The 111,003-nt window shown below is 56.9% G+C and carries 117 protein-coding genes, 2 tRNA genes and 1 pseudogene (1 of these 120 only partly in view); 66 read left to right on the top strand and 54 right to left on the bottom strand.

Annotated elements, in window-relative coordinates; translation table 11 throughout:
• From AC2FFB_RS14760 to AC2FFB_RS14710, 11 genes are all read right to left on the bottom strand, one after another.
• Positions 1-67: the start of a tetratricopeptide repeat protein gene (locus AC2FFB_RS14760; RefSeq protein WP_142637958.1), read on the bottom strand. The gene continues 785 nt to the left of window position 1, outside the view; 67 of the gene's 852 nt are visible here — the first part of the coding sequence; the start codon lies at positions 65-67; the stop codon falls past the left edge of the window.
• A gap of 29 nt (positions 68-96) precedes the next feature.
• Entirely contained in the window at positions 97-678 is a 582-nt protein-coding gene (locus tag AC2FFB_RS14755; protein ID WP_185956705.1) for a tetratricopeptide repeat protein, read from the bottom strand.
• Between the two features lie 6 nt (positions 679-684).
• On the bottom strand, positions 685-1,662 hold the full coding sequence (locus AC2FFB_RS14750) for a type II secretion system F family protein (protein ID WP_142637960.1): 978 nt from the start codon (positions 1,660-1,662) through the stop codon (positions 685-687).
• Between the two features lie 10 nt (positions 1,663-1,672).
• Positions 1,673-2,641, bottom strand: a complete 969-nt coding sequence (locus AC2FFB_RS14745; protein ID WP_142637962.1) for a type II secretion system F family protein — start codon at positions 2,639-2,641, stop codon at positions 1,673-1,675.
• Positions 2,642-2,652: 11 nt separating this feature from the next.
• On the bottom strand, positions 2,653-4,095 hold the full coding sequence (locus AC2FFB_RS14740; RefSeq protein WP_142637964.1) for a TadA family conjugal transfer-associated ATPase: 1,443 nt from the start codon (positions 4,093-4,095) through the stop codon (positions 2,653-2,655).
• A gap of 24 nt (positions 4,096-4,119) precedes the next feature.
• On the bottom strand, positions 4,120-5,355 hold the full coding sequence (locus AC2FFB_RS14735) for a CpaE/TadZ family protein (protein ID WP_281973278.1): 1,236 nt from the start codon (positions 5,353-5,355) through the stop codon (positions 4,120-4,122).
• Between the two features lie 194 nt (positions 5,356-5,549).
• A complete protein-coding gene (locus AC2FFB_RS14730; RefSeq protein ID WP_282027744.1) occupies positions 5,550-6,179 on the bottom strand; it encodes an OmpA family protein in 630 nt (209 codons plus the stop codon).
• Positions 6,180-6,196: 17 nt separating this feature from the next.
• Positions 6,197-7,603, bottom strand: coding sequence for a type II and III secretion system protein family protein (locus tag AC2FFB_RS14725; RefSeq protein WP_142637970.1), 1,407 nt, complete (start codon positions 7,601-7,603; stop codon positions 6,197-6,199).
• Between the two features lie 194 nt (positions 7,604-7,797).
• The gene (cpaB, locus tag AC2FFB_RS14720) at positions 7,798-8,679 is read right to left on the bottom strand and encodes a Flp pilus assembly protein CpaB (RefSeq protein ID WP_142637972.1); all 882 of its coding nucleotides are present in this window, start codon (positions 8,677-8,679) and stop codon (positions 7,798-7,800) included.
• 143 nt (positions 8,680-8,822) lie between these two features.
• Positions 8,823-9,032, bottom strand: coding sequence for a hypothetical protein (locus tag AC2FFB_RS14715; protein ID WP_142637974.1), 210 nt, complete (start codon positions 9,030-9,032; stop codon positions 8,823-8,825).
• Between the two features lie 81 nt (positions 9,033-9,113).
• Positions 9,114-9,320, bottom strand: a complete 207-nt coding sequence (locus AC2FFB_RS14710; RefSeq protein WP_142637976.1) for a hypothetical protein — start codon at positions 9,318-9,320, stop codon at positions 9,114-9,116.
• Positions 9,321-9,672: 352 nt separating this feature from the next.
• On the opposite strand from AC2FFB_RS14710, the gene AC2FFB_RS14705 reads away from it, so the two are divergent.
• Positions 9,673-10,539, top strand: a complete 867-nt coding sequence (locus AC2FFB_RS14705) for a lytic transglycosylase domain-containing protein (protein ID WP_271950510.1) — start codon at positions 9,673-9,675, stop codon at positions 10,537-10,539.
• A gap of 43 nt (positions 10,540-10,582) precedes the next feature.
• On the opposite strand, the gene AC2FFB_RS14700 is transcribed toward AC2FFB_RS14705, so the two are convergent.
• From AC2FFB_RS14700 to tldD, 5 genes are all read right to left on the bottom strand, one after another.
• The gene (locus AC2FFB_RS14700) at positions 10,583-11,209 is read right to left on the bottom strand and encodes a 3-oxoacid CoA-transferase subunit B (RefSeq protein WP_142637980.1); all 627 of its coding nucleotides are present in this window, start codon (positions 11,207-11,209) and stop codon (positions 10,583-10,585) included.
• On the bottom strand, positions 11,209-11,913 hold the full coding sequence (locus AC2FFB_RS14695; protein ID WP_281973275.1) for a CoA transferase subunit A: 705 nt from the start codon (positions 11,911-11,913) through the stop codon (positions 11,209-11,211). Before AC2FFB_RS14695 ends, AC2FFB_RS14700 begins: the two co-directional genes overlap by 1 nt.
• Positions 11,914-12,004: 91 nt before the next feature.
• On the bottom strand, positions 12,005-14,638 hold the full coding sequence (topA, locus tag AC2FFB_RS14690) for a type I DNA topoisomerase (protein WP_496708220.1): 2,634 nt from the start codon (positions 14,636-14,638) through the stop codon (positions 12,005-12,007).
• 150 nt (positions 14,639-14,788) lie between these two features.
• Positions 14,789-15,919: a DNA-processing protein DprA gene (gene dprA / locus AC2FFB_RS14685; protein WP_496694277.1), complete on the bottom strand. Its 1,131-nt coding sequence runs from the start codon at positions 15,917-15,919 to the stop codon at positions 14,789-14,791.
• A 238-nt stretch (positions 15,920-16,157) separates the two neighbouring features.
• On the bottom strand, positions 16,158-17,579 hold the full coding sequence (gene tldD, locus AC2FFB_RS14680) for a metalloprotease TldD (protein WP_496875095.1): 1,422 nt from the start codon (positions 17,577-17,579) through the stop codon (positions 16,158-16,160).
• A 176-nt stretch (positions 17,580-17,755) separates the two neighbouring features.
• Here tldD and coxB point away from each other — a divergent pair, with 176 nt between their 5' ends.
• The 11 genes from coxB to AC2FFB_RS14625 all read left to right on the top strand — a co-directional run bounded on the left by coxB (position 17,756) and on the right by AC2FFB_RS14625 (position 27,720).
• Complete coding sequence (gene coxB, locus AC2FFB_RS14675) at positions 17,756-18,667, top strand: cytochrome c oxidase subunit II (RefSeq protein WP_142637990.1); 912 nt, start codon at positions 17,756-17,758, stop codon at positions 18,665-18,667.
• Between the two features lie 87 nt (positions 18,668-18,754).
• Positions 18,755-19,711, top strand: coding sequence for a heme o synthase (gene cyoE / locus AC2FFB_RS14670; RefSeq protein WP_496875094.1), 957 nt, complete (start codon positions 18,755-18,757; stop codon positions 19,709-19,711).
• On the top strand, positions 19,708-19,869 hold the full coding sequence (locus tag AC2FFB_RS14665) for a cytochrome c oxidase system small membrane protein (protein ID WP_185956706.1): 162 nt from the start codon (positions 19,708-19,710) through the stop codon (positions 19,867-19,869). The genes cyoE and AC2FFB_RS14665 overlap by 4 nt, the downstream gene beginning before the upstream one ends.
• Positions 19,869-20,444, top strand: a complete 576-nt coding sequence (locus AC2FFB_RS14660; RefSeq protein ID WP_142637994.1) for a cytochrome c oxidase assembly protein — start codon at positions 19,869-19,871, stop codon at positions 20,442-20,444. Before AC2FFB_RS14665 ends, AC2FFB_RS14660 begins: the two co-directional genes overlap by 1 nt.
• Before the next feature lie 22 nt (positions 20,445-20,466).
• On the top strand, positions 20,467-21,282 hold the full coding sequence (locus AC2FFB_RS14655) for a cytochrome c oxidase subunit 3 (RefSeq protein ID WP_142637996.1): 816 nt from the start codon (positions 20,467-20,469) through the stop codon (positions 21,280-21,282).
• Positions 21,283-21,437: 155 nt separating this feature from the next.
• Complete coding sequence (locus AC2FFB_RS14650) at positions 21,438-22,115, top strand: SURF1 family protein (protein ID WP_496823991.1); 678 nt, start codon at positions 21,438-21,440, stop codon at positions 22,113-22,115.
• Positions 22,112-23,500, top strand: coding sequence for a threonine synthase (thrC, locus tag AC2FFB_RS14645; RefSeq protein ID WP_496823989.1), 1,389 nt, complete (start codon positions 22,112-22,114; stop codon positions 23,498-23,500). The genes AC2FFB_RS14650 and thrC overlap by 4 nt, the downstream gene beginning before the upstream one ends.
• Complete coding sequence (locus AC2FFB_RS14640) at positions 23,497-24,759, top strand: M16 family metallopeptidase (RefSeq protein ID WP_142638002.1); 1,263 nt, start codon at positions 23,497-23,499, stop codon at positions 24,757-24,759. The genes thrC and AC2FFB_RS14640 overlap by 4 nt, the downstream gene beginning before the upstream one ends.
• Positions 24,759-25,343, top strand: coding sequence for a GNAT family N-acetyltransferase (locus AC2FFB_RS14635; RefSeq protein WP_271950493.1), 585 nt, complete (start codon positions 24,759-24,761; stop codon positions 25,341-25,343). The genes AC2FFB_RS14640 and AC2FFB_RS14635 overlap by 1 nt, the downstream gene beginning before the upstream one ends.
• 104 nt (positions 25,344-25,447) lie before the next feature.
• Entirely contained in the window at positions 25,448-26,266 is an 819-nt protein-coding gene (locus AC2FFB_RS14630) for an MBL fold metallo-hydrolase (protein WP_496875100.1), read from the top strand.
• 38 nt (positions 26,267-26,304) lie between these two features.
• A complete protein-coding gene (locus AC2FFB_RS14625) occupies positions 26,305-27,720 on the top strand; it encodes an FAD-binding oxidoreductase (protein ID WP_496694271.1) in 1,416 nt (471 codons plus the stop codon).
• A 12-nt stretch (positions 27,721-27,732) separates the two neighbouring features.
• On the opposite strand, the gene AC2FFB_RS14620 is transcribed toward AC2FFB_RS14625, so the two are convergent.
• The gene (locus AC2FFB_RS14620) at positions 27,733-28,272 is read right to left on the bottom strand and encodes an adenine phosphoribosyltransferase (RefSeq protein ID WP_142638010.1); all 540 of its coding nucleotides are present in this window, start codon (positions 28,270-28,272) and stop codon (positions 27,733-27,735) included.
• Between the two features lie 312 nt (positions 28,273-28,584).
• Between AC2FFB_RS14620 and AC2FFB_RS14615 the strand changes: the two genes are divergently transcribed.
• A complete protein-coding gene (locus tag AC2FFB_RS14615; RefSeq protein WP_185956707.1) occupies positions 28,585-28,758 on the top strand; it encodes a hypothetical protein in 174 nt (57 codons plus the stop codon).
• A gap of 4 nt (positions 28,759-28,762) precedes the next feature.
• Here the strand turns inward: AC2FFB_RS14615 and AC2FFB_RS14610 are convergent, their stop codons facing one another.
• The 3 genes from AC2FFB_RS14610 to AC2FFB_RS14600 form a co-directional block, all read right to left on the bottom strand.
• On the bottom strand, positions 28,763-29,392 hold the full coding sequence (locus AC2FFB_RS14610) for a LysE family translocator (RefSeq protein ID WP_496875093.1): 630 nt from the start codon (positions 29,390-29,392) through the stop codon (positions 28,763-28,765).
• A 51-nt stretch (positions 29,393-29,443) separates the two neighbouring features.
• A complete protein-coding gene (locus AC2FFB_RS14605) occupies positions 29,444-30,460 on the bottom strand; it encodes a DUF418 domain-containing protein (protein ID WP_496875092.1) in 1,017 nt (338 codons plus the stop codon).
• 100 nt (positions 30,461-30,560) lie between these two features.
• Positions 30,561-31,433, bottom strand: a complete 873-nt coding sequence (locus AC2FFB_RS14600; RefSeq protein WP_496694268.1) for an S-methyl-5'-thioadenosine phosphorylase — start codon at positions 31,431-31,433, stop codon at positions 30,561-30,563.
• Positions 31,434-31,734: 301 nt separating this feature from the next.
• Here AC2FFB_RS14600 and AC2FFB_RS14595 point away from each other — a divergent pair, with 301 nt between their 5' ends.
• Positions 31,735-33,369, top strand: a complete 1,635-nt coding sequence (locus AC2FFB_RS14595) for a SulP family inorganic anion transporter (RefSeq protein WP_142638018.1) — start codon at positions 31,735-31,737, stop codon at positions 33,367-33,369.
• A 30-nt stretch (positions 33,370-33,399) separates the two neighbouring features.
• Here AC2FFB_RS14595 and AC2FFB_RS14590 read toward each other — a convergent pair whose 3' ends face one another.
• A complete protein-coding gene (locus AC2FFB_RS14590; RefSeq protein ID WP_496713931.1) occupies positions 33,400-34,038 on the bottom strand; it encodes a CatB-related O-acetyltransferase in 639 nt (212 codons plus the stop codon).
• Complete coding sequence (locus AC2FFB_RS14585) at positions 34,038-34,643, bottom strand: flavin reductase family protein (protein ID WP_496694266.1); 606 nt, start codon at positions 34,641-34,643, stop codon at positions 34,038-34,040. The genes AC2FFB_RS14590 and AC2FFB_RS14585 overlap by 1 nt, the downstream gene beginning before the upstream one ends.
• Before the next feature lie 71 nt (positions 34,644-34,714).
• On the opposite strand from AC2FFB_RS14585, the gene AC2FFB_RS14580 reads away from it, so the two are divergent.
• The 5 genes from AC2FFB_RS14580 (at position 34,715) to AC2FFB_RS14560 (ending at position 37,744) form a co-directional block, all read left to right on the top strand.
• Positions 34,715-35,209 carry a GNAT family N-acetyltransferase gene (locus tag AC2FFB_RS14580; RefSeq protein WP_142638024.1) on the top strand — a complete coding sequence of 165 codons (495 nt, stop codon included), beginning with the start codon at positions 34,715-34,717 and terminating at the stop codon, positions 35,207-35,209.
• Positions 35,210-35,262: 53 nt separating this feature from the next.
• Positions 35,263-36,021 (top strand): EcsC family protein, encoded by a 759-nt coding sequence (locus tag AC2FFB_RS14575; protein WP_496694265.1) that lies wholly within the window; start codon positions 35,263-35,265, stop codon positions 36,019-36,021.
• 96 nt (positions 36,022-36,117) lie between these two features.
• A complete protein-coding gene (locus AC2FFB_RS14570; RefSeq protein WP_271950475.1) occupies positions 36,118-36,576 on the top strand; it encodes an NUDIX hydrolase in 459 nt (152 codons plus the stop codon).
• 70 nt (positions 36,577-36,646) lie between these two features.
• Positions 36,647-37,102, top strand: coding sequence for a DUF1178 family protein (locus tag AC2FFB_RS14565; RefSeq protein WP_271950473.1), 456 nt, complete (start codon positions 36,647-36,649; stop codon positions 37,100-37,102).
• A 3-nt stretch (positions 37,103-37,105) separates the two neighbouring features.
• Positions 37,106-37,744, top strand: a complete 639-nt coding sequence (locus AC2FFB_RS14560; RefSeq protein WP_271950472.1) for an SDR family NAD(P)-dependent oxidoreductase — start codon at positions 37,106-37,108, stop codon at positions 37,742-37,744.
• Here the strand turns inward: AC2FFB_RS14560 and AC2FFB_RS14555 are convergent.
• Positions 37,738-38,094: a hypothetical protein gene (locus tag AC2FFB_RS14555; protein WP_142638033.1), complete on the bottom strand. Its 357-nt coding sequence runs from the start codon at positions 38,092-38,094 to the stop codon at positions 37,738-37,740. The two genes, AC2FFB_RS14560 and AC2FFB_RS14555, sit on opposite strands and share 7 nt — an antisense overlap.
• Before the next feature lie 164 nt (positions 38,095-38,258).
• Between AC2FFB_RS14555 and AC2FFB_RS14550 the strand changes: the two genes are divergently transcribed.
• The 6 genes from AC2FFB_RS14550 to AC2FFB_RS14525 all read left to right on the top strand — a co-directional run bounded on the left by AC2FFB_RS14550 (position 38,259) and on the right by AC2FFB_RS14525 (position 47,058).
• A complete protein-coding gene (locus AC2FFB_RS14550; protein WP_142638035.1) occupies positions 38,259-39,497 on the top strand; it encodes an aspartate kinase in 1,239 nt (412 codons plus the stop codon).
• 46 nt (positions 39,498-39,543) lie between these two features.
• On the top strand, positions 39,544-41,787 hold the full coding sequence (ptsP, locus tag AC2FFB_RS14545) for a phosphoenolpyruvate--protein phosphotransferase (RefSeq protein ID WP_142638037.1): 2,244 nt from the start codon (positions 39,544-39,546) through the stop codon (positions 41,785-41,787).
• Between the two features lie 138 nt (positions 41,788-41,925).
• Entirely contained in the window at positions 41,926-43,371 is a 1,446-nt protein-coding gene (zwf, locus tag AC2FFB_RS14540; RefSeq protein ID WP_142638040.1) for a glucose-6-phosphate dehydrogenase, read from the top strand.
• Positions 43,372-43,373: 2 nt separating this feature from the next.
• On the top strand, positions 43,374-45,179 hold the full coding sequence (edd, locus tag AC2FFB_RS14535) for a phosphogluconate dehydratase (RefSeq protein ID WP_496875091.1): 1,806 nt from the start codon (positions 43,374-43,376) through the stop codon (positions 45,177-45,179).
• 5 nt (positions 45,180-45,184) lie between these two features.
• On the top strand, positions 45,185-45,817 hold the full coding sequence (locus tag AC2FFB_RS14530; protein WP_496875090.1) for a bifunctional 4-hydroxy-2-oxoglutarate aldolase/2-dehydro-3-deoxy-phosphogluconate aldolase: 633 nt from the start codon (positions 45,185-45,187) through the stop codon (positions 45,815-45,817).
• A gap of 50 nt (positions 45,818-45,867) precedes the next feature.
• The gene (locus AC2FFB_RS14525; protein ID WP_496875089.1) at positions 45,868-47,058 is read left to right on the top strand and encodes a pyridoxal-phosphate-dependent aminotransferase family protein; all 1,191 of its coding nucleotides are present in this window, start codon (positions 45,868-45,870) and stop codon (positions 47,056-47,058) included.
• A 124-nt stretch (positions 47,059-47,182) separates the two neighbouring features.
• Here AC2FFB_RS14525 and AC2FFB_RS14520 read toward each other — a convergent pair whose 3' ends face one another.
• Positions 47,183-48,298, bottom strand: a complete 1,116-nt coding sequence (locus AC2FFB_RS14520; RefSeq protein WP_496875088.1) for a pyridoxal phosphate-dependent aminotransferase — start codon at positions 48,296-48,298, stop codon at positions 47,183-47,185.
• An 87-nt stretch (positions 48,299-48,385) separates the two neighbouring features.
• Here AC2FFB_RS14520 and AC2FFB_RS14515 point away from each other — a divergent pair, with 87 nt between their 5' ends.
• Together AC2FFB_RS14515 and AC2FFB_RS14510 are read left to right on the top strand one after the other, a co-directional pair.
• A complete protein-coding gene (locus tag AC2FFB_RS14515; RefSeq protein WP_496875087.1) occupies positions 48,386-49,462 on the top strand; it encodes an SMP-30/gluconolactonase/LRE family protein in 1,077 nt (358 codons plus the stop codon).
• A gap of 66 nt (positions 49,463-49,528) precedes the next feature.
• Positions 49,529-50,311 (top strand): crotonase/enoyl-CoA hydratase family protein, encoded by a 783-nt coding sequence (locus AC2FFB_RS14510; RefSeq protein WP_496875086.1) that lies wholly within the window; start codon positions 49,529-49,531, stop codon positions 50,309-50,311.
• Positions 50,312-50,516: 205 nt separating this feature from the next.
• Here AC2FFB_RS14510 and AC2FFB_RS14505 read toward each other — a convergent pair whose 3' ends face one another.
• Entirely contained in the window at positions 50,517-51,680 is a 1,164-nt protein-coding gene (locus tag AC2FFB_RS14505) for a benzoate/H(+) symporter BenE family transporter (protein ID WP_496875085.1), read from the bottom strand.
• 143 nt (positions 51,681-51,823) lie between these two features.
• Positions 51,824-54,976 (bottom strand): valine--tRNA ligase, encoded by a 3,153-nt coding sequence (locus tag AC2FFB_RS14500; protein WP_496694254.1) that lies wholly within the window; start codon positions 54,974-54,976, stop codon positions 51,824-51,826.
• Positions 54,977-55,118: 142 nt separating this feature from the next.
• Between AC2FFB_RS14500 and AC2FFB_RS14495 the strand changes: the two genes are divergently transcribed.
• The 3 genes from AC2FFB_RS14495 to AC2FFB_RS14485 all read left to right on the top strand — a co-directional run bounded on the left by AC2FFB_RS14495 (position 55,119) and on the right by AC2FFB_RS14485 (position 59,677).
• Positions 55,119-57,410: a xanthine dehydrogenase family protein molybdopterin-binding subunit gene (locus tag AC2FFB_RS14495; protein WP_496875084.1), complete on the top strand. Its 2,292-nt coding sequence runs from the start codon at positions 55,119-55,121 to the stop codon at positions 57,408-57,410.
• Entirely contained in the window at positions 57,388-58,464 is a 1,077-nt protein-coding gene (locus AC2FFB_RS14490) for a T6SS phospholipase effector Tle1-like catalytic domain-containing protein (protein WP_142638056.1), read from the top strand. Before AC2FFB_RS14495 ends, AC2FFB_RS14490 begins: the two co-directional genes overlap by 23 nt.
• A gap of 124 nt (positions 58,465-58,588) precedes the next feature.
• Positions 58,589-59,677, top strand: a complete 1,089-nt coding sequence (locus tag AC2FFB_RS14485) for a Hint domain-containing protein (protein WP_281973255.1) — start codon at positions 58,589-58,591, stop codon at positions 59,675-59,677.
• Between the two features lie 101 nt (positions 59,678-59,778).
• Here the strand turns inward: AC2FFB_RS14485 and AC2FFB_RS14480 are convergent, their stop codons facing one another.
• Entirely contained in the window at positions 59,779-60,354 is a 576-nt protein-coding gene (locus AC2FFB_RS14480) for a GcrA family cell cycle regulator (RefSeq protein ID WP_496875083.1), read from the bottom strand.
• A gap of 126 nt (positions 60,355-60,480) precedes the next feature.
• On the opposite strand from AC2FFB_RS14480, the gene AC2FFB_RS14475 reads away from it, so the two are divergent.
• Complete coding sequence (locus tag AC2FFB_RS14475; protein WP_142638062.1) at positions 60,481-61,284, top strand: ABC transporter permease; 804 nt, start codon at positions 60,481-60,483, stop codon at positions 61,282-61,284.
• Here the strand turns inward: AC2FFB_RS14475 and AC2FFB_RS14470 are convergent.
• Together AC2FFB_RS14470 and AC2FFB_RS14465 are read right to left on the bottom strand one after the other, a co-directional pair.
• Positions 61,266-62,159, bottom strand: coding sequence for a DMT family transporter (locus tag AC2FFB_RS14470; RefSeq protein ID WP_142638064.1), 894 nt, complete (start codon positions 62,157-62,159; stop codon positions 61,266-61,268). The two genes, AC2FFB_RS14475 and AC2FFB_RS14470, sit on opposite strands and share 19 nt — an antisense overlap.
• Positions 62,160-62,206: 47 nt before the next feature.
• A complete protein-coding gene (locus AC2FFB_RS14465) occupies positions 62,207-62,584 on the bottom strand; it encodes a MerR family transcriptional regulator (protein ID WP_246097248.1) in 378 nt (125 codons plus the stop codon).
• A gap of 58 nt (positions 62,585-62,642) precedes the next feature.
• Here AC2FFB_RS14465 and AC2FFB_RS14460 point away from each other — a divergent pair, with 58 nt between their 5' ends.
• From AC2FFB_RS14460 to AC2FFB_RS14435, 6 genes are all read left to right on the top strand, one after another.
• Entirely contained in the window at positions 62,643-62,903 is a 261-nt protein-coding gene (locus AC2FFB_RS14460; protein ID WP_345741813.1) for a zinc ribbon domain-containing protein, read from the top strand.
• Between the two features lie 239 nt (positions 62,904-63,142).
• Positions 63,143-64,330 carry an aspartate aminotransferase family protein gene (locus tag AC2FFB_RS14455; protein WP_496875082.1) on the top strand — a complete coding sequence of 396 codons (1,188 nt, stop codon included), beginning with the start codon at positions 63,143-63,145 and terminating at the stop codon, positions 64,328-64,330.
• Between the two features lie 28 nt (positions 64,331-64,358).
• A complete protein-coding gene (gene argF, locus AC2FFB_RS14450) occupies positions 64,359-65,285 on the top strand; it encodes an ornithine carbamoyltransferase (RefSeq protein ID WP_496875081.1) in 927 nt (308 codons plus the stop codon).
• 57 nt (positions 65,286-65,342) lie between these two features.
• On the top strand, positions 65,343-65,684 hold the full coding sequence (locus tag AC2FFB_RS14445) for a 5-carboxymethyl-2-hydroxymuconate Delta-isomerase (RefSeq protein WP_496875080.1): 342 nt from the start codon (positions 65,343-65,345) through the stop codon (positions 65,682-65,684).
• A gap of 309 nt (positions 65,685-65,993) precedes the next feature.
• Positions 65,994-66,956 (top strand): pirin family protein, encoded by a 963-nt coding sequence (locus AC2FFB_RS14440; protein WP_496692860.1) that lies wholly within the window; start codon positions 65,994-65,996, stop codon positions 66,954-66,956.
• A gap of 67 nt (positions 66,957-67,023) precedes the next feature.
• The gene (locus AC2FFB_RS14435; protein WP_496875079.1) at positions 67,024-67,989 is read left to right on the top strand and encodes a 2-dehydropantoate 2-reductase; all 966 of its coding nucleotides are present in this window, start codon (positions 67,024-67,026) and stop codon (positions 67,987-67,989) included.
• 4 nt (positions 67,990-67,993) lie between these two features.
• Here AC2FFB_RS14435 and AC2FFB_RS14430 read toward each other — a convergent pair whose 3' ends face one another.
• The 3 genes from AC2FFB_RS14430 to hrpB form a co-directional block, all read right to left on the bottom strand.
• A complete protein-coding gene (locus AC2FFB_RS14430) occupies positions 67,994-69,472 on the bottom strand; it encodes an inorganic phosphate transporter (RefSeq protein ID WP_496713945.1) in 1,479 nt (492 codons plus the stop codon).
• A gap of 93 nt (positions 69,473-69,565) precedes the next feature.
• The gene (locus tag AC2FFB_RS14425; RefSeq protein WP_142638080.1) at positions 69,566-70,024 is read right to left on the bottom strand and encodes an NUDIX hydrolase; all 459 of its coding nucleotides are present in this window, start codon (positions 70,022-70,024) and stop codon (positions 69,566-69,568) included.
• A 139-nt stretch (positions 70,025-70,163) separates the two neighbouring features.
• Positions 70,164-72,596 (bottom strand): ATP-dependent helicase HrpB, encoded by a 2,433-nt coding sequence (hrpB, locus tag AC2FFB_RS14420; RefSeq protein ID WP_496694236.1) that lies wholly within the window; start codon positions 72,594-72,596, stop codon positions 70,164-70,166.
• Between the two features lie 153 nt (positions 72,597-72,749).
• On the opposite strand from hrpB, the gene meaB reads away from it, so the two are divergent.
• From meaB to AC2FFB_RS14395, 5 genes are all read left to right on the top strand, one after another.
• The gene (gene meaB / locus AC2FFB_RS14415) at positions 72,750-73,727 is read left to right on the top strand and encodes a methylmalonyl Co-A mutase-associated GTPase MeaB (RefSeq protein ID WP_142638208.1); all 978 of its coding nucleotides are present in this window, start codon (positions 72,750-72,752) and stop codon (positions 73,725-73,727) included.
• A 149-nt stretch (positions 73,728-73,876) separates the two neighbouring features.
• Positions 73,877-75,016 carry a Hint domain-containing protein gene (locus AC2FFB_RS14410; protein WP_496875078.1) on the top strand — a complete coding sequence of 380 codons (1,140 nt, stop codon included), beginning with the start codon at positions 73,877-73,879 and terminating at the stop codon, positions 75,014-75,016.
• Between the two features lie 169 nt (positions 75,017-75,185).
• Complete coding sequence (rpmB, locus tag AC2FFB_RS14405) at positions 75,186-75,473, top strand: 50S ribosomal protein L28 (protein WP_142638086.1); 288 nt, start codon at positions 75,186-75,188, stop codon at positions 75,471-75,473.
• 407 nt (positions 75,474-75,880) lie between these two features.
• Positions 75,881-76,231 carry a hypothetical protein gene (locus tag AC2FFB_RS14400; RefSeq protein WP_496875077.1) on the top strand — a complete coding sequence of 117 codons (351 nt, stop codon included), beginning with the start codon at positions 75,881-75,883 and terminating at the stop codon, positions 76,229-76,231.
• Positions 76,232-76,273: 42 nt separating this feature from the next.
• A complete protein-coding gene (locus AC2FFB_RS14395) occupies positions 76,274-76,738 on the top strand; it encodes a copper chaperone PCu(A)C (protein ID WP_142638090.1) in 465 nt (154 codons plus the stop codon).
• Between the two features lie 81 nt (positions 76,739-76,819).
• Here AC2FFB_RS14395 and AC2FFB_RS14390 read toward each other — a convergent pair whose 3' ends face one another.
• Both AC2FFB_RS14390 and AC2FFB_RS14385 read right to left on the bottom strand, forming a co-directional pair.
• On the bottom strand, positions 76,820-77,428 hold the full coding sequence (locus tag AC2FFB_RS14390) for an HdeD family acid-resistance protein (RefSeq protein ID WP_282027764.1): 609 nt from the start codon (positions 77,426-77,428) through the stop codon (positions 76,820-76,822).
• A gap of 54 nt (positions 77,429-77,482) precedes the next feature.
• The gene (locus tag AC2FFB_RS14385; RefSeq protein ID WP_281995791.1) at positions 77,483-78,178 is read right to left on the bottom strand and encodes an NAD-dependent deacylase; all 696 of its coding nucleotides are present in this window, start codon (positions 78,176-78,178) and stop codon (positions 77,483-77,485) included.
• A gap of 28 nt (positions 78,179-78,206) precedes the next feature.
• Here AC2FFB_RS14385 and AC2FFB_RS14380 point away from each other — a divergent pair, with 28 nt between their 5' ends.
• Positions 78,207-78,650: a low molecular weight protein-tyrosine-phosphatase gene (locus tag AC2FFB_RS14380; RefSeq protein ID WP_142638096.1), complete on the top strand. Its 444-nt coding sequence runs from the start codon at positions 78,207-78,209 to the stop codon at positions 78,648-78,650.
• Between the two features lie 67 nt (positions 78,651-78,717).
• Here the strand turns inward: AC2FFB_RS14380 and AC2FFB_RS14375 are convergent, their stop codons facing one another.
• From AC2FFB_RS14375 to AC2FFB_RS14365, 3 genes are all read right to left on the bottom strand, one after another.
• Positions 78,718-79,644: a DMT family transporter gene (locus tag AC2FFB_RS14375; protein WP_496875076.1), complete on the bottom strand. Its 927-nt coding sequence runs from the start codon at positions 79,642-79,644 to the stop codon at positions 78,718-78,720.
• Between the two features lie 159 nt (positions 79,645-79,803).
• Positions 79,804-80,745: a LysR family transcriptional regulator gene (locus AC2FFB_RS14370; RefSeq protein WP_496690181.1), complete on the bottom strand. Its 942-nt coding sequence runs from the start codon at positions 80,743-80,745 to the stop codon at positions 79,804-79,806.
• Positions 80,746-80,811: 66 nt separating this feature from the next.
• On the bottom strand, positions 80,812-81,123 hold the full coding sequence (locus AC2FFB_RS14365; RefSeq protein WP_142638101.1) for a hypothetical protein: 312 nt from the start codon (positions 81,121-81,123) through the stop codon (positions 80,812-80,814).
• A 175-nt stretch (positions 81,124-81,298) separates the two neighbouring features.
• Between AC2FFB_RS14365 and AC2FFB_RS14360 the strand changes: the two are divergent.
• From AC2FFB_RS14360 to AC2FFB_RS14350, 3 genes and pseudogenes are all read left to right on the top strand, one after another.
• Positions 81,299-81,922 (top strand): annotated as a pseudogene (locus AC2FFB_RS14360) (RNA ligase family protein).
• Between the two features lie 86 nt (positions 81,923-82,008).
• The gene (lepA, locus tag AC2FFB_RS14355) at positions 82,009-83,808 is read left to right on the top strand and encodes a translation elongation factor 4 (RefSeq protein WP_281973236.1); all 1,800 of its coding nucleotides are present in this window, start codon (positions 82,009-82,011) and stop codon (positions 83,806-83,808) included.
• Positions 83,809-83,996: 188 nt separating this feature from the next.
• Positions 83,997-84,578: a class I SAM-dependent methyltransferase gene (locus AC2FFB_RS14350; protein WP_496732140.1), complete on the top strand. Its 582-nt coding sequence runs from the start codon at positions 83,997-83,999 to the stop codon at positions 84,576-84,578.
• A 7-nt stretch (positions 84,579-84,585) separates the two neighbouring features.
• Here AC2FFB_RS14350 and AC2FFB_RS14345 read toward each other — a convergent pair whose 3' ends face one another.
• Positions 84,586-84,885 (bottom strand): hypothetical protein, encoded by a 300-nt coding sequence (locus AC2FFB_RS14345; RefSeq protein ID WP_496732138.1) that lies wholly within the window; start codon positions 84,883-84,885, stop codon positions 84,586-84,588.
• 345 nt (positions 84,886-85,230) lie between these two features.
• On the opposite strand from AC2FFB_RS14345, the gene AC2FFB_RS14340 reads away from it, so the two are divergent.
• Both AC2FFB_RS14340 and AC2FFB_RS14335 read left to right on the top strand, forming a co-directional pair.
• Positions 85,231-85,410 (top strand): CTP synthetase, encoded by a 180-nt coding sequence (locus AC2FFB_RS14340; RefSeq protein ID WP_142638109.1) that lies wholly within the window; start codon positions 85,231-85,233, stop codon positions 85,408-85,410.
• 90 nt (positions 85,411-85,500) lie between these two features.
• Positions 85,501-85,821: a hypothetical protein gene (locus AC2FFB_RS14335; RefSeq protein ID WP_496875075.1), complete on the top strand. Its 321-nt coding sequence runs from the start codon at positions 85,501-85,503 to the stop codon at positions 85,819-85,821.
• Between the two features lie 1,294 nt (positions 85,822-87,115).
• Here AC2FFB_RS14335 and AC2FFB_RS14330 read toward each other — a convergent pair.
• From AC2FFB_RS14330 to AC2FFB_RS14315, 4 genes are all read right to left on the bottom strand, one after another.
• Positions 87,116-87,253 (bottom strand): entericidin A/B family lipoprotein, encoded by a 138-nt coding sequence (locus AC2FFB_RS14330; RefSeq protein WP_142638111.1) that lies wholly within the window; start codon positions 87,251-87,253, stop codon positions 87,116-87,118.
• Between the two features lie 76 nt (positions 87,254-87,329).
• Positions 87,330-88,124 carry a metal ABC transporter permease gene (locus AC2FFB_RS14325; protein WP_142638112.1) on the bottom strand — a complete coding sequence of 265 codons (795 nt, stop codon included), beginning with the start codon at positions 88,122-88,124 and terminating at the stop codon, positions 87,330-87,332.
• Positions 88,124-88,873, bottom strand: a complete 750-nt coding sequence (locus AC2FFB_RS14320; RefSeq protein ID WP_496875074.1) for a metal ABC transporter ATP-binding protein — start codon at positions 88,871-88,873, stop codon at positions 88,124-88,126. Before AC2FFB_RS14320 ends, AC2FFB_RS14325 begins: the two co-directional genes overlap by 1 nt.
• Complete coding sequence (locus AC2FFB_RS14315) at positions 88,870-89,349, bottom strand: Fur family transcriptional regulator (protein WP_142638114.1); 480 nt, start codon at positions 89,347-89,349, stop codon at positions 88,870-88,872. Before AC2FFB_RS14315 ends, AC2FFB_RS14320 begins: the two co-directional genes overlap by 4 nt.
• A 93-nt stretch (positions 89,350-89,442) precedes the next feature.
• On the opposite strand from AC2FFB_RS14315, the gene AC2FFB_RS14310 reads away from it, so the two are divergent.
• Positions 89,443-90,453 carry a zinc ABC transporter substrate-binding protein gene (locus AC2FFB_RS14310; protein ID WP_496875073.1) on the top strand — a complete coding sequence of 337 codons (1,011 nt, stop codon included), beginning with the start codon at positions 89,443-89,445 and terminating at the stop codon, positions 90,451-90,453.
• A gap of 23 nt (positions 90,454-90,476) precedes the next feature.
• Here the strand turns inward: AC2FFB_RS14310 and AC2FFB_RS14305 are convergent, their stop codons facing one another.
• On the bottom strand, positions 90,477-90,812 hold the full coding sequence (locus AC2FFB_RS14305; RefSeq protein WP_142638116.1) for an ArsR/SmtB family transcription factor: 336 nt from the start codon (positions 90,810-90,812) through the stop codon (positions 90,477-90,479).
• Between the two features lie 320 nt (positions 90,813-91,132).
• Between AC2FFB_RS14305 and AC2FFB_RS14300 the strand changes: the two genes are divergently transcribed.
• The 6 genes from AC2FFB_RS14300 to AC2FFB_RS14275 all read left to right on the top strand — a co-directional run bounded on the left by AC2FFB_RS14300 (position 91,133) and on the right by AC2FFB_RS14275 (position 94,898).
• The gene (locus tag AC2FFB_RS14300) at positions 91,133-91,765 is read left to right on the top strand and encodes an ATP-dependent Clp protease proteolytic subunit (RefSeq protein ID WP_142638117.1); all 633 of its coding nucleotides are present in this window, start codon (positions 91,133-91,135) and stop codon (positions 91,763-91,765) included.
• Positions 91,766-91,897: 132 nt separating this feature from the next.
• Positions 91,898-93,163: an ATP-dependent Clp protease ATP-binding subunit ClpX gene (gene clpX, locus AC2FFB_RS14295; protein ID WP_142638118.1), complete on the top strand. Its 1,266-nt coding sequence runs from the start codon at positions 91,898-91,900 to the stop codon at positions 93,161-93,163.
• A 66-nt stretch (positions 93,164-93,229) separates the two neighbouring features.
• On the top strand, positions 93,230-93,604 hold the full coding sequence (locus AC2FFB_RS14290) for a Rid family hydrolase (RefSeq protein WP_142638120.1): 375 nt from the start codon (positions 93,230-93,232) through the stop codon (positions 93,602-93,604).
• A gap of 79 nt (positions 93,605-93,683) precedes the next feature.
• Complete coding sequence (locus AC2FFB_RS14285; protein WP_142638122.1) at positions 93,684-94,067, top strand: NADH:ubiquinone oxidoreductase subunit NDUFA12; 384 nt, start codon at positions 93,684-93,686, stop codon at positions 94,065-94,067.
• Positions 94,068-94,080: 13 nt separating this feature from the next.
• On the top strand, positions 94,081-94,533 hold the full coding sequence (gene mlaD / locus AC2FFB_RS14280) for an outer membrane lipid asymmetry maintenance protein MlaD (RefSeq protein WP_496690137.1): 453 nt from the start codon (positions 94,081-94,083) through the stop codon (positions 94,531-94,533).
• Positions 94,530-94,898: a DUF2155 domain-containing protein gene (locus tag AC2FFB_RS14275; RefSeq protein WP_142638127.1), complete on the top strand. Its 369-nt coding sequence runs from the start codon at positions 94,530-94,532 to the stop codon at positions 94,896-94,898. The genes mlaD and AC2FFB_RS14275 overlap by 4 nt, the downstream gene beginning before the upstream one ends.
• Here AC2FFB_RS14275 and aat read toward each other — a convergent pair.
• From aat to AC2FFB_RS14255, 4 genes are all read right to left on the bottom strand, one after another.
• The gene (aat, locus tag AC2FFB_RS14270) at positions 94,853-95,485 is read right to left on the bottom strand and encodes a leucyl/phenylalanyl-tRNA--protein transferase (protein WP_496694231.1); all 633 of its coding nucleotides are present in this window, start codon (positions 95,483-95,485) and stop codon (positions 94,853-94,855) included. The two genes, AC2FFB_RS14275 and aat, sit on opposite strands and share 46 nt — an antisense overlap.
• A 48-nt stretch (positions 95,486-95,533) precedes the next feature.
• The gene (accC, locus tag AC2FFB_RS14265) at positions 95,534-96,883 is read right to left on the bottom strand and encodes an acetyl-CoA carboxylase biotin carboxylase subunit (RefSeq protein ID WP_271950374.1); all 1,350 of its coding nucleotides are present in this window, start codon (positions 96,881-96,883) and stop codon (positions 95,534-95,536) included.
• A 9-nt stretch (positions 96,884-96,892) separates the two neighbouring features.
• Positions 96,893-97,384: an acetyl-CoA carboxylase biotin carboxyl carrier protein gene (gene accB / locus AC2FFB_RS14260; RefSeq protein ID WP_281995796.1), complete on the bottom strand. Its 492-nt coding sequence runs from the start codon at positions 97,382-97,384 to the stop codon at positions 96,893-96,895.
• 152 nt (positions 97,385-97,536) lie between these two features.
• Positions 97,537-98,073 (bottom strand): helix-turn-helix domain-containing protein, encoded by a 537-nt coding sequence (locus AC2FFB_RS14255; RefSeq protein ID WP_142638135.1) that lies wholly within the window; start codon positions 98,071-98,073, stop codon positions 97,537-97,539.
• Positions 98,074-98,295: 222 nt separating this feature from the next.
• Between AC2FFB_RS14255 and AC2FFB_RS14250 the strand changes: the two genes are divergently transcribed.
• The 5 genes from AC2FFB_RS14250 (at position 98,296) to AC2FFB_RS14230 (ending at position 104,199) form a co-directional block, all read left to right on the top strand.
• On the top strand, positions 98,296-99,594 hold the full coding sequence (locus tag AC2FFB_RS14250) for a helix-turn-helix domain-containing protein (RefSeq protein ID WP_496875099.1): 1,299 nt from the start codon (positions 98,296-98,298) through the stop codon (positions 99,592-99,594).
• 78 nt (positions 99,595-99,672) lie between these two features.
• On the top strand, positions 99,673-100,053 hold the full coding sequence (locus tag AC2FFB_RS14245; protein WP_142638139.1) for a response regulator transcription factor: 381 nt from the start codon (positions 99,673-99,675) through the stop codon (positions 100,051-100,053).
• Complete coding sequence (locus AC2FFB_RS14240; RefSeq protein WP_496690133.1) at positions 100,050-100,352, top strand: hypothetical protein; 303 nt, start codon at positions 100,050-100,052, stop codon at positions 100,350-100,352. Before AC2FFB_RS14245 ends, AC2FFB_RS14240 begins: the two co-directional genes overlap by 4 nt.
• Positions 100,352-103,030, top strand: coding sequence for an ATP-binding protein (locus AC2FFB_RS14235; protein ID WP_496690132.1), 2,679 nt, complete (start codon positions 100,352-100,354; stop codon positions 103,028-103,030). The genes AC2FFB_RS14240 and AC2FFB_RS14235 overlap by 1 nt, the downstream gene beginning before the upstream one ends.
• Positions 103,031-103,080: 50 nt before the next feature.
• Positions 103,081-104,199, top strand: a complete 1,119-nt coding sequence (locus tag AC2FFB_RS14230; RefSeq protein ID WP_496713952.1) for a FliM/FliN family flagellar motor C-terminal domain-containing protein — start codon at positions 103,081-103,083, stop codon at positions 104,197-104,199.
• Positions 104,200-104,207: 8 nt separating this feature from the next.
• On the opposite strand, the gene AC2FFB_RS14225 is transcribed toward AC2FFB_RS14230, so the two are convergent.
• From AC2FFB_RS14225 to AC2FFB_RS14210, 4 genes are read right to left on the bottom strand one after another with little or no spacing between them, the layout of a single operon-like run.
• The gene (locus AC2FFB_RS14225; protein ID WP_142638147.1) at positions 104,208-104,639 is read right to left on the bottom strand and encodes a protein tyrosine phosphatase family protein; all 432 of its coding nucleotides are present in this window, start codon (positions 104,637-104,639) and stop codon (positions 104,208-104,210) included.
• Positions 104,640-104,648: 9 nt separating this feature from the next.
• Positions 104,649-105,080: a DUF6691 family protein gene (locus AC2FFB_RS14220; protein WP_496694229.1), complete on the bottom strand. Its 432-nt coding sequence runs from the start codon at positions 105,078-105,080 to the stop codon at positions 104,649-104,651.
• Positions 105,080-105,502, bottom strand: a complete 423-nt coding sequence (locus tag AC2FFB_RS14215; RefSeq protein ID WP_142638151.1) for a YeeE/YedE family protein — start codon at positions 105,500-105,502, stop codon at positions 105,080-105,082. The genes AC2FFB_RS14220 and AC2FFB_RS14215 overlap by 1 nt, the downstream gene beginning before the upstream one ends.
• Positions 105,503-105,537: 35 nt before the next feature.
• A complete protein-coding gene (locus AC2FFB_RS14210; protein WP_496690130.1) occupies positions 105,538-106,401 on the bottom strand; it encodes an MBL fold metallo-hydrolase in 864 nt (287 codons plus the stop codon).
• A gap of 246 nt (positions 106,402-106,647) precedes the next feature.
• Here AC2FFB_RS14210 and AC2FFB_RS14205 point away from each other — a divergent pair, with 246 nt between their 5' ends.
• Positions 106,648-106,863, top strand: coding sequence for a hypothetical protein (locus AC2FFB_RS14205; RefSeq protein ID WP_142638155.1), 216 nt, complete (start codon positions 106,648-106,650; stop codon positions 106,861-106,863).
• A gap of 9 nt (positions 106,864-106,872) precedes the next feature.
• On the opposite strand, the gene AC2FFB_RS14200 is transcribed toward AC2FFB_RS14205, so the two are convergent.
• Positions 106,873-107,091, bottom strand: coding sequence for a carboxymuconolactone decarboxylase family protein (locus tag AC2FFB_RS14200; RefSeq protein WP_142638212.1), 219 nt, complete (start codon positions 107,089-107,091; stop codon positions 106,873-106,875).
• 162 nt (positions 107,092-107,253) lie between these two features.
• On the opposite strand from AC2FFB_RS14200, the gene AC2FFB_RS14195 reads away from it, so the two are divergent.
• Positions 107,254-107,520: a DUF2312 domain-containing protein gene (locus tag AC2FFB_RS14195; protein WP_142638157.1), complete on the top strand. Its 267-nt coding sequence runs from the start codon at positions 107,254-107,256 to the stop codon at positions 107,518-107,520.
• A 22-nt stretch (positions 107,521-107,542) separates the two neighbouring features.
• On the opposite strand, the gene AC2FFB_RS14190 is transcribed toward AC2FFB_RS14195, so the two are convergent.
• Positions 107,543-108,334, bottom strand: coding sequence for a hypothetical protein (locus AC2FFB_RS14190; protein ID WP_496875072.1), 792 nt, complete (start codon positions 108,332-108,334; stop codon positions 107,543-107,545).
• 265 nt (positions 108,335-108,599) lie between these two features.
• Between AC2FFB_RS14190 and AC2FFB_RS14185 the strand changes: the two genes are divergently transcribed.
• From AC2FFB_RS14185 to AC2FFB_RS14175, 3 genes are all read left to right on the top strand, one after another.
• A tRNA-Thr gene (locus AC2FFB_RS14185) sits at positions 108,600-108,675 on the top strand.
• A gap of 239 nt (positions 108,676-108,914) precedes the next feature.
• Positions 108,915-109,000: transfer RNA gene (locus tag AC2FFB_RS14180), tRNA-Leu, on the top strand.
• 225 nt (positions 109,001-109,225) lie between these two features.
• Positions 109,226-109,597: a rhodanese-like domain-containing protein gene (locus tag AC2FFB_RS14175; protein WP_142638196.1), complete on the top strand. Its 372-nt coding sequence runs from the start codon at positions 109,226-109,228 to the stop codon at positions 109,595-109,597.
• 48 nt (positions 109,598-109,645) lie between these two features.
• Here AC2FFB_RS14175 and AC2FFB_RS14170 read toward each other — a convergent pair whose 3' ends face one another.
• Complete coding sequence (locus AC2FFB_RS14170) at positions 109,646-110,446, bottom strand: alpha/beta fold hydrolase (protein ID WP_496875071.1); 801 nt, start codon at positions 110,444-110,446, stop codon at positions 109,646-109,648.
• Positions 110,447-110,495: 49 nt separating this feature from the next.
• On the opposite strand from AC2FFB_RS14170, the gene AC2FFB_RS14165 reads away from it, so the two are divergent.
• Positions 110,496-110,870, top strand: coding sequence for a hypothetical protein (locus AC2FFB_RS14165; RefSeq protein ID WP_496875070.1), 375 nt, complete (start codon positions 110,496-110,498; stop codon positions 110,868-110,870).
• Positions 110,871-111,003 lie beyond the last annotated feature (133 nt).

Below are 111,003 nucleotides of genomic sequence, written 5' to 3'. Positions count from 1 at the left end.
CTTTTTCACAGGCTGAGAGGATCAGCCCGCAGATTGCGATAGACGGAATCAAGAATTGTTGGCGCATTTTTGCGTCCCTTACTGCTCTTGCCTATGTTACGGGAGCTTGCGCAGCATGAATTGCCCGTCGCCTTGCTGCTCCAGTGTGTATTCTTGTTCTTGAGGGGTATTATTATCAGTATTTTCCATTTTTGCGAGAGCTAACCGCAGATTGTCCCGGATTGCGTCACTTTCGCCATTATCGAGAGCATAGGCCCGGCGAAAGACCTGAGCGGCCTCGGGGTATTCACCGATTTCCATCAGCAACACACCCAGATTGTTCCAGGCGACAGACCATTCGGGGTCATCTTCAACCGCACGGCGCAGCAGTGTTTCCGCCTGTCCAAGCCTCCGAAGGCCCAGATTTGCCGTCCCCATCGAGGTCAGGATCTGCGTTGTCATTCCCTGATTGAGCGCTGCGCGGATAAAGGCATCCAACGCAAGCTCGTATTCACCCGAAGCCATCAGCCGGTTGCCAACTGCGATCTGATCCTCGGCCGGGGCTTTACGATCAATGCCAGGTGCATCCAGATCCCCGGAGGACCCCGTTTCCGTGCAAGAAGCAACCGTGGCAAGAACCACGGTGGCCTGTAACACGCGGCGTATCCCCGTTTGGATGCACCTGGGTTTCAATTTCATAGGCTATTAGCCTCCGCCGAATTCAGCGATGCCTTTGGCCGAGGGTCCAACCAGAATGACCAGCAACGGTGGCACCGTCAGCATCATAGTGGCGAGTGTCATTTTGGTTGGCAACTTGTTAGCGGCCTCTTCGGCGCGCATCACGCGCTTATCTCGCATCTCGCCAGCGTAAACCCGCAAAGCTTCGGCGATGGATGTACCGAATGTTGCCGATTGGATCATCACCGTCACAAATGAGTTAACATCCTGAACGCCACAGCGCGTACCAAAATCGCGAAGAACCGTATCCTTGTCCTTACCGGCCTTCAATTCGTGGGCGACGACTTCAAATTCAAGCGAAATCTCAGGGTAGGAAGCTTTCATTTCGCGTGCGACGCGAACGATGGCCTGGTCCAGCGACTGGCCAGCCTCGACACAGACCAACATCAGGTCAAGAGTATCGGGAAAGCCTGCGGTGATCGCTTCTTGCCGTTCTGCGACCCTTCGGGTGATCCAATAGCGTGGCAGAAAATACCCGGCGGCCGACGGGACAAGAACTCGTATTATCATCTGCTGCGCGGTAAATTCCTGACCGTCGGAAAGGACAGTGACCAGCAAAACACCAATCACAATTCCGATGATGCCCAAGGAAAATTGAGCGAAGTGGAAGAACCGAACTGCGTCCTTTGATTGATACCCCGCCTGCCGCAGTTTCAGCTGCATGGCAGACAGTTCTTCCTTATTCTGTGGCTCAAGGAAGTTGGCAAACTTCTCAAGCTGCTCGTTTCGCCCGCTGGTTCTGAGCTTGTCCTTTTTGACCTTCTTATCCTGTCGAGGGGCTGCATTAGAACGCTGCAGTTTCTTCAGGGGATCTTCTGGCTGGCTCAGGATCAAGGGGACTGTGATCAAGATCATGAACAGTCCAAGTACACCAACCACGATCAGTGGACCGAAGGGGCCAAGGAGCTCGGTTAGAAAGTCATTTATTTGGGTCAGGATTTCCATGGTGGTGTCCTCAGACCTTGATGTCGGTTAGAATGCGCATGACGATCAGGTTCAGTGTCAGCATGATGCCGACAAAGAAACAGGCAGGAATGAACCATGGGTGATCCATAACTTCGTCATAGTACCCGGGGTCGTTCACCAAAATGAATCCCAGGCAGAACAGTGGAAATCCAGATAGGAATTTTCCTGACCATTTTGCCTCGGCTGTGATAGCGTTGACGCGCCGGAAAAGTCGAAAACGGGCCCGGATCACCTTGGCCAGACCGGCCAGAATTTCGGCCAGGTTACCACCGGATTGCTGTTGGATGCCGACGGCCACTGCCAAAAACCGTAGATCCTGCATATCCAGTCGTTGTGCCAGATCTTTGAGAGATTCACCGACGTCACGGCCATAGGCACATTCATCAGCGATAACTCCGAATTCAGTGGCGAGTGGATCCTGGACTTCATTTGCGACGATTTGAATGGTGGACACAAAAGGGTTCCCGACGCGAAGCGACCGAACCATCAATTCCACAGCATCTGGCAACTGTTCTTCCAGCATTGCCATACGCTTTTTGGCCTTGTTGTTTACCCACGCATAGACACCACCAACACCGATTGCGACCGAAATTGCGGCCCGCATTATGGTTTCCGTTCCCGTTGCAATGCTGAGCCCCATGAAGGCAAAGCCTGTCACCAACACCATAATCAGGATCAACTGACGGGGTGTGAAGGCGATGGCGGCCTTCTGAGCCTTGTCCGCCAATAGGGAATAGAGCGGAATACTCTGGGACTTCATATGCTGCTGCATTTCCTTGCGCAGCTGTTCCAGAACTTGTTCGCGCCCGACGCCTTTATCCAGCATGTCCAGACGGCGGTTCACGCGGCTGTTCAGACTGATGGATTTTCCGAAGGCAACCAGATAGATTCCTTCCACCAACGCAAGTACGCCTACGAAGATCGCGACGTAGATCAGTGCCTCCATAGGCAGTTGCATTTCAAGATCTCCTACATAGTCGTTGGTTCGTAAATCGAAGGGGGCAGATCATAGCCCCACAGACGGAAGCGTTCGGAGTAGTGGCTGCGAACGCCTGTCGCGGTAAAATGGCCAATGATCTTGTTGTCGGGCGTTAATCCAACGCGTTGAAAACGAAAGATTTCCTGCATGGAAATCACATCGCCTTCCATACCAGTGATTTCGGTGATCGAAGTCATACGCCGCGAGCCGTCCTGCAGGCGGCTTGCCTGAACGATCAGGTTCACAGCACTGGAGATCTGGCTACGGACGGCCTTGATCGGCATTTCGATCCCGGCCATCGCGATCATGTTTTCAAGGCGCGAAATCCCGTCTCGGGCCGAGTTCGCGTGGATCGTTGTCATCGAGCCATCATGGCCAGTGTTCATGGCCTGTAGCATGTCGATAACTTCCGAGCCCCGTGTCTCACCCACGATGATACGGTCGGGACGCATACGAAGGGCGTTTTTCAGACAGTCGCGGGGGCTGACTTCACCCTTGCCTTCGACGTTAGGCGGGCGGCTTTCCATCCGGCCAACATGAGACTGTTGCAGCTGGAGTTCCGCTGTATCCTCGATGGTCAGAATACGCTCGGCGTCGTCGATAAAGCTGGACAATGCGTTTAGCGTGGTTGTTTTACCGGAACCGGTACCGCCCGAAACGATCACATTCAGGCGTGTAGATACAGCAGCCTGCAGATAGGCGGCCATTTCTTCGGTGAAGGCACCAAAATTCACCAGATCATCAATGGCCAGCTTATCTTTTTTGAACTTACGAATGGATACCAGCGAGCCGTCAACGGCAATCGGTGGCACCATGGCGTTGAAACGCGAGCCATCCGCCAGACGGGCGTCCACATAGGGGTTGGATTCGTCAACACGGCGGCCCACGGCGGATACGATCTTGTCGATGATCCGCATCAGGTGCTTTTCGTCTTTAAATGTAACGTCGCTGATTTCTAGCTTACCGAACCGTTCAACGAAAATTTGCTGCGGGCCGTTGACCAGAATATCGCTGACAGAGTCGTCCTGAAGCAAGGTCTCGAGAGGGCCAAGACCGGTTACTTCGTCATACAATTCCTTGTTCAGCTGCTGCCGGTCGTCGCGGTTCAGAACGATGTTGCGGGATTCCAGGACCTCACTGGCAATCGCACTGATTTCCGAGCGCAGCTCGGATTCTCCAGCTTTCTCAAGGGCCGCAAGGTTCAGGTTTTCAAGAAGCTCGCGGTGGAGTTCGATCTTGATTTCGCCCAGACGCTCTTTGCGCTTGCGTTCCTTGTCCGCCCCTACAACCTCGACCGCCTTTTTGGGGGTGGGTCGCCGGGCAACAGCAGTAGCGGTTGATGCTTGCTCCGCTGCAGGTGCAGGTGTGGCCTCGGGCGATTTAGCCGGTGCTTGGACCGGTTGTGCTTCGGGTTTTTTATATCTTGAAAACACGGCGGCTCTCCCTGTGGGATTGTGTTATGCGGCTTCGGCGCTACTGCTGCCCAGGCTGTGCAGCGACTTCGCAAGCTTTGCGATTTCCTTGCGCAGTGGGTTCTTGGCCGCAGCGTTGGCCAATGGCAGACCGTGATCACCGCTTTGCATCACGGGTTTGCCGCCATCCGGCAGTTGAAGATCAATAGAGATACCCAGGCTTTCACCCATGCGCTTGACCCGGCCCTTACCATTCAGATCGGTAAATTTCGGGGCGCGATTGAGAGCGAAACGCAACTTATTGAAGGGTAGTTCCTCGGCCTGTAAAGCGCGCTTGAGGCGCAATGCGTTCTGAGCCGATCGCATGTCCAGTTCTATCAGGGCAAAGTAAACATGGGCGGCCTGCAGTACAGTTTCCGACCAGTGAACCAATGTCGTTGGCATGTCGACGATCACATAATCGAAGTGCTTTCGTGCCTTTTCGATCACCCGTTCGATATCTTCTTGCGTAATCAGATCCAAAGGCACCATATCCGAAGGCGCAGTTAGCACCTGCAGCTTGTCCTCATAGGACTGAAGCGCCTGGTTGAAGACGTCATCATCCATTGCCGCCGTATCAGACAGCATCTCGAATACAGTTTCTCGACGGGGAAGATCCAGATAGGTCGAAACCGTTCCGTATTGCAGGTCCAAGTCAATCAAACAAACCGAAGGGGCCTCTTTGTCAGAGACCGTTGCCAGTTCCCAAGCTAGGTTGACGGCCATAGTCGTCGACCCGACCCCACCGGCAAGTCCCTGAATCACAAACAAAGCACCCTCTTTAGAGTCGCCAGCTGCACGTGCGGCATCTGATCCGGGAGCAACAGCGACGGGTTCGGGTTTGTTCATCCGGTCGATTGCTTCTTGCAATTCACCTTCTGGAAGAGGGTAGGGGACGAATTCGTCCGCGCCCTTGCGCAACAACTGATGCAGCGAAGCCGGGGTCACGTCCTCGGCGATCAGAACTATTTTGATATTTTTGTCTTTTGCCTGTGTGATGATTTCACCCATCAGTGACAGGTTGTCTTCATCCTCGCCATCAATGGCCAACGCGACAAATTGCAGTGAATTCGCCTCGGGTTGGTTGAAAAATGTCAGGGCTTCGGCAAAGCCGAGATCGCCCCAACGCTCACCCAAAGCGCCTTCCATATCTTCTATAAGCAGATCGAAATTCTGGACATCACGACTAATCGTGCAGGCCAGAATTGCGGTCTCTTCGTTTTGCGGCGTGGCGCTTGTCATTAACACAATCCTCGTCGAAGGGTAGGCGAACCATCCTGGCCCAGAGGACAGGATTGGCTTGCTGTCACCCTATTGCGGCCATTTTCGGACGCAGGTCACCCAATTGTTGAAAATGTGGCTTGGAACTTAGGCAAGAATTAGGCGCAAAAGAACCAATTGTAGGGAATTGGGCGACGATGTCGCCCAATCACAGTTTATTGTTCGCTTGTATCGCCAATAGCGGTTTCGCGGCGCAGCTGGGATTCATAAACCGCGCTTTCCACGTACTCACGATTGACGATAGCGGCGTATTTGCCATCGAGTAGCTGGGGCGCACGATCAACGAAGCCTGATACTTCGGTCACGGTGCGCCTGTTGCGACGGTCTCGATCCGGCGTAGCCACGAGAGGTCGAGACTTACCGAATGAAACAACCGCCTCCAACCGCGAGCGAGAGATACCCTGCCGCGTAAGGAACGCAACAGCCGCATTCGCGCGCCGCTGGCCCAGGCTTTGGTTATATGCCGTTGATCCAACAGCATCCGTATGGCCATAGACCCGGAACCGTGCCTCGGGGAACTGTTTGATCCAGTTCGCCTGACGCAAGAGTACTCGCTGAGCTGTTTCGTCCAGTTGAGCGCTGTTGAAATCAAAGTTGATCTGGGTCGGCACTTCGGCTGCGAACCGTTGGCCCAGGATCTGGGCATATGTCAGTTCGCCATTCATTACTTGAATGTTGTTCAGTGTCGCATTCCCGAACGCGCCTTGATCGGCTTCGTATCCGGCCTCACGCGTACATGCGGCGACAGCGACCGAAAGACCCAGTGTGATGATCCACTTCTGCATTGGTCCTATCCTCCTAATCAATCCAGGACGTAGCCGTACGAGCTACCGAAGTCCTGATTCGCGACTTCCGAAGCTGCACCGGCACCTAGACGTTCAGTCCGACCGACTTTGCCATTGACGAACAGATCAAATTCGCTGGGCGGTTTGACCCGATCCGTAGGCAGAGCCAGTGCCTCGCCACGAGTCGGCGACACAAGGTGGGCTGTGATGATGATCACCAGTTCACTTTGCTGACGCTGATATTCCGCGCTGCGGAAGAGGGCGCCAAGAACCGGGACGTCACCCAACCAAGGAATCTGGCTGTTCAGGTCGGTGAAATCATCCTGGATCAAGCCAGCGATCGCAAAGCTTTCACCATCGCGCAGCTCAACCGTTGTGCTGGTCTGGCGTGTGATGAAAGATGGAACATTATCACCTTGAATGGTGAAGTTCGACGAACCATCGATAGCTGACACGGCAGCAGCCATTTCAAGGTTGATCAGATCACCATCCACAACGCGGGGGATAAAGTCGATTTCAACACCGAAGGCTTTGTATTCAATCGCAATTACGCCGTCGTCCTGCGGTACCGGAATAGGAACTTCACCACCTGCAAGGAACGTCGCTTCCTGACCCGAAAGTGCGGATAGGTTAGGCTCTGCAAGGCTGCGCGCCAGTCCTTTGGACTCGAGTGCCTCCAGCAGCAGACGAACCTGTGTGGAGCCTGCGCCAAAGCCGAACAGAATTGCGCCGGTATTCGTCTGTACCGCCGGAATGTTGTTGTTCAGGGCATTTGCCAAAGCACCAGCATTGTTCAGCGTGTTGATACCGCCAGTCACATCACTGCCGCCGAAACCAAGCGATGCAGTCAGGCTTTTAGCCACCGACCGATTCATCTCGGCAAAGCGCACTTTCAGCATGACCTGCTGAACGCCACCAACCGACATGAGGTTCGATACGCGCTCCGGTGCATAGCGCTCTGCCAGCTCCAATGCCCGCGCCAACTTGGCAGCGCTAGAAATTGTGCCAGAAAGAACGATACCGTCATTGGCGGTGCGAACTTCGATAGGCTCGGTTGGCAAAATCTGGCGCAGACGTTCTTTAAACTCGGTAACATCCGGTGCCACACGGACCCGAACATTAGCAAGTAGATTACCTGCGCCGTCGAACAATGTCAGGGTCGTCAGGCCAGGAGCCTTACCCAAAACATAGATAGTACGATCCGAAAGCGACGAAATATCAGCGATGCCTGCATTGGCGATGCTGAGTTCGGCAAACGGTTGCTCACTTTCAACAACTATTGCGCGGTTCATTGGCACATCAAGCGTTTCCGCTGTACCCTTCTTTACCACGCGAAGTGTTTCAGCCCAGGCAGCATTGCCGACTGGGCCAACTACGAGCGCCAAGCCCAATAGGGCTGCGCTTATCCAGGAACTTCTTTTCATGTGACCTGCCTCTCCGATCACGCCTCGTTTTTTGCGGCTACTGCCTTATGTCTGATAACACTGCGCGAATTGAGAATTTATTGCAATAATCAATGGTTTCTGGAATTTTCCTTATGTGGACAATGCGCAACATGCGAACAAATTAGGGCCGCGCAATTCGCGCGGCCCCGGTCATGTAACGCACTGATTTTCTGTTAATTTGTGCAGGGTGTTACTATTCCCGTGTCGACGATCTCGGCACCACGGCGTGTCTTGACCGTACAGACCTCTTCCGCGATTTTGGGTGCCACGGGGACGACATCTTTAATGCCCAGAAGTTTTCTTTGGTCAACTTCGACCGCGCTTGCGATTGTGTCGTCTTGCACGCCAACCAGCGCCAAAGACAGGCGGCCGGTGTTCTGAGCCTGAGCCAGTGCCGCGATTTGTTCCGGAGTAGCAGCGACCGTAACGGTGCGCGCGATCGTGGCTCCGGTCAGATCGGACCCGGCGCTCTGGTCAACAGCGATCAACTCAATGCTGGTTTGAATCAGGCGGGTGATTTCGCCGCGCGACCCATCGATTCCGCCACCATATGAACCGGTCCAATAAACATCGATACTGTCACCAGGGCGAAGGAAGCCGGATACGCCCGAGGCAACGTCCACGCTGATTGCAAATGCGCGCTTACCTTTCGCGATTCGTGATGTCAGACCCGCTGCCTCGCCTGGTTTGGTTACTTTGACCTCCATCAGGGCTTCGTCTTTTTCCATGGTCCTCAGAACGAAGCGGTCGCCACTGGCGTCCTCTGGAAACAGGACGGCCATTTCAAGGAAGCTTCCTTCGGGAATTGCATCCTCAGGCCATTTCACGATCCGCACATCTTCGGCGGCCAGACGCTCACCATACTTAAGAGCACGGTTCGAAACCAGAACGTCCACCGTCGGGACGGACTTAACATTTGCCAATGCTTCCTGAGCCGCCAAACGTTCTCTGGCCAATTCCGCCTGATACTGAGAAATATAGTCCCGCGCCATATAAACGGCTCCTCCTGCCAGAGCCACCCCAACAATCAGGACAAGTCCAAATACTGCACGCATGCGCGTTCCCTCGTTTATTTGTATGCGATGTCAGTCGTCATAGGGAATACGACTTCAACTGACTATTGGTTACAGGAGAATTGTGTCGAAAAGGGGGACAATGAAGTATTTTTTTGACGCCCGTGTCCTTAGTGCCAGATTGATCAATCTGATTCCGATGCCTGTTCCTGATTCGCAGAATAGACCTCGATACCGCGAAGTGCGTTACCCGTCTCGGTATCGACGTGTTGTACCCCGCCCGTCAAGTTGAATACGGTGACAAGTCCAAGGCCGACCAGCGCAGCAGTAAGCACCACCCAATCAACGGTGATTGCGCCATGTTCCCCGGATAAGAATTTTGAAATACCCTTCATCGCAGGACCTCGTCTTTTTTCTATAAAAAAGGGGGCCGCGATCTGACGAGCGCAGCCCCCTTCAAAATTCTATCTAAATAATTACGGGGTTGTTGGGCCCGCGTTAGGTGCAGTAACAACAACACCCGTCAGGGCGGTGTCAATGTCGCCAGCCAGATCGTCGACACCGTCGCTAACCTGTGTCCAAGCAACAGCGGCCAGGCCAACAACAGCTGCGGTCAGAACGACCCAGTCTACTGTTACGGCGCCGTCTTCGTCAGTGGTGAAGTTCTTGATGAACTTGATCATGTTACGTCCCTCCTAAAGGATCTAATAAGTCTAATGAACCTCGGCGTCTTCCAGAGCTTCGTCTCTCAGTCCGCTCCCGATCGTCTCGGTATGGCATTATGTTTGCCTGTTGGGCGTGGCAGGAATTGGGCCAAACCCCAAATTTTTGTGCCTCAGCTTAACTTTTTGGTAGCTTTCCGATTAACTAATTGAAATTAAAGAAATAAAAATAATCCCTTCGTACGAGTACCGATAAAACCCGATGCAAAATGGCGCCAAATGAGGCGAAATTGCCCCAATTCACATTGTTTTTCTGGCCTTACAGACAGATTCGGGGTTCAAATCGACGCAAAAGAGAACATGAGGCAGGCAAATGAATCTCCGGAACGCAATAACTTGCGCCGGCTTGGCGCTGGCAGTGGTGTCCGCACCTGTGTCTGTCCCCGCCAACGAAGTCGAACCGCGTGGCGTATATAAACGGATCAAAGCAGCCAAGCCCGGTCAGCGCCCGCGCATTACCGTTCAGATATCGCCTACAGAACATGCCTCAGCACCTTCGGCGCCCAGCACAGGGGCTGAGATCGTAGTTCCTGAGATTATCGCGAGGACACGTGTTACGCCTCCGGGGCTTCCGGGAATTTCACCGCAAAACAAACCCGTCGGGTCTTATAAAGCGTTCTGGGACAGGATCTCACCCGGGATAGATGAAGCCAGTTCGGGTCGTTTGCAGGATTCGATAAATGCGCTAGCCGCCATAAACGTAGCCTCGCCCCGATTGCAGACGCTTCAGAATATTGCTCAGCGGCAGGGGATCGACATTTTACGCTCGACCGTAGGGACAAATGTGTCGCCTGCGTTGGTGCTGGCCGTCATCTCGGTTGAATCGGCAGGCCGGGAGAAGGCGGAAAGTTCGGCCGGGGCGCAGGGGCTGATGCAGCTTATGCCCGCGACCGCGAAACGATTTGGGGTCGAGGACAGCCTTCACCCGGGGCAGAACATCTCGGGCGGAGTGAAATACCTGAACTGGCTGATGGAAGAGTTTGGAAACGACCCGATCCTGGTCCTGGCCGGATATAATGCGGGCGAGGGCGCGGTTCGCAAACATGGTGGTGTACCGCCTTATGCGGAAACACGGGACTATGTGCCCAAGGTTCTCGCGGCTTTTCAGGTGGCGCGAGCGCTGTGTTCGACACCGCCCGAGTTGATTTCTGACGGGTGCGTGTTTCAGGCTCTTAATTGACCAAGGCCCACACTGAAGTGGGCCTTGCCATTAGGTGAATTGATCAGTCGACAATCGTCGCCTGTGTCGCGGCGCGCATCTCATCTTCGCTGACACCATCTGCGAGCTCTACGATCTTCAGGCCGCCATCGACCACATCCAGAACCCCAAAATTGGTGATGATGCGATCCACAACACCCTTGCCGGTCAGCGGCAGGGTGCACTCTTTCAGCACTTTCGATTCACCGTGTTTGTTGGTGTGATCCATAACCACGATCACACGTCCGACACCTGCAACCAAATCCATCGCGCCGCCCATGCCTTTGACCAGCTTGCCGGGAATCATCCAGTTGGCCAGATCGCCTTTTTCATCCACTTCCATGGCACCCAGGATTGCCGCGGCGATTTTGCCGCCCCGGATCATGGCGAAAGACGTAGCGCTGTCGAAATAAGCAGTCCGAGACAGTTCGGTGATCGTCTGCTTGCCTGCGTTGATCAGGTCCGGGTCTTCGTCGCCCTCGAAAGGAAAGGGACCCATACCAAGCATTCCGTTTTCGGATTGCAGGGTGATATCCTTGTCGCCAACATAATTTGCCACCAGCGTCGGGATACCGATGCCGAGGTTTACATACATGCCGTCTTCCAGCTCTTGCGCCGCGCGGGCGGCCATCTGATTCCGGTCCCAGGGCATTATGCGTCCTCCTTCTTGCGGGTGGTGCGCTGTTCGATGCGCTTTTCGTGATTGCCCTGAATGATGCGATGCACGTAAATTCCAGGTAGGTGGATCATGTCAGGGTCCAGAGAGCCACGGGGCACGATCTCTTCAACTTCGACCACACAGATCTTACCGCAAGTGGCGGCGGGCACGTTGAAGTTTCGGGCGGTCTTGCGGAACACCAGATTGCCGGTGTCGTCGGCTTTCCACGCCTTGATAATCGCCAGATCTGCAAAAATACCTTCTTCGAGAATATAGGTCTCGTCGTTGAAGTCTTTGTGTTCTTTCCCATCGGCAATAACAGTGCCTACGCCCGTTTTTGTGTAGAAACCCGGGATCCCGGCACCACCTGCGCGCATCCGTTCGGCCAGGGTGCCTTGAGGGTTGAATTCCAGTTCAAGCTCACCGCTGAGGTACTGACGCATGAATTCGGCGTTTTCGCCCACATATGAACTGATCATCTTTTTGACCTGCTTCGTTTGCAGCAGGATACCGATACCGAAATCGTCCACGCCCGCATTGTTCGAGGCAAAGGTCAGGTCTTTGGCACCCGAGGTCTTGATTGCCTCAAGCAGCAGCTCGGGAATCCCGCACAGGCCAAACCCGCCAGCGGCGATCAACATGCCATCCGAAAGCACGCCATCGAGCGCTTCGTTGGCATTGGCATAGATTTTCTTCATGGAAAACTCCCCCAATGAGATGGTGTTGGGCAGGTTGTGCCGTCACGTCACGGGGAAGTCAATGAAACCGGGCGAAGGGTGGTATTTCTACCTAACCGGCCTTCTTGGTTGTCTTCTTGGCGGCTTTTTTCTTGGGCGCCGCCTTTTTCTTGGTCCCTTTGAGGGCCGCGCGCTCATTGACCAGTTCGATGGCCATTTCCTGCGTTACGTCCTCGGGTTTGATGTCCTTGGGAATGGTCGCGTTGACCTTTTCCCACTTCACATATGGACCATAGCGCCCATCCAGGACCTGCATTGCGCCACCATCGGGATGTTCCCCCAGTTCTTTCAGCGCTTTGGCCGCAGCCCGGCGTCCGCGTCCCGGATTGGAGCGCTTTTCAGCAAGCAATTCGACCGCGCGGTTCATGCCGATCTCGAACACGTCATTGGGGTCTTTGAGGTTTGCATAAACCGGTTTGGCCTCATCCGCCAGCTGGTGCATCAGATATGGTCCGAACCGCCCGAAATTCGAGCTGATCATACCGCCCTCGGGGTGCTCACCAATCTGGCGGGGCAGGGATAGCAATGTCAGCGCCTTGTCCAGATCCATATCATCCTTGCTCCAGCCACGTGGCAGCGAGGCGCGCGGAGGTTTCTTGTTCTCAGGCGTTGGCTCTCCACGTTGAACATAAGGTCCGAACCGACCGGTCTTCAGCCAGATATCATCACCTGAATCTTCACCCAGCAGGCGCTCTTCACCCTCGGCACCTTCACCGGCGATAGGACGGGTATAGGTGCATTCGGGATAGTTGCCACAGCCGACGAACCCGCCAGTGCGTGAAGTTTTCAGGTGCAACTGGCCCGCGCCGCATTTCGGACAGACACGCGGGTCAGATCCATCCTCGCGTGGCGGATAGAGCTGCGGTGCCAGTGCTTCGTCCAGTTTGTCCAGCACTTCGGAAATGCGCAGTTCCGATGTCTCGCCAATCGCGGCCGAGAAGTCGCGCCAGAATTTGCTCAGCAGATCCTTATAGTCCCGATCACCTGCACTCACATCGTCCAGCTGTTCTTCCAGATTGGCGGTGAATTCATAACCGACATACTGACGGAAGAAGTTCAGCAGAAATATCGTGACGATCCGCCCCTTTTCTTCGGGGATCAGCCGGTTCTTGTCCTTGCGTACATATTCCCGGTCCTGAATCGTTGTGACAATCGAGGCATAGGTCGACGGTCGCCCGATCCCCAACTCTTCCATCCGCTTGACCAGCGTCGCCTCGGTATAGCGCGGCGGCGGTTGAGTGTGATGTTGCAGCGCCAGAACTGATTCATTGTCTGACAGAATAGCCTTTTTCGCGGCCCGGTCCGTGCCATCGCTTGTCGCTTTGGTGAACTGATCCCGCAACGTGGTTTTAGAGAACCGTGCAGGGTCGCCCTGCATGATCTGGGGCAGGCGTTTGTCATCCTCATCGGCGACATCATCGCGGCCTTCTTCATAGACACGCATGAACCCGTCAAACATCACCACCTGACCGGTCGCGCGCAGGCCAACCTGCCCATCTTCGCTGCCGATTTCGACAGTTGTGCGTTCCAGCCGGGCAGCAGCCATCTGGCAGGCAATGGTGCGTTTCCAGATCAGGTCATAGAGCTTGCGCTGATCGTCGTCCGTTACCTTCAGTGCTTTGGCATCGCGGGTCATATCCGTAGGCCGGATGCATTCGTGGGCTTCCTGCGCGTTCTTTGCCTTGTTCTTATAGATGCGAGGGCTGTCCGGCACATATTCCGCGCCATAGCGGTCGGCGATGGTCTCGCGCGTAGCCGCCACGGCCTCGGGGGCCATGTCGATGCCATCGGTTCGCATATAGGTAATGTAGCCGGCCTCATACAAGCGCTGTGCCACTTGCATCGCGTGACGCGCACCCATGCCGAACTTGCGGCTGGCCTCTTGCTGCAGGGTCGAGGTCATGAAGGGTGCGCTGGGATTTCGAGCGGCGGGTTTCGCCTCGACCGAAGTGACACTGAGCGCGCGGCTGGTGATCGCCTGCACCGCCAGTTCGGCCTGGGTTGAGTTGGACAGATCGTGCTTGTCCAGCTTTTTACCGGCCAGTGTGACCAGGCGTGCTTCATAGGTCTGACCACGGGGTGTTTCGAACAGGGCGCGCACCGACCAGTATTCCACCGGTTTGAACGCCTCGATTTCCATCTCTCTCTCGACGATCAGGCGCAGGCAGACAGACTGCACGCGGCCTGCGGATTTTGCACCAGGCAGTTTGCGCCACAAGACGGGCGACAGGTTGAACCCCACAAGATAATCCAGCGCACGGCGGGCCAGATAGGCCTCGACAAGTGGCATGTCCACCTGACGGGGGTTTCGCATTGCCTCGGTCACTGCGTCCTTGGTGATGGCGTTGAAGGTCACCCGGCTGACAGGCGTATCCTTTTTGATCGACCGGCGTTTGGTCAGTGCTTCCTGCAAATGCCAACTGATCGCTTCACCCTCACGATCGGGGTCGGTGGCGAGGATCAGGGCGTTGTCTTCTTTCAGCGCGTCGGCGATGGCTTTGACATGTTTGCGGCTGTCGTTCCCGACCTCCCATTTCATCGCAAACTCATCCTCGGTATCGACCGAGCCATCTTTGGGCGGCAGATCTCGAACATGGCCGTAAGACGCCAGAACCGTGTAGTCCGGGCCAAGATATTTATTGATTGTTTTGGCCTTGGCAGGGGATTCTACAACAACTACAGGCATTTAAGGGGAAACCTCGCTCGACGGAATTGGCGCCTTCTATGAGTGTGCAAGATGTGTAGGGCAAGAGCGAATTGTCAATGCGTTCCTTCGAAAGCAAGGATTTATACGCGATTTCAATGGGATACCTGTGTAAGATTGGGTATCCGACACTCAGGCGGTCAATGACAGTAGACCCCCGGGTTGGCGTTGAATACGTCCGGCCAGTTCCAGATCGACCAAAACCGGGGCAATTTCACCCGCCGTCGCCTCAACATCGCGGATCAACTGGTCTTCGGCGATAGGAGAGGGGCCGAGCCGGGTCAGAATTAGGCGTTCCAGGTCATTGGTTGAGCATGGTGTGCGGGGTAAATTCTTTTGGAGCATTTGCTGGGGTTCGAATAGGTTCGCTTGCTGCGGTAGCGCTTCGATCACATCTTCTGCAGACCTAATCAAAGTAGCACCGTCGCGGATCAGCAGGTTGCAGCCAGCCGCGCGTGCGTCAAACGGGTGTCCGGGCACAGCCAGAACATCGCGCCCCTGGTCCAAGGCGTCGCGCGCTGTAATCAGGCTGCCGGATTTGGCGGCGGCTTCGACCACAATAACGGCCTTTGCCAGGCCCGAGATGATCCGGTTGCGACGCGGGAAATGGCGCGCCTGTGGCGTGACGCCCATGGGTTGCTCCGAGACGCGCAGCCCGGAACCTGCGATTTCAGCGGCAAGATCGGTATTTTCAGCAGGGTAAACCACGTCGACCCCCCCCGCCATAACGGCGATGGTGCCTGTTTCAACCGTGGCTAGGTGCGCCGCGGTATCAATCCCGCGGGCCAGGCCAGAAACGATCACATAACCCTGTTTTCCCAGATCGGTCGCCAATCCGCGCGCCATTCGCGCGCCCAGAGATGAGCAGTTGCGGGCACCGACCATAGCGACCGAGGGGCGCTGTAAAAGAGAGGTGTCACCGATTGCCCACAACATTGGCGGAGCATCATTCAGATCATGTAAAGCGGATGGGAAATCGGCGGACCCTAGGCAAAAAAGCCGCGCATTGGCAGCTTTTGCGGCCTTGAGTTCCGCCTCAATCACGCCGGGCGGGCAGATTTCATACCCTTCTATTCCGGCAGCGCGTGCCATTTCCGGCAGCGCGGCCAGCGCATTCTGCGCCGAGCCATGTTCGCGAAGCAGCCGCCGAAACGTCGCCGGGCCCACTTTGCGAGAACGCAACAGACGAAGCCAGGAAAACCGATCCTCTTCCGTGGTGGGTGGGAGTGTGGGGTGATTGGAAGAAAGCTGCTCTTCGGTCATCCGTTGCTCCGTCTGATTGCAGAACTGGTTTACGGCTGCCAGGGTTAACAGCGTGTGAATCCCGTCAAATTTTCCGGATATATTTCGAGGCTCGGGTGTCTCAGTTGCGTAGGTTGTTGAAAAACAACGGCAAAAAATACAGCCGAGTCGGAAGTCGGAAAACACCTCTCCGCAAAGTATCAATGCATATCCAAAGCGGGCGTTAACCCTGCGCTTTGGAAGCAGTGACCGATTCTAATTAGGCCGCCGATCCGCCAATCGTCAGCCCATCCATCAGGACCGTAGGTTGGCCAACGCCCACAGGCACCCATTGACCATCCTTGCCGCAAGTGCCCATTCCCGGATCCAAGGCCATGTCGTTGCCCAACCCGCGAACGCGTTTGAGGGCAGAGGGGCCATCGCCAATCAATGTTGCCCCTTTGACCGGCGCGCCGATTTTGCCGTTTTCAACCCGGTATGCCTCGGTGCAGGAAAACACGAACTTGCCATTGGTGATATCCACCTGGCCGCCGCCAAAGCCAACCGCCCAGATGCCATCCTTTATATCGGCTACCAAAGCGGCGGGATCGGCATCGCCACCCAGCATGATTGTATTTGTCATCCGTGGCATTGGTTTATGGGCATAGCTTTGACGCCGCCCATTCCCGGTTGGCGCAACACCCATCAGACGGGCGTTTTGGCGATCCTGCATATATCCGGTCAGGATGCCGTCTTCGATCAGCACAGTGCGCGAACTGGGTGTGCCCTCATCATCGACGCTGATTGACCCGCGCCGGTCTGCGATTGTGCCGTCATCAACGACCGTAACACCTTTGGACGCGATCTGTTGACCCATCAGCCCGGCAAAGGCGGAACTGCCCTTGCGGTTGAAATCCCCTTCAAGGCCGTGGCCGATTGCTTCGTGCAGCAAGATGCCGGGCCAGCCAGGGCCCAGTGCGACCTCCATCACGCCCGCAGGGGCGGGAACAGCCTCGAGGTTGACCATGGCGATGCGAAGGGCCTCGCGGGCTTTATCCTGCCAGTCGGTTGGGTCGATCTGCCCGTCCAGGCCGATCCGGCCACCTCCACCGGTCGAGCCGCTCTCACGACGGCCGTTCTGTTCCACGATGACTGAGATATTCAACCGGGTCATGGGGCGGACATCGCGGACCAGAATGCCGTCAGGGCGTAGAATCTCAACCTCCTGCACCGCAGCAGCAATAGTGGCGCTGACCTGTACTACACGCGGATCAAGATCACGGGCAAAGGCGTCAATCTCGCGCAATGTTTCGATCTTGACGGGAAAACTGGCAGATTCGATCGGGTCTTCGTCTGTATAGAGGCGCTTGTTGGTGGCCCGGGGGGCATCAGCTAGCGTTCCGCCACCATCACCGACCGCAAGCCGCGCGGTCTCGGCGGCCCGTTTCAGGGCAGGAATCGAGACGTCCGTTGAATGCGAATAGCCTGCCACTTCGCCCTGCACGGCGCGCAGGCCGAAACCTTCGGACGCGTCATAAGAAGCGGTCCGCAAGCGCCCGTCATCAAAGACCAGAGACTCGGATTTCCGGCGTTCAACGTACAGTTCTCCGTCCTCGGCCCCGGCGGTGGCGGATTGCAGTACTGCAAGCGCTTCGTCATGTGGAAGAGCGCTTTCAAACGGGCGAAACGGGTCGTTGGGCATCTCTTGGGACCTTTCGAGTTTGATCCAGATCAAAAATAGCGTCTGTTTGACGCAAGCATTTTGCTTTATCTACCCGCAGGAATATGGTTTTTAACGCGGCCAAAGACAACGGGTGAGGTGTGGCCGATTCACACCTTTTCGCCAGGGACGCAAAGATCAAACGATCAGGACAGAAAATGAAGAACGCTTTGAAGCTTTCGGGGCTTATGACAGCCCTCTCCAGCCTTCCCGCCATGGCTCAGGAGCTTGAGATTATCGGTCAGCCGGTTGACGGCGGCATAGGATTCCAGCCTGCAGCCACAAGCCTTGCCGAGGGGATTCATCGCCTGGATAATATGATTCTGGTGATTATTACCGCGATCTGCATATTCGTTGCGGGCCTGCTGGTTTACTGCATCATGCGTTATAACCAACGCGTCAACCCGACCCCGGCGCGATTCTCGCACTATACTCCGGTCGAGATCGTCTGGACGTTGGGTCCGATTCTGATTCTAGTATTCATCGGTGCTTTCTCTCTGCCGGTTCTGTTCAAGCAGCAGGAAATTCCCGAAGGTGATGTCGTTATCAAGGTTGTCGGCAACCAGTGGTATTGGACATATGAGTATGTCGATCACGATTTTGCATTCGACAGCTATCTGCTCGGCCACCCAGCCACGTTGGACGAAGGTACTCGCCCCGCCGATGCGGACGTGACGGCATTTGTCCTGGATGACGCGATGCGGGCCAAGCTGGCAGACGCAGGGTATAGCGACGATGAGTGGCTGCTGGCCACCGACACAGCGGTTGTTGTCCCGGTTGGCAAGGTCATCGTGATGCAAGTTACTGCGTCCGACGTGATCCATTCCTGGACCATTCCGTCCTTCGGTGTGAAGCAGGACGGTGTACCCGGACGCCTGGCTGAGCTGTGGTTTGAGGCCGAAAAGGAAGGCATCTATTTCGGCCAGTGTTCGGAACTGTGCGGAAAAGACCATGCCTATATGCCGATCACTGTCAAAGTTGTCAGCCAAGAGGCGTATGACGCGTGGCTGAAAGGTGCGATCGACGAGTATGCGGGCCTGCCGCAGAACTATCAGGTCGCTTCGAACTGATTTCAGTAAGGGCGGGATGCGTCCCGCCTGCTACAAGATGCAGGCTGTGCGAGAGATCGCACAGCCTTCGCCCCAAAAGGACCCGAGATGAGCGACGCAAGCATCAATGCAAGCCAAACGACCGCCCAAGCGTATGCGAATGAGGCCAGCTTTGGCGATTACTTCGCCCTGCTGAAGCCGCGCGTGATGTCGCTGGTTGTATTCACGGCGCTTGTTGGTCTGCTGGCAGCGCCGGTACCGGTACATCCGTTCGTTGGGTTCTGCGCGATATTGTTCATTGCCATCGGAGGTGGCGCATCCGGCGCGCTGAACATGTGGTGGGATGCAGATATCGACCGCGTTATGAAGCGCACCAAAGGTCGCCCCATACCGTCGGGCAAGGTACAAGAGGGCGAAGCGATGGCCTTGGGCCTGGCACTGTCCGGCCTGTCGGTGATCATGCTGGGTCTTGCAACCAACTGGTTCGCCGGAGCCTTTCTGGGCTTCACCATCTTCTTCTATGTCGTTGTCTACACGATGTGGCTCAAGCGCTTGACGCCACAGAACATCGTGATTGGCGGCGCAGCTGGGGCTTTCCCGCCGGTCATCGGCTGGGTCGCTGCAACCGGATCCATGTCCGTCGAACCTTGGCTGATGTTTGCCCTTACCTTCATGTGGACGCCGCCGCATTTCTGGGCGCTGGCCCTGTTTATGCGGTCGGATTACGACGATGCGGGTGTGCCGATGTTGACGGTAACCCATGGTCGGCGGGCGACGCGCTGGCATATTCTGGTCTACACCGTTCTGCTGGCAGTGCTTGCGATTGGAACCGGCTTTTCGGCAATCGGCGGCCCGATCTATCTGACCGTCGCTATTGTACTGAACGCGTTGTTCCTGAGCGGAGCATGGGCAATCTCGCGTCGGACCGAGGATGACTCCGAGGCTGATAACTTCAAAGTTGAGCGTGGCTTTTTCAAGCTCTCGCTGCTGTATCTTTTCCTGCATTTCGGCGCGATCCTTGCCGAAGCACTGCTGAAGCCTTACGGGCTGGGAGGCTGGGCATGAGCCTGCGCAAAAGCCATGAGTTGCATCAACGTCGGTTCAGCCGAAATCTGGGCGTTGGCCTGACGCTTGCTGCATTCATCGTGCTGATCTTTGGGCTGACGATCGTCAAAGTCTCAGGGACCGATTTTAACAGGGCCATGCAAGAGGTGCAGAACTGATGGCGCTCACGGGGCCGCAAAAAACCGTCGTGCAAACTGTCGGCGTTGTTGTTCTGATGGGCAGCCTCGCCTGGGCTTCGGTACCGTTTTACGACTGGTTTTGCCGGGTCACCGGGTATGGCGGCACAACCGGAGTGGCTGAAGCCGCGCCAGAGGACATCCTTGAGCGCACTGTTACCGTTCGCTTTGACGCCTCAAAGGCGAAAGACATGGCCTGGGAATTTAAGCCGGTCGAGCGCCAGATGGAAATCCGCATCGGTGAAACGGGCCTGGCCTTCTATGAGGCATATAACCCCACGGACCGCCCGATTGCCGGTCAGGCGTCTTACAACGTTGCGCCTTATTCGGCCGGTGGGTATTTCCAGAAGATCGCCTGTTTCTGTTTTGAAGAACAGGTGTTGCAACCCGGAGAACGGGTTCAGATGCCGGTGAGCTTTTTCGTCGATCCCGAAATGGTCGAGGATCTGGAAGCCAAATATGTGCATACGATCACTCTGTCGTATACATTCTACGAAATTGACCTGCCCGAGGGCTATGCCGCCCTTGATGTTCAGGCTGATACAAACAAGAACTAACGCCTGTAGGTGAGGGACGCTGATGGCACACGCAAAAAATCATGATTACCACATTCTGACCCCTTCGATCTGGCCACTGATCGGCGCTGCGGGCGGCTTTGTGATGTTGTTCGGGGCCGTCCTCTGGATGCACGGCGTCACCTCCTACATGTTCTGGGCCGGTCTTGTCGCGGTTCTTTACACCATGTTCGCCTGGTGGTCCGAAGTGGTGGCCGAAAGCCGTGTAGGCGATCACACGCCGGTCGTGCGCATTGGCCTGCGCTATGGGTTCATCCTGTTCGTGATGTCCGAGGTGATGTTCTTCTTCGCCTGGTTCTGGTCGTTCTTCAAACACCGCATGTACCCGATGTACGACTATGCGGGCACCGAGTACATCCAGCCGGATATCCACGCGGTTGACCCGTTCCACTTGCCGCTGATCAACACGCTGGTCCTGCTGCTTTCGGGCTGTGCCATCACCTGGGCTCACCACGCGCTGGTGCATGACAATGACCGCAAGGCGCTGATCAACGGCCTCGCTATTGGTATCGTTTTGGGCATCGCCTTTACCGCTCTGCAGGGCTTTGAGTACTACGAATTGCTGGCCCATGAGGGCTGGAAATTCGGTGGTGATCAGTTCTATTCGAACTTCTTCATGGCAACCGGCTTTCACGGCTTCCACGTGATTATCGGCACCATCTTCTTGTCGGTCTGTTTGATCCGGGCACTGAAGGGTGATTTCACGCCGGAAAAGCACGTCGGTTTCGAGGCCGCGGCCTGGTACTGGCACTTTGTTGACGTTGTCTGGCTGTTCCTGTTCTTCGCAGTCTATATCTGGGGACAAGCCCCTTTGATCTGACGCCGGACCGGTAACAAAATTGCAAAAGCCGCCCCCAAGGGCGGCTTTTTCTCTATCAGGGTGCAAGATTGCACCCGATACAAATGGGTGGTTGCAATTCAGTTCACACCGCCCTTAACAAGACGCCGGTTTCTGCAACAAGGTTTGACCCCGCCATGCGCCGCATAACTTTCCTGCTGATCTTCGGGCTCGCCGGTCTGGGCGTACTTGTGTCGCTGGGCGTCTGGCAGGTACAGCGGCTTGGGTGGAAACAAGACGTGTTGGCCGAGATTAACGACCGGATCTCTGCCGAGCCTGTTTCCCTGCCGCAGCAGCCTTCCGAGACACGGGACAAGTACCTACCGGTTTTCGTCCAGGGTGAGATGCAGCCGGGTGAAATCCATGTTCTGGTTTCGGTGAAACAAGTAGGCGCTGGCTATCGGGTTATCCAAGCTTTCGATACTGGCGACCGGACTATTCTGGTCGATCGCGGTTTTATCCCAACCACTGCCAAACAGGTTGAAAGACAAACCGGGCAGATCGAACTGACGGGCAATCTGCACTGGCCGGATGAGATCGACGGCTATACGCCCGAGCCAGATGTGGATGCCAATATCTGGTTTGCCCGCGATGTTCCCAATCTTGCTGCAGCTCTGGGAACCGACCCGGTTCTGGTAATCGCACGATCCCGGACCGATCCGAATTTGACACCTTTGCCGGTGAATACAGCAGGCATCCCGAATGATCACCTGGGATACGCAATCACATGGTTTGGCCTGGCTTTGGTCTGGGCTGCGATGACTGGTTATTTCCTGTGGCGCGGTCGCGCCCCATCAGAAAGTGAAGCGCAATGAAATATGTCTCAACCCGCGGGCAGGCGCCCGAACTGAGTTTTGAAGAGGCGATGCTGACCGGGCTGGCTCGCGACGGAGGCCTGTATCTGCCCGCTGAAATCCCGGTCTTGAGCCACGATGAAATCGCCGCGTTGGCAGGACTGTCTTATGAGGACATCGCCTTTCGCGTGATGTGGCCCTATGTCAGCGGATCATTTGGGGAAGAGGAGTTCAAACAGATCATTGCCCGCGCCTATAAAGGGTTCGGCCATGACGCCCGCGCACCGTTGAAGCAGTTGAACGAGAACCACTTCCTGCTGGAGTTGTTTCACGGCCCGACACTGGCCTTCAAAGACTTCGCCATGCAGCTAATCGGTCAGTTGTTCCAGGTGGCGCTGAAGCGTCGCGGGGATCGAGTGACTATCGTGGGCGCGACCAGCGGTGATACCGGTTCGGCCGCGATTGAGGCGTTCCGGGGGCTGGATGCGGTAGACGTGTTTATCCTGTATCCGCATGGCCGCGTTTCCGAGGTGCAGCGTCGTCAGATGACCACACCTGCGGACAACAATGTGCATGCTCTGGCCGTCGACGGGGACTTTGACGACTGTCAGGCCGCGTTGAAGGATATGTTCAACGATTTCGACTTCCGTGACGGTGTGAAACTGGCGGGGGTGAACTCGATCAACTTTGCCCGCGTGCTGGCACAGATCGTCTATTACTTCTCAGCTGCGGTTAGCCTTGGCGCGCCACATCGCAAGGTCAGCTTTACCGTGCCTACGGGTAATTTCGGGGACATCTTTGCGGGCTACCTGGCCAAACGCATGGGCTTGCCGATTGACCGGTTGGTAGTGGCGACCAACCAGAATGACATTCTGCATCGGTGTCTGGCAGGCGAAGGGTATTTCAAGGGAGACACGATCCCTTCGATCAGCCCTTCGATGGATATTCAGGTCAGCTCGAACTTTGAACGGGCGCTGTATTATGCCTATGACGAGGATGGCAATTCTGTGGCTCAGCTGATGGACGAGCTGAAGACGGGCGGCTTCAATGTCGGCCAAGGCGCGATGGAAGCGTTGCGCGAAAGCTTCGACTCGGGCCGCGTGTCCGAAGAGGAAACACTGGCGACGATCACAGCCACGCTGGCCCACAGCACCGAACTGGTCTGCCCCCATACTGCCGTGGGTATCAAAGTTGCCGAGGAGCACCGCGACGCGAACGTCCCGATGATCACTTTGGCGACCGCACACCCGGCCAAGTTCCCGGCTGCGGTCGAGAATGCGAGTGGCGTACATCCGCCTCTTCCCTCTCGCATGTCTGATCTGTATGAACGTCCGGAACGGGTGACCCGCATCGCCAATGATCTGGGCGCCCTTGAGGATCATATCAAAGGGCATATCGCCGAGTGACTGTCAGACAAGACCAACTGAAGAACGGCTTCCGTATCGTCAGTGAACATATGCCGGGGCTGCAATCTGCGGCCATAGGCATCTGGGTAACCGCCGGTGCGCGAAATGAGCGGATCGAACAAAATGGCATAGCCCATTTCCTTGAGCATATGGCGTTCAAGGGAACCAAACGGCGATCCGCGCTGCAAATTGCCGAAGCGATCGAGGATGTGGGCGGGTATATCAACGCCTATACTTCGCGCGAAGTGACGGCCTATTACGCGCGCGTTCTAAAAGACGATGTGGCGCTGGCGATGGATGTCATCGGTGACATCGTCCTGAACCCGATCTTCGATCCGCGCGAGATTGAGGTCGAACGCGGTGTGATCCTACAGGAAATCGGTCAGGCCTATGACACGCCCGACGATGTAATCTTTGACTGGCTGCAAGAGCAGAGCTATCACGATCAGCCCCTGGGCCGGACCATACTTGGCCCCACTGAACGCGTCAGCGCATTCTCGCGCGAGGATCTGTCGGGTTTCGTGGCCGAACATTATGGCCCTGAACAGATGATCCTATCCGCTGCTGGTGCGGTGGATCACGATGCACTGATGAAAACGGCCGAAGAGATGTTTGGTCACCTGCAACCACGCAAGGGTTTGATCCCTGAAGTGGCCCGATTTACCGGTGGTGAGGCGCGGCAGGAGAAAGAACTGGAGCAAGCTCATTTCGCTTTGGCGCTGGAAAGCCCCGGCTATCGCGACGACGCGATCTATACCGCGCAGATTTATTCGACCGCGCTGGGCGGGGGTATGTCTTCGCGCTTGTTTCAGGAAGTGCGGGAAACGCGCGGGCTTTGCTATACGATCTTTGCCCAGGCTGGCGCCTATGCCGACACCGGCACTACTACGATCTACGCGGGGACATCTGCGGATCAGATCGGTGAGTTGGCGACGATCACCATTGACGAAATGAAACGTGCCGCCGAGGATATGAGCCCTGAAGAGGTCGCCCGTGCTCGTGCGCAAATGAAGGCCGGAATGCTGATGGGGCTGGAAAGCCCCTCGAACCGGGCCGAGCGTCTGGCGCGTCTGGTGCAGATCTGGGGACGGGTGCCGTCGCTTGAGGATACAGTCGCCAAGATTGACGCGGTCAGCACCGAAGATGTCCGCAGCTTTGCTGAACAGATAGCAGCACAAGCGCCAGCGGCGCTGGCGCTGTATGGTCCGGTATCAGGTGCACCCACACTCGCGGACTTGCAGGAGAGGCGCGCGGCGTGATGCTTCTGGGCAGACGCAAGCTGAAACTTGAAACCGAGCGGCTCAGCTTGCGCCCGCCCGTGCACTCCGATTTTAACGACTGGGCGGCGCTGCGACGCTCGTCCAGAGACTTTCTGACCCAGTGGGAGCCGATCTGGGCCTCGGACCACTTGAGCCGGAAATCCTTTACTAACCGTGTCTACTGGGCGCAGCGCTCGGTTGCGAGTGGGACGGCGATTCCGTTATTTCTGTTCCGGCGATCTGATGACCTGCTGGTCGGTGCGATCACGCTGGACAATGTGCGCCGTGGCCCAGCACAGGCGGGGACCCTGGGCTATTGGACGGGCCAAGCCTTTGCTCGCAACGGGTATATGCGCGAGGCTATTGGCGCGGTGGTCCATCATGCCTTCACGCGTTTAGACCTGAGCCGGATCGAGGCGGCCTGCCTGCCCGAAAACAAACCCTCGCGCGGATTGCTGGAAAGCTCGGGCTTTAAATACGAAGGCGTGGCGCAGTCCTATCTGCAGATTGACGGGCGCTGGCGAACGCATGTGTTATATGCCTGCCTGCGGTCAGACCGGCGCGGGAAGACCGAAGCCGGGTAGGTGGCCTCGGTGAGGCCATTGGGGCTCTGCCCCAAACCCCGAGGTATTTTTGGCCAGATGAACTAGGGGCATGACTTGGCGGGCTCTTGCGCTACAATCACGTCATGCGCTGGGTGGTTTTTGCATTGATGGTGATCTCGGGCGGGGCTGTGGCACAGGAGCGGCGGCCAAGCCATTGCATCGCCATTGCGGATGCGGCACCAGGGATCGAATACCTGCATAAAGCGGGGTGGCAAGATCCGGTGCCGGAGTATTCCGTCCGGATCAGCTATGTCGCGCATGCGTCTTTTCTGATCCAGACACCGGGCGGGTTGAACGCCGTGACAGATTTCACCGGCTTCATCGGCGGGGCCAGTTTGATTCCCGATGTGGTGACGATGAACCACGCCCATGGCACGCATTGGACCGCGCATCCCGATCCTGCCATTCCGCATGTGCTGGAAGGGTGGGGCGTGTTCGGGGAGGGGATCGAACATCATCTGGATCTGGAAGAGATGTTGGTGCGCAATGTCTCGACCGATATCCGGTCCGTCTATGGCGGGGTCGAAGAACGTGGCAATTCGATCTTTGTGTTTGAGGTGGCGGGCTTGTGTATCGGGCATCTGGGTCATCTGCACCACGTCCCATCGGACGCGCAATTTGCGGCCCTTGGACGGTTGGATGTTGTTATGGCAGCGGTGGATGGTGGAACGACCATGCCGCTGCCCGAAATGATTACAGTTCTGAAACGGTTGAAGAGTTCGGTCATCATTCCGATGCATTGGTTTTCAGACTATTCGCTGGATCGGTTTCTGGCGGATGTCAGGGGCGATTTCCCGGTTGAGCGTGATGGCGTGTCGGAAATCACCGTATCCCTGCGCTCACTTCCGGACCGGCCAACGGTGGTTGTGTTAGAGCCGCAATACCTGATCGAGTTGGAATAGGGCTTGTCGGGACCTGTTGCCTTGGGCAAGGAATGGGCATGACCCTGAATCCCGCAGACGATCAATTCGCCCAATCAATTCGCGCCGCCTTGCCGGATGAAGTGCTGCGACCGGTCACCGCGCGATATCTCGAGGAGCCGCGCCGTCGGATTTCCGGGCAGGCGGGGGTGCTTGCGGTGCCCAGAACGGCCGAGGAGGTGGCGGTTCTGATCCGATTGGCTGCCGAGGCATCGGTCCCGGTGGTGCCATATGGGGGCGGCACCGGTGTGGTTGGCGGTCAGGTGACGTCGGACGGGCCTGCGCCTTTGCTGATCTCGCTAGAGCGGATGACAGCGATCCGGGCTGTCTATCCGACAGAGAATGTGATGATTGCAGAAGGTGGTGTGATCCTTGCAGATGTGCAGGCGGCTGCCGAAGGCGCGAACCGGTTATTTCCACTTTCCCTTGCCTCACAGGGGTCATGTAGGATCGGAGGGAACCTCTCGACAAATGCAGGGGGAGTTAACGTGTTGCGCTATGGAAACGCCCGTGACCTGTGTCTGGGCCTTGAGGCGGTTCTACCAAGCGGCGAAATCTGGCATGGGCTCAGCCGGTTGCGAAAGGACAATACCGGGTATGATCTGCGCAATCTTTTGATCGGAGCCGAAGGGACGCTAGGGATCATCACTGCGGCGGCACTCAAGCTGTTTCCCCGCCCTGAGGCGGTTGGAACGGCCATGGTTCAGGTCACCTCTGCCGAAGCGGCGGTTGATTTTCTGGCGCTGGCGCGGGACCTCATGGGGGACAGCGTCAGTGCATTTGAATTGCTTCACCAACAGGGTCTTTTGTTCCTGAGTGAGGTTCTGCCAGACACGCGGCAGGCCTTTGCCGAGCCGCCCGAATGGTCTGTACTGATCGAGATTGGCTTGTCGATGGGCCAATCACCTGAAACCGCGTTTGAGGTGCTGTACGAGGCCGCTGAGGCACGTGGGCTGGTCACCGATGCGGTGATTGCACAAAGCGAGGCGCAGCGGCAGGACATGTGGGCCGTGCGCGAGCGTATTCCGGATGCAAACCGGCTGATCGGGTCGGTCTCAAGCCACGATATCTCGGTGCCGATCTCGGCCATCCCAGAATTTATCCGGCGTGGTGCAGATGTTGTGGCCGCGCTTGGTCCGTATCGGGTGAACTGTTTCGGGCATCTGGGCGACGGGAACCTACATTACAATGTGTTTCCGCCAAACGGGCATTCCCGGTCAGAGTATGACGCCGAAAGTGCAAAGGTAAAAAGGGCCGTTCATGACCTTGTGCATGAGTTTCAGGGATCCGTCAGCGCAGAGCACGGTATCGGGCGATTGAAGACCGAAGATCTGGAGCGATATGGCGATCCGGTCAAACTGAGCGCGATGCGGGCGATCAAATCGGCGTTGGACCCCAAAGGGATCATGAACCCCGGCGCGGTCCTGCGGCTGTAAGTGCGGGATCCGTCAGAGTCCTTCGAATTCGCACAGGACATGAACATCCATGCCCATCTCTTCCAGAACCTTGCGCCCGCCCAGTTCTGGCAGGTCAATGATGAAGGAACATGACACGATCTCGCCGCCCAGCCGTTCGATCAGTTTGATCCCGGCGGCGGCGGTGCCTCCGGTGGCCAGCAGGTCATCCACGACCAGAATTTTCTCACCCGGTTGGATGGCATCATCGTGAATCTCGACGATAGCCTCGCCGTATTCCAGCGTGTAATCCTGGCTGATTGTTGTGCCGGGCAGCTTGCCCTTTTTGCGGATGGGGACGAAACCGACGCTCAGCTGATGAGCGATGGCGCCGCCCAATATGAAACCGCGCGCCTCAAGCCCCACAACCTTGTCGATCTGTTCGCCGGCATAGGGGTGCAACATCTGATCAATCGCCATACGAAACCCGCGCGGGTCTGCAAACAAGGTGGTGACATCCCGAAACATGATCCCTTCGTGCGGAAAATCGACGATGGTTCGGATGTAATCCTTGACCGACTTGTTTCTTGACATGACCAACCCCTTCTGGCGTCAAAACACGCTGGGTTGTTTGGCCCATCGGGGACGGTCATGCAAGAACAGAATGAACGTGCTGGCTTGCAATCTTCCTAGAACGTGCGATTGCCTATCTCACCGAAAAAACCAGATAGGTTTCCCAAGACGTCGTCTTTTTTAGCCAATGCGTTGGTTCCGAAAAAGAATTACCTGAATTGAACACAGGCTACTTGCAAAGATTCCGCAAGGTTGTTAGCTGCCCATCATATGTTTTATATATACTAAGTATATACGTTTTATTTCTTCTGAAGTCTTTTGGAGACAAAGTGCATGTCAGGGACAGATCGTAAGATTTCAGTCAAAAAGGACAGCCAGCTGGTTCTGCGGCTGGATCGTGGCGAGCGCGATGCTTTTGTAGAGCTGTGCAGGGAACTCGACACGTCGGCGGCGCGGGAAATCAGGCGGTTTATTCGCGGATTTATGAAGGATCACGCTGTAGATTAGGCCCTCAGGCCGGGCGACGCAGGATTGACGTGGCGATCCCCATACCGATCAGGGTCAGCCCCCCGAAACGCGTCAATGCGCGAATGGTGCTTGCGCGGCCGATCATATGGCGCAGCCGATCTGCCAAAAGGGCATAGGCCAATGCGTTCAACCAGGCCAGCCCGACGAAAGTGCCTATCAGGATCGCGAATTGAGGGCCCAAAGGTTCGGCAGGGCGCAGGAATTGCGGCACGAAGGCGATAAAGAACGCAATCGATTTGGGGTTCAGGGCGGTTGCAGCGGCCGCGTGACCAAAGACGCCTCGCGCAGTGATATCTGCGTCAGGTTCAACCGCTTGCAGCCCCGCCGATGGGGCGCTGCGCAGTAACTTGATGCCCAGCCAGACCAGATAGGCTGCGCCGACCCACTTTAGGACAGAAAACAACGTAGCTGAGGCCAGCACCAACGCCCCCAATCCCAGCAATGAGGCTGTCATGGCCACCAAATCGCCAACCGCCACCCCGGTGGCCGAGGCTACGGCAACGCTGCGGCCTTTGGACAGCGCATAGCTGAGCACCAGCAGAACAGTGGGGCCGGGGATCAGCAGCAAAGCGGTGGATGCGGCCACAAAGGCCAGCCAGATGTCAAAGGGCATGTGATCTCCGATTAAGATACGCCAGTATCAAGCTTTGGTGATGGGCAAAGGTCAAGCCCCTGAGGGCCGGGTCACGCGGTGCATCAACGCCTCAAGTGGTCCGCGTCTGAAGCGCAGGAACCATAGCAGCGCAAATCCTGAGGACAGCACGCAGAAACCCAAGGCGTAGCCAACGATCTGTGGCGCGCTGAGCGATCCGTCCAGCAGGCCGGCCTCTTCCAGAATGCCCATCCCGATTACGATATGCGCAATATAAAGCGTCAGGCTTTGCCGTCCGGGCGCAGTCAGCGCCATCGCGGCGCCCAGCCCCTGAATCCGCAGCCAGAGCTTTAGCAACAGGCCTATCACCACACAGGCGGTTCCAGCCCCGGCCAAAATGTAAAACGGCCCCGGAGGGATGGATTGAGTGCCCAGATAGGCGGCCAGGCCAGGATCGGTTGTCAGCTTTTGCGGAAACAGGGCCAGAACGGCTGCGCCAAATCCCCACATGATCAACCGGTGCTGAACACAGACCGTCTGTAGTTGCGATCGCCCAATCGCCATACCGATCAGCAAGAACGCTGCCCAAGGTAGAACGGGGTGCCAACCATTGAACAGCAAGTTTCGTACAAAGCCCGGTATCGTCCACAGGTCGGTATGGTTCAGGGAAACCCAGTCCCATCCCTGATTGTAGTCAAAGACAAGATTGGCGAGCACGGCCAGAACGACAACACCACCTGCGCCAAGCCACAACCCAATGATCGACGAGGACAGAAACGCCGCGCCGACAACAAAATACAATGCATAGAAATGCAGGATATCGGCCTCAAACATGGTCATGTTGATCAGGCCAAGTACGAACAGAAATGCAGCCCGTCGTAACAGAATTCCAGCAGAAAGGCTGGACAGGCCAATACCGATCCCGGCCAGAATGACAAACAATGCAGCAGCACGACCTTCCAGTGCATCGACAAGCGCCGATGCCCAGTCATCTGCCGGTTTGACCTGCGCCGCGATGCGAAAGTTCACCAGCACCATGCCGCAAAATGCCAGAAAGCGTGCGGCGTCCAGGGCCTCGAGCCGTTTCATTCCTATCCTCTTCGTTCCCTGCCGCCCGTACCGAACTTAAAAGGCTGCCTTTCGGTTAAGTACTGATGCGGCCGACCGGTATAGGCACTGATACCAATCGCTAGAGCACCCGCCCCGCGACTGCGTCCAGTTTCGCCAGCAGCGCCGGATCACGTTTTTCTGGCGCGGTCAGGATCGCGTATTCCAGCGCCCGGTCACACCCGTGCGGGCAGGGCAGGCGCTCTGCCCCCAGCAACTCTGGCAAGCCCTTGACCAGCGCCCGGCCTTTTTCGGCGTTCCCGGTCAGGGTGGCGATAATGGCGGTCACGTCGACCTCGCCATGGTCCGGGTGCCAACTGTCATAGTCGGTGACCATCGCGATCGAAGCATAACAAAGCTCGGCCTCTCGGGCGAGTTTAGCCTCGGGCATGTTGGTCATTCCGATCACATCGCAGCCCCAATGCTCGCGGTACATTTTGGATTCTGCCAGTGTCGAGAACTGCGGCCCCTCCATCGCCAGATAGGTGCCGTCGCGATGAACGGTGATGCCGGCGGCCTTGCCAGCAGTCTCACAAGCATCTGACAAGCGCGGGCAGGTTGGGTGTGCAACGCTGACATGGGCCACGCAGCCAGAGCCAAAAAAGCTTTTGTCCCGCGCAAAGGTGCGATCGATGAACTGGTCGACGACAACAAAATCTCCGGGCGCCATATGCTCGCGGAATGATCCGCAGGCCGAGATCGAGATCACATCCGTGATCCCCAGACGTTTCAGCGCGTCAATATTGGCGCGATAGGGCACGTCCGTCGGCGAATGAATGTGGCCACGCCCGTGGCGAGGCAGGAACGCCATCTCGATCCCGTTCAGCGCGCCGGTCAGTATTTGGTCCGAAGGTTTACCCCAAGGCGTTTCAACCGAGACCCATTGCGCATTCTCCAATCCGTCGATGTCGTAAATGCCTGATCCGCCGATGACGGCAATCTTGGTCTGGGTCACTGGTTTTCTCCGATTACGGTGCTTGTTCAATGATTTGTGCGCTGGGCTGCCTGGTTTGACAAGGGTGAACGCCCAGTGGTTCTATCACTTTTTCGCAGGGGTTCGGGTCGTTGCTATCCGAGCCAGGCAGAGCATCAAGCCAAGGTGTGACGGCAACGAACCGACATCAATTCACCTATTCGCGAGATATGTGCTATGCGTGCTGCGCATATCAGCCTCCCGCCTGATGCGGTGGCTCAAAAACCGGTTCACAGATAGAAGTCCCTTTTTCGCGCGAACCCATAAACCAACAGGACGCCCTATGCCCCGAGCTATGCTGGCAAGCTTTGCCAATCGTATCGCCAAACCTGATCTTCGTTGGGTTCCGGATGAGGGCCTGACCGTCTCGCGCCTTCGGATCGAGCTGCTGTCCGGCCTGACGGTTGCACTTGCTTTGGTCCCTGAGGCGGTGGCCTTTGCGTTTGTCGCGGGCGTGCATCCTCTGGTTGGTTTGTATGCTGCGTTCATGGTGGGGCTGATTACTGCACTGATCGGTGGGCGTCCGGGTATGATTTCGGGCGCAACCGGGGCCCTGGCCGTGGTGATGGTTGCCTTGGTGGCAGAACATGGGGTCGAATACCTCTTCGCTACAGTTGTTTTGATGGGAATACTGCAGCTGATCGCAGGGGCGATGCACTGGGGGCGTTTTATCAGGCTGGTACCACATCCAGTGATGCTGGGGTTTGTGAACGGATTGGCCATCGTGATTTTTCTGGCCCAGATGGGCCAGTTCAAAGTTCCCGGCAGCATGGAAAACACGGGCCATGGCATGAGCGGTGGCGAATGGCTTTCCGGTATTCAGCTTTTTACCATGTTGGGTCTGGTCGGCCTGACTATGGCGGTGATCCTTATCGTGCCGCGCATTACACGCATTGTCCCGGCGCCTTTGGCAGGGATCATGGTCGTCGCAGCATTGGTGATTGGTTTTGGACTGGACGTCCCACGGGTGGGCGATCTTGCCTCGATCGAAGGTGGCTTGCCGCCGTTCCACATCCCGATGGTGCCGCTGAACTGGGAGACGTTTGAGATCATCCTGCCATACGCCGTAATATTGGCAGCGATTGGCCTGATCGAGTCGCTTCTGACCCTGAACCTTGTTGGCGAAATCACCGGCAAACGTGGCGGTGCCTCGCAAGAATGTATCGCCCAAGGGTTTGCCAATGTGGCCACTGGCTTTTTCGGAGGCATGGGCGGCTGTGCCATGATAGGTCAGTCCATGATCAACGTGAAATCAGGTGGGCGTACGCGCATTGCCGGTATCGCAGCGGCGCTGTTCCTGTTGGTATTCATCCTGTTCGCCTCCCCTCTGATTGAGCAGATTCCATTGGCCGCTTTGGTCGGGGTCATGTTCATGGTGGTGATCGGGACCTTCGCCTGGAATTCGTTCAAGATCATGCGCAAAGTGCCTTTGATGGACGCGTTTGTCATCGTGCTGGTGACAGTCGTGACTGTGATGGAGGACCTGGCGGTAGCGGTTGTTGTTGGTGTGATCGTCTCGGCCCTGGCTTATGCTTGGAATAACGCCAAGCGTATCCATGCAATCACCCGCGATTCACTGACGGAAAAAGGCGCAAAGGTCTACGAGATTCAAGGGCCGCTGTTCTTTGGTTCGTCCGAGGGATTTGTTGAGATATTCGACGTTTCAAACGACCCGGAAACCGTGATTGTCGATTTTGCCGAAAGCCGTGTGGTGGATCAGTCGGCATTGCAGGCCATCGAGAACATCGCTTCGAAATATGAAGCCGCAGGAAAGCGCGTCATGCTCCGCCACCTCAGCCGTGACTGTCACAAACTGCTGAACAAGGCAGGCCATTTGATGGTCGACAGCGACGATGACCCCGATTACGCGCTGGCGGTCGATTATTCTGTTCGCACCGGCATTCTGGGTGGGCACTGATTGTGAAAGGCGGCCAAATGGGCCGCCTTTTTAGGGGGCTAAACGCTCCAGCATATCGACGTTTCCGGACAGCAGAGCACTTTCGGCTTCGGTAATCAGATCAGTTGGCCAATCCCACCACTTCAAAGCAAGCAGCCGGCCGATTGTACCGGCCTCAAACCGATACCGTCGTACTTCTGCAGGATTGCCTGTCACGATTGCATAAGGCGGTACTGTTCCGCGCACGACGGATCCTGCACCGATAATGGCGCCATCTCCGATTTTAGCGCCAGGCATGATCAAGGCACCGTATGCGATCCAAACGTCATTTCCGATCACGGTATCGCGCCTGTCAGGTTGATATTCCAACAGCTTTTCGGGATCGAAAACGGGAAAAGGATAGCATGTCGCCCCGCTCATGGCGTGATTGGCCGATGAAGTGATGAACCGGACGCCGTGGGCGATTTGACAGAATCTACCCAAGACAAGTTTTTCGCGGGAAAACGGGAACAAATAAGGGGCAAGGCGTTGCGCCCAATCCTCTGGTGCGTCGAAATCCGACGCATAGCTGTATTCACCGGCTTCTATTCTGGGGTGGTCGATAGCCTGAGACAGGAAGACCGTACCCGGGTGGTCCGAGCCGTCAGGCAATGTGATTGGGTATCGGCGCGATGCGTCAGGTAAAGGCATTAGTCATCCGGTCTTGAAAGACTGAACAGCTCGGACGCAACCGAATAATCCCGGTAGCCAAGCCGTGCCAGTGGTTTGAAAGACGTCACATCGAATTTGCCATCCCGCATATGGTCGTCGTTCAGATGCACTCCTGTCACTTCGCCAAACACAACCCGGTTCGCCTGTCCGGGCAGGGTCACGATCTGCGTGAGCTTGCATTCCAATGCGGCTGGGGCACCTTCGACACGGGCGCAGGGGATGGTCTCGCATTCGATTGCGGTAAGGCCGGCGTGTTTGAACTCGTCGACATGTTTGGGCAGCGCGGCTGAACTGGCGTTCATTGCGTCGCGGTGGGCGTGGGCGACAACGTTCACGCAGAATACGCCTGTTGCCTCGATATTGGCGATGCTGTCTTTTCCACCGTCCTGATCGGCCTTGGTTCCGGTCGAGGCAAACATGACCTGCGGGGGTGTGTAGGCCACACCATTAAAGAACGAATAGGGCGCGAGGTTGTTGGTCCCATCCGCGCCACGGGTTGATATCCAGCCGATCGGGCGCGGGGTGATAATGGCGTTGAACGGATTGTGTGGCAGGCCGTGGCCGTCTTCTGGGCGATAGAACATAAGGTCTCCAAGCGTTTGCCCAAGGCGTAACGAAGTGCTAGGGCGAATTCCAGCTAGGAAAAGAGGGCAGAGTGCAGCAATTCGTGATCAGGCCGGAGGAGCCGGACGATTGGTGGGAGGTCGAGGCTTTGTACGATCTGTGCTTTGCGCCCGGGCGCGAGGCGCTGTCTTCGTACCGCCTGCGCGATGATGTTCCGCCAATGTCAGGCTTGTCACAAGTGGTGCGGGACGGGCAGGATATCCTGGCAGGTGCAATAAGATTCTGGCCCGTGCATGTTGGCGATCAGGACGCGCTGCTTTTGGGCCCTGTGGCCGTCCACCCGACCCATCAAGGTGAAGGACTGGGTGGATTTTTGATCCATGAAGGATTGCGGGCCGGGCGAACCAAGGGTTGGGACAGGGTCATGTTGGTCGGGGATGCACCCTATTATGCTCGGTTTGGATTCACCCGTCTGACCGGGGTCGAGATGCCCCCGCCAACCAACCCGGATCGGGTTCTGGGCGTGGACCTGATACCCGGCGGATGGGACGGAATAACTGGTCCGGTAACCCGCTGGAGCCGCTGAGCTATTGAAACCGTTGCGGTAAGTGCCGATGTTCTAGGGGCAGGAGGGTACTTATGCAGGACATGGTTCTTGTCGGAAAACTCAATGCCGAAGCGGAACTGGACCGTTTGGCCGGATTTTACCAATCCGCCGGAGGGCCGGGCGTTAAGCTGTTGAACAGTGTCGGTGGCTCGGCAGAGTCGTTGCTTGAACAGCTGCCGCCATCTGTGCGCGAAGCCCTAACTGGGGCGACAGAAAAGGCGCTTTGGATTGCGATGAACGCGGCTGAAGGGTCGCGTAGGGCGGTGCCCGATCAGTTGCCATGGGTCAATACGGCCCTGACGACAGCCATGGGAGCTGCAGGCGGTATCGGTGGCGTTCCGACCGCATTGATGGAGTTACCGGCAACCACGACCATGCTGCTGCGTTCAATTCAGGGCGCTGCGGCGCGCGAAGGGTTTGACCCTTCTGAGGATGGTGTCAAATTCGACTGTGTCCGGGTATTGTCAGCCGCTGGTCCGATGTCTTTCGATGACGGCGCGGATCTGGGTTTCTTTTCGGCGCGCCTGACCCTGACAGGCCCAGCTTTGCAAAAGCTGATATCTGCCGTTGCCCCGAAACTGGCCGTTGTTCTGGGACAAAAGCTGGCTGCGCAATCCGTGCCTGTGTTGGGCGCCATTGCCGGTGGCGGGACGAATTACGTCTATACCCGCTATTACCAACAGATCGCCCGCGTCCATTTTGGCCTGAGGCGGCTGTCAGTAGATGCCGATATTCCGCATGAGGTTCTGATCCGCAAACTTGAGGCGCGGATGCAAGGGATTGAAAAATAACGCTTCATATGGCATTCTTCAGGCGCAGGTCCGATAAATAAGCGCAAAAGCGCACCGGGCAGGCGGATAAAACGTTCCCTGGAGAGGCAGCAGGACGTGATCGAGCAAAGGCAACTCAACCTGCATCAAGCGGGCACTGTACGAGTCGTACGGCAATCGGCAGCTCTGTGCTATCGTGTCCAACGCGGCACGCCTCAGGTGTTGCTCATTACAACGCGTGGTTCCGGTCGTTGGATAATACCCAAGGGGAATTTGATCGAAGGCCTCTCACCCTCCGGTACAGCCAGTCAAGAAGCCTGGGAAGAGGCGGGTGTGACCGGTACTTGCACTCCAAATGCCTTTGGGCAGTTCCTGCATTACAAGCGGAGGTACAAGAAAGGATCAGCGGTTTATCTGGTCGATGTCTATCCGCTGGTGGTCAAATCCCTGGCCGCGCGATACCCTGAATGGCAAGAGCGCAAGCGCAGGTGGTTTTCGCTGGGACATGCCGCCTCTCGGGTTAATTCGCCCGATCTTGCATCATTGTTACGCAATGTAGAGCATTTGTATCACTGATGTCCCCCTCAGGGGCTTGCCATTGCAATAGTGGTTGGTATCTATTTGGCATCCGACATCTGGACAGAACATGATTCAATATGCGTTGAAATGTAATAGCGGTCACAGCTTTGACAGTTGGTTTCAATCAGCCGCCGCTTACGACAAACTTGCCGCCGCGGGCATGGTGACATGCGCTGTGTGCGGTGATCCGCAAGTTGAAAAAGCAATCATGACCCCGCGTGTCCGCCCCGGACGTACGGTCGAATCTCGTACCACGGTTCCGGCATCTCGGGATGAGGTCGTCAACATGGCAACGCCAAGCGTTGATGTCGAGAAAGCCCTTTCTGAGCTGCGGCGCAAAGTCGAGGACAACTCGGATTATGTTGGCAAGGATTTTGCCAAAGAGGCCCGTAAGATACATTTGGGCGACGCGCCGGAACGTGCGATCTATGGCGAGGCCAAGCCAGAAGAAGCCAGGGCATTGATCGATGACGGCGTTCCTGTTGCGCCGCTGCCTTTCGTACCTTCGCGCAAGACGAACTAGCCCATGCATGTTGTTATCACCGGTGCTGGGCGGGGGATCGGAAAGGTTCTGGCGGACAGGTATCGGGCGCAAGAATGCGACGTAACGGGCACGGCTCGGGATGGCAGCGCGGAGGTGGCGCTGGATGTAACAGACCCAAAACAACATAAAGCGATGGCGGAAAAACTGGCAATGCGCCCTGTTGATCTGCTGGTCTGCAATGCCGGTGTATATCTGGATAAATCCCAAACCATCGATGGCTACCCCGCCGAAATGTGGGCGCAGAGTTTCGCTGCCAATGTGACGGGGGTCTTTCTGACAGTTCAGGCCTTGTTGCCCAATCTGCGCGCGGCACAGGGAAAGATTGCGATTTTATCCTCGCAGATGGCCTCGCACACGCGGGCGCCTGGTGGCAGCTATATCTACCGCTCGTCCAAGGCGGCGGTTCTGAACCTGGGGCGCAATCTTGCTGTGGACCTGCGCGGCGACGGCATTTCAGTAGGCATTTACCATCCCGGCTGGGTTCAGACGGATATGGGTGGGACCGGGGCTGATATCACGGTTGATAAGGCTGTTCAGGGCCTGATCAACCGTTTCGATACTCTGTCACTTGAAAGTACTGGGTGCTTTGAAACCTATGAAGGCCAGTCGCACCCTTACTGACGGGCAAGAGCGACTTTAGGGATCTCATATACCTCACCGGGATCAACGAAAATCACCATAACATCGCCTCGGTTTTCATAGGTGATCTTAGCTGCCGAATTTGTCGAATCCGGGATGCCATCGGTGAAATAGATGTTGCGGACTTCGCCATTTCCCATCGCAACCGCAAGCGTAGAGCTGCCGTCGTCACGGCGCCGCATTTCGGCGTTGCAAGTGCGCATCGCCTCGCCTGGGCTGGTCGCACAGGGCACTTTCCCCAAGGCGTTTTGACCGTCGGTGCCGGTCAGCGAGGCGACTTGCGCCGCCGCAGGTGTGGAAAATAGGGCAAGGACAAGGGCAAGACGGTGCATTGAATACCTCGTAGTGAATTTGATGCGTCAGGCTTACACCGTCATACGCGGTTGTAAAGCGATGCTAGGCCCCGACTGATGCGGTATTGCACTCTTGCTCTTGCGGCCCCCCTCGCATAAGACGCACGGGATCTGAATTCCAAGGCGCGGAGACATCAGCCCCCATGCCCGTACTCGTGATGAAATTCGGCGGCACATCCGTCGCAAATCTGGACCGTATCCGCCGTGCTGCAAAGCGCATTGGCGTTGAGGTGGCCAAGGGTTATGACGTGATCGTCATCGTCTCGGCCATGTCGGGCAAGACCAACGAGCTGGTGGGCTGGGTCAACGAAACCTCGCCACTGTTTGATGCGCGCGAATATGACGCCGTGGTGTCTTCGGGGGAAAACGTCACCGCCGGCCTTATGGCGCTGACATTGCAAGAGATGGACGTACCAGCCCGCAGTTGGCAGGGCTGGCAGGTGCCGTTGCTGACCACCAGCGCCCACAGCCAGGCCCGGATCGAGGATATTCCGACCGACAACCTGAACCAGAAATTCGGCGAGGGCATGAAAGTGGCCGTTGTCGCGGGTTTCCAGGGTCTCAGCCCTGAAGGCCGTATCACGACACTTGGCCGTGGCGGGTCGGATACCACTGCGGTGGCCTTTGCTGCCGCATTCGGGGCCGAGCGCTGCGACATCTATACCGATGTAGATGGCGTTTACACGACCGACCCGCGCATCTGCCAAAAAGCGCGTAAGCTGGATCGGATCTCATTCGAAGAAATGCTGGAACTAGCCTCGCTTGGGGCTAAGGTGCTGCAAACCCGCTCGGTTGAGCTGGCGATGCGATATAAAGTGAAATTGCGCGTTCTCTCAAGTTTTGAAGAACAATCCGACGAGGCTGGTACGCTGGTCTGCGACGAGGAGGATATCATGGAATCCAATGTTGTGGCCGGTGTGGCCTATTCTCGTGACGAGGCCAAGATGACCGTCGTTTCCGTGGCGGACCGCCCCGGTATCGCCTCGATCATCTTCACGGCGCTTAGCGACGCGGGCGTGAATGTGGATATGATCGTTCAGAACATCTCGGACGAAGGGCGCACGGATATGACCTTTTCTTGCCCCACGGATCAGGTGACGCGCGCCGAAAAGGCGCTGTTGGCTGTGAAAGACCGAGGAGAGCTGAACTATGCCGACCTGGTCGCAGATAATGATGTCTGCAAGGTTTCTGTGGTCGGGATTGGAATGCGTTCGCAATCGGGTGTTGCGGCCAAAATGTTCAAGATACTCTCGGATGAGGGTATCAACATCAAGGTCATTACAACCTCTGAGATAAAAATTTCCGTCTTGGTAGACAGGAAATACATGGAACTTGCGGTTCAGGCACTGCATGATGCCTTTGAATTGGACAAGGCGGCCTGAGCAATTCAGCCAAGGGTCACGCCTGAAACCTTAGACTGGTTGGGCTATGGCAGACGGCACTGAAACAGAATCCCGTAAGCTGCTGGGGCGGCTGCGTGAAGAGATGGCGAGCGAAGCTGCCGGTCAGGAACGTCTTGACCGGATCACTCACCTGATCGCAGACAGTATCCGGGCCGAGGTCTGCTCGATCTATCTGTTCCGCGACGAAGAAACCCTGGAACTTTGTGCGACCGAAGGCCTGTCGCCCGAGGCCGTTCATAAGACCCGTATGCGCATGGGCGAAGGACTGGTGGGGCGCGTCGCGAAATCCGGCAAAATCGTGAACACGCCCGATGCGCCGTCAGCCAAGGGCTTTCGCTATATGCCGGAAACGGGCGAGGAGCGTTTCTCGTCTTTTCTGGGTGTGCCGATTCAGCGGCTGGGTGAAAAGCTTGGCGTTCTGGTTGTTCAGTCCCGAAACGCGCGCGAATATTCTGCGGATGAAGTTTATGCGCTGGAAGTGGTTGCAATGGTTCTGGCCGAAATGGCTGAACTGGGAGCATTCGTTGGCGAGGGCGCGGCCCTGTCGCCACGCCACCAGCAACCGGTTCAGTTTACAGGCGGCCCTGCACAAGAGGGCTCGGCCGAAGGCCATGTCTGGCTGCACGAACCGCGCGTTGTTGTTACCAACCCGATTGCCGATGACCCGCATCGCGAACAAGAACGTCTGACCGAGGCGGTCGAAGAATTGCGCGTCGGTGTCGACAAGATGCTCGAGATATCCAAGAACGGCGACAAGGAACAGCTGCAGGTTCTGGAAGCCTATCGCATGTTCGCCAACTCCAAAGGCTGGATGCGCCGGATGGAGGAGGACATTGCACTTGGGCTTAGCGCCGAAGCTGCGGTGGAAAAGGAACAATCCCAGGCGCGCGCGCGCATGAGCCAAGTCTCCGACCCCTATCTGCGCGAGCGATTGGCGGATCTGGACGATCTCAGCAACCGTCTGCTGCGCATTTTGACCGGGCAAGGGCAGACAAACAGTGCCGACCTGCCACCGGACCCAATCCTGGTTGCCCGGAATATCGGTCCAGGTGACCTGCTGGAATATGGCCGGTCCTTGAAAGGCATCGTGCTCGAAGAGGGCTCGGTCGGAAGCCATGCCACCATTGTTGCCCGTGCTTTGGCCATACCACTGGTGGTCCATGTCGGGCGCATTACGACCGAGGCCCTGAACGGAGACCATATCCTGGTTGATGGCGATCAGGGCACTGTGCAGCTGAGACCAGAAGATACCGTGGTCAGCGCGTTCCGTGATAAGGTCGCGATGCAGGCCAAGGCGCAGGAACGCTATGCCTCAATCCGCGAAACGCCAACGGTGACTCGGGATGGAGAGCGGATCAATCTGGTGATGAACGCGGGTCTGATGGCGGACCTGCCTTCGCTGAACAATTCCGGTGCCGAAGGCGTGGGCCTGTTTCGTACTGAGCTGCAGTTCCTGATCCGCAATAAGATGCCCAAGCGTTCCGAGCTTGTGACGCAATACCAGCGGGTTCTGGATGCGGCCGATAAAAAGCGCGTGGTATTTCGCACGCTGGATATCGGGTCTGACAAAGTTCTGCCCTACATGAAACATATCGAGGAGCCGAACCCGGCCTTAGGCTGGCGCGCAATTCGGGTTGGCCTGGATAAACGCGGCGTGATGCGGATGCAGCTGCAGGCTCTGATCCGGGCCGCCAATGGTCGTCCGTTGACGGTCATGTTCCCATTCGTGGCACAAGCGGAAGAGTATTATGAAGCGCGATGGGAAGTGAATAAGACCATCGACCGCGAGAAACGTCTGGGCCATGCCCTGCCTGAAAGTATTGAAGTCGGAGCGATGTTGGAAACACCCTCACTCGCTTTTGCACCGCAGAAGTTTTTTGACGAAGTCGATTTCATTTCGATTGGTGGCAATGATCTGAAACAGTTCTTCTTTGCTGCCGACCGTGAAAACGAGTTGGTCCGCCGCCGCTATGACTCGCTGAATGTCAGTTTCCTGACTTTTATCGAACGGATCGTAGAACGCTGCAACATCTCGGATACGCCGCTCAGCTTCTGCGGTGAAGACGCAGGACGACCGGTCGAGGCACTGTGTCTGGCCGCGATGGGAATCCGGACGTTGTCGATGCGCCCGGCGTCGATTGGGCCGGTCAAAAGCGTATTGTTGCGGGCAGATCTGCAAGCAGTGCGCAAGATCATATCGGACGCTCGTCATCGCGGAGAGCAATCCGTGCGGCCGGCTGTGATGGAATGGTTACGCAGCCAGGGGTAGTGCGTCAAATCCACCCTTGCTTTCTTTTCTCGCTTTGCCTAAGGAAATGGTGAATGTTAGCGATAACATTTTCTATTCACCGGCGCTGTTAGCTTTAAGTGCTATTGTGGTTCAGCAGAGGATTGAAGGAGCCCGACGATGGTTTCACGCGTAATTCCCGTTAACCCGTTCGATCTGGTGCTGTTTGGCGCGACCGGTGATCTGGCGCAGCGAAAAATCCTGCCGGGTTTGTGTCATCGTTTCGAAGTCGGCCAGATGCCAGACGAAGCCCGGATTATCGGGTCTGCCCGATCCGCCATTGATAGCGACGCGTTTCGGGATCAGATACGCGCCTCGATGAAAGAGTTCGCGCCGGAATTCAAAAAAGACGTTCTGGACCGCTTTCTGTCACGCGTGGAATATGTACAGGTTGATGCCTTGGGTGATGCAGGCTGGGACAATCTGGCCAAGTCATTGCGCCCAGACGTTGTGCGAGCGTTTTACCTTTCTGTCGGCCCAAGCTTGTTCTCGGGCATTGCGAAACGGCTGAACGATCACGATCTTGCAACGCCTGACAGTCGTATCGTTGTGGAAAAGCCGTTTGGTCATGATCTGGCCTCGGCCAAGGCGCTGAACGAAGGGCTGCGCGCCTGTTTCGAAGAACATCAGATCTATAGGATCGATCACTATTTGGGCAAAGAGACCGTGCAGAACCTGATGGCCCTGCGCTTTGCCAATTCCCTGTTCGAGCCGTTGTGGAACGCAACACATGTCGACCACGTCCAGATCACAGTGGCTGAAACCGTCGGCGTCGAGGGGCGCGGGGCCTATTACGATCAGTCGGGTGCAATGCGGGATATGATCCAGAACCACTTGGTACAGCTGCTGTGCCTGACAGCGATGGAGCCGCCGTCCAAGTTCTCTCCCAACGCGGTTCGCGATGAAAAGGTCAAAGTGATCGAGGCGCTTGAGCCGGTGATGCCTGCGGATATCGCCCGCGGTCAATACCGCACGGGCGAGGGCGGTGACGGGTATCTGGACCATGTCGGCAACCCTGCAAGCCGGACAGAAAGCTATATTGCGCTAAAGGTTCATTTGGGTAACTGGCGTTGGGCTGGGGTGCCTTTTTATCTGCGCACCGGAAAACGTTTGCGTGCGCGCGAGTCGGAAATCGCCGTCTACTTCAAGGATCCTCCACACACTATCTTCCCCAATGTAGGACCATTGCATGGAAATGTGCTGGTGATCCGTCTGCAACCGGACGAAGGGATCACCCTGCGCACCACCATCAAAGATCCCGGTCCGGGCGGGTTCCGCCTGTCGGATGTGTCGCTGGATATGAGTTTTGCCGAGGCGCTGGGCGCAGATGCGCGGGCTCAGGACGCTTATGAACGGCTGGTGATGGATGTGATCCGCGGTGACCAGACCCTGTTCATGCGTGGCGACGAGGCCGAAGCCGCCTGGGCTTGGGTTGACCCTATTATTCAGGGTTGGGAAAACCGGGGTGACCGGCCATCGAAATATGATCAAGGCAGTTCCGGGCCTGAAGAAGCTCTGATGCTGATGCATCGCGACGGGCGCCGCTGGCGTCAGATCGGAGGTTAGACATGGTTAATTCAGTTATCACCGACGTCACGCAACGGATTATAGCGCGCAGCGCCGATTTGCGTGGCCCGCATCTTGAGCGGATGGAACAGGCCCGGGCCAAAGGCCCGGCGCGGGCGCATCTGTCCTGCAGCGGTCAGGCCCACGCCTATGCCGGCGCAGGCGATGACCAACAATCGATGGCCACTGGTACGGCGGGCAATTTGGGCATTGTTACTGCCTATAACGACATGCTGTCGGCCCATCAGCCGTTCGAGCGCTATCCCGGCCTGATCCGCGATGCGATCCGCGCCGCAGGTGGAACCGCACAGGTGGCAGGTGGCGTACCGGCAATGTGTGACGGCGTCACGCAGGGCGAGGCGGGAATGGAATTGTCGCTGTTCTCGCGTGATGTGATCGCGCTGGCCACAGGGGTGGCGCTGAGCCACAACACTTATGACGCTGCCGTGTTTCTGGGGGTCTGCGACAAGATCGTGCCCGGCCTTGTGATCGGCGCGCAGGCGTTCGGCCATCTGCCTGCTGTATTCCTGCCCGCAGGCCCGATGATCAGCGGTTTGCCAAATGACGAAAAGGCCAAGATCCGCCAGAAATTCGCCGCCGGAGAGATCAACCGCGCCGAACTCATGGCCGCCGAGATGGCCGCCTATCATGGCCCCGGCACCTGCACCTTTTATGGCACCGCCAATACCAACCAGATGCTGATGGAGTTCATGGGCCTGCACCTTCCGGGATCCAGCTTTGTTAATCCAAACACACCGCTGCGCGATGCGCTGACTGAAGAAGGTGCGCGCCGCGCTCTGTCGCTCAGTGCGCTGGGCAACAACTATGCGCCGGTCTGCCAGATACTTGACGAACGTGCCTTTGTGAACGGCATCGTCGGTCTGATGGCCACGGGCGGGTCGACAAACCTGCTGATCCACCTGATCGCGATGGCGCGCGCGGGCGGCATCGTGCTGGATTGGCAGGATTTTTCCGAAATCTCCGCCGTGGTGCCTTTGGTTGCGCGGGTCTACCCCAACGGACTGGCTGATGTGAACCATTTCCACGCCGCGGGCGGGCTGGGCTATTGCATTGGCACGCTGCTCGAAGACGGGTTGCTGCACCCCGACACGCTGACCGTCGCGGGGCAGGGGCTGCACAATTATACCAAAGAACCCAAGCTGAAAGACGGCGATCTGACCTGGGAGGACGGCGCAGGCCACAGCCTGAATGACAAGATATTGCGCCCCGCTAATGACCCGTTCCAACCTACAGGGGGTCTCTCGCGGCTCAGCGGCAATCTGGGTACCGGAGTGATGAAGGTTTCGGCGGTTGCCCCCGAGCATCAGGTGGTCGAGGCCCCGGTACGGGTGTTCCAAACTCAGGATGCGGTCAAGGCGGCGTTCAAAGCCGGAGAGTTCACGGATGACGTCATCGTCGTTGTGCGCTTTCAGGGACCCAAGGCGAATGGCATGCCCGAATTGCATTCATTGACGCCGATGCTGTCGATCCTTCAGGGCCGGGGGCAAAAGGTGGCGCTGGTGACCGATGGCCGTATGTCCGGCGCCTCCGGCAAGGTTCCCGCTGCCATTCATATCTGCCCCGAGGCTCTGGATGGCGGTGCGATCGCCTATTTGCAGGATGGCGACATTCTGCGCGTGGATGCCATAAACGGCGCGCTCGAAATCCTCACCCCAGGTGTGCTTGACCGCACTCCGGCCACGGCTGACCTTTCTGCCAACCAACATGGTGTCGGGCGCGATCTGTTCGGTGCGTTTCGCAACGCTGTCGGCACCGCGGATACCGGCGCCAGCATCTTCGGAGTGTAAGACCTATGTCCAAGACACAACGCACCCGTGAAATCTGTGCCCTTGCCCCGATTGTCCCGGTTCTTGTAATTGACGACGCCGCCAGCGCACGACCTCTGGCCGAAGCTCTGGTCGCGGGCGGTCTTCCTGCGCTCGAAGTCACCTTGCGCACCCCGGCTGCGCTCGATGCGATCCGGGCGATGGCGCAGGTTCCCGGTGGCGTCGTCGGGGCGGGTACATTGATCACGCCTGATGACGTGCGCGCCGCGAAAGAGGCTGGCGCGCAGTTTGGCGTCTCGCCCGGTGCCACTGACGCCCTGATCGCCGCATGCGAAGCCCAAGACCTGCCCCTGCTGCCCGGCGCCGCAACCGCCACCGAGGCGATGGCCCTGCTGGAAAAAGGCTATGACATGCTGAAATTCTTCCCGGCCGAGGCCTCGGGCGGGGCGCCTGCGCTCAAGGCTATCGGCGCGCCCTTGCCGCAAATCACCTTCTGCCCAACGGGCGGTGTATCGCCTTCAAATGCCCGAGATTACCTGTCTTTGTCCAACGTGATCTGTGCGGGCGGCAGCTGGGTAGCACCCAAACAGATGGTCGCAGAAGGCAACTGGTCCGGGATCGAAACGCTTGCCCGGGATGCCGCTAACCTGATGGATTGACGCCGAAATTGGCCACGTTAGGGTAGGGCCAATTCAAACAGGTTGATCCCATGACACATCCAATCTCCCTCGCGCGTGGGCGCGAGTATCTGGCCATTCCAGGCCCCTCGGTCATGCCTGACGCTGTGCTGCAGGCGATGCACCGACCGTCACCTAATATCTACGACGGCGAATTGATCGAGATGATGCCCGATCTGATCCGCGATCTGCGTCGCGTCGCCCGCACGGTCCATAACGTGGCCATCTACATTGCCAACGGCCATGGCACGTGGGAGGCGGCACTGTCGAACACCATCGCGCCAGGTGAGACAGTGCTTGCCCCCGCATCGGGGCGGTTTACCCATGGATGGGCCGAAATGGCCGAAGGGATCGGCGCTAAGGTGGATGTGATTGATTTCGGAACCAGCTCGGTCTGGGATTTCGATCGCATTGCCGAGGTGCTACGTGCTGATTCATCGCATGATATCAAGGCTATACTTGCAGTTCACGTGGATACCTCGAGCTCAATTCGCAACAACCTCCCGGCGCTGCGCGCGTTGCTGGATGATCTGGATCACCCGGCGCTGGTGATGGCGGACTGCATCGCCTCGCTGGGATGTGAGCGATTCGAGATGGATGCCTGGGGTATCGATGTGACTGTTACCGCCTGTCAAAAAGGGCTGATGACCCCACCGGGCGTGGGGTTTGTATTCTTCAACGACAAGGCGCAGGCAAAACGGGCCGCAATGCCGCGTGTTTCCCGGTATTGGGACTGGCAGCCACGAGCCAATCCCGAGCTATTCTACCAATACTTCGATGGTACCGCGCCGACCCATCATCTCTATGGGCTGCGGGCCGCGCTCGACCTGATCCACGCGGAAGGGATCGAAAATGTCTGGGCGCGCCATCAACGCCTCGCTCAGGCAATCTGGACCGCCTGCGAAATCTGGGCACAGGGCGGTGCGCTGTCGTTGAATGTAGCTGACCGCGCAGACCGAAGTCATGCGGTCACCGCGCTGTGCCTGAGTGGAGGGCTCGGAACCCCATTGCGGTCCTATACCGAACAATCGCTGGGCCTGACTTTGGGAATAGGCCTCGGGATGGAAGATTGGGACGGCTGTTTTCGCCTGGGCCATATGGGACACATCAATGCACAGATGGTCATGGCGATGCTTGGCGGCGTGGAAACTGCCATGGCCGCCCTTGATATTCCGCGCGGCAAGGGTGCGTTAGAAGCCGCCGCCACCGCGCTTGTGACCTGAGACCAGCCCCCGATCTCAGTGCAAATCTGTATCTCCATCTGGCTCAAAATACTTTTGGGGGGAATCGCGCAAACTGCGCGATGGGGGCAGACAGCCCCCGTCCCGATGGCCATAAGCGAGAGCTTCAGACGTTCAGCGCCCGGGCGTCAGCAAGCGCTTTTGGCAAAGAGGCGGCAAAAGCCCCTAGATTTGAGGCATCGCCGCAGCTCACTCGAATGCACCTGTTCTGAGGCGCGGCAAAGGGCATCCGAACGAAAACCCCCTGCGCCACCAGCGACTCCAGAACAGCCTTGGCAAACACCCCATCCTGACCGCAATCAATGGCCACGAAATTGGTGGCTGAGGGTAAAGGGAGCAGCCCGTTCTCCAACGCAATCGCGTTGATCCGCTTGCGCGCATCTGAGATGCGGGCACGGATTTGTAACAGCCAAACCTCATCCTGCAGCGCAGCCAACGCGCCTGCTTGTGCAGCCTTGTTCATACCGAAATGGTTGCGCACCTTGTTGAACGCCGAGATCAGGCCTGGCGCCCCAATGGCATAGCCGACACGCGCGCCTGCCATTCCGTACACTTTGGAAAACGTGCGCATCCGGATCACACGCGGGTCATCTGCGGCAACCGGCGCTGCAGTCCCGTCGGGGGCGCATTCCACATATGCCTCGTCCAGAACCAGCAAACAGCCATCGGGCAGCGCATCCAATACAGCCACGATATCAGTGCCCGAATGCCAGCTGCCCATAGGGTTGTCAGGATTGGCCAGATAGACCAGCTTAGCCTTGACCTCAGCAGCCTTGGTAAAGAGTGCCTGAGGGTCTTCGTGATCGTCGCGATAGGGAACCGTGTGTATCACCCCGCCAAACCCGGCGACGTGATAGTTGAAGGTCGGATAGGCCCCGTCCGAGGTCACAACCGTATCTCCTTGCCCAACCAGCAGGCGCACCAGATAGCCCAGCAACCCATCAATGCCTTCGCCAACCACGATATTTTCGGGTGAGACGGAGTGGTACTCAGCCAGGGCGTGGCGCAGGTTGTGGTTTTCTGGATCGCCATACATCCAGATATCGCCAGTTGCCCCCCGCATGGCCTCGACAGCGCGTGGCGAAGGGCCAAAGACATTCTCATTCGCACCCAGCCGGGCCACAAATGGTGCACCGCGCTGTCGTTCCTGTGTTTCAGGGCCGACAAAAGGCACAGAAGTAGGAAGAGATTGGGCAAGCGGGGTATAGCGTGGATTGGTCATGCAACCAGATAAACGCAAGTTCATCCGACAGGCAACCTTGCTTTGCCTGCACAGTGCCCACAGTCTGGCACCAACAAAAACAAAGGAATGTCCATGCGCATCGTGATTGGTTTGGCTTTAGTGGGACTTGCCTATTTGATATTTTGGCCTGTTGACGTGGACCCAGTGGCCTGGGAGCCGCCCGAAGCTCCGGGCTTTACCGGCGCGTTTGCCGAGAACAACGCTTTGGACAGCCTCGAACTAGTCTCTTTGCCGGATGGCGAGGAAGGCCCGGAAGACATCGCGATCATGCCGGATGGCACGATCTACACGACATCCATATCCGGCACGCTTTATCGGATCGACGGCGACAGCCCGTTCAAGATCGACGACCTGGGTGGGCGCCCTTTGGGTCTGCAAGCTGGGCCGGACGGCGCGCTATATATCGCAGATAGCTTCCGGGGGCTGATGCGCTGGACCGGGCCCGGCACGCTGGTATCCCTTGTGTCCGAGATTGGCGGGTCTCCGGTGGTCTATGCCAATCAGTTGGACGTGGCTCCGGACGGTACGGTCTATTTCTCGAACTCGTCTGATCGGTTCGATCCCGAAACCATGGGCGGTACCAAAGCCACTTCGGTCCTGACCATCTGGGAGCAGTCGGATACGGGATACGTGGCCCGCTATTCCCCTGATGGCACAACAAAAAAGGTGGCCGAGGGCTTTGTCTATACCAATGGTGTAGCGCTTTCCCCGCAGACGGATTTTCTGCTGATCGCCGAAACTGGCCGTGCGCGGGTGCACAAGCTCTGGCTAACTGGGCCGAGTGCTGGGCAGCGCGAGGTGTTGATGGAAAACCTGCCGGGATACCCCGATAACCTCACGGCGCAGGGCGACGGCACTTATTGGATGGCCTTCGCCAGCCCGCGGGTGCCGAGTGAAGCTTTGATGCCCTATCCCTTTTTGCGCAAGGTGATCTGGCGGCTGGGTCCTTTGGTGCGACCGGCGCCGATTCATCGCGGCATGATCGTCCAATTCGACGGGGATGGCACAATCCTGCAAACCTTGCAGGACCCCGGCGGGCGGCTGGGCATCACCACGGCGGGTCAGGTCGTTGGTGACCTGTTCTATGTCATGACGCTGGATTCGCCGTGGTATGGCCGGATGCCCGTCGCTGATTTGCCCTGACGTCGTGGTGGCACTGTCCTCGTCTTGCTGGCATGGTTGACGCAACACTGATTTCCGGAGGGACCAATGTCTCGCGTTTCCATCGAATACAAAGACCATATCGCCCATGTCACGCTAACCCGTGGCGACAAGATGAACGCGCTGGACGAAGCCATGATAAAGGCGATCCTGTCCGCCGGGCAAGAGGTGGCGGTCTCCGGCGCCCGCGCCGTGGTGCTGTCGGGTGAGGGTAAAAGCTTCTGCGCCGGTCTCGACATGGCCAGCTTCGCCAGCATGGCCCACAAGGACCCAACCGAATGGCTGATGAAGCGCAGCCATGACGACGCCAACGAAATGCAGGAGCTTGCCTTGATCTGGCGCCGTGTCCCCGTTCCAGTCATCTGTGCCATTCAGGGTGTGGCCTATGGTGGCGGACTGCAAATCGCACTGGGCGCGGATATCCGCATTGCCCAGCCCGAGGCGAAATTGGCGGTGATGGAGATGAAATGGGGTATCATTCCCGACATGGGCGGCATGGTTCTGCTGCCCGAGCTTGTGCGCTCGGACGTGCTGCGCTTGCTGACGTATACTGCACGTCCAATAGGCGCGCCGCAGGCGGCTGATTGGGGGCTGGTCACGAAACTCTCGGACGATCCTCTGACCGAGGCGCTGGCTCTGGCTGAAGACATCGCAGGCCAAAGCCCTTCAGCCATCCGTGCCGCCAAGCGCCTGATCGACGTGGCCGAAACCCGTTCGCGAGCCGACGTTCTGCTGGCCGAATCTGCCGAACAGGTGGAGCTGATCGGCAAACCCGATCAGATGGAGGTTGTCATGGCGCAGATGCAGGGCCGTAAGCCCAAGTTCAAGTAGTCACCACATGAATCCCGATGCGCATCGCGGACCTGCACGTCAGGCAGTGGGGTGTAGGCTTTGCGCATCTGATCCAGCGTTACTTGAAATGAATTCTCTGGGTTGGACCTAGGTCTGTGCTTTCTTGATCCGGCGTACCACCAGAGTTCCCAATGATCCAAATTTTGGCCGGTTTTACTTTGGCTGTGGCCTCAAGGCAAAGCGGCTATCGCAGCCAGTTAGTCACCAGATAGGCAATGCCACCAGCCAGCAAACCCCAGACCGCGGCCCCCAGCCCGAAGACTGTGATACCGGACGCAGTGATAGCAAAAGTCAGGATCGCCGCCTCACGCTCGGCCACAACCTCCAGCGCAGCGTGGATCGCATTTGCCAGCACACCGATCAGTGCGACCCCGGCCAGCGTCCCCATCAGCAACGGATCGGCATGGGTGGCAAATCCGGTGATGGCCACGGCAAAAACACCAAACAGGCAATAGAATACGCCACCCATGATGGCCGACCAATAGCGCAGCGCAGGATCGGGATGACTGTCCTGATTTGAGCACATCGCGGCGGTGATGGCGGCAAGGCAGGTGGCGGGGGCTCCGAACGGGGCGGACAGCAGGCTGGCCCCTCCGACGGCCGAGAACAATTTGCCCGGCACGGGCGAAAAGCCAAAGCTGCGCATCACCGCGATGCCGGGGATGTTCTGTGTCGCCATGGTGACGATGAACAGCGGCACTCCGATCCCTATGGCCGAGGCCGGCGAGAATGTAGGTATGGCCCAGATCGGTGCTGCAATCAGACGCTCGGGCATGATCGTTGTATTCCCGGCGTTCAGGATGACTATAATGGCTGCTGCGATCACTGCCGCGGGAACAGCAAACAGCCGGTTGAACCGCCCCGCGATGAACCATGTCAGGATTACGGGTAGCGCCTGCCACGGAATCTCGACGGCCGCTTTGAACGGGAGGATACATAGCGGCATCAGAACCCCGGCAAGCATTGCCTGCGCTAACGTGGTCGGGATTGCAGCTGCCAACCTTCCCAGCGGCTTCCACAACCCAGCCACAACCGTCAAAGCGCCAGCGAACAGGAACGCACCGATAGCTCCTGAGAATCCCTCGACAGGTGTGGCGGATACAGCCAACAGCGCGACACCCGGCGTGGACCAGGCGACACTGATCGGCAACTTGTAGCGCAAGCTCAGCGCGATGGCGACCAGCCCCATGGCGATGGCGGCGGTCATCAGGCCCGATGCGGCCTCCTCCGGTGACGCACCCATCGCATCCAGCCCCTGCAATACAATGGGGAATGAGCTGAAAAAGCCGACGATGGCCACAACCAATCCGGTTGAGATGGTCTGCATTGGTGGAAATGCGCGTGTCATCCTGCCCTCAGCGTTATCAACCTGCACTTGCTAGCAATCGTAAGCGGAGGTGAACAGGGCGAAATCCGGACCGGGGAACGAAAACCCCGCCAACGCGGGCGTGGCGGGGTCTGGTATCTTGAACGGTTTGGAGCAGACGAAGATCAGGCGATTTCGGCCAGACGTGCCAGCGCCTCGTTCAGTTTCACCTCTTCCTCTTCACGGGCGGCGAGGTTGGCTTTGGCTTCGGCGACAACCTCTTCCGGGGCCGAGGCCACAAATTTCGGATTGTTCAGACGACCGCGCAAACCACCCAATTCCTTGGCAAGTTTGCCCTTGGCCTTTTCCAGTCGTTCCTTTTCGGCGCCGATATCGATGATATCTGCCAGCGGCAAACCGAACGTCGCACCCGGCGCGGCAATCGAGATCGTTCCCTTGGGAAATGCATCCACTTTGGTCAGGCTGTCGATCCGCGCGAGCCGCTTGATCAGCGCCTCGTTACGGTCCCATGCAGCTTGGCCATGCGCGTCAATCTCTGTCACCAGCATCGGTACATAAAGGCCCGCCGGAACCCGCATCTGCGCACGAGCTGAGCGCGTGTTCTCGATCACCGAAATCACCCAGTTCATTTCGCGATCAGCCTCTGGGTCGACCAGTTCGGTGCCGTAAGTCGGCCAGTCGGCGTGTACGACCATCTTGGCGCGCGTGCCTGTCAGGCCCCACAGTTCCTCGGTAACGAAGGGCATGATTGGGTGCAGCAAGACCATGGACTGGTCCAGAACCCAGCGCATGGTAGCGCGGGTCTCGGCCTGTGCTTCGGCATCGTCACCCTGCAGCAGCGGTTTGGAGAGTTCAACGTACCAGTCGCAGACCTTACCCCAGACAAAGGCGTAAAGCCCGTTGGCCGCATCGTTGAAACGATAGCTTTCCAGTGCGGCGTCGACCTCGGCCCGTACGCGGGCAGTTTCGCCTATGATCCAACGGTTTACGGCGGCCTTGGGTTTCAGATCGGCGACGTCTAGTTGCGGTACGGCGTCGGTGAAGACCTCGTTCATCTCGGCAAAGCGAACAGCGTTCCAAAGTTTTGTACCAAAGTTGCGATAGCCGGTGATGCGTTCGCGAGACAGTTTCAACACGCCGCCAATCGCCGCCATCGAGGCATTGGTAAAGCGCAGCGCGTCGGCGCCGAATTCGTCCACGATCTCCAGCGGGTCGATGACATTGCCGGTGGTCTTGGACATCTTCTTGCCCTTCTCGTCGCGGACGAGCTGGTGCAGGTAGACGGTGTGGAACGGGATCTGATCGACCACCGCCAGTTGCATCATCATCATCCGGGCGACCCAGAAGAACAGGATGTCAAAGCCGGTGATCAGAACGTCCGTGGGGAAGTAGCGTTCCAGCTCCTCGGTCTGCTCGGGCCAGCCCAGCGTGCCGATGGGCCAGAGGCCGGAGGAGAACCAGGTGTCGAGAACGTCGGGGTCACGCCAAACCGGATAAACCAGCTTCGTCGGGTCTTGTTCAACTGCATACTGAGCAAGACTTTCGGCGAATTGATGGATCGCTTCTTGCTTATCGGCAACTTCGATTACAGTTGCGTGGCTTAGCGGGCTGGGAATGTTTGCATTATCGTCCAGGAATTTTTCAGTCACTGCCTCCAGACTCGACGCGCATTCCATGACATTGCCACGGTGCAACATACCGCCTTCGTTCAGCAAACGACCCAATTCGACCAGATCAAGGTTGCCGTCGTTCTCGTCATCTTTGAAGTTTTCGGCCGACAGGTCGAGGCCATACCAAACCGGAATCTGATGCCCCCACCACAACTGGCGCGAGATACACCAGGGCTCGATGTTTTCCAGCCAGTGGTAATAGGTCTTCTCGCCCGACTCGGGGATGATCTTGACCGTGCCGTCCTTGACCGCGTCCAGCGCGGGGCCGACGACTTTTTCGGCATCCACGAACCACTGGTCGGTGAACATCGGTTCGATCACGACCTTCGAGCGGTCGCCAAAGGGTTGCATGATCGGTTTGCTCTCGACCAGCGGGACGAGTGCAGCCGGGTCGTCGTCCTCACCCAGCTTTGTGCCCAGAACCGGGTTGTCGGCACGGGTCATGACGGCCAGACCGTCGTTGGTGATCTCTTCGACCACCTTGGCGCGCGCCTCGAACCGGTCAAGCCCGCGCAGGTGATCGGGGATCAGGTTGATTGCGTCGATCTCATTCTCGGTGAACTCCTTGCCGCGCGCGTATTCCTGCGCCTTGCCGGCCTCTTCGGCATAGGGCGCGCCATCGGCTCGCAATGCGCCACGCGTGTCCATCAGACGGTACATCGGAATACCGCCACGCTTGGCGACCATGTTGTCGTTGAAATCATGCGCGCCGGTGATCTTCACCGCGCCCGAGCCGAAATCGGGATCGGGATAGTCATCAGTAATGATCGGAATCTGCCGACGATGCTCTTTCGGTCCAACAGGAATTTCACATAGTTTTCCTATGATTGGCGCGTAGCGCTCATCTGACGGATGAACCGCAACCGCGCCGTCGCCCAGCATTGTTTCGGGCCGTGTCGTGGCGATTGAGATATAGTCGCGCTGTTCCTCAAGCACGATATTCCCGTCCTCATCCTTTTCGACATACGTATAGGTCTCACCACCCGCCAGCGGGTACTTGAAGTGCCACATATGGCCCGCGACCTCGATATTCTCGACCTCAAGATCCGAGATTGCGGTCTCAAAATGCGGGTCCCAGTTGACCAGACGCTTGCCGCGATAGATCAGGCCCTTTTCGTACATTTCTACGAAGACCTTGATGACGGCATCGTGGAAATTTGCAGAATTCTCATGCCCTGTGCGCGGGTCACCCGGTGCACCTGCCATGGTAAACGCGTTGCGGGACCAATCGCAGCTGGCGCCAAGACGCTTGAGCTGTTCAATGATCGTGCCGCCGTATTCACCCTTCCATTCCCAGACTTTCTCAAGGAACTTCTCGCGCCCGAGTTCACGCCGCCCTTCGTTGCCCTGCGCCGCCAACATCTTTTCAACCTGCATTTGCGTGGCGATGCCCGCGTGGTCCTGACCGGGTTGCCAAAGCGTGTCGAAGCCGCGCATCCGGTGCCAGCGGGTCAGGATATCCTGCAGCGTGTTATTGAACGCGTGTCCCACATGCAGCGCCCCCGTCACGTTGGGTGGCGGGATCATGATGGTAAAGCTTTCATCGCGCGATCTGTTCGCGCCCGCCTTGAAGGCTCCGGCCTGTTCCCAGGCCTCGTAAATGCGGGCCTCGGCCTCGGCCGCGTTGAATGTCTTTTCCATCGCCATTGGATGCGTCCTGCGTCAACAAATTCGGGTTAGCGCTTGCAATATCGAAAGGATAGCAAAAGGGAAAGGGCCAAGCGCCGGGGCTATGGACAATGATGCATCGCAGCCTAATGTCGCCTAGAGGCAGAGACAGGAGCGCGCGGTGGAAAAGTTTGGCAAAAGCCAGCCCGTCAAACGGATCGAGGACCAGCGGTTTCTGACCGGGCAGGGGCAATATATGGACGATGTCCTGCCGCACGGGGCTTTGCATGCGGTATTCGTGCGATCCCAGGTGGCGCATGGGGTGATTGGGGCGCTGGATCTGGATGACGCGCGCGCGGCCCAAGGGGTGCGGCTCATCATGACGCTGGACGACCTGAAGGCCGCCGGGATCGACACGTGTATGAATGCGGCCATCCTGAATAACCGAGACGGTTCGAAAGCCGCTGCGCCGGACCGGCATATGCTGGCCGCGGATCGCATACGGTTTGTCGGAGAACCCGTCGCTGTAGTCATTGCCGACACCGCCTTACAGGCCCGCGATGCGGCCGAGCTGATCTGGGTCGAAACCTCTGACTTGCCCGTAAAACTGGACGTGTGTGTGGGCGGAGAAACGCTGCACGCGGAAACTCCGGATAATCGGGCATTTGACTGGGCGCTGGGCGATGAGGCGGCAACTATTGCTGCGTTTCAGCAGGCGGCTCATACCGTTGCACTGAATGTGGACGACAATCGAGTTATCATCACGTCGATTGAACCGCGGGGCTGTCAGGCGCATTGGGTTGATGGGCGGTTGCACTTTTCCTATGGCGGGCAGGGGGTTTGGGCCATGCGTGTTCAGCTGGCGCAAAAGCTAATGCTCAACCCCGAGGATATCCGCGTCACGACCCCGGATGTCGGCGGCGGGTTTGGCATGAAGGTCATGCCCTATCCCGAATATTTCTGTGTGGCCGTAGCTGCGATGAAGTTGGGCCAGCCTGTTCACTGGATGTCTGACCGTTCTGAGGCAATGTTGTCCGATCACCATGGCCGCGACCTGTCTTCGCTGGCCGAGCTGGCATTTGACTGCGATCACCGGATCATCGCCTATCGGGTGCACAGCAGGGTGAATCTCGGCGCCTATAACAGCCATTTCGGGCAGGCGATACAGACCAACCTTTTCAGCAAAGTGCTGATGGGCGCCTATGATGTGCAAACCACCTATCTGCGGGTCGAAGGGTTCTTTACCAATACCACGCAAGTTGACGCCTATCGCGGGGCAGGACGGCCCGAGGCGATATATGTCCTGGAACGCGCCATCGACCGCGCGGCCCGAGAGCTGGGCGTCGATCCCTGGGATCTGAGGCGCAAGAACTTCATCCGGCCCGAGGCCTTTCCTTACAAGACCGCGACCGGCGAAACATATGATGTCGGTGATTTCGACATGGTTCTGTCCCAAGGCCAAAGGCAATCCGGCGGCTTTGCTGCCCGCAAGAGCGCCGATGCCGAACGCGGTTTGTTCAGGGGGCAGGGGATTTGTTACTATATCGAAAGCATTTTGGGCGACCCTTCCGAGAACGCAAAGATAGAGTTCGTTGAGGATGGCACCTTGAAACTTTTTGTGGGAACCCAATCCAACGGGCAGGGGCACGAAACGGTCTATGCTCAGTTCCTGTCTGACCAAACCGGGGTTCCCCTGGATTGCATCACCGTAGTTCAAGGTGACAGCGACCAGCTTCCGAATGGTGGGGGAACCGGGGGATCGCGATCAGTTACGGTGCAAAGCACAGCGACGCTTGCCACGATCGACGTCATGGTTGCCGCATTCACGCCCTATCTCGCAGATAAGATGGGGGTGGAGGAAAGCGACGTGCGCTTTGATTTTGAAACCTTCCGCGCGCCGGGATCAAACCTGACGCCCACTTTGACCGAGGCCGCGGATATGGCCCGTGCCGACGGGCGCGTTGATTTGTTGCAGCATCAGTCAAGCATCACGCTGGACGACCGTAGCTATCCCAACGGGGCACATGTTGCCGAAATCGTGATTGACCCTTGTACCGGCGAAACATGGGTAGACCGCTATACTGTGGTCGATGATTTCGGTAATCTTATCAATCCGATGCTGGCCGAGGGGCAAGTTCATGGCGGTGTCGCACAAGGCATCGGTCAGGCGCTGTCCGAACATGTTGTCCATGATGCGCAGGGGCAACTGCTCACGGCATCGTTGATGGATTACGCCTTGCCCCGCGCAGCCGAGATACCCATGATTAAGTTTACCTCGGCGCCGGTACCGTCAACCTCTAACCCGTTGGGAATGAAAGGATGCGGAGAGGCCGGCACCGTGGGCGCGCTGGCTGCAGTGGCAAATGCGGTTCAAGATGCGCTCTGGGATCACGGGGTGCGGCAGGCCGATATGCCTTTTACGCCGCACAAAGTATGGGAACTGCTGAACGATGCAACTGTCGCGGCTGAGTAGAAAGGTACTGGGGTGGCTTGGACGGCCGCTGCGATCCGAGCATTCGGCCGAAACGCGCCATCGTGAACCTGTCAGCCATGTCATCATTCTAGACGGCACCATGTCGACGCTTGAGCCCGGATATGAAACTCATGCGGGGCAGGCGCTGCGGCTGTGCTGCGAGATGGGAAGCAAGGTATCCGTCTTCTATGAGGCCGGCGTGCAATGGGAAAGCTGGAAGTCCTCGTTGGATGTGATGATGGGGCGGGGGATCAATCGCCAGATACGCCGGGCCTATGGCTATCTGGCCTCGCGGTATAAGCCCGGCGACCGTATCTATTTCATCGGCTACTCACGTGGGGCCTACGGTGTGCGCAGCCTTGCGGGTGTGATCGATATGATTGGCCTGCTCAAGGCCGAGCATGCGACCGTAAGGAATATCAAACAGGCCTACCGCCACTATGAATGCAATGCCAATGGTAGCGCTGCTGCTGCGTTTCGCCGGCAGTTCTGCCATGAAGATGTTGCAATCGAAATGATCGGCGTGTGGGATACAGTAAAAGCGCTGGGCTTGCGTCTACCGCTGCTTTGGCGTTGGGCCGAGGATCGCCACGCCTTCCACAACCATCAGCTTGGTCCCGCTACGCGCCACGGCTACCACGCGATGGCGCTGGATGAAACGCGCGAGGTATTCGAGCCGGTCCTGTGGAAATGTACTCCCGATTTTAAAGGCCATATCGAGCAAGTCTGGTTCCGAGGCACCCATGGCGATGTGGGTGGCCAGTTGAACGGGTTTGAAGAAGCCCGCCCTCTTAGCAACATCTCGCTGGTTTGGATGCTGGATAAGGCAGAGCTGCACGGCCTGCCATTGCCGGAGGGATGGAGAGACCGCTTTGTGATCGACCCTCATGCGCGTTCGGTCGGCACATGGCGCGGTTGGGGTAAGATTTTCCTTCTGCGCAAGCACCGCAAAGTAGGCCGCGACCGATCCGAGCGGTTGCATGTCTCGGTTTCGCCAAACGAACTGCCCGGTTGGGTGCCAATGCTGGATTTGCCATCGCATCCAGCGCAGTAATTCGGTTCCAGCTGCGAACAAAAATCACTGGGAACATTTACTGGTTAGTGAGACCCTAATACTCATATATTGAAACAAGTATCGGATCATCATACTCACGCCGAACACAAAGGCGAATTGACATATGGCAGACCCATATTTTTCCGAACTCAAGTACCTAGGAGGCCCACCACAGGACTTTATCGAGGTCGCTGTTGACGCGGGTGCGGATGTTTCTGGGCTTGTTGTTACGATCTACAACTCTGACGGATCTATCCGCAGCACTAACACGCTTGATGGGATCACCCCGACGACAGTCGCAGGCCGGGACGTCTATGTAATTGACTCAGCCAGTTCCGCCACCTTTACCGGGCTCGGTAAAACCAATGGTATCTCTTTATCCGACGGGTCAACGGTTTATCAGTTCAGCTCTTTCAGCGATCCCCCCAGCCCCGGCCCGATAACGGCGACAGCTGGCCCCGCCAATGGGATGAGCTCGACGGTTATCGGCGAGGCCGGGGCGGGAGATTCACTTATTTCCACCGACAATGGTGGAACCTATACGGTGAACACCACTCCGACACCGGGCACCATACCGTGCCTTACGGCAGGAACGTTGATTGCGACCGATCAGGGCCCTGTCCTGATCGAGAGTTTGAAGCAAGGTGATCGTGTCTTGACGGATCATGGTTGCACGCAGCCTTTGTCACAAATCATTCGGCGACATGTCAGCGCGCGGGATTTGCGCCGCAATCCCAAGCTTTACCCAGTACGCATTTGCGCTGGCGCGCTAGGGCAGGGCCTGCCCAGACGCGACCTGCTCGTGTCCCGTCAGCACCGGATGCTGATATCCTCGGCGATCGTTAAGCGCATGTTTGAGCGCCCCGAGGTTCTGGTCTCAGCTATAAAGTTGGTCGAGCTTCCGGGGATATACGTCGACGACAGAATTACAGAAGTTACTTATTTCCACCTGGTGTTTTCTGAACATGAGGTAATTTATGCAGATGGCGCCCCGACCGAGAGCCTTTTGCTTGGCGATGAAGCACTGAAATCTCTACCGGCAGCAGCCATGGAAGAGCTTTTTACGCTGTTCCCCGATCTTGTCGAAACCCCGATGCAAAAGACCAACTACAAAATCCCAGAGGGGGGGCGGCAAAAGCGATTGATCGCTCGGCATGCACGGAACCGGCGGCCGCTTTTGGCAGATTACGACTCTTCTTCTATTCCAGTGTGATCGCTCTTAGATGACGCAGAGCCAAAACAGGTGTATTGCCTACATTCCGGCCTGCTGCGGGCACCGCGTTCTGTTGCTAGGTGCCTGCCGTCGTCAAAGCCTTACCGCCGCCGGTCGCGACGTGAGCTCATAGGCTGGAACGCCACACCCACATGCGCTTCGCAATAAGGTTTGCCTGCCTCAACGGGCAGACCGCAAAACCAGAAATCCTCGGTCGCGGGGTCGCCGACGGGCCATTTGCAGGTCTTCTCGGTCAGTTCCATCAGCGTCAGCTTTTTGGCTTTCTTCTCAACCTCGTTGACCTTGGCCAGCGCCTCGGGGCTGATCTCGTTCGCTGAAGGTTGCGGCGGCAGCGGTTGACCGGCCGGGATGATCTGACGGCGGGCCGGAACAGCGGGCTTGGCCTCGGCTGCCGGCGCTGCGGTTGGACGTGCCGGTTCCGTCTTGGGCGTGGGTTTGGGCTTGGCCTCGGCCTTGGGCGCGGGCGATGGTTTTTCCTTTGGCTCAGCCTTGGCGGGGGTCGCGCCGGTTGCGCGATTCGACAGGCCCAGCCGGTGGACTTTGCCGATAACCGCATTGCGGGTCACACCGCCCAGTTCCTTGGCGATCTGGCTGGCCGACTGGCCCTCGCCCCACATCTTTTTAAGCAGCTCTACACGCTCGTCAGTCCAGGACATCATTTGCCTTTCAAAAGCGGAAAGCGGCCCCGGATTCGGGCCGCCTTGGGAATTCGTCTCAGCCCCCTATTTTAAACACTGCGGTCCGAGTTACAAGCGGTCTTCGAATCAGGTAGAGGGCAGATCATGCAGAATCTCATGGATCAGGAGGCACGCCGCTTTGGTGCGGTGAACTGGATGGGTCTCTATACGCTGGCCCGGCGGGAAACTTTGCGGTTTATGGCGGTGTGGACGCAGACACTTTTGGCACCGCTGGTGACTGCGGGGCTGTTTCTGCTGATCTTCAACATCGCTATCGGGCCCAGCCGGTCTGATGTGATGGGCGTGCCATTTTTGACCTTTCTGGCGCCGGGCATCATGATGATGACGGTGATCCAGAATGCGTTTGCCAATACTTCGTCCTCGATGGTGATCTCGAAAGTACAGGGCAACATCGTCGATACCCTTATGCCGCCGCTTTCGCCGTTAGAGATTCTGCTGGGATACCTTGCGGGCGGCATTGCCCGTGGCTTTCTGATCGCTGTTGTCGTTGCAACCGCGCTGGCGCTGGTGCTGGGTATTGTCCCGCAGAACCCACTGATCGCCATGATCTTTGTAGTGCTGGGAGGGGCCTTTATGGGCGCGCTGGGCCTTTTTGCCGGGATATTCGCCAATAAGTTCGACCAGATGGCTGCGATTACCAACTTCATCGTCACGCCTTTGGCGTTTCTTTCTGGCACCTTTTACTCGGTCGAGGCATTGCCGCCGGTTTTGTACCGGCTAAGCCACGCCAACCCGGTTTTCTATCTGATCGACGGGCTGCGCTACGGTATGATTGGGGTTTCGGACAGCTCGCCCTACCTTGGGATGTTGATCTGCACGGCTGCAACACTGGTGGTCGGTGCACTGACCTGGCAGATGCTGCGAACGGGCTATCGGCTCAAGGCCTGACGGTGCCGCGCCTCGCGCCACACAAGAATCAGCCCTCCGGCCAAGATGATGGCAGATCCAATCAGGCTGACCGCGTCGGGGACCACATCGAATATCGCAAAATCATATAGCGCAGCGAACAGCAGTGTCGCATAGCTTATCGGCGCTACGAAAGACGCATCTGCCCGCGCCATGCCGTTAACGAAACAGGCCTGTGCGCAAGCCATCAATGCGCCGATCCCCGCAAGGGCCGCCCATTGCGCCGGGCTGGGCATCTGAAACACGAAACTCACCGCGACCGACGCGATAGTCAGGCCCATAGCGTTGTTCACCAATAGAATTTGGATCGGGCTCTCTCGCCCTGACAGCTTTTTGATAAAGATCAGCTCCATCCCGATGACGACCGCCGCCGCCAGCGCCAGTAACGCCGCAGGTTGGAAGCTCGCAGGTGTCGGGCGCAGCAGAACCATTGCCCCGATCAGGGCCACCGCCGCCGCCAGCCAGCGCCAGGGGCCGACGCCTTCTTTCAGCAAGGGAATGGCCAGAACCATCGCAAAGACCGGGTTCAAGAACGAAATCGCCGTCGCATCCGCCATCGGTATGAACGCGACCGATGCAAACATCAGCGTGATTCCCAGCCAGCCAAAGCTTGTCCTACCGATATGCAGCCCCCAATGGGGCCGCCGCAGGGTAGGGCGCATGATGCCCACTGCTGAAACGATGACCAGGAAGGCGAATAGAAACCGCCCGTGGCTGATCTGCATTGGGTGCAAAGGAGCACCTAGCGTATCTGTCCCCAAAGCTTTGGCCAGCAGGGTGGTTGCCGCAAGGAATGCACTGGCGACAAAAATCAACAGTGCCGCAAGGGGCGGGTTATGCGCTTTGGGAACGAACATGCGTAAGCGGTGATGTACGGGTGGACGAAAGGCAAGGGGTAAAACGGTCAGGGCTGTCCCGACGGTGTTGCAAGAGCCTGTTTGGCCTGTCGCAAGCTGTCCAGAAAACGATTTGCGCGCCCGATCCGCGCCTCAACCTCTTCGATCCGTTCCTGAAGAAATGCTACGCCGTCAAAGGTTTCGGGATCAGCCGCACCAAGTTGCCCCAGCAGAGTTGCAAGTTGGGCGATACTGATCCCCGCCGCCTGTGCATCGCCGATCTGTTCCAGCGTGATCAGCGTGTCATCCGGGTAGTCGCGATAGCTGTTTGTCGCTTCTGGCCCGGGGCGCGAGGCAATCAATCCGTGCCGTTCGTAAAACCGCAATGTGTCGCGGGGCAGCCCGCTTCGGCGGGACAGTTCTCCGATACGCATCTGTAAAACCATTGACTATACTCTATGGTTTTGATCTTATGGCCCGTGGTCAAAGCCTGCAAGGGGAAAGATGATGGGATCCAAATGTCAAAGCTGCGGCATGCCTCTTAGCAAGGATACCGAAGGGGGAGGCAGCGAAGCGGACGGAACCCGCAGCACACGGTATTGTTCACTCTGTTACGCTGACGGTGCGTTTCGACATCCCGATGCCTCGTTCGAGGAATTTCAGTCCCATTGTCTGGATGCGCTGGTGAACAAGGGCATGCCCCGCATTCTGGCCTGGGCTTTTACGCGCGGTATGGGTCGATTAGACCGCTGGAGCGAAGGCTGATACGGGGGTTGCAGCGTTGCAGCAACAAAGCCCTTTTCATCGCAAATCTTCGGCGCTATACGGCATCCATGATCAAACACGCTGATATCCTGCGACTTCGACGCCGACGCTTTGCCGCGTAACCGGCCCGTTTGATCCTTTTGCGCTGCCCAAATCGGCGCATCTCCCACCAAATCAGTTGACGAACATAGCCCTCGTGTATCACTCACGGGGCTCAACATATCGAAAAGGATGATCCGATGATCCCGTCCGTTCTGCCGACCTATAATCGTGCGCCCCTGACCTTTGTGAAGGGCGAAGGCGCTTGGCTGACCGAGGCGGATGGCCGACGTTTTCTGGATATGGGCGCGGGGATTGCTGTGAATGCACTGGGCCATGCGCATCCGGCGCTGGTGAACGCGCTGACGGAACAGGCCCACGCTCTGTGGCATGTCTCGAACCTTTATAACATCCCTCAGCAGCAGGCGCTGGCTGATAAGCTGGTTGAACATACCTTTGCCGACACGGTGTTCTTTACCAATTCAGGCACGGAAGCCTGCGAGCTGGCTGTGAAAATGGCACGCAAATATTTCTACGATAAAGATCAGCCCGAACGGGTCGACATCATCACCTTTGACGGTTCGTTTCACGGTCGGTCCTCGGCAGGCATCGCCGCTGCGGGGTCAGAGAAGATGACCAAAGGCTTTGGCCCGCTGCTGCCCGGCTTTGTACACCTGACATTTGGTGATCTTGACGGAGTCACCAATGCGATCTCGGACAAGACCGCGGCGATCTTGATCGAACCCATTCAGGGCGAGGGCGGTATTCGCCCCGTCCCCGATGCCGAGCTCAAAGCGCTGCGTCAGATCTGCGACGACAATGGCCTGTTGCTGATCCTCGACGAGGTCCAATGCGGCGTTGGGCGTACCGGTAAACTTTTTGCCCATGAATGGGCGGGCATCACGCCTGACATCATGATGGTCGCCAAGGGCATCGGTGGAGGGTTCCCTCTGGGTGCGGTGCTGGCCACCGAAGACGCGGCCAGCGGCATGACGGCAGGTACGCACGGGTCGACCTATGGCGGCAACCCTCTCGGTTGCGCGGTGGGCTGCGCGGTGATCGACCAGGTTGCAACCCACGCCTTTCTGGACGGCGTCAATCGTAAGGCGGGCATGTTGCGCCAGAAGCTCGAAGGATTGATTGCAAATCATCCGGAGGTGTTCGAAGAGGTGCGCGGCGCAGGGCTCATGCTGGGTCTGAAATGCAAGGCGACCAACTTGGACGTGGTGAATGCGGGATATGATAACGGCCTCATCACCGTTCCCGCCGCTGACAATGTGATCCGCCTATTGCCGCCTTTGACCCTGACAGAGGACGACATTGCACAGGCGGTTATTCGTCTGGAGAAAACGGCCGCGCAGGTCGAAAGCAATCTGGCGTCTGCCTGAGCCCACCCGATTAGAAAAGCGAAACGACATGAAGCACTTCCTCGACATTCACAAAACCAATGCCGCCGCTTTGCGGGGCATGATCGACCAGGCTGCTGCCATGAAGCAGGCGCGTCTGGGGCAGCCAAAGGCGGCACCGGATGACGAATTGGCACTCAAAGACCGCATGGTCGCCCTGATCTTTGAAAAACCGTCAACCCGGACGCGCGTGTCTTTTGATGTGGGCGTGCGCCAGATGGGTGGTCAGACGATGGTCCTTTCGGGCAAGGACATGCAGTTGGGCCACGGCGAAACCATCGCAGACACCGCCCGCGTGCTGTCGCGCTATGTCGATATGATCATGATCCGGACATTTGACGAAACCATCCTAACCGAAATGGCGGAATACTCGGACGTGCCGGTGATCAACGGCCTGACCGATCGCACCCATCCTTGCCAAATCATGGCCGATGTTCTGACGTTCGAAGAGCACCGTGGCCCGATCGCCGGGAAGAAAGTCGTTTGGACTGGCGATGGTAACAATGTGTGTGCCTCGTTCCTTCACGCGGCGGGCCAGTTCGGGTTTGATCTGACTTTTACGGGCCCGGCGCAATTCGACCCCGAAGAGGATTTCATGGGTTTTGCCCGTCAAAAAGGGTCCAAGATTGTTGTGGAACGGGACCCCTACAAGGCTGTAGATGGGGCCGATCTGGTTGTCGCAGATACCTGGGTTTCGATGCACGACTCTCAATCCGCGAAAGAACGGCGCCACAACCTGCTGCGTCCTTATCAGGTAAACGCCGAATTGATGGCTCATGCCAAACCCGATGCGCTGTTCATGCATTGCCTTCCCGCGCACCGCGAAGAAGAAGCGACATCCGATGTCATGGATGGGCCGAACTCGGTCATTTTTGATGAGGCCGAAAACCGTCTGCACGCCCAGAAGGCCGTTATGCGTTGGTGTCTGGATGTTTGAACACATGAAAATGGCAAAAGAGAGCCGCGTGCTCTCTCATGATTTCCGGAGTGCACAATGCCCCATATAGTCCTCGAATTCTCTCAGGGCCTTGAAGAGAAACATGATTTCCATACGGTCTGCGAGAAGTTGTTTGAGGTGCTTTCTGAACATGCTGAGTTTGATGCACCGGCCCTTAAGATCCGTGCCAACCCGGTCACCTATTTTCGGATCGGGACCGAACCGCAGACCTTTGTCCATGCGACGCTTTTATTGATGCAGGGCCGGGATGAGGCCACGCGAGCTGAACTGAACGCTACCGTTTTGGATGTTCTGACTGTTGCCATGCCCGAGGTTGGCAGCATCACGGTGCAAGAGGTCGAACTGAACCGTGCGTCTTATGCCAAACGCCTGGCGTGATTGTGTTTGGCAATTTGTCTATCTGAAGCACGGCGACTGACACCTTCTTTGGCCGCAAGCAACATTCCTTTGCAGGGCAGCAAAAATGCCCTGCATTCCCCGTCAAACAGGTGATCGGATAGCGAGCTGTCTGGATGGTTCTTTTCTCAGGTGGAATTTCTGTTAGAATTGTTATGTAATAACATTAATGATATGTCATAACGGACAAAAATCCACCGGAGTTGTGCAATTATTGAGGTTTCTTTCAGGTGCAGCGGCCTGCATCTTGCAGGGGCGAACCGTTGCCTGCCGAAAAAGGGAGAAACTGGAATGAGCTGGAACCCGTCTCACAACCCCGATCGTTTGACTGAGAACCCGTCTTTAGAGGCACTGATCATTCCTCGTGCACGTGATCTGGGTGGGTTCGAGGTGCGCCGCGCGCTACCCTCGGTCAAACGACAGCTTGTTGGCCCGTTCATTTTCTTTGACCAGGTCGGCCCTGCAGAATTCATCACAGAAGGCGGTATAGACGTTCGGCCACACCCTCATATCGGGTTGGGCACGGTCACCTACCTGTATAAAGGGGAATTTGAGCATCGTGATAGCTTGGGCACCCATCAGATGATCTATCCCGGTGAGGTCAACTGGATGATTGCAGGACGTGGCGTAACCCATTCTGAACGCACCAGCAAGGAAACGCGCAGCAAAAGACACAGTCTTTTTGGCATTCAGACCTGGATCGCGCTGCCAGAGGAACAGGAAGATATTGCACCGGATTTCGAACATCATAAACAATCTGCGCTGCCCCATATTCAGGATGCTGGGGTCAGCGCTCGTCTCATCCTTGGCTCGGCTTATGGTGAAAGCAGCCCGGTCACGACACTGTCTGAAACCTTCTATCTGGACGTGCAGCTTGCCCCCGGGGCCTCTTTTCCTTTGCCTGATGATCAAGAAGACCGCGGTGTTTATGTGACGGAAGGAACGGTTGAGATCGCCGGCGATCAGTTCACCCAAGGTCGTATGATGGTGTTTCGGCCAAGGGATCGCCTTTCCGTTCAGGCAGGGCCGCAGGGTGCGCGGCTAATGTTGCTTGGAGGTGCGACGTTGAATGAGGATCGTTATATCTGGTGGAACTTCGTGTCGTCCTCAAAGGAAAAGATAGAAGCAGCCACCCGCGAATGGAAAACGGCGGACTGGGCCAAAGGGGCTTTTCAACTGCCTCCGGGGGACGATCAAGACTTCATCCCGATTTCAGAAGACCTTGAACGCACCCGTCCGAGGCGCGCGCGCTGACCTGGCGTCAGTTGGCCTTGTCTGACAGGCGGATCGCGGCAATCTTTGACCGAAGGGGAGGGGCGTCATGAGGATCGCAATCGCGGGGGCGGGCAGCATTGGATGTTACTGCGGGGCTTTGCTGGCCCGATCCGGTCACGATGTCACCCTGTTGGGGCGGGCACGAATTCTCGACCCGATCCGGGATAAGGGGCTGATGGTCACAGATTTTTCAGGCCTGCGGTGTCATGTGACCAACCTGTCCCTGACCGAAGATCCGGCGGAACTGAGTGATGCTGAAATAGTCATTGTCACGGTAAAGACCGGCGCGACGGAAGAGATGGCGAAGCAAATCGGAAAATATGCACCAAAGGCTGTGATCCTTTCCTGGCAGAACGGGTTGGAAAATGCAGGCACCTTACATACGATGCTTCCGCACCACGATGTCCGCGCCGGTATGGTGCCGTTCAACGTCGTACCAACAGATACTGGCGGATTTCATCGCGCGACTTCTGGTGAAATCGTTATCCAATCCGGCCTCGGCGATTTGGGCGCAAAGCTGACTGGCCCCGACCTACCGGTGTCAGAGAGTGACCAGATCGAAGCCGTCCAATGGGGCAAGCTGGTGATCAATCTCAATAACGCGCTGAATGCGCTGTCCGGGTTGACGTTGAAACAGCAGTTGCTGGACCGCAACTGGCGCCAACTGATGGCAGATCAGATGTCCGAGGCTCTGACCGTGCTGCACTTCGCCGGCCAACCGATTGTGTCAATGACGCCGCTGCCTGCATGGATGACACCGTATATCCTGCGCCTGCCGACGCCCTTGTTTTCGCGGGTTGCCTCCCGGATGCTGACCATTGACTCCTCGGCGCGCACCTCTATGGCCTATGACTTGATGGCAGGGCGCCCAACGGAAATCGACAGTCTGCAAGGCGAGATCATCCGTTTGGGCGAGCGGCACGGCATTGCGACCCCAATCTGCGCGCAGGTTCGCGAAAAGATTGCACAGAACCCAAAATCCCCGCTTACTCCCGAGCAAATCCGAATCTGATGGGCTAGAGAAAAGCCGTCAGTGTCCAGAAGATAGCGGCTGATAACACTGCGGTAGCGGGGACCGTTATGATCCAGGCAGCCACGATCGTCATGAAATGCGAGCGACGGACGAGTTTCCGGCGTTTTTTCTCTTCCTGTGCCTGGCGCCGTTCGGGCAGGCGTTGGTGGTTCGCGTTCTTTCTGCGCCGCTCGGCATGCCATTCGCGATAGAAGCCCACTCCGAAGACCGCTCCCACTGCGATATGGGTGGAACTGACGGGCAGGCCCAGCCAACTGGCCAGGATCACAGTGATCGCCGCAGAAAGGGCGACACAGAATGCGCGCATTGGGTTGAGCTTGGTGATCTGACTGCCGACCATCCTGATCAATTTTGGGCCAAACAGGAACAGCCCAAAGGAAATTCCCAGCGCTCCGATCACCATCACCCAGGTTGGAATTGCGACTTGTGCAGCGAAATCCCCGAACTGCGCCGTATGCACGATTGCCGCCAACGGACCAACCGCATTTGCCACGTCATTGGCGCCGTGGGCAAAGCTAAGAAATGTTGCTGAAATAATAAGTGGTAGCCCAAACAGCGTTTTCAGAGACTTCGTTCTGTTTTCTAGTCCTTCTGATCTGCGATGCACCCAAGGGACTGTCACCAGCCATGTCAGAAATCCGGTGGCCAGACCGAACAGCAAAGCGACTTCAAGCTCAACTTTGACCAGCTTGTTCAGGCCTTTGACGGCCAAATAGGTGGTAAAGGCACCAGCCATGACAGCAACGAGTATCGGCACCCAACGGCGGGCAGCGGCGATCTTGTCTTCCTGATACTGAATTTTGGCATTGATCAAAGCCAGAAAGCCAGCGGCAATAGTTCCACCTAACACAGGAGAGATGATCCAACTGGCGGCAATGGCGCTCATCGTGGTCCAACTGACCGCGCTTAGGCCAGCTGCTGCGACGCCCGCACCCATGACGCCCCCCACGACAGAGTGTGTGGTCGACACCGGCGCGCCGACCCAGGTGGCCAAGTTGACCCACATGGCCGAAGAAATCAGGGCCGCCATCATCGCCCAGATAAAGACGGTGCTATCGTGAACCGATGCCGGGTCTATAATCCCTTTCGAAATCGTCGACACGACATCCCCACCTGCCAGCAAGGCCCCCGCGCTTTCTGCGATGGCGGCGATGACGATTGCGCCGGTCATGGTCAGCGCGTTGGCCCCGACAGCGGGGCCCATGTTATTGGCAACGTCATTTGCGCCGATATTGATGGCCATATAGGCCCCAAAACCCGCTGCCGCGACAACGATCAACCCGCCATCAGCCCGCCCAAAAACCACTGCGGCCGTCAGCCCGGCCAGCGCAATAAAGGCGAAGGCGATACCCGGCGCCAGCATGGGGCGTGCCACATGGGCATTGGCATACTCAACGCGCGAGATGCGCGCCAGATCGCTGTCCAGCGATTGCCAACGGGGTTTGGAGCTTGGGTTCGACATCAGGCTATTGCGGGCGGCTTCCAAAAGAACACCCGCGGCTATACGGTTTCGCTCAGACGGGCAACCGTGGCGTCATCACTTTTTGTGGAGGTGTCACAGCTGCAGCAGCAAAGCGCGCAGTTCGGGTTCCTGAACACGTTTGGCCGCTATCACGGGCGAAACCCACTCGCGGGTCCTTTCCTCGGCCTCGGGGTAGATATCGGCCAGTTCCTGCACTTCGATCCGATAGACATTGGTCACCACAGTCTGGCTGGCCCCGTCTTTCAGGATCTTGTCATAAGTATATTGCCCAACAGGGTCTTTGGATAGGGATTGGGCGCGCACGCCGGCTTCTTCCCAGGCCTCTTGCCGGGCAGCCTCGGCGCCATCCAGGCCATCAATCGGCCAACCTTTGGGGATGATCCAGCGTCCGGTGTCCCGGCTGGTGATCAAAAGAACCTGCAACCCGTCCTGTGTTTCGCGGGTGCACAAGGCGCCAAACTGCACCCGATGGGGGCGCAGGAACAGAGGCCGGGCGACCTCTTCCCAAATATTTCGCAGCCATTTTGTCATGTTTGTCGTTCGCGAACCCGGGTTTTACCTGAGCAGCCCACATAGCAATGAAACAGATAATCTTCAATGAACGCCCGGAATCTCCGTGCTTTCCGCATCTTCATGCCAAGAATTTTCGACGAAAATTCCCGACGGCTGCCTAATTTCGACGTTTTGCGCGCAAGGTGGGGTCGGCCTTGGTCGGATCTTCGGGCCAAGGGTGTCTGGGATATTGCGCGCGCATGTCTTTGCGCACATCCGCGTATGACCCAGCCCAGAAACCGGGCAAGTCGCGCGTGATCTGGATGGGTCGTTGGGCCGGTGAAAGAAGCGTGATCTTGAGGGCCTCACCGCCAATGACCGGATGGCGCGTGACGCCAAACAGTTCCTGCAGCCGCACCGAGATTTCCGGTACTGCACCGCCATAATCTATCGGCACCTTTCGCCCCAGAGGAGTTTCAAACGACCCTGGAGCGCGCCGGTCCAGTTCCTGCGTCTGGGCCCAGTCCAGTCGGGCGCGCAACGCTGGCAACAGGTCGAACCGTTTCCAGTCTTCAGCATTGCGGACGCCGGAAAGCATCGGCAACAGCCAGTCTTGCAGCGTGTCGGTCAACCCCTCGATCGAGAAATCAGGCAGCTCTGCGCCTTCGGTCCGGACCAGTTCCACCCGTGCCGCCAATCGCGCAGCGGCCCCGTTCAATCGCAGGCCAAGATCACGGACGCCATCCAGCATCGCCAATGCAACTGCTTCGTCCGGAACCTCTTTCCAAACACGATCACTCAACGTGATTGCGCCGAGCCGTTCTTGTTTGCGCGCAACGACACGGCGGTCACGTTTTGACCAGTCGCAGACCTCGATCCAGGTGATCTGATCCTCGAACAAGTCACGAATTTCCTTTTCCGAGATCTGTGCGGCCATGCGCACCTTTGCTTCGCGGGGGTTGCCATCGGTATCGGTCACAACCAGGTAAGGCGCGGCAGCCAGCGTATCGCTGCCATCCAGCACAACACCCTTCCCTCCTGACAACACATAACGCGGCTCATCCCCTTTGCGCCGTTGTCCAATGCGATCGGGATAGGCGAGTGCGGCTGTTGCCGCTGGGCTGAAGTCGGATGGGGTGCCTTTGGATCGCAGTCGCTTGGCCTCGGTCTTTATCCGTTCCAACGCACCAATGTTGACCTGCCAGACACGGTTACACTGAAAGGCGCGCACATCCCGTATGGCTTCGAGCCGGAGCAGCATATCCACCGGCGCACCGCGCAGAGGGTCGCGTTCGGCCATCAGGGCGGCCAAGGGCGCAGCGCCGGGGCCTGCCTGTTCCAGCATATGCCCCAGTCGCGGGTGCAGAGGTAACGCAGCCAGTGACCGCCCGTGGTCGGTGATCCGCCCCTTTCCATCCAGCGCGCCCAGCATTGTCAGCAACGTGCGGGCCTCTGCCATCGTGCCCTCGGGTGGAGGGGTCAGGAAAGACAGTTCTTCGGGGTCCGCCCCCCAAAGTGCCAGTTCCAGCGCCAGGCCGGTCAGGTCGGTTGCCTCGATCTCGGCCGGGGGATAGGCGGCCAGCGCGCCTTCTTCGCCCTTCGACCATAAGCGATAGCACTTGCCTTCGGCGACACGACCAGCGCGGCCAGCGCGCTGCGTTGCCTCGGCGCGCGTCACCCGCTCGGTCACTAGTCTGGACATACCCGAACCCGGATCGAAACGCGCCCGCCGAGCCTGTCCCATGTCCAAGACCACGCGAATGTCTGGAATGGTCAACGAGGTTTCGGCAATGGACGTAGCCAAAACCACTTTGCGACCGGTTTCGACCGGTGCAATCGCTTGGCGCTGGGCAGCAAAAGGCATCGCGCCGAATAGTGGTCGCACCGTAGCTTTGCTGGATAACCGGCCAGCCAAGGCGGCCTCTGCCCGGCGGATTTCGCCTTCTCCGGGCAGGAACACCAACATCCCACCTTCTGTTTCGCGCTCGGCCTGAACCACAAGATCGACCAATGCGTCCAGCTTTCGCGCCTGATGTCCTAGCGGTCGGTCCAGCCAACGTGTTTCGACCGGGTAGCTGCGCCCTTGGGACGTAACAACGGGGGCCTCCATCAACCGTCCCACAGGCTCAGCGTCTAGCGTTGCCGACATTGCCAGCAGGATCAGATCGTCCCGCAATGCCCCGGCGACCTCAAGGCACAAGGCCAGGCCGAGATCCGCGTTCAGGGAACGTTCATGGAATTCATCGAAAATCACCGCACTAATGCCGGGCAGATCGGGTTTGACTTGCAGCATCCGGGTCAGGATACCTTCGGTGACGACCTCGATCCGGGTCGATTTCGATACCTTCGCCTCGCCTCGCACGCGATAACCAACTGTGTCGCCCACGCGCTGTCCCAGCGTATCGGCCATGCGCTCAGCAGCAGCCCGGGCCGCCAAGCGGCGGGGTTCCAGCATCACGATCTTGCCATCGCATAGCCCCGCCTCGAGTATCGCCAGCGGCACTCGTGTTGTTTTCCCCGCGCCCGGAGGCGCCTGCAGCACTGCGCGGCCCGAAGCCTTTAGGGCGGCAAGAAGGTCAGGAATGGCGTCGTCGATGGGCAGGCGTATCATGCGGGCTTTATCCGCCAACGGTACGACAAGGTCCAGTTCCGTCTCTTATACCCGGAGAGCGCATATCCCAGAGGTAAATTCTTGTACCCTCTGGTCTGGACAAACCCCTCATTGGGACGGCAACTAGAACTGCCGCAACTGATTGGGGGCGAAATGGAACTGGACAGCCTGAGTGACAGGATTTTGAACGGAGACCGGCGCGCGCTGGCCCGTGGTATCACGCTGGTGGAAAGCGGTCGCGCCGATCATCGTGCGCAGGCGACGGAACTGCTGACCAGATTGACCAAAGAAGGCCGCCAGGCCCTGCGGATCGGATTGTCAGGGACGCCCGGCGTCGGCAAGTCCACGTTCATCGAAAGCTTTGGCATGATGCTGACAGGGCAGGGGCTGCGCGTTGCGGTTCTTGCAGTTGATCCCAGTTCGACTCGGTCGGGCGGGTCCATTCTGGGGGACAAGACCCGGATGGAACGCCTGAGCCGCGAGAAAAACGCCTTTATCCGTCCATCACCCAGCCAGTCGCATCTGGGCGGCGTTGCCCGCCGCACACGTGAGGCCATCGCTTTATGTGAGGCCGCTGGGTTCGATGTTGTTTTGATCGAAACGGTTGGTGTCGGGCAATCGGAGACGGTTGTCTCCGAGTTGTCGGATCTGTTTATGCTGTTGCTTGCCCCGGCGGGCGGTGACGAACTGCAAGGCGTCAAGCGCGGTATCATGGAAATGGCCGACATGATCTTGGTCAACAAGGCGGATGGTGACCTGAAATCTGCCGCCACTCGCACCTGCGCCGACTATTCCGGGGCGCTGCGTCTGTTGCGTAAACGACCCCAGGACCCGGAAGGGTTTCCCAAGGCGATGACTGTCTCAGCGGTCGAGGAACATGGGCTGGCTCAAGCCTGGGAGGAGATGCAGTCCCTCAGCAAATGGCGCCGTGAAAATGGCCACTGGGAGGTCAACCGCGCCACGCAAGCACAATATTGGTTCGAACAAGAGGTTCGGTCTGCCCTTCTGGCGCGTCTGGCGACTCCACAAGCGCGCTCGGAAATGGAGCGTCTGGGCTCGCAGGTCAGCACTGGTCAGCTCAGTCCGTCGGTTGCGGCGGAACATATGTTGTCTGCTTTAGTCGCTGGCTAAGGCCTTATTCAAGCCTTTGATCTCATTCTCTTTCTGATTTCGGATCGGTGGAATATCGCCCATAGGTTGCAAGTTGACCCAAACTTGATGCAAACTCGGGTTAAGGCCGTGCATCTGTCGCCAGGCCGGATATGCGGGAACCGTCAGCTATGCCCGATATTACTGGGACCAACGGCAACGACGATATCGACGTTAACAATGACACGGGGACTCTGAACGGTTCACCGGCTGGAACTCCGATTGATAATATCCGCGGCCGGGGTGGCGACGACGACGTCGACATCAATAACAGCACGATTACCGGGAATGTCATCGGCAATGCCGGCTCCGACACGATCACCGTCACCAGTAGCACCATTGGTGGCAGGATTGCCAGCGGGTCGGATGACGACACTGTCGATATCAGTGGCTCGAGTGTTGGAAACATCCGGCTGGGGAGCGGCAACGATACCCTGAATTTCACCAGCACCAGCGTTAGTGGCGATTTGCGGGGTGGTGGCGGGACCGACACGTTGAACTTGCCGGTGGGTACCGTCATCACCGATACCAATTTTGGCGTCATTAACGTCGTAGATGGCGTAGGCTATACCCTGTCCAGCGGGACATTCACCCTACCATCCGGTATCACGGTCACATATTCTGCCTTTGAGAACGGAAGTGGCGTTCCTTGTTTTACCCGTGATACGCACATCCTGACACAGGACGGCATGAAAGCAATCCAAGCGCTGCGGATCGGGGACATGGTCCCGACCATGGGGTGCGACCCTCAGCCTATACGCTGGATCGGTCGTCGACAGTTTGACCGCGCCGCCTTGCTGGAAAATCCCCGGCTCTTGCCGGTACGAATCCTTGCAGGTGCGCTGGGCGAGGGTTTGCCGCATCGCGATCTTCTGGTCTCACGCCAGCACAGGATGCTGGTGCAGTCCAGAATCGCGGAACGCATGTTCGGCACCACCGAAGTTCTGATTCCGGCGATCAAACTGACCGCACTGCCGGGAATCTATATCGATGAGGCCGTGCAATCGGTTGAGTATTTTCACCTGCTATTTGATCGCCATCATGTCATCTTTGCCGAAGATGCCCCAACCGAAAGCCTGTTCACCGGAGTCGAGGCCCTGAAATCCCTCGGATCGGAGGCGCGGCAAGAAATTTTCGAAATCTTTCCGGAACTGATCGAAAATCATGGTGAAAACCCGGCCCGGTTCATACCATGTGGACGCCAACAGTCCCACCTGATCCAGCGGCATTTGAAGAACAACAAACCCTTGCTTCAACGCAATGGCGCCTAGGTCTTATAGAGTTTAAGATGGGTGCAAAGATTTCGCACGGCCCGTCTTGACCCTTCCTGTGATTCCCACTAAACGCATCCAACCAGTTTTCGGGCGCGACTTCGGGTTGCGCCCCTTGTGATTTGGCCACGGGTCCTGTACCCAGCCCGCAGATACAAAGGAAGAAACCATGTCGCGCCGTTGCGAACTGACCGGAAAAGGCCCGATGACTGGCAACAATGTCAGCCACGCCAAAAACAGAACTCGTCGTCGTTTTCTGCCCAACCTGAACGACGTAACCCTGCAGTCGGAAACCCTGGGTCGTGGCGTCAAGCTGCGTATCTCAGCCGCTGCCCTGCGTTCAGTTGACCACCGTGGTGGTCTGGATGCGTTCCTGGCCAAAGCCAAGGATGACGAGCTGTCCACCAACGCACTGAAAGTGAAAAAAGAAATCGCCAAGGCTCAAGCTGCGGTCTAAGCGTTCTTTTTCACCAAAGATTTCGACCCTGTACCCGAACGGTGCAGGGTCTTTTCTTTTGTCTGATTGAGTTTAGACGATTTCGCCGTCAGAGCGTGATCTTGTTCACATACAGTGTTCTGATGTTTGAATATGTTTGTTCATATTCTATTGGCGGAGTTCGATCTCATGTCTTTCAAATCCTTTGATTCCCTCTCCCTGTTGGCGGCCTTTTTTGGCAAGACGTTTGGGACATGTGTGCGGATGCAGCGTCAGGTGAACAGGTTGCATACCAGCCTGACCAAAGGGTCTGTCAAACGTCCTGGATTGGACAACTGACCTCGTACTGACCAAAATGACCCGAGGGCTTCTGGCGCATTCGATTGTGCTTGAAGCCCTTTTTGTCTCGGGCGTATACCGAAGGCAGGATGAAACACTTTCGGAACAGATTTCTATCATTTGCCCTGTCGCTGCTGGTCATTCTGACCGGTCAAGGGGTGGCTGCGTCGCGTGGCGTTGATACCGCAGTCGGGCAGATGGTGCTGTGTACTGGTGTTGGTCCTGTTGTGATCTATATGGATGCCGAGGGGCAACCGGCAAAGCCCCCGCATTTCTGCCCCGACTATGCGCTGACGTTGCTGGGTGCTATTGCTGTCGTTTCACATGTGCTGCCCGATGCACCAAGTTATGCCGGGCCATTTTTAGAGTGCGGCGACAGGAGCCTAATAGCAGCGCCCGTTCCGTTTCAGCCCGCCCGCGCGCCACCTGCAAGAGCCTGATTAAATTTAACTTTTTCAGACACTTGACATAGGAGAGGCGCAATGTCCCTCACTTCCAAACTTTTGGCAACCCTGGCTGCGGCCGCATTTGCCACCACTGCAATGGCGCAGGAAACCATCACACTAGAAGATGCCTATGCGCGCTCCGCCGGCAAAACGGCGAAAGCGGGCGCGGCCTTTATGGTGATTCAGAACACGGGCGAGGCGGATGACCGTCTTGTTCGTGCGGAATCGGAGGCGGCTGCACGGGTTGAGCTGCACACGCATCTGATCGATGCCAACGGCGTGGCGCAGATGACCCATGTCGAAGAGGGATTCGTCATCCCAGCCGGTGGTGCGCATGCGCTCAAGCGCGGGGGCGATCACGTGATGTTCATGGGATTGGTTGCCCCGTTTGAACATGGTGCAACTGTGCCTGTAACGCTGGTTTTTGAAAAAGCCGGTGAGGTTGAGATCGACGTGCCGGTTGATCTGGAACGAAAAGACATGGGCGCCCACTCGAACTAAGGTCACGTCAACCTTCAAGCCGCTATGCGGCCGTCATCCACGCGTCAGGCCGGGCTTTGCCCGGCCTGTTTGCCTATCGCTTCAACGGTTAACAACCCGCATCGAAACGCGGTCATGCGCCCGTTTGAAGCGCATTGCCAGAAAGAACATCACGGCGGCGAAAGCCAGAGCGGAAAAGGCAATGGCCCACCCCAGTGCGACCATGCCACTGCCGGGCCAGAACAACAGCACCAACCCAATGATCAGCGCAATGATCCCCGAGTTTCGCACCATCACGGCATCCGGGTTGTTGCTGGGTATTTGCCGCCATGCCAGCAACGAACCGATGCCGACGATCAGCGCCCAAGCACCCAGCAGGAAAAATGTCAGCCGCGCAACACCCTCGGGCCAGATCAGCAGGACAAGACCGATCAACAGTGCCCCGATGCCGACGCCGCCGATCAATCCGCGCCGTCCAAAGCCCAGTAGGGTCAGGCCGCCATCTAGAACCAAAAGCAGGCCGACCAGTCGCAACAGCAAAGAGATACTGCCCGTTGGCCAAAACAGCGCGGCGATCCCCAATGCTCCGGCCAGACATCCGCGCAACAGGAAGGTCCACCACAGATTTGCCAGTTGGTCGCCAAATGTATCGCGGCCCTCCATACTGGAATCGTCCATGATTTCTTCGCGCGTGTGGTGGGGGTCGGTCATGGGAGCCTCTTATTTCGATTGTCGTATCAATAATTTTGGTGCCGGTCTGGCGGGCTAAGATTCGCGCAGCAGCTTTTGAACCCAGCGTGGCACGGTTTCGGATGCAGGGCCAAGTATCACCTGATCGAAACTCGAGGCGCCGGATGACGGATCTAGGTTCAACTCGACGGTTCGTGCGCCTGACATTGTCGCCTCGTGCACAAATGCTGCGGCGGGGTAGACCTGACCCGAGGTGCCGATTGAAGCGAAGATTGCAGCATTGGCCAGGTGATCGTAGATCAGGTCCATAAAATAGGGCATCTCACCGAACCATACAACATCGGGTCGGGCGGTTGGGCCACCGCAGGCGGGGCAGGGTTCACCCACCGACATCTCGGGCGGGGCGACCCAGCGGTGATCGCAGGCGGTGCATAAGGCCCCAGCGAGGGTGCCGTGCATATGGATCACATTCTCGGATCCTGCAGCTTCGTGGAGGCCGTCGACATTCTGTGTCACGATGATAACCTCGCCGGGCCAGTTGCGTTGCAGATGGGTCAGCGCGGTATGGGCCGGATTGGGTTGCGCCTGTGCAGCCTGCACTCGGCGCGCGTTGTAGAACTTGTGCACCACCGCCGGATTGCGGGCAAAGCCTTCGGGCGTGGCGACATCCTCGATCCTGTGCTGCGCCCACAGACCTCCTTCGTCGCGGAATGTGCCCAGCCCGCTTTCGGCGGAAATCCCGGCACCGGTCAGAATGACGATCTTTTCCATTTCCGCCTCACGCGTTACACCCGGTTGTATGACACACCGTATCCTTTTCGTCTGTTTGGGCAATATCTGCCGGTCTCCGGCCGCCGAAGGTGCCTTTCGCGCCCGTGCGCCGCATCATGCCACCGACAGCGCCGGAACCTCTGGCTGGCACATCGGAGACCCGCCTTATGGCCCAATGCAGCAGGCTGCTCATGCCCGTAGTATCGACATCAGCGATCTGCGCGCGCGCAAATTCGTGGCCGAAGATTTTGACCGCTTTGACCTGATCATCGGAATGGATGCAGAGAACCTTACCAATATCGAAAACTTGCGTCCCCGTGGCAACAAAACTCCGGTTCGCTTGCTGACTGATTTCGCTACTGAGACAGGCGCGGATCATGTGCCCGATCCGTATTACACCCGTGATTTCGAGGGCACGCTGGATTTGATCGAAAAGGCCGTCGCAGGTCTTGACGCACATCTGAGGGCTTAGTTGTAGATGCTTTGATGTCTTCGACATTCAGGTGTAAAATCAATCGACGCCTGCATCGGGGCTAAGCTCACCTGTTTGGTTCTTTCGCAATCACAGTGGATAAGGTGCGTGTCGTCCGGCTTCTGGTGATTGCAATCGCACCCAAAACCAAAGCGCAGGCTACGGCATGTGGTGTTGTGATTGCTTCGCCAAAGGCAAGAAAGCCCACAGCAAACATCGTCGGCAATTCAATGCTGCCGACGACCGCAGTTTGAGAAGCGCCGATCAACGGCGAGCAGATCGTATAAATGAGCTGTGGCACAAGCGCTGTGACCAGGCCAATTCCGACGATCAAAATCCAGTCGGATTGCCCCTGCGGGAGCAACTTGGCAACATCGGCGTTCAACATCAGCGGCAACAGCCCGAGAACCGATCCCAAGGAAACCGAAGCAATGCGCGCAAGCGGTGCGATGCGGGACAACCTGTGAACCAAAACACATATTCCGAAGCCGAACCCGATTGGGGCTGCTAGCGACATCAGAAGCGTTGGTATGTGCTGAATAGGAACGGATGCGGGCGATCCTGCAATGAGTGCCGCCAACGTAATGAGGCCCGAGGCGAACAATGCGCGCCTTGTGGGTGTATCGGCGAACAAAGTCCAGGCAATGATCAGCGTGAAAACCGGATAGGTCATATAGAGAACGCCCACAGTCGATGCGGGTAATGTCTCCAGCGCCGTCACATATCCAATCCATCCAAGGCCCATTACCGCGCCTGCCGAAAGCCCCCAAGCAATCTCGCGCCAAGCGTTTCGGTGTATTATAAGAACAGGCAGCAGCAGAATTGCCGTAACGATGTAGCGATAGAACGCGACGGCATAAGGCGCGACGCCTTGCTCGGTCAGCCCTCGGCTAAAATAAGGAACCAGCCCGAAACAAATTGAGGCGAAAAGAACGCCGGCAACCGCAATCGGATAGGGAATAGTTGGTCTGGTCTGTGTTGATATCGTTGCCATTCCAATTTGCTATCACAGGTTTGCGACTGCTGTAGCAGAGATTCGTCGAGCGGTTGCTTCGGTTCGCAAAGCTAACCCTAGTTCAGTTCTGTATGAAGATGGTGGCAGAAACACACGGCGCGTTGGTAAATATGCTTCCAATATCTGCGGTACCCTACACTAACTCATCACCTTCAACTGCCCGCCCAGCCACGGCACCTGCGCGACTGCCGGATCAACAATCTGGCTCCGCATCAGCCGTCGGATCATGTCTGCAACCTCTTTGGGTACTTGGTCCGACCAGTCAGAGCGGGTGAACAGCGAAATTGTGCGGGCGAAGTCACCGAACGGGACCGGATGCGCCTCCATCCCGTCATGAAACCGCGTCGCACGCATATATCCCAGTGGTGTTGTGATCGCCCAGCCAAGCCCCTGTGCGACCATTGCCATCAGCGCCAGGTGCGAGCCGATTTCAAACCGTTCCTCGAACTCCATTTGCTGGCGCGCCAGATGCGCCTCGATCTGGCGACTGATCAGCTGATCTCGGGCGTATCGCAGAAAGGGCAGGTCCTGTATTGAATTCCCCTTACCCTTTGGGGTCACCAGAATGAAAGGGTCCTGAACCAGAGGGTATTCAATCACACCCTTTAGGACCTCTCCGGAATGCGCGGATACAGCCATATGCAGCCTCTGCGCCTCCAGCTCGGCGAACAGGTTTAGGCTGGGCAACGTGATCAGTTTGAATTTCGACCGGGTTAGGCTGTCGGCGAGCAAAGTCGCCAGCCGCGGGGTCAGATCGTTGTCGAAATCGTCAATCAAACCGATGGAGAGGGTGGTCAGATGCCCCAGATCCATCACGGTCAGTTCGCTTTGGGCCATTTGCAGTTCGGCCAGCACGACCTCGGCCCGCGCCAGAAAGCTGCGGCCGGCTTGCGTTAAACGCATTGGTCGTCGCCCGTGATCGACCAGATCAGTGCCCAATGCCTTTTCCAGATTGCGCAACTGCTGAGAAACCGAAGGCTGGCTGAGCCCCGTGATCTCGGCGGCCAGTGCCACCGATCCTGTCCGCGCCAAAGCCTCGAACACCTCAAGGCCCCGCAGGGTCAGCCCTTTCATTACCATCTGATACACCTTTCGCTGCGCCATATCTGAGGTGCAGTGCGCATCAGGTCAAGCAGCGTGACCGGCTTAGTTGCAGATTGCCTGCGCCATCTGGCCAAAGTTCTTATACCGATCCCACAGCGCATCATCGCGCGAAGTCTGCGACATCTTCAACTCCTGCGCCTGATGGGGGTCGGTGAACCACTTGGCGACGGTCTTCTGATCACCACGCGTCAACGCCTGATCCGCGACGCGCTGAATGCAGCTGCACCGCGCCCGCGTTGCCGCCGACCGGTCCGACGCCAGACACGCCCGTTTGATCTGCGCAGCCTCGCTCGGTGCCGGAGCCATCGCCGTCAGCGATGCCGCACAAAATGCGATTAAGAGGAACTGTTTCATGCTCTTGCCTCGTTTTTGCCTGCCCGGACGGGTCTGATGCCCCTCTCGGTCTGTGGCGGAGTATGAATCAAAGTGGATTTCGGATCAATCATGTGCTGCGAAAAAGTGATTGCGCACATAATTGATGTCGCGTTTTCTGGCCTGACTTCGCTTAGAACTATATCGTGAGACCAAAATGCTAAAGAAATACGGGCGTACATTCCACTTGCCGCAATCTCCCGGTGCTACAAGCGATGACAAGATCATGTCGAGTGTTGATGAGTTGGCATCAGCGGACGAAGTCGTCTTTACCGAAAAGATGGACGGCGAGAATACGACAATTCACAGCCAAGGCTGCCACCCTCGCAGCATCGACGCAAGATATCACCCGTCGCGAGACTGGGTGAAGGCTTTCGCAGCTGGTATCGCACCGCAACTTACTTAGGATGAGCGCATTGTTGGCGAATATCTATTCGCACGTCATTCCATCGCGTATTTGGAATTGCCGACTTATTTTTTGGGATTCGCGTGGATCAAAGCTGGCGTCGTTCAGCCATGGGATGCGACGCTGTCACGCTTTACAAAACTTGGAATCAGCCCTGTTTCCGAACTGTATCGGGGACGGCTCTCAGCTCAGGTCGTCGCTGATGTAATTGCAGCCCTAGATCTAGACACACAAGAGGGGTTTGTCGTTCGCACAACAGCAGCATTCGAGGAAGAAAACATGCCCACTCATCTCGCGAAGTACGTACGTGAAGGTCATGTGCAAAGTGAGACGCATTGGATGAATGCTGAACTGGTTAGAAATGGGCTGGTCTGATCGGATCGAAGCCTAGCAACTAAAGGGTTTCGTCGGGTCTCGTCCTACCTTGACCGCAGCTCATTTCCGACGCATATCCCCAACCCATGACAGACCTCGCTCACATCCGCAATTTCTCCATCGTCGCGCATATCGACCATGGCAAATCCACCCTTGCTGACCGGCTCATCCAAGAGACCGGGACAGTCAAGGATCGTGACATGAAGGAACAGCTGCTCGACAGCATGGATATCGAGCGCGAGCGCGGCATCACCATCAAGGCCAACACGGTCCGCATCGACTATACCGCCGACAATGGCGAGAAATACGTGCTGAACCTGATCGACACCCCCGGCCACGTGGACTTTGCCTATGAGGTCTCGCGGTCGATGCGTGCGGTCGAAGGCTCTCTGCTGGTTGTGGACTCGACCCAAGGGGTCGAGGCGCAGACGCTGGCCAATGTGTATCAAGCCATCGACGCCGATCATGACATCGTACCGGTGCTGAACAAGATCGACCTGCCTGCGTCCGATTGTGACCGCGTGGCCGAACAGATCGAGGATGTGATCGGCATCGACGCGTCTGAGGCGATTCAGGTCAGCGCCAAGACCGGGCAGGGCATCCATGAGACGTTGGAGGCCATCGTCACCCATCTGCCGGCCCCCAAGGGTAATCTGGATGCACCGCTCAAGGCGATGCTGGTCGATAGCTGGTACGACGCCTATCTCGGCGTCATCGTTCTGGTCCGCATCATGGACGGCACCCTGAAAAAGGGCATGCGCGTCAAGTTCATGTCGAACAACACCCTGCACCATGTCGACCGCGTCGGCGTCTTCCGGCCTGAGATGGAGATGGTCGACAGCCTCGGTCCCGGCGAAATCGGCTTTCTCACCGCCTCGATCAAACAGGTCCGCGACACCCGCGTTGGTGACACGATCACCAATGACCGCAATGGCGCAGAAATCGCGCTGGACGGCTTTAAACCCGCGCAACCGGTGGTGTTCTGTGGCCTCTTCCCCGTCGACAGTTCCGAATTCGAAGACCTGCGCGATGCGATCGACAAACTGGCGCTGAACGACGCCAGCTTCAGCTTTGAGATGGAAACCTCGGCCGCTTTGGGCTTTGGCTTCCGTTGCGGCTTCCTTGGCCTGCTGCACCTTGAGGTCATTCGCGACCGGATTGAGCGCGAGTATGATATCGAGCTGATCACCACCGCGCCTTCGGTGATCTATCACGTCTTCATGAAAGACGGCGAGATGATCGAACTGCACAACCCCGCCGACATGCCCGACCCGTCAAAGGTCGACCATATCGAGGAACCACGCATCAAGGCGACCATCCTTGTGCCGGACGAATTCCTGGGCGACGTGCTGAAACTGTGTCAGGACCGCCGCGGCATCCAGATGGACCTGACCTATGCGGGCAGCCGCGCCATGGTCGTCTATGACCTGCCACTGAATGAGGTCGTCTTTGACTTCTACGACCGGCTGAAATCGGTGACCAAGGGCTATGCCTCGTTTGACTATCAGATGACCGGCTATACCGAGGACGCGCTGGTCAAGATGTCGGTGCTGGTGAATGACGAGCCGGTCGATGCGCTGTCGACCATGGTTCACCGCGACCGGGCCGAGATGCGGGGCCGGGCGATGTGCGAAAAGCTCAAGGACCTGATCCCGCGCCACATGTTCAAAATCCCGATCCAGGCCGCCATCGGAGGCAAGGTCATCGCCCGCGAGACCCTCTCGGCGCTGCGCAAGGACGTGACCGCCAAATGCTACGGAGGCGACGCCACGCGGAAACGCAAACTGCTGGACAAGCAGAAGGCGGGTAAGAAGAAGATGCGTCAGTTCGGGAAGGTGGATATCCCGCAGGAGGCGTTCATTTCCGCACTTAAAATGGACAGCTGAGGCTGACAATTTTAAGTGACGGTGGGCGAAAGCGGTTGGCGTAGCCAACTGCGTGCCCACACGGCGGAATGGGAGAGGATAGCTCCATAAAGCCCAGCATGGCTTAACTCACAGAAAACAAACGCGATTCACAGGTCGATTGCTAGGCTTCGTTGATCTGATACAGTGAGAAAAAAGCGAGCAAATCAATGAAAGACCAATTCGTGTTGGCTCCTCAGCCAACCCTTAAACGTATCGCCGATTTAGACGGACCTGATTTTTACCCGACACCGAGTTGGGCGACACAGGTATTGATTGATTGCGAGCAGTTCTCTGGAAAGATCTGGGAACCAGCTTGCGGTGACGGGGCTATGTCTGAAGTGTTTGTCGAAAACGGATTCGAGGTAATTTCGTCCGACTTGTACGACAGGGACTACGGAGAGGCTGGGATCGATTTCACGTGTGAAAATCGCTTGGAAGACAATATCGTTACAAATCCGCCTTTTCATAGTGCAGAAGACTTTGTGCACGCAGGCCTTTCTCAATGCCGACGTAAATTCGCGCTTCTTCTGCGTCTTGCTTTCTTAGAGAGTGCAGGGCGTCAAAAAACGATCTTTTCTGTACATCCGCCAAGTACAGTTTGGGTGTTCAGCGAACGAATTACATTTTACCCGAAAGGCGCGGTAAGAAAGGGCAGCGGTACTACCGCATATGCTTGGTTTGTGTGGGACAAACAATATTGTGGCCCCACACAATTGAATTGGTTGCCCGTTGGATACAAGCAAAGGTAGCACTGGTTTACTTGTTAACTGCAGAGCGGCCTTTGTCAGTGATTGTCCAGCTTTCAAAATCAGAGCTGTAGTTTGCAAGACCATTCGCTTGTAAGCCAGTTCCGTTGTCTCGGTGGCTGACCGTGTTCCGCACCTTCTGCGAGAAAAATGTATCTGATCGATTATCAATAATGTCCGCATCGTGGCCAGTCGGCTTCAGTCGTGCTTCTAGTAAGTCAATCAAATCTGTAATGGACAGGGTTCCGGTTTTTGAAGACGCGAGTTCAAATAGTACTTCGCGTCGTATTTGGGCTTCTGTGTACTCCATGCAGTCTCCTTAAAATTGCGCGCGTAAATGCAATTTGGGTATCAGCTTGTAACGTTCAAGATATTGAATAAGAATTATTTTGAGACTTCGTTGAGCAAACGAATTCAATACTTTCTTGCGAACTCAAACCACCCGCCCGGTGGCACCGCCGGGCCGCGCCGACCCGCCCCCATGGGGCGGCGCGTTTGCGCCACCCCTCGGGTCGGCGCTGCCCTCCGTTCTGCTAATCGACCGTTGCAAGCGCGTTTGCGTCCCAAGACACTGCTCACTCTGACCCAGATCAAAGACCGCAAGTGCGCCCGATCCTAGGATCCGCGGAAGTTGAATCCCTGATATGAGGCCCCCATGCTTCCCCTGATGTTGATCGTACATATCTTCCTTGGCTCTACCTTTGCCGGGTCCGCTGTGATTGCGGTTCTGTCGATGGGGTATACGACGCTATACCCTATCCTGATCGCTGCCGGAGCTGGCTTTATTGCGGCGTTTCCGGTTTCGTATCTGGTGACCCGAAAGATCGCGGGATAAGGCCTGTTCGGCCCATTGTGACCAACCTCACAGCCGCATCCCGGCTGGCCTGCTAGAGTTTACGTCGCGGAACCCTAGCAGGAGGCGCAGATGTCCACATCCATGATCCCCTTCATTGCCCTCGGGTCAGCGGGTCTCTATTCCGTTGCCATGGTCGCGATGAAGTTCTGGTGGAAAATCCCCGGCCTGGGGCTTGGCCTGCTGATCGTCGCGACCCTGTTGGCCGGGGCGACGCTCGAACTCGCCGCCCTGCGCAACGAACGGTTGGGCATAATCTATACCGGAATTCTGGGGGCCGAGGTCGTTCTGATCGCCATCGCCTCATTCTTTCTGTTTGGCGAAAACTTCTCGCATCGCGAAGTGTTTGGCATTTCCCTGGTCGTGATCGGCACCGCGCTGGCCTGGGCCTAAGCGCGACAAACTGGTTAGGCTTTTTTAAAGCCTTCATGAAGCTTCCTTTAGGTAAGTTGCAACCGGCCCTCAGCCACCCAATCTGTGTAAAAGGCCAGCGAAAGGCCCAGTACAGGAGGTGAGCCAGTGACAGCAAATTCAACTATCGAAGCGGTAAATGCCCCTTCATTTAGGTTGGCTGCGTGGGCTGGCGCAAGATCCTTGGGCTGTATGTAATCTTGAATTTGCGTAGCCTGCGCGATCGAACGAGTTCCGGGCTCGTCTCTGGTCTCCAGGTGAACTGAAGCGTCTCTGGTCCGGTTGGAATTTAGGGGGTACTGGCTGCGAATTGCCGCAGCGCTTAGTAGGTAACCCAACCGGGTCGGAGCGCTTCTCAAATTCAGAACAGGCTTTCAGCGCAAAATGCGAGCAGGTGGCCCTGATTGGTCAGAAAATGCCTCGGTCCTCGGAGGCCGTGGCCAAAGAGCGACCCGTTCACGGCGGGTTTGATTCGAAATATCAGGGATCGGATCGGCGCAATCGCTCACCAAAACCCCCAGAAGGGTCGTGCAGCCCGTTTGCGCCTGCAGAAAGAGTCCAAAATCCCGGGCCAAGCACGCAATTTCACTTGTCCAATCGCAACTCTGCGCAGGAACGTAAAATCTAGAGTTATCCACATTACTCTCCAGCGAGATATCAACAGTTTATCCCCGACTATTTTTTATGCTGCAGTGCTATTTTCTTGCCCGTTTATGACCGCGATGTAACAGTCAGGTTACCGCAGAGGTTCTTAGGATCCTGGGTGGGACGCAAAGGCCAAGGGGGTCGCTGCGGTGAAGGGAAATCTTAGGATTTTGTTCTACTGCAAAGACTTACCGGTGCGTGATCCGCTGATTTGGGCGTCAAGTTTGAAACAGGTGATCAAGCTCTCAGAAGGTTAATGCGTGCTGTGCGGGGCCCTCGGGCTCTGTTCAGCGGCTGTGGCCCCTTAGGGGGACAAAGCAACTGGATCGGGGCGTCCCTCGGGCGTGTCGAACCGGTAAGGCGTCAGGGGTGCCCTATGGGCACATGCAAAGACCGCGTCTGCGCACCTGACGCCTTTTCCTTTTTCCGGGCCCCGGATTCATACAGGCAGCGATTTAATTCCCCCTAAAACGGGAACGGGGTTCTTGCGTTTAAGCAAGAACCCCGTGATCGTGTCAGAAATGCAATGCCGCGTCTATGCACCTGTGTCCGCAAGGATAGCGGGTCCGGGTGCAGAGAGCAACTATATCTTGTATGTCGCCCGATCTTGATCGCTACATTCCGAATGGAATCAGATGTTTTCCTGAACCTCGGTGGCTGCGCCCTGAATTGCGTCACCTGCTTTTTCAATATCTTTACCGGCGCCTTTAGCGGTTTCACATGCGGCGAGTGTGCAAAGGGCCAGTCCAATAAGTGCGGCTCGGATCATAGGTCTCTCCTTTTGTATAAGTCCCGATTTTCGTAGCAGTTTTGCTAATGGTGAACCAGAGTTTTGAACCGGCATTCTATTCTTTACGAAAAAGTGGCCCGATGGCTGCTGTCACCAGAAAGATCACAGCTGCGGCGCAGACGATGCTGGGCCCGGCCGGAGTGTCGGCAAGATACGCACCGCACAGCCCGACAAGGGCGGCAGCTGATCCGATGATTGCGGCCCCGAATGCCATATTTTCAGGTGTTTTCACCAAAGATCGTGCACCGGCTGCCGGGATGACGAGCAGGGCGGCAATCAACAGAACCCCTACCACTTTGATTGCCACGGCAACGGCCAGCGCCATGGTCAGCGTCAACCACACCTCCTCGCGCTTAGGGTCAATGCCGGATGCATAGGCCATGTCCGGGTTCAGCGTGGCGACAAGTAGGGCTGACCAGCGCCAGATCATGACTGCCAGGATCAACGCGCCGCCGCCCCAAATGGTTGCCAAATCGCCTTTGGTGACAGCCAGGATATCACCAAACAGAAAGGCATTTAAATCCAGCCGGACGTCGGACAGCAAGGCGACGGTGACTAGCCCTGCGGCCAGGGCTGTATGCGCTATTACGCCTAGTAATGTATCCATCGCCAACCCCTTGCCACGCAAAAGCGTGACGGTAAGCCCCATGGCAAGCGCTGACGCCACAATCGACGGCAGCATCGGAAGCGAAAATGCCAGAGACAGTGCCACACCCAGAACAGCCGCGTGCGCTGTGGCCTCGCCCAGATAGGCCATCCGGCGCCATACCACAAAGCACCCCAAAGGGGCCGCCGCGAGTGCAACGCCAATACCCGCCAGCGCCGCACGAACCATAAAATCGTCTAACATCAGTTGGTTGTTTCCTGGTCGTGGTGGTGGTCATGGTCGTGCGAATGGCTGTGTTGATGTTGGTAAAGGGCCATCATGCCCTTGGTTCCGCTGCCAAATAAGGCCCGGTATTCAGGTGCGTCCGCGACGGTATGAGGCGACCCCTCGCAGCATATATGTCCGTTCAGACATAGCACACGGTCTGAGGCCGCCATGACAACGTGCAGATCGTGACTGACCATCACGATCGCGCAACCAAGGTCGTGTCTGACCTGCTCAATGCGTTGATAGAAGGCAGCTGCACCCGGTTGATCCAGGCCTTGCGTTGCTTCATCCAAAAGCAAGACCTGAGGATCATCAAGGAGTGCGCGCGCCAGCAGAACTCGTTGAAATTGACCGCCCGAAAGCTGGGTCATTTGCCGGTTGCGCAGATCCGGGACGCCCGCTCGTTCTAGTGCATCCAGCGCTTTGCGGGCCGAGATCCGTTTGGGTAAGCCCAGGAAACGTTGCACGGTCATCGGAAAAGCGGCGTCCAAAGCCAGTTTTTGCGGGACATAACCGATGCGCAGGCCGGGCGCGCGGCTTACCTGGCCTTCTGATGGGGTAATGGCCCCAATGATCGCCCGTAAAAGAGTCGACTTACCAGATCCGTTGGGCCCCACAATGGTCACGATCTCTGCTTCGGAAACTGCCGCATTCACATGTTCAAGGATCGTGCGGCCGTCGATCCGAATGGACATGTTTTTCAATGAAATAAGAGGGGTATTCATGCCGCCGACCCTACACATTCGGGACATAGGCCCTCGGCCTCGACCACTACTCGTTCGATTTGAAACCCCGAGGTGTTCGCCGCAGCGCCCAATCGACCCTGTGTCAGCTCGGTTTCCGTTTCAGCCACTGCTTTGCAGGACCTGCAGATCAGAAACGCGGGGACATGGTCATGGGTCGGGTGGGCGCAGGCTGTATAGGCATTCAGTTGCTCGATACGATGCACGAACCCGTTTTGCACAAGGAAATCCAGTGCACGATACGCGACCGGAGGTTGCGACCCGAGCCCTTCTGCAGCTAGCACAGCCAGAATGTCATATGCGCCCATTGCCCGGTGCTTTTCCAACAGGATCTCAAGAACACGGCGTCGGACAGTGGTGAATTGCAGGCGCTTTGTTCTGCACTTGTTTTCGGCCTGAGACAGCGCAGTGTGAACGCAGTGGGCGTGATCGTGTTGTCTGAATCCAACAGTGCTCATGGCGGGACTCCAATGATTTTCGACTTGATATGTAATAACGTCCGGATTAACAAGCGTACAACGAATGTAATAACATATCATTTCGGAGGGAATATGTTCCGACCCACACTGTATTTGTTCTCAATCGCGTTTGCAGGCCAAGCTATTGCTGAAGCGCCAAGCGTGGCCGTCGATATTGCGCCTGTTCATTCGCTGGTCGCCCGTGTGATGGATGGCGTGGGTGAGCCCAGTCTGATCATTCCGCCCGGGGCGTCACCTCATGATCACGCTATGCGGCCTTCTGAGGCGCGGTCTTTACAGTCCGCCGAGATCGTATTCTGGACTGGAGAAGAGCTGACCCCTTGGCTGGCTAAACCCTTGGGTGCGCTGTCGCCGGATGCACTGCACGTCTCTTTGTTGGATGCCGATGGAACAATTCTCTATGAATTCCGGGATGCGACCGATCATGATGACCATGATGACCATGATGACCATGCGGATCATGATGGCCACGACGATCACGCGGATTACGACGATCATGCGGGTCATGACGATCACGACGACCATGCGGGCCATGCAGACGACCATGGCCATGATCACGAAGGGGTTGACCCCCACGCCTGGCTGGATCCCGAAAATGCACGTATCTGGGTTCAGGTAATTGCCGCAACGCTCTCAGAGGCGGACCCTGAAAACGCCGATGTTTATCAGCAGAACGCGGCGACCGCAGATCGGGAACTGGTTGAACTGAAAGAAAAAATTATTACAGATCTGACAGATATGCAGACGCTGTCATTCATAACGTTTCATGATGCCTATCAGTATTTCGAAAAGCGATTTGGGCTGGAGTCATCCGGCGCAGTCAGTCTTGGCGATGCGTCCTCTCCCGGGCCGGCGCGATTGGCGGCTTTGCGTGAAAAGGTTGAGCATGAAGGAATTGTTTGTGCCTTTTCCGAGCCGCAATTTGACACAAGGCTGGTGCGGACAGCGATCGAAGGAACCGGGGCCACGATCTTTGAATTGGATCCCGTAGGCGTTAGTTTTGACACGGGAATTTCGCACTATGATAGTTTGCTAATGGCCATGTCCGCCGGCTATCAAGACTGTTCCAAAAGTAAGTCGTAAGTAGCTGGCATAGCGGATTGCTCTTATTCTTCGTTGCAAAAGAGTTCGTAGACAACCTCTAACATCCGGCGTGGCCGTTCATCGGCCAGTCTATAAAAGATCGCCTTGCCTTCGCGGCGAGGCGTCACCAACCCTTCAAGTCGCAACCGCGACAGTTGTTGCGAAACAGCGGCTTGCCGCGCCGAAAGCAGCTCTTCCAGTTCTGTTACTGACTTTTCTCCCGATACCAGGTGGCACAGGATCATGAGACGCCCTTCGTGGCTGATGGCCTTGAGAAAATTTGCAGCATGCGTTGCGTTCTCAACCATTTTGTCGAAATTTTCCGGAGATGTTTCCTGTGAAAGTTGTGGAAGGGCCATCCTCTGTTTCCTTACCAGCCCACACTTTGGGCGCCTGTTTGTGTTGCTGCCTGGAGAAGGTCGCAAGTCAGCTAGTTATGAACATTTACTCTCATATGCATGAACCAAAATGAGGTGAGGGGAAAAGGGGAACTTGTGAGAGTTCGACGCAGATTTCGACTTTGAAGAGCGTATCGCTTTAGTCACCGCTGAATATCAATTTGCATTTGCAGGGCATGAAGTTTCCTGCACCCCTTGCAGCCCCACTGTGGCGATACTAAGACTCAGGTAACAGATTTTCGGGTAGTGTCCCGATCCATAGCAAAGCAGGCAGGTTTCTTATGTTCGATCCCGTTGACACATACATGAACACGCTTGTCCCAATGGTCGTTGAGCAGACCAGCAGGGGTGAGCGCGCATATGATATCTTCTCGCGCCTTCTGAAAGAGCGGATCATCTTTATCAACGGCCCGATCCACGACGGGATGAGCCATCTTGTGGTTGCTCAGCTGCTGCACCTTGAGGCGGAGAACCCGAACAAGGAAATCTCGATCTACATCAACTCGCCGGGTGGCGTGGTCACCAGCGGTTTGTCGATTTACGACACAATGCAGTATATCAAACCGAAATGTTCCACATTGGTGATCGGTCAAGCGGCCTCGATGGGGTCGGTTCTGCTGGCCGGTGGTGAGAAGGGCATGCGCTTTTCCCTGCCGAACAGCCGCATCATGGTGCACCAGCCCAGTGGCGGATATCAGGGGCAGGCAAGCGATATCATGATCCACGCAGCTGAGACGCAAAAGCTGAAGGATCGCCTGTATGATATCTATGTACGCCATACTGGACAGACCAAAAAGGCTGTTGAAAAGGCGCTGGACCGTGACAACTTCATGAGCCCGGAAGAGGCTAAGGAATGGGGTCACATAGACGAGATCGTTGAAAACCGCGCCAAGATGAGCGGCGAAGAGGGCTAAGCCCAGACCCCTCGTGTCGCCGATACGGGGGGTATTTTGAGATTGTAGCCGCCACAGTGCTGGCCTAAGCTGCACGAACAGGCGCAAGCGCGGCCCCGCAAGGGGCATAGGATGGAGCCCGAAAGGTAGATCATGGCGACGAATTCAGGCGGTGACGGCAAAAACACGCTCTACTGCAGCTTCTGTGGCAAAAGCCAGCATGAGGTGCGTAAGCTGATTGCAGGTCCGACCGTGTTCATCTGTGATGAATGCGTCGAGCTGTGTATGGACATCATCCGCGAAGAGACGAAAGCCAACGGGCTGAAATCTTCTGACGGAGTGCCGACGCCGAAAGACATCTGCGAAGTTCTGGACGATTATGTGATCGGTCAGGCTACGGCCAAGCGGGTTCTGTCAGTAGCGGTTCACAACCACTATAAACGATTGAATCACGCTCAGAAGGCCGGCAGCGATATCGAGCTGGCCAAATCCAACATCCTGTTGATCGGCCCGACAGGCTGCGGCAAGACGTTGTTGGCGCAAACTCTGGCGCGCATTCTGGATGTGCCCTTTACCATGGCCGATGCGACCACGCTGACCGAAGCCGGTTATGTGGGCGAGGATGTCGAAAATATCATCCTCAAACTGTTGCAGGCCAGCGAATACAATGTCGAACGCGCGCAGCGCGGCATCGTTTACATCGATGAGGTCGACAAGATCACGCGCAAATCCGAGAATCCCTCGATTACGCGCGACGTGTCGGGCGAGGGCGTGCAGCAGGCGCTGCTGAAGCTGATGGAAGGCACCGTCGCCAGTGTTCCGCCGCAAGGTGGACGCAAGCATCCGCAGCAGGAATTCCTGCAAGTGGACACGACGAATATCCTGTTCATCTGCGGTGGTGCCTTTGCGGGTCTGGATAGAATTATCGCACAGCGCGGCAAAGGCTCGGCCATGGGCTTTGGTGCCGATGTGCGGGACAATGATGACCGCGGCGTGGGTGAGATTTTCAAAGAGCTGGAGCCTGAAGACCTGCTGAAATTCGGTCTGATCCCGGAATTTGTCGGACGTCTGCCAGTTCTGGCCACGCTTGAAGATCTCGACGAGGATGCGCTGGTCACCATTCTGACCAAACCCAAGAACGCGCTGGTCAAACAGTATCAGCGTCTGTTCGAACTGGAAGATGCCGAGCTGGGCTTTACCGACGATGCGCTCAAGGCTATCGCCAAACGCGCCATTGAACGGAAGACCGGTGCACGCGGGCTGCGCTCGATCCTTGAAGACATCCTTCTGGACACGATGTTCGAATTGCCTGGCATGAAGAACGTGACCGAAGTTGTCGTTAACGAAGAGGCTGTATCCTCGGACAAGCAGCCGCTGATCATCTATGCGGATGCGGCGGAATCAGCTTCGGCCGGGTAATCACTGAATTTGAATTACAACAGATGGCGCGGTGATCCCGCGCCATTTTGTGTTTGGGAGGGCAGGATGACGATAAGGCGAATTTCCTCGGGCGGTCAATATGAGGCCAAAGTCGGCTATTGCCGGGCAGTGGTTGCAAACGGTTTTGTTTTTGTTGCCGGAACCTGCGCACAAGGCGAAATCATTCCCAAAGATATCGTCGGACAGTGCAAATCCGCGCTGCAGGCGATTGAAAAGGCCTTGGATGAGGCTGGATCAAATTTGGCGCATGTGGTTCGGGTAAACTACTACCTTCCGGACATGTCGGAATTTGAACTGTGCTGGCCCTTGCTGGTTGAGGCATTTGGTGAAAACCCGCCGGCGGCGACAGTGACCGAATGCAACCTGATCACGCCAGAGGACCGCATCGAGATTGAAGTGACCGCAGTTTTGCCGGATTAATGCGCAACGTTACCCTAGCACTGGACCTTGGCGGACCTTTGGTCCATATCTGCAGAGACAAAAATGCCGGAGGCAGCCGATGGGAATCCTGAACAGTCTTTTGCGCGCCGTGACCTGGTGGAACGGGGCCACCCTGAACACCCAGATTTACACCGCGCGCAAAGGCGTGAAAGTCGGTGAAGATAATGAAGGCAATATATTTTATCGTACCGCGGATGACAGCAGGCGTTGGGTGATCTTCAACGGCGAGGCCGAGGCCAGCAGGGTTGATCCCGATTGGCACGGTTGGTTGCACCGCACCTGGGACGAACCGCCAACCGACAAACCTCTGGCACATAAATCCTGGGAAAAACCGCATCAGGAAAACCTGACAGGAACCGCGCTTGCTTATGCACCGGCGGGGTCTTTGCGCCGCCCGGATCCGGTCGAGCGTTCGGATTATGAGGCCTGGAACCCGGAATAAGACGAGGCGAGCAATGTCATCTTACAAAGTTTCAGAAGTTTTGGTCGGAGGCGCCGTCCTGGCCGGGGCAATAGCGTTTGGCGTCTATGCGAGCCAGTCGACAGGCCTGTCCCAGGGCGGTTCTGGTTATGAGCTTAACGCCTCTTTCCGCTCGCTCGAAGGCGTCGGCGTCGGAACGGACGTGCGGCTTGCAGGGGTCAAAATCGGCACCGTGACAGGGGTGACCCTGAACCCGGAAACCTACCGGGCGGACACGACTTTTGCGATTTCTGATGGAATTTTGGTCCCCGATGACAGTGCTATCGTGATCTCATCCGAAGGGTTGCTGGGTGGTAACTTTGTAGAAGTCATGCCAGGCGGATCGCCCTTTAACTTTGAACCGGGCGATCAGGTCGAGGATACACAGGGCGCAGTCAGCCTGATTTCGCTTTTGGTTAAGTTCGTCGCCGGAGATGGCGGCGAATGAAGCGATATGCTCTGATCGCGGCAATACTGGCAGCCTCTGGGGTAGCGGCACAGCAAAAGGTTCAATCCGGACCGGGTGCAATGCTCAGAGGGCTGGATAAGGTCAATGGACAGACCGTTGATGTCGAACTGCAAAACGGCCAATCCAAGACCGTCTTTGGGCTGGATGTCGCGCTGGGTGATTGCCGCTATCCTGCAGATAACCCAACAGGGGACGCGTTTGCCTACCTGACCATTTGGGAACAAGGCGGAACGGATCAGCTGTTTGACGGGTGGATGATTGCCACATCGCCAGCCCTGAATGCGCTTGATCATTCGCGCTATGACGTCTGGGTGATCCGCTGTATCACGCCATCCGGCGATTGATCGAGATCAGCAGAGAAATCTGCTGCAATAGTCACTGCCTCTTCCAGCGCGTTCCGATACTGTGCCCGCGGCACCTCGATCGCGCCGAGCGAGGCGAGATGCGCGGTTAAAAACTGCGTATCGAACAATTTGAACCCGCAGGACCGCAATCGGTCGACCAGATATGCCAGTGCAATTTTTGAGGCATCCTTGCGTCGGGAAAACATGCTTTCGCCAAAGAAGGCAGCGCCAAGAGTAACGCCATAAACGCCCCCAACCAAATTCCGACCGTCCCAGATTTCCAGTGAATGGGCGTGACCGGATTGGTTCAGCTTATGGTAAAGGGTGCGAAGTTCCTGATTGATCCAGGTATCCGTGCGATCAGCGCAGCCATCAACAACGCCGGCAAAATCCCTGTTGATTGACACCGTGTACCCACAGTTCCGAATCCTGCGGGCCAAGCTGCGTGAGATGTGGAAACCGTCCAGAGGGAAGATGCCGCGAAACTTAGGATCAACCCAGAACAGGTCCGGATCATCGCGATGTTCAGCCATCGGGAAGATACCGATGGAATATCCATGGAGCAGTAATTCCGGGGAAAGGCTCATGCCAGGCGCCTCAGGGTCGGAAAGCGGTAGCCCTCCGACCCAGCAGAGTTAGTCGGCCATATTCTCCGCAAGCCAGTGCTCCAGCCAGTGGATGTTATAATCACCGCTTTGGACGTCACTTTCTTGCAGAAGTGCGTGGAACAAGGGAACCGTCGTGTCGATTCCGTCCACGATCAACTCTCCCAATGCGCGTTCCAGACGGGCCAGTGCTTCGGGTCGGTCGCGGCCCTGCACGATCAGTTTGGCGATCAGTGAGTCGTAGTAGGGCGGGATCGTGTACCCGTCATACAACGCTGAATCCATCCGCACACCCAGACCGCCCGGCGCATGGTAGGCCGAGATTTTTCCGGGGCAGGGTGAGAAGTTTGGCAATTTCTCGGCGTTGATCCGAACCTCGATGGCGTGACCATTGATTTTCAGATCATCCTGACCGAATGACATTGGCTGACCAGCGGCAACGCGGATTTGTTCGCGCACCAGATCTACGCCAAAGATGCCCTCAGTGACCGGGTGCTCGACCTGTAGGCGGGTGTTCATCTCGATGAAATAGAAGTCGCCATTTTCGTACAGAAATTCGATCGTACCTGCACCGATATAGTTGATCTTGGCAACCGCATCGGCACAGACCTTACCGATCCTTGCGCGTTCTTCGGGGGTGATGCAGGGGCCGGGTGCCTCTTCGAATACCTTTTGGTGGCGGCGCTGCAGGGAACAGTCGCGCTCGCCCAGATGAACCGCTTGGCCCTTGCCATCGCCAAAGACCTGAATCTCGATGTGGCGCGGCGTGGTCAGGTATTTCTCAATATAGACCTCGTCATTACCAAAGGCGGCTTTGCCTTCGGCGCGCGCGGTCATAAAGGCGCTTTCCATCTCATCCGCACTCATCGCGACTTTCATGCCGCGTCCGCCGCCACCGGCGGTGGCCTTGATGATTACAGGATAGCCGAATTCTTCACCGATCCGCTTGGCTGCGGCCAGATCCGGCACGCCACCATCTGAACCAGGCACACAGGGAACGCCCAAGGCCTTCATCGTGTCCTTGGCGGTGATCTTGTCCCCCATCACGCGGATATGCTCAGCGGTGGGGCCAATGAAGGTGATGTCGTGATCTTCGACGATCTGCACAAACTCGGCATTTTCAGACAAAAAGCCGTAGCCCGGGTGGATCGCCTGGGCGCCAGTGATCTCGCAGGCTGAGATGATCGCAGGCACCGACAGATAGCTTTGAGGGCTGGGCGGGGGGCCGATACAGACCGATTCGTCCGCCATGCGTACATGCATCGCGTCACTGTCTGCGGTTGAATGGACGGCGACTGTCTTAATCCCCATCTCGCGTGCGGCGCGGATGACGCGCAGGGCGATCTCGCCTCGGTTGGCAATCAGGATCTTGTCGAACATGGGGCCGCCCTACTCAACAATGACCAGAGGAGTGCCGAATTCCACAGCATCGCCATCACCCACCAAAATACGCTTGATAGTGCCGGATTTAGGCGCGTGGATGTGGTTCATGGTTTTCATCGCTTCGACGATCAGCAGCGTGTCGCCTTCGGAAACACTGGCACCGACGGAGATGAAGGACGGCGCACCCGGCTCGGGCTGCATGTACACGGTGCCGACCATGGGCGAAGTCACAGCGCCCGGATGGCTGGCTGGATCGTCACTTGCTGCGGGTGCTTCAGCTGCTGCAGGTGCGGCTGCCGGGGCTGCGGCTGGCGCGGCCGCCGGGACCGCAACCTGGACCGGAGCGGCGACGGGTGACATGCGGCTAACGCGTACGTTCAAGCTGTCATCTTCGCCATAATCACGCTTTACCTGCAACTCGGTCAGGTCGTTTTCCCGCAGCAGTTCGGCCAGTGCCTTGATAAACGCCACATCCGCTTCGTGTTTGGTATCTGTCATGAGTGTCCTCGACGGTTCCCCTTTGGCCCGTCTGTTTCGCGCGGGCTTTGGTCTGATTACGCAGCGTTATAAGCTAAGCGTACGGCCATGAAAAGCACAGTCTCGGCCTGTCAGATGGGGGTTTTGCTGAAGATTACCAGTGGTAAACAGCGTTACAGCGGCATTCCGGAGAGTTTCGCAACCAGTTCAGGCAGTTTACGTGCCCCGAATTTTTCAAGCAGCCGCGCACGGTAGGCTTCGATTGTACGATAGCTCAGGTTCAGTTCCGCACCGATTTCCTTGGCCGACAAGCCCTTGCAGGACAGAATGGCAACCTCGCGCTCACGGCTGGTTAGCTCGACCAGAGGGCGTTCCTCTGAAATATCCGAAAAACTCCAGATGCCATGGCGGAATGGATCTTCAGGCGTTAGCGAACGTCCGCGCGCGCGGCACCAGAATAAGTCGCTATCGCGGCGACGCATGACCCTCTCATCCGTGTAATATCCGGTGTCGCGCATGATTTGCAGGCTCCGTGCGCCGATACGTTCCCAATCTGCGACAGAAGGGTAGAGGTGTAGCAGGGGCATGTTGCGGTAATCGGCCTCTTCACCGCCGAAAGTGCGTGCGAACTGCAGATTGCACCGGCGGATCACGCGGTTCTCCAACTCGACCAATCCGATCGGCGCATATTCAAAGGCTGGGTCGCTCATATGTCCATGGTGCAGGTGTTTTGCCGAAAATAGAAGGGGAAGGCCTGTGATTTTCGAAATATGCAAATGGGTTACACCGTGGACCGGGTGTTTGGAATTGCGGGATGCGTTTGTGAAGAAAGTAAATTGCTCAAGAAAATTAATTGCTAAAGACTTATATATAAATAATAGTTTTGAAAATGCTTCTGAGGTTGACCAAAGGAGCCAGCGGAAAAAGAGGAAATTTTGCGGGACACGTTAACAGGCAGCCGTATTCGCGAAAGGCGTCAGATCGCAGGATTGCGTCAGGCCCAGCTTGCACGGCAGGTTGGAATCTCGGCATCCTATCTGAACCTGATCGAGCATAACCGCCGCAGGATCGGAGGAAAGCTGCTGGTGGATATCGCTGCGGCCCTGTCCGTTGAGCCTTCGGTGTTAACCCAAGGGATCGAGGCGACGCTGATTTCTGCGCTGCGCGAGGCTGCGGCAGATGCAGTTGGCCAGAAAGCCGAAGTGGACGGGCTTGAGGAATTCGCAAGTAGGTTTCCAGGGTGGGCGGGCGTTTTGGCGCAAATGCACAGCCGAGTGGTGTCGTTAGAGCGAACGATTGAAACCCTGTCGGATCGTTTGACCCACGATCCGCATCTGGCGGCATCCATGCACGAGGTCCTTTCGACAGCCGCCGCGATTCGTTCCACCGCTGCCATTCTTGCTGAAACGCAAGAGATTGAACCCGAGTGGCAAGACCGATTCCACCGGAACCTGCACCAGGATGCCGAACGCCTGGCCGATAGCTCCAAATCGCTGGTGGCCTATCTGGATGATTCCGAGGGGGCCGAGGATCGTCGCGGGGTCCCTCTGGAAGATGTCGAAGCGTTTTTTGACAGGCATGATCACCATTTCCCGGAAATCGAATCCGGAGGCGGGAGCGCAGATGTTAATCTGAATGAGATTGATTCCTCTGCTGCGCGAAAAGTGGCGCGGGATATTCTGGACGTCTACGAATCCGACGCTCGGCTTTTGCCTCTGGATGCGCTCAAAGGGGCTTTGGATCGGGGAGTTACAGATCCTTTGCTTTTGGCAACAGAGTATTCAGTCGACATCGCCACCGTGCTGAGGCGGCTGGCCGCCTTGCCCAAAGGGTATTTGTCGCGCCCGACCGGGCTGGTGATATGTGATGCCTCAGGCAGCATTTTGTTCAGCAAATCGGTGCCCGGTTTTGCCATGCCCAGGTTCGGCGAGGCGTGTCCTCTGTGGCCGCTGTTTCAGGCGCTGAACCGGCCGCTGGTTCCGATCCGAAAACGGATCGTTCAGTTGGGGCGAACGGCCGCGGAATTCGATTGTTATGCCTATGCCTGGCCGCAATCCATTTCCGGCTATGAAGATGCGCCGGTTTATCGTTCGGTCATGCTGGTTCGATCCGTCGAAGAAAGCCCTCAGGGCAGTCAGGCGGTTGCCCATGTTGGCCCAAGTTGCCGGGTCTGCCCCAATAAGGACTGTGAATCGCGCCGAGAGCCCTCGATTCTGAGCGAAGGTTTTTGACAGTTTCGTGACACTGCGCATAAGCTGTTTCGGACAGGTTGACAGTGGTGCAGCCCGTCTCGGGGAGGAATGAAATATATGAGCCGAAAGGTTCTGTTGATCGAGGATGAGCCGAACATTGCTGAAGCCATTCGGTTTTTGCTGACCCGCGAGGGATGGCAGGTTGAAACGCATGCTGAAGGGACGGATGCGCTGCTGGTGATTCAGGGCGCGAAGCCCGATCTTGTGATTCTGGATGTGATGCTGCCGGGCAAAAGCGGGATGGAGATTTTGCGCGACTTGCGCGAACTCGAAGAACTGCGAAATCTTCCGGTTCTGATGCTAACGGCTCGTGGCCAATCGAAAGATCGTGAGATGGCCGAGAATGCAGGGGTCAGCCGGTTCATGACAAAGCCGTTTTCCAATGCAGAAGTTCTGACCGCCGTCCGCGATTTGCACGCGCAGGCCTCGCGGTCATGAGCATGCAGGACGACCGCCAACCATCTGGTGCGCGGCCGTCGCTGTTTCTTGAGCGCCAAAGTTACCGCCGACGCAGGCTAACCGACGCCGCCCGTTTATTGCCCATATTGGGGGGCGCACTGATTGCGATTCCGTTGCTGTGGCCGCGTGGGGGCGATGCAGCGGACGGAGTGCCGCTGTCTTCTGCGATTCTCTATATCTTCACATGCTGGGCGGTTTTGATCGTTGCCAGCGTTCTCTTTGGGTTCGCCGCAAGACGCATATCAACCGGCGATGATTCCGAGCCAGGTCAAGACTGATGGCAACGCTGAACGTGCTGATCCTGGTTTGTTTGGGCTATGTGGTGCTGTTGTTCAGCGTCGCATTTGCCGCCGACAGAATGGCCGCGGCGGGCAGGGGGGCGTGGCTGCGATCTCCGTTGATCTACACGCTGTCGCTGTCGATCTATTGTACCGCCTGGACCTTTTATGGCGCGGTAGGGAACGCCGCCCGGTCGGGGCTGGAGTTCGTAACGATCTATCTGGGACCCACGTTGGTCATGATCTGTTGGTGGTGGGGATTGCGCAAGCTGGTTCGGGTTGGCCGCAGCCAGAGGGTGACCTCAATCGCCGACCTGATTTCGTCTCGCTATGGCAAGTCGAACACTCTGGCGATTTGCGTCACAATTCTGGCCGTGTTGGGCGGGACGCCCTATATTGCGCTGCAACTTCAATCCATTACGCTGTCATTCTCAATCTTTGCCGAGGCCGACCCAAGCGGTCTTTACCGCGAAGGGTCCAGTGTGTTCTGGGTTGCGGCGGGGCTGGCAGTGTTCGCCATTCTGTTCGGTACCCGCAATCTGGATGCCAACGAACGCCATCATGGCGTTGTCACGGCCATCGCATTGGAATCTGTCGTTAAACTTTTTGCGCTGCTGGCCGTGGGCATTTTCGTTGTCTGGGGTATAGCCGGAGGAGTCGGTCCGATGATGGACCGCATCGATGCCTCTGAGATCGGGCAGTGGAATGTGAATGCCGGACGCTGGACCACGTTTATATTTTTATCGGCTGCGGCCTTTGTGTGTCTGCCGAGGATGTTTCAGGTGATGGTGGTGGAGAACGCCGATGAAGGGCATCTGAGGACAGCCGCATGGGCCTTCCCCCTGTATCTGCTGTTGATGAGTCTCTTTGTCGTGCCAATCGCGGTCGTAGGATTGGACCTTTTGCCCGAAGGATCGAATCCGGATCTGTTCGTGCTGACGGTGCCCCTGTCGCAGGGCAATGAATGGCTGGCGATGCTGTCCTTTATTGGCGGCTTTTCATCCGCCACATCGATGGTGATTGTCACGGCAATGGCCCTATCGACCATGGTGTCAAATCACGTCGTGATGCCGATCTGGTTTAGCCGGCAGGAGGGCGCTGGCGCCGTATCCGGTGATGTCCGCAATGTGGTTTTGCTGTCCCGGCGGATTTCAATCGCCGTGATCATGGTGCTTGGGTTCTCGTATTACCGCATTTCCGGCGGCGGGGCCGCGCTGGCCTCGATTGGTCTGGTGGCCTTTGCCGGGATTTCCCAGATTTTGCCTTCGCTGGTTGGCGGGCTGTTCTGGCGCGGGGCGACGCGAACAGGGGCTCTGATCGGACTGACGGTCGGGTTCTTGTTGTGGATCTACACGCTGTTGTTGCCCGGCATGGGCAGCGCGATTATGTCGGATAGTGTCCTGCAGAACGGACCGTTCGGATGGGGCTGGTTGCGCCCGCAGGCCTTGTTCGGGATCGACGGAATGGACCCGATGGTGCACGCTGTGTTGTGGTCGCTGTCGCTGAACACGCTGGCATTTTGCGCGGCCTCTTTGCTGAGTTTTCCAAGCCCGCTCGAACGTTTGCAGGGGGCGCAATTCGTCAACGTATTCGACCATTCGGTTGCGCTGCGCGGTTGGACCGGATCGGTAGCGCAAAGCGAAGACCTGATGATCATGACCCAGCGCATTTTGGGCGCAGGTCCGGCGCAAGAGTTCTTTCAGGCGCAGGCGGAACAGCAGGGTGGGCGTTCCAGCCTGCCCGAACCTACGCCTGGGTTTTTGGAGCGGTTGGAACGTGAACTCAGCGGCTCGGTCGGGGCGGCGACAGCGCATGCGATGATCGGGCAGATTGTTGGTGGTTCCTCCGTTTCGGTCGAGGATTTGCTCGCCGTGGCCGACGAATCCGCGCAGATGTTGGAATACTCCAGCCAACTGGAAGCGAAATCCGCTGAACTCAGCCGTACGGCGCGCCAACTGCGTGAGGCGAACACCAAGCTGACGCAAATTTCCGAACAGAAGGACGGGTTCCTCAGCCAAGTCAGCCACGAATTGCGAACCCCCATGACCTCGATCCGAGCATTTTCCGAGATCATGCGGGATACCGAAGGTCTGACCAGCGAAGAAAGAACGCGTTACGCTGCCATCATCCATGACGAGGCGCTTCGGTTGACACGGCTGCTGGATGACTTGCTGGACCTGAGCGTTCTGGAAAGTGGGCGAGTCAATTTGAACAAGAGCGGTGACACCCTGCGGTCGGTTTTGGATCGTGCTGTGTCCAGTGCCTTGGCTGGAACCAGCCAGAAACTAACCGTCCGGCGGTCGAAAACCTCCGAACGCGTTCTCCTGCATACGGATTTGGACCGTCTGGGGCAGGTGTTTATCAACCTGATTTCGAACGCTCAGAAATATTGTGATGCCAAAGAACCGGTTCTGACCATTTCCGCGCATGATGTCGGCGGACAAGTCGTCATTGATTTTGCTGATAACGGCACCGGCATTCCCCCGGATGCCCGGCAGATGGTTTTTGAGAAATTTGCCCGCGTCGGAGGCGACAAGGCAGGTGGTGCGGGGCTGGGATTAGCGATCTGCCGTGAGATTATGCAAAGACTGGGGGGCGATATCAGCTACTTGCCCGGCCATGGTGGGGCTGCGTTCCGGGTCAGGCTGCCACAGGCCTACCGACAGGCTGCGCAGTGACGGCTGTATAAACAGGTTGGTAACTATCGCCGGGTTAGACCTGAAAGAGAATGCAGGAACAATCAGCGGTTTTAGGCATGACGCAATCTGTCAGCGCGGCTCTGGCGCGCAAGCTTTCGATCAGTCAGGAGGAAAAGGGTGACAAGCCTCGCTCGATCCTACGTGCGCTGCGTCTGGCTTTTGCTCGCGCGGCAGAAGATCGTTTGCAGATGCCGTTGTCGGTAATCGGCGCCAAACAATCCTGTCGGCCACCAGGTGGGCTGACACAGTCTTTGGATGAGGAATGGATATTGCTGCTCTTTTCAGGCTCTGACAGCAGCTTGGCTGCGATCTGCATGGATATAGGGTTAGTGTCGGCTGTCGTGCAGGCTCAGACAATAGGCGAGGTGATGCCGGGAGCGCCTTCTGCGCGGGGGTTCACCGATACGGACGCGGCCATGGTGTCCCCTTGGATCGAAGAGGGGCTGTCCCGCGCGGCATCACTTGTCGAAACGGCGAGTGACCGCATGTGCCTGATCGGTTTTGAATATGCTTCGCGCCTTGCGGATCTGCGAACTTTGACCCTGGCGATGGTGGAAGAGGAATACCGAGTTTTTGAACTGACAGTCGAACTTGGCGGTGGGCTGAGACAAGGTCAGCTTTCAGTACTGTTGCCTATCCGACCGGCTGAAACGGCCGAGACGGAGGTGATTCATGATGAGCCAGAGGGCAGGCTTGATCAGGCATCGGGCGTGTTGAGAGCAGATTTGAATACGGTGGTCTGCCGGATGCCCTTGTCCCTGGCGACGCTGACAGAACTGGCGGTGGGGGATGTGTTGCCATTGATCGGGGCGCGGCTGGATCGTACCGAGATTGTGGCGATCGACCGCAGCCGGGCCGCGATCGGACGGCTCGGCCAATGCGGAGGACTGCGTGCGGTGCGCCTGAACGAAACCTACCAAACTCAGACATTTTCCCAGCCCGAAGCAAATGAGTTCCTTGAGGCGAGTTCAGCCAGTATACACGAAGAGGGGCCAACCGAACACGGGCAGGAAACAATGCCATTTTCCCGCGGCGCGCTGGGCCTAGAGGGGACAGAATTGAACCTCGAGAATTCGGAACACATGGTTGCCGAGATATCTCAACTGGCTGGTTTATCTGGGGATGAAAGCGCGCTGAAAGGCAGTTAGCAGACGGCTCAAGTCACTGATCTGCGTATTTCTTCCAAGGTTGGACGCAGGTTGTCCAACGCATAGCCTGCCTTGGTCGTCGCCTGAAGGATGTCTTCGGTGCTCATGCTTTCGCACTGCCCCAATGCCCAGATCACAGAACAACGCGTGCCCGATGCACAATATGCGAGAACCGGACCGGCACAGGATTCTGCCAGGTCACGTTGCAAGGAGACGTTTTCGGGCGTCATGGTCTGATGCGTCAGCTCTAGCACTTCGTATTCCAACCCGGCAGCACGCACGGCCTGTCCGATAGCATCTGACTGGAGATCCTCGGGAACTTCGCTGTTCGGCCGGTTGCAGATCACTTTGACAAAGCCTGCCTCGACAATAGTGGGAACATCCTCGACCGAAATTTGCGGCGAGACGGCATAGCGGGGGGTTATCGGTCGAATCTCCATGGCTACTGCTTAGGTCGCGTTTACGGTTCTGTCCAGTTTTGCACCTACGGCAGGAGCGGCATACATCCCTGCGAGCATGGAAATCATAAACACAACGCCTCCGGTTCCGCCATACGTAAGAGACGCGATGGCTGGACCGGGACACAGTCCCGCTAATCCCCATCCCATGCCAAACATGACCGATCCGATGATAAGGCGGCGATCCAGTTCATGCTGCACCATTGTCGGGAAATTCCCACCCGACAGCGGTTTGCGATCTGGAACCAGCCTCCATGCGATCATCATGGGCACAATGGCTCCCCCCATCACAAATGCGAGTGTCGGATCCCAGTTGCCGAAAATATCCAGCCACCCCTGCACCTTGGTTGTGTCAGTCATGCCGGAAATCAACAGGCCTGCTCCGAACAAAGAGCCCGAAAGAAGCGATATCAGATTGCGCATCAGATCAACCCCCAGACATGGCGAAACAAGGCCAGCGTCACTGCCCCGGCCGCAATGTAAAGGATCGTTGCCACGATCCCGCGCACCGAAAACCGGGAAATGCCGCACACCCCATGTCCAGAGGTGCACCCGTTGGCAATTCGTGTCCCGATACCGACAAGCAGCCCAGCCCCGATCACAACCGTCAAATTCGAGGTCAGGTTTGTCTGCGGCCCCGGCGACAAAAACAGGCTTAGCATCAACGGCGTCCCAATCATCCCAGCGAGGAAATACAGCCGCTCGGCCGAGCGGTCAGAGCGATCGACAAGCCCTCCCAGGATACCGCTCGCCCCCATTACACGACCGTTTCCAAGCAGGTAAACTGCTGCGCCAAGACCAATCAACAGGCCGCCTACCAGTCCCCATATCCATTCTGAATACACTGATTTGTTCCCCCAAGAAGTTCGGCTCTAGCCGTCTAAAGTTTGTTCACTGGTAGTTTCAGGAACACGTCGCCATTCTCATCCTCAGGCGGCATCTGACCCGCCCGCATATTGACTTGTAAAGAGGGCAGGATCAGCCGCGGCATGGCCAAAGTGGCATCGCGGGCGTCGCGCATTTCAACGAATTCCTCGATAGGTCGACCTTGCCCGATATGCACGTTCAAGGATTTTTGCTCTTCAACAGTTGTTTCCCACGCAAACTCGTCCCGCCCAGGAGCTTTGTAGTCATGCCCGACAAAGATGCGTGTCGCATCCGGCAGTGAAAGGATCCTCTGGATCGAGTTGTACAAATCTCCGGACGATCCGCCGGGAAAGTCGCATCGCGCAGTGCCAAAATCCGGCATGAACAGCGTGTCTCCGACAAATGCCGCGTCGCCGATGACATAGGTCATGCAGGCGGGCGTATGCCCGGGGGTGTGCAAGACGTCCCCTCTCATTTGACCGACATGAAATCCGTCGCCGTCGCGGAACAAGGCGTCGAACTGGCTACCATCGCGCTGAAACTCGGTACCCTCGTTGAAAATTTTCCCGAAAGTTTCCTGGATGGCGACGATTTGATCACCGATGCCAATCTTGCCTCCGAGTTTCTGCTGCAAATAGGGGGCTGCTGAAAGGTGGTCGGCATGGACATGGCTTTCCAGAATCCATTCGGTTCGCAACGAATTGGATTGGACATATCCGATGATCTCATCCGCAGATCGCGTATTGGTCCGGCCGGATGCGTGATCGAAATCCAGAACACTATCTATGATCGCGCAGGCATCGCCTTCAGGATCCTGAACCAGATAAGACACCGTGAATGTCTCGGCGTCAAAAAATGCTTTCACTTTGGGCGTCATGGTTTCCTCCGCCGGTTAGGTCTTAGTCATATATTAATAACGGAATGTGAAGCAATCAACATTTGGTGATTTGATGCCGGTCAAGGCAGAAGCGGCAAAGTCGGGCTAAAATCCAGGCATCCTGCGAAAGCGCGCCGATGTTAGGGGGCGGTCGGGCGAATTTTCGCGCGATAGAATAACCGAGTGATGTAAGTCTTAAAACCGTTACTAAACTATAGGTAACTGATGACATTTGGGAGGATGGATATGCCGAGAATCGATTTGTATTCCGAAGCCGAACAACTTGAGAAAAAACTGAAGGGCGCCAGTGTTGATACCCGCCTTGCCCTTCAGCCCAGTGTCACAAAGGTCATCGAGAAGATGCGTCTGCAGGGTGTTGAGGTTCCTGCGCGCCTGCGTCGCCTGGATGCGGCCCTGTGCGAGGACGTTATGGAAGCGCGTTTCGACAATCTGCCGGTTTGATGGCCGCAGTCAACCGAACGAGATTCCAAGTATAACCAGCATAAGACCTATCACCGACAAAAAGAGCGCGCCCATGTTCCAGGGCAGCACCCGTTGAACAACGGCGCGCAGTTCATCGTCAGACAGGCCGGATTTGCGGGCTTTCATGACATGCAGAATGCACCAAACCAGCCCAGCCAGGCCGATAAGTGACAGGGCGGCACCGCCCCAAGTGATGAATTCGAACATCGTTTTCCATCTTTCAACGTCTGACCTGAGCGCTTAACTGATCGCGCTGGCCCGCACAAGCGAGACTGGTTTTTTGCATGCTTGCGGCTTGGCTCGCACCGATGTATCCCGCTTGTTGCCCACCTTTTCAGCATGACAAACCAGCCTCCGGGAGAGACTTAGATGGAAGAGAATACCGAAGATCAGGCCGCCGCGAATTACCGTGTAACCGCGGGTGAGTTGCGCCAGTTCATCGAACGGATCGAGCGTCTGGATGCGGAAAAGAAAGATTTGGCGGAGCAACAAAAAGAAGTGATGGCCGAGGCAAAAGCGCGGGGCTATGACACCAAGGTCATGCGGAAAGTGATCGCATTGCGCAAACGTGACAAAGACGACATCGCCGAGGAAGAGGCGGTGTTGGAAATGTACAAAGAAGCGTTGGGAATGTAACGGCTGCTTTCCCGCGATAGACTCAAGGTTTTAGAACCTCCACTCCGGGCATGGACTCAAGTCGGTCCATGTCCTGCGCATATAATTCTGCAAACGCGTCGACGATTTCCATACTCCAATCTGGCAGATCAAGCTCTTCTGTTGTGAGCTCGGTTTTGGCGTGTTCCTCCAAAACCGTGGCAAGGTCGTCACGCAAATGTTCGTCCTGTTCCAGGCTTTGATCAATCAATGCCAGACCTTTGGATTTGCCTGAATCGTCTAGAAGTGACAGCAGTAAATCAAACTCATCAACCAGCGTGTTGTCCGAGGGAAGGGCCGCGATTGCACGGACTATATCTCCCCAGATCAGTGGTGCGTCCTCGTTGCTCCAGAGTGTGATTTTGACATTGGGCGCAAGATCCCTGATGTCCTCGACCATGCTGATCCAGCTGAGGCAGCTGATATCGGTATTTCGCATTTTGTCGAGGCGACTCTGTTCAGGTAGCGACATCAAAGCTTTGGGAATAAATCTGCCAGGGCTTAAAAAACCCATACAAAGCTCAATTTCGTGGTCAGGAAAGGACTTTTCAAGCAACTCCATTCGGCGTCCCGCATTTGGGTATAGCTGCCCGTCGTCCAGTGCATTTCCAACATCGCCTGCAAAGCTGGCGCATGAGTAAATCAAACGATCGACCTTCGGAGCTGATCGCAACCCATCCCGGAGCATTTCCATTGCGGCACCGATTTCATCCTGGTTTTCAATGGCAGCAAAGGCGGGTTCGAAAATTTGTCGATATCGGCGCGGGCCAAATACGGTTGCACCATTTTGATGCAACGCGCCGGTGTTGCGTTGAAGGGACCGCAATACGAGACCTTCATCGGTGAACGCAGCACCTGCGTGGATTGCAACCTGCATATTCGGTTTTTACCCTCGCGTTCGTGCACATTATCTGCTGGGTTACAGGCTGTACTCCGCACAGTCAAACCAGGCGGAGTAAAATCTCTGGGCCAGACCCAGTGCCATGAATACAGAAAATCGTTAAGCGGCGGCAAAATTCTGTCTTGAAGTCCGTAACAAGAGGCATTAATCGACACCAAGTGCCCCTATAGCTCAGCTGGTAGAGCAACTGATTTGTAATCAGTAGGTCCGCGGTTCGAGTCCGTGTGGGGGCACCATTTCACTCTAAGATTCTTTCTATTTCTTGATTTTCCAAAAGTCAGAATGATTGGGACAGCGCAGGCGAATTGCGTAACGAAGAGTTTTTCCGAGGACTTTTTCTGATGACCTGCGTAAATGGGGTGGTGGTCAAAGGCGGCGATTGAATTTCCGCAAGTTGCATCGGCGAAACGCATTGTGTTCATAGCCTTATGGCCTTACTGGTGCTTTCAGCCTAAAAACTGGCCCAACGCGCTGTGCGGGCGTGATGGAATGGTAGACATATCAGACTTAAAATCTGAAGGGCGTATGCCCGTGTGGGTTCGAGTCCCACCGCCCGCACCACCTCTGATGCCCTGATTGATTTTCAAGTCTCGATGCAGCAGAACCTCTCCCGGTTTGCTTTGGTTCGGGTTCGGCGGGAATTGAATACCGGGATTGGTTCAGCGCAAAAATCGGTGTCCTGCAATAAATGTCCAATATCTATCCAGCCTAAGGTGAAGGCCTGTCAGGCTACACCTTCCAGTTCCTGCATGTTAGCATCCCGTAAATTTCTTCAGGAGACACCATATGCCGTTGACCGTAAAACAAATGATGGAAGCTGCGAACTCCACCGTCGAGCGAATCCAGAGAGCCAAAGCGGTCGAGATCCTGGAGCGAGGTGGCCTGCTTCTGGACATCCGCGATGCAGCGGAATTGCAGCAGACAGGGCGTGCTTCGGGGTCACATCATATCCCGCGCGGTATGTTGGAATTTCGGGCCGATGACACTCTGCAATCACATGATCCAGAGCTTCGCAAAGATCGCCCAATTGTCTTGTATTGTGCCTCGGGTGGCCGCGCTGCCCTTGCGGGAAAACTGTTGCAGGACATGGGGTATGAGCAGGTCTATAACCTGGGTGGCTTGGTCGATTGGGTGAATGGCGGGGGCGAAGTCGCCTAGCCAATAGGAAACGCCAGAACCCGAGCTGTGATCGTTCGAGAGGTCAGGTCAGGCGTTGAGGAACGTCCTCACGGCGGCCTCGAACTCACGCGGTTTTTCCGCATGCAACCAATGTCCTGCACCAGGTATTTTTGCAAAACGTGCCGAAGGGAACATTCCGCGGATCACAGAGCGATGTTCAGGCAGCACATAGTCGGACTCCCCCCCGGACAAAAACAGTGTTTGACCACCCCAGGATGCGTCTATTTCAGGAAAGCCCATGATCTTGGGCATTTCAGAGGCCAAAGTATCCAGGTTCAAAAGCCAACGCTGTCCGTTGATGTCGAGTGACTGCGTGAAAAAGCTCTGAAGGGCTTTTTCGACTCCGTTGTCGGCCAGTTGTTGTTCAGCGTCCGAGCGACGCTCGACCCGGGAAAGGTCCACCGCGCGCATCGCTTCAATAAACTGAATCTGACTTTGGCTATAGGCCACCGGGGCGATGTCTGCCACCACCAGTTTGCGCAGCTTTGCGCTGTGCAGCAGGGCTAAAGTCATGGATGCCTTGCCGCCCATCGAATGTCCGACGACATCTGCCTGTCCGCCGAACTGGTCGATAACTTCGGCCAGATCATTCGCCAGATCGGAATACCCATGGTCATGCGTCCACATGCTGTTTGCGTGGTTGCGCATATCAACCGCCACAACTTGCCGCTCGTCAGATAGCCGGCGGGCGATGACCCCCCAGTTCCGGGCCGAGCCATATAGGCCATGGGCGATCAGCAAAGGGGGCTTGTCGGTTGGTTCACCATGTATGATCGTGTTCAGCATATAGCCGTGATACCCGCCGCAATCTGAAACGGCCAGCCCCATTGTGGCTCCTATTCCACATGGGTAAACTGTCAGCTCAGGAGGCCGCAGCATGCCGCAAGACACAGATATACAAATCCAAATTGCGCAGACCATACAGCTGTTGCGTGACAAGTTGGGTGTGCGCGACAAAACGCTGACCGCCTCGGTCAAAAAGGCCAAAAGGCAACTGCCGCGCCGGATATACAAACAGGCAATGGTCCTGGCTCAAGCAGAGCAGATGGCGGCCCATCCAAAACTGCGACTTGTGCTGGACAATCCAAAACTGATCCAGGCCTCGGAAGAGGTTCAAAAACATCTGGGGGGTATCAAGCTGGCGGATCGGAGGATGGGATGGTTTCTGGGAATGCTGGGCGGGCTGACTTTTAACCTGTTGGCCTTTTCTGCTTTGTTGCTGATCTTCATGTTGTGGCAGGGGCTTATCTGACCACAAAAAAAACGGCGCCGGATTGGCGCCGTTTTTTTTCTTGGATGACTGAATTCTTACAAGTTTGGATAGATAGGGAATCTGGCGCAGAGGTTTGCGACTTCGGTTTTGACTTTGGCCTCGACCTCACCGT

The organism is Ruegeria sp. YTSA219 (genome assembly GCF_059609985.1).
The sequence above is the reverse complement of the archived record's forward strand: the minus strand, read 5'-3'. Positions and strand labels throughout refer to the sequence as shown.

Excerpts from the sequence above, each read along its gene's own strand:
- AC2FFB_RS14755 (WP_185956705.1), bottom strand. The coding sequence starts at position 678 with ATGAAATTGAAACCCAGGTGCATCCAAACGGGGATACGCCGCGTGTTA.
- AC2FFB_RS14750 (WP_142637960.1), bottom strand. The coding sequence starts at position 1,662 with ATGGAAATCCTGACCCAAATAAATGACTTTCTAACCGAGCTCCTTGGC.
- AC2FFB_RS14745 (WP_142637962.1), bottom strand. The coding sequence starts at position 2,641 with ATGCAACTGCCTATGGAGGCACTGATCTACGTCGCGATCTTCGTAGGC.
- AC2FFB_RS14735 (WP_281973278.1), bottom strand. The coding sequence starts at position 5,355 with ATGACAAGCGCCACGCCGCAAAACGAAGAGACCGCAATTCTGGCCTGC.
- AC2FFB_RS14730 (WP_282027744.1), bottom strand. The coding sequence starts at position 6,179 with ATGCAGAAGTGGATCATCACACTGGGTCTTTCGGTCGCTGTCGCCGCA.
- AC2FFB_RS14725 (WP_142637970.1), bottom strand. The coding sequence starts at position 7,603 with ATGAAAAGAAGTTCCTGGATAAGCGCAGCCCTATTGGGCTTGGCGCTC.
- cpaB (WP_142637972.1), bottom strand. The coding sequence starts at position 8,679 with ATGCGTGCAGTATTTGGACTTGTCCTGATTGTTGGGGTGGCTCTGGCA.
- AC2FFB_RS14715 (WP_142637974.1), bottom strand. The coding sequence starts at position 9,032 with ATGAAGGGTATTTCAAAATTCTTATCCGGGGAACATGGCGCAATCACC.
- AC2FFB_RS14710 (WP_142637976.1), bottom strand. The coding sequence starts at position 9,320 with ATGATCAAGTTCATCAAGAACTTCACCACTGACGAAGACGGCGCCGTA.
- AC2FFB_RS14705 (WP_271950510.1), top strand. The coding sequence starts at position 9,673 with ATGAATCTCCGGAACGCAATAACTTGCGCCGGCTTGGCGCTGGCAGTG.
- AC2FFB_RS14700 (WP_142637980.1), bottom strand. The coding sequence starts at position 11,209 with ATGCCCTGGGACCGGAATCAGATGGCCGCCCGCGCGGCGCAAGAGCTG.
- AC2FFB_RS14695 (WP_281973275.1), bottom strand. The coding sequence starts at position 11,913 with ATGAAGAAAATCTATGCCAATGCCAACGAAGCGCTCGATGGCGTGCTT.
- topA (WP_496708220.1), bottom strand. The coding sequence starts at position 14,638 with ATGCCTGTAGTTGTTGTAGAATCCCCTGCCAAGGCCAAAACAATCAAT.
- dprA (WP_496694277.1), bottom strand. The coding sequence starts at position 15,919 with ATGACCGAAGAGCAGCTTTCTTCCAATCACCCCACACTCCCACCCACC.
- tldD (WP_496875095.1), bottom strand. The coding sequence starts at position 17,579 with ATGCCCAACGACCCGTTTCGCCCGTTTGAAAGCGCTCTTCCACATGAC.
- coxB (WP_142637990.1), top strand. The coding sequence starts at position 17,756 with ATGAAGAACGCTTTGAAGCTTTCGGGGCTTATGACAGCCCTCTCCAGC.
- cyoE (WP_496875094.1), top strand. The coding sequence starts at position 18,755 with ATGAGCGACGCAAGCATCAATGCAAGCCAAACGACCGCCCAAGCGTAT.
- AC2FFB_RS14665 (WP_185956706.1), top strand. The coding sequence starts at position 19,708 with ATGAGCCTGCGCAAAAGCCATGAGTTGCATCAACGTCGGTTCAGCCGA.
- AC2FFB_RS14660 (WP_142637994.1), top strand. The coding sequence starts at position 19,869 with ATGGCGCTCACGGGGCCGCAAAAAACCGTCGTGCAAACTGTCGGCGTT.
- AC2FFB_RS14655 (WP_142637996.1), top strand. The coding sequence starts at position 20,467 with ATGGCACACGCAAAAAATCATGATTACCACATTCTGACCCCTTCGATC.
- AC2FFB_RS14650 (WP_496823991.1), top strand. The coding sequence starts at position 21,438 with ATGCGCCGCATAACTTTCCTGCTGATCTTCGGGCTCGCCGGTCTGGGC.
- thrC (WP_496823989.1), top strand. The coding sequence starts at position 22,112 with ATGAAATATGTCTCAACCCGCGGGCAGGCGCCCGAACTGAGTTTTGAA.
- AC2FFB_RS14635 (WP_271950493.1), top strand. The coding sequence starts at position 24,759 with ATGCTTCTGGGCAGACGCAAGCTGAAACTTGAAACCGAGCGGCTCAGC.
- AC2FFB_RS14630 (WP_496875100.1), top strand. The coding sequence starts at position 25,448 with ATGCGCTGGGTGGTTTTTGCATTGATGGTGATCTCGGGCGGGGCTGTG.
- AC2FFB_RS14625 (WP_496694271.1), top strand. The coding sequence starts at position 26,305 with ATGACCCTGAATCCCGCAGACGATCAATTCGCCCAATCAATTCGCGCC.
- AC2FFB_RS14620 (WP_142638010.1), bottom strand. The coding sequence starts at position 28,272 with ATGTCAAGAAACAAGTCGGTCAAGGATTACATCCGAACCATCGTCGAT.
- AC2FFB_RS14615 (WP_185956707.1), top strand. The coding sequence starts at position 28,585 with ATGTCAGGGACAGATCGTAAGATTTCAGTCAAAAAGGACAGCCAGCTG.
- AC2FFB_RS14610 (WP_496875093.1), bottom strand. The coding sequence starts at position 29,392 with ATGCCCTTTGACATCTGGCTGGCCTTTGTGGCCGCATCCACCGCTTTG.
- AC2FFB_RS14605 (WP_496875092.1), bottom strand. The coding sequence starts at position 30,460 with ATGAAACGGCTCGAGGCCCTGGACGCCGCACGCTTTCTGGCATTTTGC.
- AC2FFB_RS14595 (WP_142638018.1), top strand. The coding sequence starts at position 31,735 with ATGCCCCGAGCTATGCTGGCAAGCTTTGCCAATCGTATCGCCAAACCT.
- AC2FFB_RS14590 (WP_496713931.1), bottom strand. The coding sequence starts at position 34,038 with ATGCCTTTACCTGACGCATCGCGCCGATACCCAATCACATTGCCTGAC.
- AC2FFB_RS14585 (WP_496694266.1), bottom strand. The coding sequence starts at position 34,643 with ATGTTCTATCGCCCAGAAGACGGCCACGGCCTGCCACACAATCCGTTC.
- AC2FFB_RS14575 (WP_496694265.1), top strand. The coding sequence starts at position 35,263 with ATGCAGGACATGGTTCTTGTCGGAAAACTCAATGCCGAAGCGGAACTG.
- AC2FFB_RS14565 (WP_271950473.1), top strand. The coding sequence starts at position 36,647 with ATGATTCAATATGCGTTGAAATGTAATAGCGGTCACAGCTTTGACAGT.
- AC2FFB_RS14560 (WP_271950472.1), top strand. The coding sequence starts at position 37,106 with ATGCATGTTGTTATCACCGGTGCTGGGCGGGGGATCGGAAAGGTTCTG.
- AC2FFB_RS14555 (WP_142638033.1), bottom strand. The coding sequence starts at position 38,094 with ATGCACCGTCTTGCCCTTGTCCTTGCCCTATTTTCCACACCTGCGGCG.
- AC2FFB_RS14550 (WP_142638035.1), top strand. The coding sequence starts at position 38,259 with ATGCCCGTACTCGTGATGAAATTCGGCGGCACATCCGTCGCAAATCTG.
- ptsP (WP_142638037.1), top strand. The coding sequence starts at position 39,544 with ATGGCAGACGGCACTGAAACAGAATCCCGTAAGCTGCTGGGGCGGCTG.
- zwf (WP_142638040.1), top strand. The coding sequence starts at position 41,926 with ATGGTTTCACGCGTAATTCCCGTTAACCCGTTCGATCTGGTGCTGTTT.
- edd (WP_496875091.1), top strand. The coding sequence starts at position 43,374 with ATGGTTAATTCAGTTATCACCGACGTCACGCAACGGATTATAGCGCGC.
- AC2FFB_RS14530 (WP_496875090.1), top strand. The coding sequence starts at position 45,185 with ATGTCCAAGACACAACGCACCCGTGAAATCTGTGCCCTTGCCCCGATT.
- AC2FFB_RS14525 (WP_496875089.1), top strand. The coding sequence starts at position 45,868 with ATGACACATCCAATCTCCCTCGCGCGTGGGCGCGAGTATCTGGCCATT.
- AC2FFB_RS14520 (WP_496875088.1), bottom strand. The coding sequence starts at position 48,298 with ATGACCAATCCACGCTATACCCCGCTTGCCCAATCTCTTCCTACTTCT.
- AC2FFB_RS14515 (WP_496875087.1), top strand. The coding sequence starts at position 48,386 with ATGTCCATGCGCATCGTGATTGGTTTGGCTTTAGTGGGACTTGCCTAT.
- AC2FFB_RS14510 (WP_496875086.1), top strand. The coding sequence starts at position 49,529 with ATGTCTCGCGTTTCCATCGAATACAAAGACCATATCGCCCATGTCACG.
- AC2FFB_RS14505 (WP_496875085.1), bottom strand. The coding sequence starts at position 51,680 with ATGACACGCGCATTTCCACCAATGCAGACCATCTCAACCGGATTGGTT.
- AC2FFB_RS14500 (WP_496694254.1), bottom strand. The coding sequence starts at position 54,976 with ATGGCGATGGAAAAGACATTCAACGCGGCCGAGGCCGAGGCCCGCATT.
- AC2FFB_RS14490 (WP_142638056.1), top strand. The coding sequence starts at position 57,388 with ATGCAACTGTCGCGGCTGAGTAGAAAGGTACTGGGGTGGCTTGGACGG.
- AC2FFB_RS14485 (WP_281973255.1), top strand. The coding sequence starts at position 58,589 with ATGGCAGACCCATATTTTTCCGAACTCAAGTACCTAGGAGGCCCACCA.
- AC2FFB_RS14480 (WP_496875083.1), bottom strand. The coding sequence starts at position 60,354 with ATGTCCTGGACTGACGAGCGTGTAGAGCTGCTTAAAAAGATGTGGGGC.
- AC2FFB_RS14475 (WP_142638062.1), top strand. The coding sequence starts at position 60,481 with ATGCAGAATCTCATGGATCAGGAGGCACGCCGCTTTGGTGCGGTGAAC.
- AC2FFB_RS14470 (WP_142638064.1), bottom strand. The coding sequence starts at position 62,159 with ATGTTCGTTCCCAAAGCGCATAACCCGCCCCTTGCGGCACTGTTGATT.
- AC2FFB_RS14465 (WP_246097248.1), bottom strand. The coding sequence starts at position 62,584 with ATGGTTTTACAGATGCGTATCGGAGAACTGTCCCGCCGAAGCGGGCTG.
- AC2FFB_RS14460 (WP_345741813.1), top strand. The coding sequence starts at position 62,643 with ATGATGGGATCCAAATGTCAAAGCTGCGGCATGCCTCTTAGCAAGGAT.
- AC2FFB_RS14455 (WP_496875082.1), top strand. The coding sequence starts at position 63,143 with ATGATCCCGTCCGTTCTGCCGACCTATAATCGTGCGCCCCTGACCTTT.
- argF (WP_496875081.1), top strand. The coding sequence starts at position 64,359 with ATGAAGCACTTCCTCGACATTCACAAAACCAATGCCGCCGCTTTGCGG.
- AC2FFB_RS14445 (WP_496875080.1), top strand. The coding sequence starts at position 65,343 with ATGCCCCATATAGTCCTCGAATTCTCTCAGGGCCTTGAAGAGAAACAT.
- AC2FFB_RS14440 (WP_496692860.1), top strand. The coding sequence starts at position 65,994 with ATGAGCTGGAACCCGTCTCACAACCCCGATCGTTTGACTGAGAACCCG.
- AC2FFB_RS14435 (WP_496875079.1), top strand. The coding sequence starts at position 67,024 with ATGAGGATCGCAATCGCGGGGGCGGGCAGCATTGGATGTTACTGCGGG.
- AC2FFB_RS14430 (WP_496713945.1), bottom strand. The coding sequence starts at position 69,472 with ATGTCGAACCCAAGCTCCAAACCCCGTTGGCAATCGCTGGACAGCGAT.
- AC2FFB_RS14425 (WP_142638080.1), bottom strand. The coding sequence starts at position 70,024 with ATGACAAAATGGCTGCGAAATATTTGGGAAGAGGTCGCCCGGCCTCTG.
- hrpB (WP_496694236.1), bottom strand. The coding sequence starts at position 72,596 with ATGATACGCCTGCCCATCGACGACGCCATTCCTGACCTTCTTGCCGCC.
- meaB (WP_142638208.1), top strand. The coding sequence starts at position 72,750 with ATGGAACTGGACAGCCTGAGTGACAGGATTTTGAACGGAGACCGGCGC.
- AC2FFB_RS14410 (WP_496875078.1), top strand. The coding sequence starts at position 73,877 with ATGCCCGATATTACTGGGACCAACGGCAACGACGATATCGACGTTAAC.
- rpmB (WP_142638086.1), top strand. The coding sequence starts at position 75,186 with ATGTCGCGCCGTTGCGAACTGACCGGAAAAGGCCCGATGACTGGCAAC.
- AC2FFB_RS14400 (WP_496875077.1), top strand. The coding sequence starts at position 75,881 with ATGAAACACTTTCGGAACAGATTTCTATCATTTGCCCTGTCGCTGCTG.
- AC2FFB_RS14395 (WP_142638090.1), top strand. The coding sequence starts at position 76,274 with ATGTCCCTCACTTCCAAACTTTTGGCAACCCTGGCTGCGGCCGCATTT.
- AC2FFB_RS14390 (WP_282027764.1), bottom strand. The coding sequence starts at position 77,428 with ATGACCGACCCCCACCACACGCGCGAAGAAATCATGGACGATTCCAGT.
- AC2FFB_RS14385 (WP_281995791.1), bottom strand. The coding sequence starts at position 78,178 with ATGGAAAAGATCGTCATTCTGACCGGTGCCGGGATTTCCGCCGAAAGC.
- AC2FFB_RS14380 (WP_142638096.1), top strand. The coding sequence starts at position 78,207 with ATGACACACCGTATCCTTTTCGTCTGTTTGGGCAATATCTGCCGGTCT.
- AC2FFB_RS14375 (WP_496875076.1), bottom strand. The coding sequence starts at position 79,644 with ATGGCAACGATATCAACACAGACCAGACCAACTATTCCCTATCCGATT.
- AC2FFB_RS14370 (WP_496690181.1), bottom strand. The coding sequence starts at position 80,745 with ATGGTAATGAAAGGGCTGACCCTGCGGGGCCTTGAGGTGTTCGAGGCT.
- AC2FFB_RS14365 (WP_142638101.1), bottom strand. The coding sequence starts at position 81,123 with ATGAAACAGTTCCTCTTAATCGCATTTTGTGCGGCATCGCTGACGGCG.
- lepA (WP_281973236.1), top strand. The coding sequence starts at position 82,009 with ATGACAGACCTCGCTCACATCCGCAATTTCTCCATCGTCGCGCATATC.
- AC2FFB_RS14350 (WP_496732140.1), top strand. The coding sequence starts at position 83,997 with ATGAAAGACCAATTCGTGTTGGCTCCTCAGCCAACCCTTAAACGTATC.
- AC2FFB_RS14345 (WP_496732138.1), bottom strand. The coding sequence starts at position 84,885 with ATGGAGTACACAGAAGCCCAAATACGACGCGAAGTACTATTTGAACTC.
- AC2FFB_RS14340 (WP_142638109.1), top strand. The coding sequence starts at position 85,231 with ATGCTTCCCCTGATGTTGATCGTACATATCTTCCTTGGCTCTACCTTT.
- AC2FFB_RS14335 (WP_496875075.1), top strand. The coding sequence starts at position 85,501 with ATGTCCACATCCATGATCCCCTTCATTGCCCTCGGGTCAGCGGGTCTC.
- AC2FFB_RS14330 (WP_142638111.1), bottom strand. The coding sequence starts at position 87,253 with ATGATCCGAGCCGCACTTATTGGACTGGCCCTTTGCACACTCGCCGCA.
- AC2FFB_RS14325 (WP_142638112.1), bottom strand. The coding sequence starts at position 88,124 with ATGTTAGACGATTTTATGGTTCGTGCGGCGCTGGCGGGTATTGGCGTT.
- AC2FFB_RS14320 (WP_496875074.1), bottom strand. The coding sequence starts at position 88,873 with ATGAATACCCCTCTTATTTCATTGAAAAACATGTCCATTCGGATCGAC.
- AC2FFB_RS14315 (WP_142638114.1), bottom strand. The coding sequence starts at position 89,349 with ATGAGCACTGTTGGATTCAGACAACACGATCACGCCCACTGCGTTCAC.
- AC2FFB_RS14310 (WP_496875073.1), top strand. The coding sequence starts at position 89,443 with ATGTTCCGACCCACACTGTATTTGTTCTCAATCGCGTTTGCAGGCCAA.
- AC2FFB_RS14305 (WP_142638116.1), bottom strand. The coding sequence starts at position 90,812 with ATGGCCCTTCCACAACTTTCACAGGAAACATCTCCGGAAAATTTCGAC.
- AC2FFB_RS14300 (WP_142638117.1), top strand. The coding sequence starts at position 91,133 with ATGTTCGATCCCGTTGACACATACATGAACACGCTTGTCCCAATGGTC.
- clpX (WP_142638118.1), top strand. The coding sequence starts at position 91,898 with ATGGCGACGAATTCAGGCGGTGACGGCAAAAACACGCTCTACTGCAGC.
- AC2FFB_RS14290 (WP_142638120.1), top strand. The coding sequence starts at position 93,230 with ATGACGATAAGGCGAATTTCCTCGGGCGGTCAATATGAGGCCAAAGTC.
- AC2FFB_RS14285 (WP_142638122.1), top strand. The coding sequence starts at position 93,684 with ATGGGAATCCTGAACAGTCTTTTGCGCGCCGTGACCTGGTGGAACGGG.
- mlaD (WP_496690137.1), top strand. The coding sequence starts at position 94,081 with ATGTCATCTTACAAAGTTTCAGAAGTTTTGGTCGGAGGCGCCGTCCTG.
- AC2FFB_RS14275 (WP_142638127.1), top strand. The coding sequence starts at position 94,530 with ATGAAGCGATATGCTCTGATCGCGGCAATACTGGCAGCCTCTGGGGTA.
- aat (WP_496694231.1), bottom strand. The coding sequence starts at position 95,485 with ATGAGCCTTTCCCCGGAATTACTGCTCCATGGATATTCCATCGGTATC.
- accC (WP_271950374.1), bottom strand. The coding sequence starts at position 96,883 with ATGTTCGACAAGATCCTGATTGCCAACCGAGGCGAGATCGCCCTGCGC.
- accB (WP_281995796.1), bottom strand. The coding sequence starts at position 97,384 with ATGACAGATACCAAACACGAAGCGGATGTGGCGTTTATCAAGGCACTG.
- AC2FFB_RS14255 (WP_142638135.1), bottom strand. The coding sequence starts at position 98,073 with ATGAGCGACCCAGCCTTTGAATATGCGCCGATCGGATTGGTCGAGTTG.
- AC2FFB_RS14245 (WP_142638139.1), top strand. The coding sequence starts at position 99,673 with ATGAGCCGAAAGGTTCTGTTGATCGAGGATGAGCCGAACATTGCTGAA.
- AC2FFB_RS14240 (WP_496690133.1), top strand. The coding sequence starts at position 100,050 with ATGAGCATGCAGGACGACCGCCAACCATCTGGTGCGCGGCCGTCGCTG.
- AC2FFB_RS14235 (WP_496690132.1), top strand. The coding sequence starts at position 100,352 with ATGGCAACGCTGAACGTGCTGATCCTGGTTTGTTTGGGCTATGTGGTG.
- AC2FFB_RS14230 (WP_496713952.1), top strand. The coding sequence starts at position 103,081 with ATGCAGGAACAATCAGCGGTTTTAGGCATGACGCAATCTGTCAGCGCG.
- AC2FFB_RS14225 (WP_142638147.1), bottom strand. The coding sequence starts at position 104,639 with ATGGAGATTCGACCGATAACCCCCCGCTATGCCGTCTCGCCGCAAATT.
- AC2FFB_RS14220 (WP_496694229.1), bottom strand. The coding sequence starts at position 105,080 with ATGCGCAATCTGATATCGCTTCTTTCGGGCTCTTTGTTCGGAGCAGGC.
- AC2FFB_RS14210 (WP_496690130.1), bottom strand. The coding sequence starts at position 106,401 with ATGACGCCCAAAGTGAAAGCATTTTTTGACGCCGAGACATTCACGGTG.
- AC2FFB_RS14205 (WP_142638155.1), top strand. The coding sequence starts at position 106,648 with ATGCCGAGAATCGATTTGTATTCCGAAGCCGAACAACTTGAGAAAAAA.
- AC2FFB_RS14200 (WP_142638212.1), bottom strand. The coding sequence starts at position 107,091 with ATGTTCGAATTCATCACTTGGGGCGGTGCCGCCCTGTCACTTATCGGC.
- AC2FFB_RS14195 (WP_142638157.1), top strand. The coding sequence starts at position 107,254 with ATGGAAGAGAATACCGAAGATCAGGCCGCCGCGAATTACCGTGTAACC.
- AC2FFB_RS14175 (WP_142638196.1), top strand. The coding sequence starts at position 109,226 with ATGCCGTTGACCGTAAAACAAATGATGGAAGCTGCGAACTCCACCGTC.
- AC2FFB_RS14170 (WP_496875071.1), bottom strand. The coding sequence starts at position 110,446 with ATGGGGCTGGCCGTTTCAGATTGCGGCGGGTATCACGGCTATATGCTG.
- AC2FFB_RS14165 (WP_496875070.1), top strand. The coding sequence starts at position 110,496 with ATGCCGCAAGACACAGATATACAAATCCAAATTGCGCAGACCATACAG.